The organism is Phycisphaerae bacterium (assembly GCA_035275405.1).
In the GTDB taxonomy this organism is placed as follows: Bacteria; Planctomycetota; Phycisphaerae; order UBA1845; family UTPLA1; genus DATEMU01.
On the sequence record DATEMU010000003.1, the window covers coordinates 748,863 to 864,205 of the forward strand.

General features: G+C 61.7%; 99 protein-coding genes, 1 other RNA gene and 1 pseudogene (2 of these 101 cut by a window edge). 55 read left to right on the forward strand and 46 right to left on the reverse strand.

The window, feature by feature from the left end; all coding sequences use genetic code 11:
• Positions 1-768: the 5' portion of a TIGR00282 family metallophosphoesterase gene (locus tag VJZ71_05095; GenBank protein HKQ47423.1), read on the reverse strand. The gene continues 48 nt to the left of window position 1, outside the view; only the first 768 of its 816 coding nucleotides appear in the window; the start codon lies at positions 766-768; the stop codon falls past the left edge of the window.
• 149 nt (positions 769-917) lie between these two features.
• The gene (locus VJZ71_05100) at positions 918-1,253 is read right to left on the reverse strand and encodes an RNA-binding protein (GenBank protein ID HKQ47424.1); all 336 of its coding nucleotides are present in this window, start codon (positions 1,251-1,253) and stop codon (positions 918-920) included.
• A gap of 317 nt (positions 1,254-1,570) precedes the next feature.
• On the opposite strand from VJZ71_05100, the gene VJZ71_05105 reads away from it, so the two are divergent.
• Together VJZ71_05105 and VJZ71_05110 are read left to right on the forward strand one after the other, a co-directional pair.
• On the forward strand, positions 1,571-2,629 hold the full coding sequence (locus VJZ71_05105; protein ID HKQ47425.1) for a hypothetical protein: 1,059 nt from the start codon (positions 1,571-1,573) through the stop codon (positions 2,627-2,629).
• A gap of 228 nt (positions 2,630-2,857) precedes the next feature.
• Complete coding sequence (locus VJZ71_05110) at positions 2,858-3,421, forward strand: hypothetical protein (protein ID HKQ47426.1); 564 nt, start codon at positions 2,858-2,860, stop codon at positions 3,419-3,421.
• Positions 3,422-4,106: 685 nt separating this feature from the next.
• Here VJZ71_05110 and VJZ71_05115 read toward each other — a convergent pair.
• A complete protein-coding gene (locus VJZ71_05115; protein HKQ47427.1) occupies positions 4,107-8,942 on the reverse strand; it encodes a thrombospondin type 3 repeat-containing protein in 4,836 nt (1,611 codons plus the stop codon).
• Positions 8,943-9,178: 236 nt separating this feature from the next.
• The gene (locus VJZ71_05120) at positions 9,179-9,727 is read right to left on the reverse strand and encodes a DUF6265 family protein (GenBank protein ID HKQ47428.1); all 549 of its coding nucleotides are present in this window, start codon (positions 9,725-9,727) and stop codon (positions 9,179-9,181) included.
• A 106-nt stretch (positions 9,728-9,833) separates the two neighbouring features.
• Here VJZ71_05120 and VJZ71_05125 point away from each other — a divergent pair, with 106 nt between their 5' ends.
• The 3 genes from VJZ71_05125 to VJZ71_05135 all read left to right on the forward strand — a co-directional run bounded on the left by VJZ71_05125 (position 9,834) and on the right by VJZ71_05135 (position 15,542).
• Positions 9,834-11,213 carry a sodium:proton antiporter gene (locus tag VJZ71_05125; protein HKQ47429.1) on the forward strand — a complete coding sequence of 460 codons (1,380 nt, stop codon included), beginning with the start codon at positions 9,834-9,836 and terminating at the stop codon, positions 11,211-11,213.
• Between the two features lie 154 nt (positions 11,214-11,367).
• Positions 11,368-13,335, forward strand: coding sequence for a thrombospondin type 3 repeat-containing protein (locus VJZ71_05130; GenBank protein ID HKQ47430.1), 1,968 nt, complete (start codon positions 11,368-11,370; stop codon positions 13,333-13,335).
• Positions 13,336-13,514: 179 nt separating this feature from the next.
• Complete coding sequence (locus VJZ71_05135) at positions 13,515-15,542, forward strand: hypothetical protein (protein HKQ47431.1); 2,028 nt, start codon at positions 13,515-13,517, stop codon at positions 15,540-15,542.
• An 11-nt stretch (positions 15,543-15,553) separates the two neighbouring features.
• Here VJZ71_05135 and lptD read toward each other — a convergent pair whose 3' ends face one another.
• A complete protein-coding gene (lptD, locus tag VJZ71_05140; GenBank protein HKQ47432.1) occupies positions 15,554-18,625 on the reverse strand; it encodes an LPS assembly protein LptD in 3,072 nt (1,023 codons plus the stop codon).
• Between the two features lie 356 nt (positions 18,626-18,981).
• Between lptD and VJZ71_05145 the strand changes: the two genes are divergently transcribed.
• The 4 genes from VJZ71_05145 to VJZ71_05160 are packed head-to-tail and all read left to right on the forward strand — an operon-like array spanning position 18,982 to position 23,642.
• A complete protein-coding gene (locus tag VJZ71_05145) occupies positions 18,982-19,818 on the forward strand; it encodes an SPOR domain-containing protein (GenBank protein HKQ47433.1) in 837 nt (278 codons plus the stop codon).
• Positions 19,819-19,875: 57 nt separating this feature from the next.
• A complete protein-coding gene (locus VJZ71_05150) occupies positions 19,876-21,039 on the forward strand; it encodes a polysaccharide biosynthesis/export family protein (protein HKQ47434.1) in 1,164 nt (387 codons plus the stop codon).
• Positions 21,040-21,053: 14 nt separating this feature from the next.
• On the forward strand, positions 21,054-22,682 hold the full coding sequence (locus VJZ71_05155) for a hypothetical protein (GenBank protein ID HKQ47435.1): 1,629 nt from the start codon (positions 21,054-21,056) through the stop codon (positions 22,680-22,682).
• A gap of 36 nt (positions 22,683-22,718) precedes the next feature.
• Positions 22,719-23,642, forward strand: coding sequence for a CpsD/CapB family tyrosine-protein kinase (locus tag VJZ71_05160; GenBank protein ID HKQ47436.1), 924 nt, complete (start codon positions 22,719-22,721; stop codon positions 23,640-23,642).
• Here the strand turns inward: VJZ71_05160 and VJZ71_05165 are convergent.
• The 10 genes from VJZ71_05165 to VJZ71_05210 form a co-directional block, all read right to left on the reverse strand.
• On the reverse strand, positions 23,629-24,129 hold the full coding sequence (locus VJZ71_05165; protein HKQ47437.1) for a YfcE family phosphodiesterase: 501 nt from the start codon (positions 24,127-24,129) through the stop codon (positions 23,629-23,631). The genes VJZ71_05160 and VJZ71_05165 overlap by 14 nt on opposite strands.
• Complete coding sequence (locus tag VJZ71_05170; protein ID HKQ47438.1) at positions 24,123-24,713, reverse strand: molybdenum cofactor guanylyltransferase; 591 nt, start codon at positions 24,711-24,713, stop codon at positions 24,123-24,125. The genes VJZ71_05165 and VJZ71_05170 overlap by 7 nt, the downstream gene beginning before the upstream one ends.
• Positions 24,710-25,549, reverse strand: coding sequence for an N-acetylmuramoyl-L-alanine amidase-like domain-containing protein (locus tag VJZ71_05175; GenBank protein ID HKQ47439.1), 840 nt, complete (start codon positions 25,547-25,549; stop codon positions 24,710-24,712). The genes VJZ71_05170 and VJZ71_05175 overlap by 4 nt, the downstream gene beginning before the upstream one ends.
• An 8-nt stretch (positions 25,550-25,557) precedes the next feature.
• Positions 25,558-27,132: an RNA polymerase factor sigma-54 gene (gene rpoN, locus VJZ71_05180; protein HKQ47440.1), complete on the reverse strand. Its 1,575-nt coding sequence runs from the start codon at positions 27,130-27,132 to the stop codon at positions 25,558-25,560.
• Positions 27,133-27,345: 213 nt separating this feature from the next.
• Positions 27,346-27,948, reverse strand: a complete 603-nt coding sequence (gene recR, locus VJZ71_05185) for a recombination mediator RecR (protein ID HKQ47441.1) — start codon at positions 27,946-27,948, stop codon at positions 27,346-27,348.
• A gap of 118 nt (positions 27,949-28,066) precedes the next feature.
• Positions 28,067-28,405, reverse strand: a complete 339-nt coding sequence (locus VJZ71_05190) for a YbaB/EbfC family nucleoid-associated protein (protein ID HKQ47442.1) — start codon at positions 28,403-28,405, stop codon at positions 28,067-28,069.
• A gap of 21 nt (positions 28,406-28,426) precedes the next feature.
• The gene (dnaX, locus tag VJZ71_05195) at positions 28,427-29,884 is read right to left on the reverse strand and encodes a DNA polymerase III subunit gamma/tau (protein ID HKQ47443.1); all 1,458 of its coding nucleotides are present in this window, start codon (positions 29,882-29,884) and stop codon (positions 28,427-28,429) included.
• Positions 29,885-29,959: 75 nt separating this feature from the next.
• An RNA gene (gene ffs / locus VJZ71_05200) (signal recognition particle sRNA small type) lies at positions 29,960-30,058 on the reverse strand.
• Positions 30,059-30,141: 83 nt separating this feature from the next.
• On the reverse strand, positions 30,142-31,176 hold the full coding sequence (locus VJZ71_05205) for a peptidylprolyl isomerase (GenBank protein HKQ47444.1): 1,035 nt from the start codon (positions 31,174-31,176) through the stop codon (positions 30,142-30,144).
• A gap of 22 nt (positions 31,177-31,198) precedes the next feature.
• Positions 31,199-32,629, reverse strand: a complete 1,431-nt coding sequence (locus VJZ71_05210) for a sugar transferase (GenBank protein ID HKQ47445.1) — start codon at positions 32,627-32,629, stop codon at positions 31,199-31,201.
• A 227-nt stretch (positions 32,630-32,856) separates the two neighbouring features.
• Between VJZ71_05210 and VJZ71_05215 the strand changes: the two genes are divergently transcribed.
• From VJZ71_05215 to VJZ71_05285, 15 genes are all read left to right on the forward strand, one after another.
• The gene (locus VJZ71_05215; protein ID HKQ47446.1) at positions 32,857-33,462 is read left to right on the forward strand and encodes a biotin transporter BioY; all 606 of its coding nucleotides are present in this window, start codon (positions 32,857-32,859) and stop codon (positions 33,460-33,462) included.
• Complete coding sequence (locus VJZ71_05220) at positions 33,459-33,908, forward strand: hypothetical protein (protein ID HKQ47447.1); 450 nt, start codon at positions 33,459-33,461, stop codon at positions 33,906-33,908. Before VJZ71_05215 ends, VJZ71_05220 begins: the two co-directional genes overlap by 4 nt.
• A 169-nt stretch (positions 33,909-34,077) precedes the next feature.
• Entirely contained in the window at positions 34,078-34,362 is a 285-nt protein-coding gene (locus VJZ71_05225) for a hypothetical protein (GenBank protein HKQ47448.1), read from the forward strand.
• 3 nt (positions 34,363-34,365) lie between these two features.
• Positions 34,366-35,124: a flagellar hook-basal body protein gene (locus VJZ71_05230; GenBank protein HKQ47449.1), complete on the forward strand. Its 759-nt coding sequence runs from the start codon at positions 34,366-34,368 to the stop codon at positions 35,122-35,124.
• A 41-nt stretch (positions 35,125-35,165) separates the two neighbouring features.
• Complete coding sequence (flgG, locus tag VJZ71_05235) at positions 35,166-35,975, forward strand: flagellar basal-body rod protein FlgG (GenBank protein ID HKQ47450.1); 810 nt, start codon at positions 35,166-35,168, stop codon at positions 35,973-35,975.
• Between the two features lie 38 nt (positions 35,976-36,013).
• Complete coding sequence (gene flgA / locus VJZ71_05240) at positions 36,014-37,141, forward strand: flagellar basal body P-ring formation chaperone FlgA (protein ID HKQ47451.1); 1,128 nt, start codon at positions 36,014-36,016, stop codon at positions 37,139-37,141.
• On the forward strand, positions 37,138-37,884 hold the full coding sequence (locus VJZ71_05245) for a flagellar basal body L-ring protein FlgH (protein HKQ47452.1): 747 nt from the start codon (positions 37,138-37,140) through the stop codon (positions 37,882-37,884). Before flgA ends, VJZ71_05245 begins: the two co-directional genes overlap by 4 nt.
• A gap of 4 nt (positions 37,885-37,888) precedes the next feature.
• Positions 37,889-38,998 (forward strand): flagellar basal body P-ring protein FlgI, encoded by a 1,110-nt coding sequence (locus VJZ71_05250; protein HKQ47453.1) that lies wholly within the window; start codon positions 37,889-37,891, stop codon positions 38,996-38,998.
• 4 nt (positions 38,999-39,002) lie between these two features.
• Complete coding sequence (locus VJZ71_05255; protein HKQ47454.1) at positions 39,003-39,308, forward strand: hypothetical protein; 306 nt, start codon at positions 39,003-39,005, stop codon at positions 39,306-39,308.
• Positions 39,305-39,829, forward strand: a complete 525-nt coding sequence (gene flgN / locus VJZ71_05260) for a flagellar export chaperone FlgN (GenBank protein HKQ47455.1) — start codon at positions 39,305-39,307, stop codon at positions 39,827-39,829. The genes VJZ71_05255 and flgN overlap by 4 nt, the downstream gene beginning before the upstream one ends.
• Positions 39,830-39,869: 40 nt before the next feature.
• Positions 39,870-41,576: a flagellar hook-associated protein FlgK gene (gene flgK / locus VJZ71_05265; GenBank protein HKQ47456.1), complete on the forward strand. Its 1,707-nt coding sequence runs from the start codon at positions 39,870-39,872 to the stop codon at positions 41,574-41,576.
• A gap of 78 nt (positions 41,577-41,654) precedes the next feature.
• Positions 41,655-43,592, forward strand: coding sequence for a flagellin (locus tag VJZ71_05270; GenBank protein ID HKQ47457.1), 1,938 nt, complete (start codon positions 41,655-41,657; stop codon positions 43,590-43,592).
• A 33-nt stretch (positions 43,593-43,625) separates the two neighbouring features.
• Entirely contained in the window at positions 43,626-44,162 is a 537-nt protein-coding gene (locus tag VJZ71_05275) for a flagellar assembly protein FliW (protein ID HKQ47458.1), read from the forward strand.
• A 154-nt stretch (positions 44,163-44,316) separates the two neighbouring features.
• Entirely contained in the window at positions 44,317-44,577 is a 261-nt protein-coding gene (gene csrA, locus VJZ71_05280; protein HKQ47459.1) for a carbon storage regulator CsrA, read from the forward strand.
• A gap of 99 nt (positions 44,578-44,676) precedes the next feature.
• Positions 44,677-46,116 carry a flagellin gene (locus VJZ71_05285; protein ID HKQ47460.1) on the forward strand — a complete coding sequence of 480 codons (1,440 nt, stop codon included), beginning with the start codon at positions 44,677-44,679 and terminating at the stop codon, positions 46,114-46,116.
• 20 nt (positions 46,117-46,136) lie between these two features.
• Here VJZ71_05285 and VJZ71_05290 read toward each other — a convergent pair whose 3' ends face one another.
• Together VJZ71_05290 and VJZ71_05295 are read right to left on the reverse strand one after the other, a co-directional pair.
• Positions 46,137-47,222 carry an HD domain-containing phosphohydrolase gene (locus VJZ71_05290; GenBank protein HKQ47461.1) on the reverse strand — a complete coding sequence of 362 codons (1,086 nt, stop codon included), beginning with the start codon at positions 47,220-47,222 and terminating at the stop codon, positions 46,137-46,139.
• A 647-nt stretch (positions 47,223-47,869) separates the two neighbouring features.
• A complete protein-coding gene (locus VJZ71_05295; protein HKQ47462.1) occupies positions 47,870-49,372 on the reverse strand; it encodes an asparagine--tRNA ligase in 1,503 nt (500 codons plus the stop codon).
• Positions 49,373-49,555: 183 nt separating this feature from the next.
• On the opposite strand from VJZ71_05295, the gene murI reads away from it, so the two are divergent.
• On the forward strand, positions 49,556-50,398 hold the full coding sequence (gene murI / locus VJZ71_05300) for a glutamate racemase (GenBank protein HKQ47463.1): 843 nt from the start codon (positions 49,556-49,558) through the stop codon (positions 50,396-50,398).
• Between the two features lie 3 nt (positions 50,399-50,401).
• Positions 50,402-51,181 carry a HEAT repeat domain-containing protein gene (locus tag VJZ71_05305; GenBank protein HKQ47464.1) on the forward strand — a complete coding sequence of 260 codons (780 nt, stop codon included), beginning with the start codon at positions 50,402-50,404 and terminating at the stop codon, positions 51,179-51,181.
• A gap of 78 nt (positions 51,182-51,259) precedes the next feature.
• Here the strand turns inward: VJZ71_05305 and dprA are convergent, their stop codons facing one another.
• The 4 genes from dprA to VJZ71_05325 form a co-directional block, all read right to left on the reverse strand.
• The gene (dprA, locus tag VJZ71_05310; protein HKQ47465.1) at positions 51,260-52,408 is read right to left on the reverse strand and encodes a DNA-processing protein DprA; all 1,149 of its coding nucleotides are present in this window, start codon (positions 52,406-52,408) and stop codon (positions 51,260-51,262) included.
• Positions 52,409-52,451: 43 nt separating this feature from the next.
• Positions 52,452-52,907, reverse strand: a complete 456-nt coding sequence (locus VJZ71_05315; GenBank protein ID HKQ47466.1) for a DUF2203 domain-containing protein — start codon at positions 52,905-52,907, stop codon at positions 52,452-52,454.
• A gap of 265 nt (positions 52,908-53,172) precedes the next feature.
• Positions 53,173-53,751, reverse strand: a complete 579-nt coding sequence (locus VJZ71_05320; protein ID HKQ47467.1) for a hypothetical protein — start codon at positions 53,749-53,751, stop codon at positions 53,173-53,175.
• A 73-nt stretch (positions 53,752-53,824) separates the two neighbouring features.
• Positions 53,825-55,192, reverse strand: a complete 1,368-nt coding sequence (locus VJZ71_05325; protein ID HKQ47468.1) for an amidohydrolase — start codon at positions 55,190-55,192, stop codon at positions 53,825-53,827.
• A gap of 156 nt (positions 55,193-55,348) precedes the next feature.
• Here VJZ71_05325 and VJZ71_05330 point away from each other — a divergent pair, with 156 nt between their 5' ends.
• From VJZ71_05330 to VJZ71_05350, 5 genes are all read left to right on the forward strand, one after another.
• A complete protein-coding gene (locus tag VJZ71_05330; GenBank protein HKQ47469.1) occupies positions 55,349-55,666 on the forward strand; it encodes a type II toxin-antitoxin system Phd/YefM family antitoxin in 318 nt (105 codons plus the stop codon).
• A 371-nt stretch (positions 55,667-56,037) separates the two neighbouring features.
• Complete coding sequence (locus VJZ71_05335) at positions 56,038-56,769, forward strand: pyridoxine 5'-phosphate synthase (GenBank protein HKQ47470.1); 732 nt, start codon at positions 56,038-56,040, stop codon at positions 56,767-56,769.
• Between the two features lie 3 nt (positions 56,770-56,772).
• Positions 56,773-57,705, forward strand: coding sequence for a 4-hydroxy-tetrahydrodipicolinate synthase (dapA, locus tag VJZ71_05340; GenBank protein ID HKQ47471.1), 933 nt, complete (start codon positions 56,773-56,775; stop codon positions 57,703-57,705).
• Entirely contained in the window at positions 57,702-58,679 is a 978-nt protein-coding gene (locus VJZ71_05345) for a hypothetical protein (protein ID HKQ47472.1), read from the forward strand. Before dapA ends, VJZ71_05345 begins: the two co-directional genes overlap by 4 nt.
• Entirely contained in the window at positions 58,679-59,782 is a 1,104-nt protein-coding gene (locus VJZ71_05350) for a N(4)-(beta-N-acetylglucosaminyl)-L-asparaginase (GenBank protein HKQ47473.1), read from the forward strand. The genes VJZ71_05345 and VJZ71_05350 overlap by 1 nt, the downstream gene beginning before the upstream one ends.
• Positions 59,783-59,921: 139 nt before the next feature.
• Here the strand turns inward: VJZ71_05350 and VJZ71_05355 are convergent, their stop codons facing one another.
• Complete coding sequence (locus tag VJZ71_05355) at positions 59,922-60,185, reverse strand: hypothetical protein (GenBank protein ID HKQ47474.1); 264 nt, start codon at positions 60,183-60,185, stop codon at positions 59,922-59,924.
• A 4-nt stretch (positions 60,186-60,189) separates the two neighbouring features.
• Positions 60,190-61,275, reverse strand: a complete 1,086-nt coding sequence (locus tag VJZ71_05360) for a PIN domain-containing protein (GenBank protein HKQ47475.1) — start codon at positions 61,273-61,275, stop codon at positions 60,190-60,192.
• A 1,045-nt stretch (positions 61,276-62,320) separates the two neighbouring features.
• Between VJZ71_05360 and VJZ71_05365 the strand changes: the two genes are divergently transcribed.
• The 3 genes from VJZ71_05365 (at position 62,321) to VJZ71_05375 (ending at position 65,199) form a co-directional block, all read left to right on the forward strand.
• The gene (locus VJZ71_05365; GenBank protein HKQ47476.1) at positions 62,321-62,923 is read left to right on the forward strand and encodes a hypothetical protein; all 603 of its coding nucleotides are present in this window, start codon (positions 62,321-62,323) and stop codon (positions 62,921-62,923) included.
• Positions 62,923-64,332 carry a hypothetical protein gene (locus VJZ71_05370; GenBank protein HKQ47477.1) on the forward strand — a complete coding sequence of 470 codons (1,410 nt, stop codon included), beginning with the start codon at positions 62,923-62,925 and terminating at the stop codon, positions 64,330-64,332. The genes VJZ71_05365 and VJZ71_05370 overlap by 1 nt, the downstream gene beginning before the upstream one ends.
• 492 nt (positions 64,333-64,824) lie before the next feature.
• Positions 64,825-65,199 carry a hypothetical protein gene (locus VJZ71_05375; GenBank protein HKQ47478.1) on the forward strand — a complete coding sequence of 125 codons (375 nt, stop codon included), beginning with the start codon at positions 64,825-64,827 and terminating at the stop codon, positions 65,197-65,199.
• 763 nt (positions 65,200-65,962) lie between these two features.
• Here the strand turns inward: VJZ71_05375 and VJZ71_05380 are convergent.
• The 3 genes from VJZ71_05380 to VJZ71_05390 all read right to left on the reverse strand — a co-directional run bounded on the left by VJZ71_05380 (position 65,963) and on the right by VJZ71_05390 (position 68,827).
• Entirely contained in the window at positions 65,963-66,904 is a 942-nt protein-coding gene (locus VJZ71_05380) for a DUF1731 domain-containing protein (protein ID HKQ47479.1), read from the reverse strand.
• 207 nt (positions 66,905-67,111) lie between these two features.
• Positions 67,112-67,747 carry a hypothetical protein gene (locus VJZ71_05385; GenBank protein HKQ47480.1) on the reverse strand — a complete coding sequence of 212 codons (636 nt, stop codon included), beginning with the start codon at positions 67,745-67,747 and terminating at the stop codon, positions 67,112-67,114.
• Positions 67,748-67,948: 201 nt separating this feature from the next.
• Complete coding sequence (locus VJZ71_05390) at positions 67,949-68,827, reverse strand: DUF3105 domain-containing protein (protein ID HKQ47481.1); 879 nt, start codon at positions 68,825-68,827, stop codon at positions 67,949-67,951.
• Positions 68,828-69,302: 475 nt separating this feature from the next.
• Here VJZ71_05390 and VJZ71_05395 point away from each other — a divergent pair, with 475 nt between their 5' ends.
• Complete coding sequence (locus VJZ71_05395; GenBank protein ID HKQ47482.1) at positions 69,303-70,160, forward strand: hypothetical protein; 858 nt, start codon at positions 69,303-69,305, stop codon at positions 70,158-70,160.
• Between the two features lie 53 nt (positions 70,161-70,213).
• On the opposite strand, the gene arfB is transcribed toward VJZ71_05395, so the two are convergent.
• Positions 70,214-70,633 carry an alternative ribosome rescue aminoacyl-tRNA hydrolase ArfB gene (arfB, locus tag VJZ71_05400; GenBank protein HKQ47483.1) on the reverse strand — a complete coding sequence of 140 codons (420 nt, stop codon included), beginning with the start codon at positions 70,631-70,633 and terminating at the stop codon, positions 70,214-70,216.
• Between the two features lie 46 nt (positions 70,634-70,679).
• Here arfB and VJZ71_05405 point away from each other — a divergent pair, with 46 nt between their 5' ends.
• Both VJZ71_05405 and VJZ71_05410 read left to right on the forward strand, forming a co-directional pair.
• Positions 70,680-71,777 (forward strand): type I phosphomannose isomerase catalytic subunit, encoded by a 1,098-nt coding sequence (locus VJZ71_05405; GenBank protein ID HKQ47484.1) that lies wholly within the window; start codon positions 70,680-70,682, stop codon positions 71,775-71,777.
• Between the two features lie 154 nt (positions 71,778-71,931).
• Positions 71,932-72,948 (forward strand): hypothetical protein, encoded by a 1,017-nt coding sequence (locus VJZ71_05410; GenBank protein HKQ47485.1) that lies wholly within the window; start codon positions 71,932-71,934, stop codon positions 72,946-72,948.
• 54 nt (positions 72,949-73,002) lie between these two features.
• Here VJZ71_05410 and VJZ71_05415 read toward each other — a convergent pair whose 3' ends face one another.
• Positions 73,003-73,551: a gamma carbonic anhydrase family protein gene (locus VJZ71_05415; GenBank protein HKQ47486.1), complete on the reverse strand. Its 549-nt coding sequence runs from the start codon at positions 73,549-73,551 to the stop codon at positions 73,003-73,005.
• 207 nt (positions 73,552-73,758) lie between these two features.
• Between VJZ71_05415 and VJZ71_05420 the strand changes: the two are divergent.
• Together VJZ71_05420 and VJZ71_05425 are read left to right on the forward strand one after the other, a co-directional pair.
• A pseudogene (locus tag VJZ71_05420) lies at positions 73,759-74,052 on the forward strand (ArsC family (seleno)protein).
• Positions 74,049-74,465, forward strand: a complete 417-nt coding sequence (locus tag VJZ71_05425; protein HKQ47487.1) for a VOC family protein — start codon at positions 74,049-74,051, stop codon at positions 74,463-74,465. Before VJZ71_05420 ends, VJZ71_05425 begins: the two are co-directional and overlap by 4 nt.
• A 175-nt stretch (positions 74,466-74,640) precedes the next feature.
• Here the strand turns inward: VJZ71_05425 and VJZ71_05430 are convergent, their stop codons facing one another.
• A complete protein-coding gene (locus tag VJZ71_05430) occupies positions 74,641-75,426 on the reverse strand; it encodes a CPBP family intramembrane glutamic endopeptidase (GenBank protein ID HKQ47488.1) in 786 nt (261 codons plus the stop codon).
• A gap of 60 nt (positions 75,427-75,486) precedes the next feature.
• Between VJZ71_05430 and VJZ71_05435 the strand changes: the two genes are divergently transcribed.
• Complete coding sequence (locus tag VJZ71_05435; protein ID HKQ47489.1) at positions 75,487-76,155, forward strand: endonuclease III domain-containing protein; 669 nt, start codon at positions 75,487-75,489, stop codon at positions 76,153-76,155.
• Positions 76,156-76,248: 93 nt separating this feature from the next.
• Here the strand turns inward: VJZ71_05435 and VJZ71_05440 are convergent, their stop codons facing one another.
• The 6 genes from VJZ71_05440 to VJZ71_05465 form a co-directional block, all read right to left on the reverse strand.
• Positions 76,249-76,377 (reverse strand): hypothetical protein, encoded by a 129-nt coding sequence (locus tag VJZ71_05440; GenBank protein ID HKQ47490.1) that lies wholly within the window; start codon positions 76,375-76,377, stop codon positions 76,249-76,251.
• Positions 76,378-76,491: 114 nt separating this feature from the next.
• Positions 76,492-77,025, reverse strand: a complete 534-nt coding sequence (locus VJZ71_05445) for a TIGR00725 family protein (protein HKQ47491.1) — start codon at positions 77,023-77,025, stop codon at positions 76,492-76,494.
• Between the two features lie 25 nt (positions 77,026-77,050).
• Complete coding sequence (gene gatB / locus VJZ71_05450; GenBank protein ID HKQ47492.1) at positions 77,051-78,547, reverse strand: Asp-tRNA(Asn)/Glu-tRNA(Gln) amidotransferase subunit GatB; 1,497 nt, start codon at positions 78,545-78,547, stop codon at positions 77,051-77,053.
• Between the two features lie 343 nt (positions 78,548-78,890).
• On the reverse strand, positions 78,891-80,144 hold the full coding sequence (locus tag VJZ71_05455; protein HKQ47493.1) for a competence/damage-inducible protein A: 1,254 nt from the start codon (positions 80,142-80,144) through the stop codon (positions 78,891-78,893).
• On the reverse strand, positions 80,141-81,829 hold the full coding sequence (locus VJZ71_05460) for a hypothetical protein (protein ID HKQ47494.1): 1,689 nt from the start codon (positions 81,827-81,829) through the stop codon (positions 80,141-80,143). Before VJZ71_05460 ends, VJZ71_05455 begins: the two co-directional genes overlap by 4 nt.
• A complete protein-coding gene (locus VJZ71_05465) occupies positions 81,753-82,589 on the reverse strand; it encodes a hypothetical protein (GenBank protein HKQ47495.1) in 837 nt (278 codons plus the stop codon). The genes VJZ71_05460 and VJZ71_05465 overlap by 77 nt, the downstream gene beginning before the upstream one ends.
• A 262-nt stretch (positions 82,590-82,851) precedes the next feature.
• Between VJZ71_05465 and VJZ71_05470 the strand changes: the two genes are divergently transcribed.
• The 3 genes from VJZ71_05470 to lon all read left to right on the forward strand — a co-directional run bounded on the left by VJZ71_05470 (position 82,852) and on the right by lon (position 86,809).
• Positions 82,852-83,655: a sugar phosphate isomerase/epimerase family protein gene (locus VJZ71_05470; protein ID HKQ47496.1), complete on the forward strand. Its 804-nt coding sequence runs from the start codon at positions 82,852-82,854 to the stop codon at positions 83,653-83,655.
• Positions 83,656-83,788: 133 nt separating this feature from the next.
• Positions 83,789-84,190: an Hsp20/alpha crystallin family protein gene (locus VJZ71_05475; GenBank protein HKQ47497.1), complete on the forward strand. Its 402-nt coding sequence runs from the start codon at positions 83,789-83,791 to the stop codon at positions 84,188-84,190.
• A gap of 33 nt (positions 84,191-84,223) precedes the next feature.
• Positions 84,224-86,809, forward strand: a complete 2,586-nt coding sequence (lon, locus tag VJZ71_05480; protein HKQ47498.1) for an endopeptidase La — start codon at positions 84,224-84,226, stop codon at positions 86,807-86,809.
• A 137-nt stretch (positions 86,810-86,946) separates the two neighbouring features.
• On the opposite strand, the gene VJZ71_05485 is transcribed toward lon, so the two are convergent.
• Positions 86,947-87,849: a tetratricopeptide repeat protein gene (locus VJZ71_05485; protein HKQ47499.1), complete on the reverse strand. Its 903-nt coding sequence runs from the start codon at positions 87,847-87,849 to the stop codon at positions 86,947-86,949.
• 183 nt (positions 87,850-88,032) lie between these two features.
• Here VJZ71_05485 and VJZ71_05490 point away from each other — a divergent pair, with 183 nt between their 5' ends.
• The 9 genes from VJZ71_05490 to mraY all read left to right on the forward strand — a co-directional run bounded on the left by VJZ71_05490 (position 88,033) and on the right by mraY (position 98,884).
• Positions 88,033-88,782, forward strand: a complete 750-nt coding sequence (locus VJZ71_05490; GenBank protein ID HKQ47500.1) for a glycosyltransferase family 2 protein — start codon at positions 88,033-88,035, stop codon at positions 88,780-88,782.
• Positions 88,783-88,814: 32 nt separating this feature from the next.
• Positions 88,815-90,383, forward strand: a complete 1,569-nt coding sequence (locus VJZ71_05495; GenBank protein HKQ47501.1) for a hypothetical protein — start codon at positions 88,815-88,817, stop codon at positions 90,381-90,383.
• Positions 90,380-91,303 carry a 16S rRNA (cytosine(1402)-N(4))-methyltransferase RsmH gene (gene rsmH / locus VJZ71_05500; GenBank protein HKQ47502.1) on the forward strand — a complete coding sequence of 308 codons (924 nt, stop codon included), beginning with the start codon at positions 90,380-90,382 and terminating at the stop codon, positions 91,301-91,303. Before VJZ71_05495 ends, rsmH begins: the two co-directional genes overlap by 4 nt.
• Positions 91,304-91,358: 55 nt before the next feature.
• Complete coding sequence (locus tag VJZ71_05505) at positions 91,359-92,552, forward strand: LysM peptidoglycan-binding domain-containing protein (protein HKQ47503.1); 1,194 nt, start codon at positions 91,359-91,361, stop codon at positions 92,550-92,552.
• A gap of 33 nt (positions 92,553-92,585) precedes the next feature.
• Positions 92,586-92,897, forward strand: coding sequence for a hypothetical protein (locus VJZ71_05510; GenBank protein ID HKQ47504.1), 312 nt, complete (start codon positions 92,586-92,588; stop codon positions 92,895-92,897).
• A 36-nt stretch (positions 92,898-92,933) separates the two neighbouring features.
• Positions 92,934-94,694, forward strand: coding sequence for a penicillin-binding protein 2 (locus VJZ71_05515; GenBank protein HKQ47505.1), 1,761 nt, complete (start codon positions 92,934-92,936; stop codon positions 94,692-94,694).
• A 31-nt stretch (positions 94,695-94,725) separates the two neighbouring features.
• On the forward strand, positions 94,726-96,297 hold the full coding sequence (locus VJZ71_05520) for a UDP-N-acetylmuramoyl-L-alanyl-D-glutamate--2,6-diaminopimelate ligase (protein HKQ47506.1): 1,572 nt from the start codon (positions 94,726-94,728) through the stop codon (positions 96,295-96,297).
• Entirely contained in the window at positions 96,285-97,685 is a 1,401-nt protein-coding gene (gene murF, locus VJZ71_05525; GenBank protein HKQ47507.1) for a UDP-N-acetylmuramoyl-tripeptide--D-alanyl-D-alanine ligase, read from the forward strand. Before VJZ71_05520 ends, murF begins: the two co-directional genes overlap by 13 nt.
• Positions 97,686-97,750: 65 nt before the next feature.
• Complete coding sequence (mraY, locus tag VJZ71_05530; GenBank protein HKQ47508.1) at positions 97,751-98,884, forward strand: phospho-N-acetylmuramoyl-pentapeptide-transferase; 1,134 nt, start codon at positions 97,751-97,753, stop codon at positions 98,882-98,884.
• A gap of 4 nt (positions 98,885-98,888) precedes the next feature.
• Here mraY and VJZ71_05535 read toward each other — a convergent pair whose 3' ends face one another.
• Both VJZ71_05535 and VJZ71_05540 read right to left on the reverse strand, forming a co-directional pair.
• Positions 98,889-99,386 carry a type II toxin-antitoxin system VapC family toxin gene (locus VJZ71_05535; GenBank protein ID HKQ47509.1) on the reverse strand — a complete coding sequence of 166 codons (498 nt, stop codon included), beginning with the start codon at positions 99,384-99,386 and terminating at the stop codon, positions 98,889-98,891.
• Positions 99,387-99,389: 3 nt separating this feature from the next.
• Positions 99,390-99,596 (reverse strand): hypothetical protein, encoded by a 207-nt coding sequence (locus VJZ71_05540; protein ID HKQ47510.1) that lies wholly within the window; start codon positions 99,594-99,596, stop codon positions 99,390-99,392.
• A gap of 204 nt (positions 99,597-99,800) precedes the next feature.
• Here VJZ71_05540 and VJZ71_05545 point away from each other — a divergent pair, with 204 nt between their 5' ends.
• Both VJZ71_05545 and VJZ71_05550 read left to right on the forward strand, forming a co-directional pair.
• Positions 99,801-101,048 carry a putative peptidoglycan glycosyltransferase FtsW gene (locus VJZ71_05545; protein HKQ47511.1) on the forward strand — a complete coding sequence of 416 codons (1,248 nt, stop codon included), beginning with the start codon at positions 99,801-99,803 and terminating at the stop codon, positions 101,046-101,048.
• A gap of 6 nt (positions 101,049-101,054) precedes the next feature.
• Positions 101,055-102,170 carry a UDP-N-acetylglucosamine--N-acetylmuramyl-(pentapeptide) pyrophosphoryl-undecaprenol N-acetylglucosamine transferase gene (locus VJZ71_05550; protein ID HKQ47512.1) on the forward strand — a complete coding sequence of 372 codons (1,116 nt, stop codon included), beginning with the start codon at positions 101,055-101,057 and terminating at the stop codon, positions 102,168-102,170.
• A 67-nt stretch (positions 102,171-102,237) separates the two neighbouring features.
• Here VJZ71_05550 and VJZ71_05555 read toward each other — a convergent pair whose 3' ends face one another.
• The gene (locus VJZ71_05555; GenBank protein ID HKQ47513.1) at positions 102,238-103,851 is read right to left on the reverse strand and encodes a hypothetical protein; all 1,614 of its coding nucleotides are present in this window, start codon (positions 103,849-103,851) and stop codon (positions 102,238-102,240) included.
• 214 nt (positions 103,852-104,065) lie between these two features.
• On the opposite strand from VJZ71_05555, the gene VJZ71_05560 reads away from it, so the two are divergent.
• A complete protein-coding gene (locus VJZ71_05560; GenBank protein HKQ47514.1) occupies positions 104,066-106,288 on the forward strand; it encodes a TIM-barrel domain-containing protein in 2,223 nt (740 codons plus the stop codon).
• A 339-nt stretch (positions 106,289-106,627) separates the two neighbouring features.
• Here VJZ71_05560 and VJZ71_05565 read toward each other — a convergent pair whose 3' ends face one another.
• From VJZ71_05565 to VJZ71_05595, 7 genes are all read right to left on the reverse strand, one after another.
• Positions 106,628-106,873: a hypothetical protein gene (locus VJZ71_05565; protein HKQ47515.1), complete on the reverse strand. Its 246-nt coding sequence runs from the start codon at positions 106,871-106,873 to the stop codon at positions 106,628-106,630.
• A 2-nt stretch (positions 106,874-106,875) separates the two neighbouring features.
• Positions 106,876-107,361 carry a hypothetical protein gene (locus VJZ71_05570; GenBank protein ID HKQ47516.1) on the reverse strand — a complete coding sequence of 162 codons (486 nt, stop codon included), beginning with the start codon at positions 107,359-107,361 and terminating at the stop codon, positions 106,876-106,878.
• A gap of 125 nt (positions 107,362-107,486) precedes the next feature.
• Positions 107,487-107,660, reverse strand: coding sequence for a hypothetical protein (locus VJZ71_05575; GenBank protein ID HKQ47517.1), 174 nt, complete (start codon positions 107,658-107,660; stop codon positions 107,487-107,489).
• Between the two features lie 126 nt (positions 107,661-107,786).
• Positions 107,787-109,016: a hypothetical protein gene (locus VJZ71_05580; protein ID HKQ47518.1), complete on the reverse strand. Its 1,230-nt coding sequence runs from the start codon at positions 109,014-109,016 to the stop codon at positions 107,787-107,789.
• A gap of 15 nt (positions 109,017-109,031) precedes the next feature.
• A complete protein-coding gene (locus VJZ71_05585; GenBank protein ID HKQ47519.1) occupies positions 109,032-112,961 on the reverse strand; it encodes a hypothetical protein in 3,930 nt (1,309 codons plus the stop codon).
• A 169-nt stretch (positions 112,962-113,130) separates the two neighbouring features.
• Complete coding sequence (locus tag VJZ71_05590) at positions 113,131-113,421, reverse strand: LuxR C-terminal-related transcriptional regulator (GenBank protein ID HKQ47520.1); 291 nt, start codon at positions 113,419-113,421, stop codon at positions 113,131-113,133.
• Positions 113,422-113,610: 189 nt separating this feature from the next.
• A protein-coding gene (locus VJZ71_05595; GenBank protein HKQ47521.1) for a protein kinase crosses the window boundary here: on the reverse strand, positions 113,611-115,343 show its 3' portion. The gene runs 829 nt beyond the window's last position; the window shows 1,733 of its 2,562 coding nt (coding positions 830-2,562); the start codon falls outside the window, past its right edge; its stop codon occupies positions 113,611-113,613.

Genomic DNA, 115,343 nt, shown 5'->3' on the forward strand with positions numbered 1-115,343 from the left:
CTCAATGTGCGACGCCCGGCCGGTGTCCGAATCCACCGTCGCCAGGATCCCGCACATCCGCGGGTCCTCCGTCGCCACGTCGAACGGCGCCGGCATGCCCGTCGTCAGGTAGCGAATAATCCGATCGGTGCGGCGGCCGAGCACCCCTTCATATGGCCCGGTCATACCCAGATCCGTGATGTAGGCCGTGCCGCGATCGAGGATTCGCTCGTCGGCCGTGGGGATATGCGTGTGCGTACCGAACACGACGCTGACGCGCCCGTTCAGGTACCAGCCCATCGCCACTTTTTCGCTCGTCGCCTCGGCGTGCATGTCCACGACGATGATCTTCACGTCGCGGGGGATGCGCTCCAGCACGCGGTCGATCGCCGCGAAGGGGCAGTCGCACGGCGGCTTCATGAACAACCGGCCCATCAGGGAAACGACGGCGACGCGAACGCCCTTGGCCGTCTCATAAACGGCGAACTCTTTGCCGACGGAATCCGGCGGATAATTCGCCGGCCGGACCATTCGATCGGACTTCTCAAAGGTCGGGAAGATCTCGTTCTTGCGATAAATGTGGTCGCCGAGCGTCATGAGATGGACGCCGTAGCGGAGGAACTTCTCGTAGAGGACGTTGGTCAGGCCCGAGCCGGCGGCGGCGTTCTCGACGTTGGCGATGACGCAATCGACGCCGCGCTCCTTGGTCAGCTTGGGGATGGCCTGGGAGAGGACGGCGCGGCCCGGCCGTCCGACGACGTCGCCGATGCAGAGCAGGTTGATATCCAAGGACGTCCGCTTTCTAGCCGCCGGGGGCGGAATGCCGGGCAGTATAGGAATAGGAAACTCCCGCCGCAATCCTCGGACGCGAATTAGCCGCGCAAAAAAAAGGGGAGGCCGTGGTGCGGCCTCCCCGATTCGATTGCGATGCAATGGCTTTAGTAGCGGTCTCGACCGCCGCCGCCACGGCCGCCGCGACCACCGCCGCCGCCGCCGTAACCGCCGCCGCCGCCACCGCCGCGGTTTTCCTTGGGCCGCGCCTCATTGACGGTCATGGCCCGGCCTTCCTGCTGCTGGCCGTTGAGAGCGGTGATGGCCGCCTGGGCCTCGCTGTCCGAGGCCATCTCGACGAAGCCAAATCCCTTACTGCGGCCGGTCTCACGATCCGTGATGACCTGCGCGCTTTGCACCGTGCCGTGGGCGCCGAAGAGCTGCTCGAGGTCCGAGCTGCTGACGCTGAACGGCAAATTTCCAACATACAACCTGTTGCCCATTACGAACTCCTTCAAGTCTCGGGCGATTCGACCCGCTGTTTTGCTTTCAGGGTCGACAGTGAAAGGGTCCGACCATCCGGACCAGATGGCAGGAGACGAATCAGGCAGACAGGAGCGGAACTTCTAACAGAAATGACCGTACCCTTGCTAGCTCGATCGTAACACCAACCGGAAGTCAGTATAGGATAGAACTTGTCATTCGTCCACCGGAGTTTTCTCGGTTTAAAGCGTAGGGGATTCGACTAAGGGTTTGTACCAATAAGAGCGACTGTCTGGCGCTTGCAATAGAGACAGGGTTGGCATTTGATGGGTGGGTTATGACTTATCCTCTTCGGTCAATCGTGTTACTGATGCTCGGCCTGTTGTCCGGCGGTTGGGGATCGCCGCCTTACGCCCTGGTGGCGGAGAACCTGCCGGACGATCGCTGGACGGATGCGGAGGAGCAAGTCCTCACCAATATTCGGCAGTTGACCGAGGAGGACATGGGGCTGACCAAGTCGGGGGAGGCGTACTTCTCGCCCGACATGAAGCGGATCATCTTTCAGGCCTTCCCGAAGGGTGAAGACGCCTACCAGATGTTCACGCTGGAATTGGCCTCGGACGGCAAGGCGGTGCCGGAATCCTTGAAACAGGTCAGCCCGAGCGGCGGGGCTTGTACGTGCGGGTTCTTTCGACCGGATGGCAAGGGGATCATCTTTGGTTCCAGCTATCTGCACCCCGACATGCCCAACCCGAATTCTTACCATCGCAAAGGCAGCAGCTATACGTGGGACATGCCCGGCGGGATGGACATTATCGCGGCGGAGTTCGACGGCTCGAATCCGCGGCAATTGACCACGACGAAGGGCTACGACGCCGAATGCGCATTCAGCCCGGACGGCAAGTCGATCGTGTTCTCCAGCGACCGCGCGGGGAATCCGGACCTGTACGTCATGAAGGCCGATGGGTCGGGCGTGCGCCGCTTGACGGACAAGGCGGGCTACGACGGCGGGCCGTTTTTTTCTCCGGACGGCAAGCGGATCATCTTCCGGGCGGACCGCAAGGAGGACGATCACCTGCAAATCTTCGTGATCAACGCAGACGGCGGCGGCGAGCAGCAGATCACGCAGCACGCGAGCGTGGTCAACTGGGCGCCGTACTGGCTGCCCGAGGGCAAGTCCGTCGTCTTCACGACGAGCCTTCACGGCCACCACAATTACGAGGTCTACCTGCTGAACATCGAGACCGGCAAGCAGCAGCGGGTGACGTTTCGGCCGCGGTTCGACGGCCTGCCGGTCATCAGCCCGGATGGCAAAAAGATGATGTGGACGAGCCAGCGGGGCGGGGGCAACAGCCAGATCTTCATCGCGGATTTCAAGACGCCGCCGGGATTCTAACGTAGGGCGGGCTCAGCCCGCCGCTGACGCCGAACGGCGTGCAGAGCACGCCCTACTATGTTGCCGCAACGCCACACTCCCGCATAGCTGCCATCGCGGCATATTAGGACCACCACGCCTATCCGCTTGTCGCGGGGCGGTTTAGCAATTCAGCAATCGGACCTCGCCGCGAGGCACGGGGAATGCTGCTCTCTCCCACACGGCATCAGCCGGGAGAGCGAGGGGAATATGAGCAGCATCGCCGCGACAGGGGGCGTTTCTTTACCACAGACTTCCGCGGCGCCGGCTGCTTCGGCCGCCGGCGGCCAGGGGAACGGGGCGAACCCGGCCACGGGCCAGGTTGCGACGGGCAGCGCCTCGGGCCAGATCGCCGGCAGCGCGACCGCCACCAGCGCGGCGGCCGTCAGCGCGCAGTCCATCTCCGGCAGCAGCTACTCGCTCGACATCTCGCAGTCGCAGGGCGCGTTCCTGTCCTCGTCGGTCTCGCAGGGACTCTCCGAGGCGGACCAGCGGGTGATGATGCTGATCATGGCCCTGATCCAGATCCTGTTCGGCGGCGAGGACGATTCGAAGAACCGCGACGCGGCCTTCGGTCTAATTGGGGCGCTGCTGCAGGGCGGGTCGCAGCAGAGCGAGCAGTTCACCTATTTCGAGTACAGCGACTTTCATTACTCCGAGTCCTACTCGGAATTCCAGTCCACCTCCGTCCAGGCGGCCTCCTACGAGCAACTCTCCTCCGCCTCCGCGAACGCCGCGCCGGCCAGCGGTGGGAATCTGAATGTGACGGGCTAAACCGCAGATGGGGCAGATCGGCGCAGATATTTTTTTGACCGAGAAAGGCCGAAAAAAAGTGAAAACGCGGCCCGGTGGGGGTCCGTTTTTTTTGTTGGTGGAACAAGATGGAACAGGGCGGAACGGGAAGACGATCCCCACAGAGGCACCGAGGGCACAGAGATTTTTTTGGCGCGCAAACGAGCGCAATCGAGCGCAATGGCGAGTCCTGAGCGTTGAGGATGGAGCGCCGCACGTCGCGGGAAAAAAACAAAGTCGTTGAATTAACCTGACAAAGTTGAATTTTGCATACATGGGCGCGGAATCTCCGGGAACACCAGCCGTAGGCCATCGGCCATAAGCCGTAAGCTGAACGAAGTCGGCGGCTTCGCCGCTTTCTTTGTCCTCTGCCATGTATCCTCATAGACCTATTCTTGCTCACTGTGCCCTCTAAACTGAGCAGGAGAGCAGGGGAACAGGTGAGCAGGGGAGGGCCCGGGGGCTAGGGATCAGGGGCTAGGGGCTTGAGGGGGGCGGGAGGGAAGGGCCAAGGCGGCGGAAGTTCGGCCTTGCAAAGGTGTGAATACAAGCGATAGCTGTTCGCCGTGCAAGAAAACCAACGTGACACTTTTTCCGGCCTTCACGGTTTCCGCCTCTTTTCCGCCTGCAGGTGAATAGCGCTCCCCTTTCGCGTGTGGCCCATGTGTCAGCAGCCGCCGTATTGCAGGCAATCAACGATGTACTGGATGTCTTCGCCGTCGGTGATCTCGTTGTAGTTCAGGTCGATCCGGTGTGCGCCGCCCGGCGGGCTGGTTTCGTTGCCCAACAGCGCCTCCACGATGCAATCCAAGTCGCTATCGACCGTGAATTGTCCGTCGTTGTTGCAGTCCCCGGCCAGCCAGTACGTGTGCACGGAGATGGGTTCGCAAAACACCGTCTCGACGCCGTCGCGGTTGCGGGCCTTGACCACGAACTCGTAGTCGGTGTCCGGAGAGAGGCCCGTCGCCGTCGCCGTCGTCCCCTGCACCCAGAGATTCAGGCCCGTGTCACCGCCAGGGGTGAGCGAATCGAAGTAGAGGCCCGATTGGTCCACGGTGAGATTGTTAAATGTGCCCAGGGCGATCAGTTGTACGGAGTCCATCTGCAGCACGCCGGTCACCAGGCCCTGGGGCGTTTCGATGGGCGTTGACACGCTCACCTCCGTCGAAAACGCCGTTTGATTAAGTGTCGGCGCACTGTCCTGGGCGGCCACGCGGTATGAATAGGATTCGTTCGGGACTAAACCGGTGTCGGCGTAGCCCAGGCCAATTTGCCAGGAGCTGCTCGTTCCTCCCGGCGCTGCGCTCGTACATTCGAACCGGTATCGGATCGGCGGGGTGGCGTCGGTCGCCGTGGTAGCGGTCATCGTTATGGACGTTATTCCCATTAGCGCGGGAGGCGATGCGAAGGTCATCGGATTGGGCTGGGGCGGATCACATTCGTCGGGGCTAAAAGGACAATTGTCGCAGGCATCACCGAGGCTGTCGCCGTCCGAATTCTGTTGGCCGGGGTTGGCAACGAAGTCGCAGTTGTCGCAGTCGTTTTCTACGCCATCACCATCAGTATCCGTCTCGCAGGCATTGCCCGTGCCATCGTGGTTGCAATCTTCCTGGCCAGGGTTGGCCACGAATGGGCAGTTGTCGCAGTCGTCCACCACGCTGTCGTTGTCGGTGTCAGTTTCGCAGGCATCGCCGTTGCCATCGCTGTCGCAATCTTCCTGGCCGGGGTTGGCCACATTAATGCAGTTGTCGCAACCGTCGAGGTCTCCGTCAGAGTCGGCGTCCGCCTCGCAAGCATCGGGCGTGCCGTCGGCATCGCAGTCGGCGAAGCTGAAGACATAGGCCGCGTCGACGTCGCCGAGGAAAGCCTCCTGCGTTCCGACTACCACCGTATCGCCGGAGAGCGCAACCGAGGCGCCGAAGTTGTCTCCCCATTCCGCATCCGAAAGGATCAATTTTTCCTGCTCGGTCCACACGCCGCCGGCGCGGGTGAAGGTGTAGGCTGAACCGGCGTAGGGCTCACCCGGAAGACTATCATGGACCGCACCGATCACCGCCGAGTCCCCGGAGAGCGCGACCGAGTAACCGAACAAATCATCCAGGGCCGCGTCCGAGGCGGTCAGCTTTTGCTGCTGGGTCCACACGCCTCCCGTGCGGGTGAAGACGTAAGCCGAGCCGACCTCGGTCGCGCCCGCGTGGTCATCACCGATCGCGCCGACCACCGCCGTGTCGCCGTAGAGGGTTACGGAGCCTCCGAAGTTATCTCCCGCCGCCGCGTCCGAAGCGGTCAGCTTTTGCTGTTGGGTCCAGACACCGGCGGAGCGGACAAAGACATAGGCCGAGCCGGCGTCGGTCCTGCCCAAATGGTCATCGAAGTACGCCGCTACCACCGCCGTGTCGCCGGCGATCGCAACCGACCAGCCAAACCGGTCGTCCTGGGCCGCGTCCGAGGCGGTCAGCTTTTGCTGCTCGGTCCAATCGCCATTGACACGTATGAAGACATAGGCTGAGCCGGCGGTTGTCCCGCCCGCGTGGTCATCAGAGTACGCCCCGACCACTGCCGTATCGCCGGAGACCGCGACTGAAACGCCGAACCAGTCCTCCTCGGCTGCGTCCGAAGCGGTCAGCTTGGCTTGTTGGGACCAAACGCCTCCCGTGCGGATGAAGACGTAGGCCGAGCCGGCGTCGTTCTCACCCCCGTGGTCGTCACCGTAGGCCCCGATCACTGCCGTGTCGCCGGAGACAGCGACCGACCGACCGAAGAAGTCATTCAATGCGGCATCCGAGGCGGTCAGCTCTTGCTGCTGGGTCCACATTCCACCGGTACGGACGAAGACGGTGTCCCCGACCAGCGCTGTGTCGCCGGAGACCGCGACCGGGCCCCCGGCGGTCAGTTTGGCAAGCTGTGTGTTGAATTCACAATGATCGGGCAGATTGTTGGAATTGCAGTCGGACTCACAGGCATCGCCCTGGCCGTCGGCATCGCAGTCTTCCTGGCCGGGGTTAACGACGGTCGGGCAGTTGTCGCAGTTGTCCAGCACGCCATCAAGGTCGCTATCGCCGACCCCCTGGCAGGCATCGCCGATCCCATCGCTGTTGCAATCCTCCTGGCCGGGGTTCGCGACGAGGTCGCAGTTGTCGCAGTCGTCTTCTATACCGTCACCATCACTATGCGTCTCGCAGGCATCGCCCGTTTCATCGCTGTTGCAATCTTCCTGGCCGGGGTTGAAAACGGTCGGACAGTTGTCGCAGGGATCCACGAAGCCGTCACTGTCGGTGTCAGGGTAAGGTTCCGGGTCGCAGGCATCACCCGTGCCATCGCCGTCGCAATCCACCTGGCCGGGATTGAAGACGGTCGGACAGTTATCGCAGGTATCGCCGTGGCCGTCGCTGTCGGTGTCGAGTCCCACGCAGACGAAGACGTAGGCCGCGCCTGATTGAGAGCCACTGTTGTTAGCTTGGTTGCCGTTTACTCCGACTGCATTGCTGTCCTCGAGAAGCGCACCGACCACCACGTTGTCGCCGCTCACCGCTACCGAATAGCCAAACTGGTCACCAGGCTCGGTGTTCGACGCCTTGAGATAAGCCTTCTGATTCCAAATTGTGTCGTTGCGGACGAAAACGTATGCTGCACCGGAAACTTGAGCGTCGTTATTGTTCTGGTTGCCATCCACGCCCGTGGCGATACTGTCCTCAAACATCGCCCCGACTACCACTGTGTCGCCCGACGCACCCACCGCCCGGCCAAAATTGTCGCTCGCACCGGTGTTTGACGCCTTGAGGTAGGCCTGCTGCGCCCACGTCGTGCCGTTACGGAAAAAGACGTATGCCGCGCCGGAAGCCGAGGCACTGTTGTCGGCCTGGTTTCCATTCACTCCCGTGGCGATGCTGGACTCGTTTGCCGCGCCGACAACCACCGTCTGCGCCGACACGGCGACGGAGCCGCCGAAGCCATCATTTGCTTCAGTGTTTGAGGCCTTCAGGTAGGCTTGCTGGCTCCAGGTCGTGCCGCTGCGGACGAAAACGTAGGCCGCGCCGGAACCGAAAGCACTATTGTCGCCTTGGTTGCCATCTACGCCCGTGGCGTTGCTATCTTCGAGGAGCGCCCCGACCGCTATGGTATCGTCCGACAGGCCCACCGAGGATCCAAACTGATCTTGCACCTCGGTGTTTGATGCCTTGAGGTAGGCCTGCTGGGTCCATGTCGCCCCGTTGCGAACGAAGACGTAGGCCGCGCCGGAACCATTCGCACTATTGTCGGCTTGATTGCCATCCACGCCCGCAGCGCTGCTGTCCTCAAGAGGCGCCCCGACCACAATGGTGTCGCCCGACACGGCCACCGAGGAACCAAATCGATCACTGGCCCCGGTGTTGGACGCCTTGAGGTAAGCCTGCTGTGTCCATGTCGCTCCGTTACGAACGAAGACGTAGGCCGCGCCTGAGCCTGTGGCGCCGTTGTCGGCTTGGTTGCCATCCACGCCCACCGCACTGCTATCCTCGCCTGACGCTCCGATCACTAAGGTGTCACCTGACAGAGCCAGCGAGGAACCAAAGTTGTCGGATGCACCCGTGTTCGATGCCTTGAGGTAGGCCTGCTGGCTCCACGTCGAACCGTTGCGGATGAAGACGTACGCCGCGCCCGCATCGCCGGCATTGTTGTTGGTTTGGTTGCCATTCACGCCCGTGGCGTCGCTATCCTCACTTATCGTTCCGATCACGACCGTATCGCCCGATATTGCCACGGCAACACCAAAGTTATCGTTCGTATTGGTGTTCGACGCCTTGAGATAGGCCTGCTGGGCGACTGGGTCGATGACGAGCGGGTAGCGCGCCCCCTTGTCGTCGACTGTCAGCCGTAAACTGTCGCCTGCTTGTTCGAACCAGGCCGAGACGTGCGCGGAGTCGGCATCCAGCGCCGTCAGTCCGCCGTAGTTCACCACGGCCTCGCCGCTCGCGCTGAAAAAGGTCACGCTCCGGCCGTCACGGTCCACACGCGGGTGCAGATTGCCGCGTACTGCCAGTGTGAACCGCAATAAGTCCGCGCCGCCATCCGGCCTTTGATGCACCGTGTAACCATGTTCCAGGCCGCGAGCGTCGTTGACGTACCACTCGGTCAGCTCATCATCCCATTCGTAACGGACGTGTTGGCCATCGGCTTGAATGCGGGCCGGCTCTTTCATTGAGCGTTCGGCGCCTTCGCGGCCCATGCAGGATAGCTCCAGTCCCCACGACCAGCCTCCCGCGTCGGGCGTGGACACGAAGCCGCGACCATCGAAGCGAGTTTGCCATTGCTGGCCGGGGTTGTGGGCGTGGTAGTCGCCCTCGACCGCGAAGGCTGCATGAAGATTCGCGTCGTAGGCCGCGCGGATGGAGGACCAATCCGAGGCCGAGAGACCGTCGGGGACGCCGTCAGTGTCGGTGTTGGGGCCGGCGAGAGTGGAAGTGGTCAGGAACAATGCACAGTGGATTGCAATTGCGATTCGAGGAATGATGCGCGTCGACACGGCAAATGCCTCCGGCTCCAACCGAGGGGCATCTGTTCCCGGGCCCCAAAGGGCGCATTGTATCAATAGAAAGGGCCCGGATTCAAGGCCGAGCGCAGTATTAGGCAGGTCTCGAAGACTCGACACTACCCTACCTCGGCTCGGCGGGAGCCTCGCCCTCCCTTGCGCGGCAGGTCTCTTCCGGCGCGCCGGGATCGACGCTGTCCTACACAATTCGTCACCCACGAGGGGGGACGCTACGGTTTGATCCGCTGCATCGGGAATTCCTTCGACCGGGAGTTGTCCTTGTTTTCCAGGCGGACCAGGAGCTTATTCTCGCTGGCGAGGCGGTAGATGATCTTGGAGGGGAAGTCGTTGTAGGGGTCGTCGAAGACGGCTTCCTTGTCGTCCGCCTTGGTCAGCTTGAAGTTGACGACGCGTTTGTCGCGGACGGACAGGCCCTTGCCGAAGTGGCGGATGGACATGAGGGGCTGCGGGGCGCGGTCCTCGATGAGGATGATCTCGTAGATCGTGCGCTCGGGGTCGTCGCCGATGCGGGACATGCCGACCATGACGCCGTTGCGGGCTTCGGTCCAGTGCTCCTCGAGCGGCTCCTTGGGATCGGCGCAGCGCCAGGCGCCGGTCATCCAACGGAGTTTCTCGAACTTGACCGGTCCGCCAGGGCCGCTCTTCGACTTGGCGGGTTCCTCGGGTGGCCAGGCGAGCGCGGCGGCGGCGATGAGCGCGAGGGCCAGCGCGGCGAGGAGGGACGTACCGAGGGAAAACTTCATCCGGGGACGATACATGTTCTTGCTCCTTTGAGAGTATTGGCTCGCTTTCGTCGGGTCTTACCAGCGGCTATCCTACCGACCTTTGCGGCGAGGTCACAACTCTATTCGTTAATGGGAATCCATGGTCGCAGATTCAATGGGGAACATCCCCGGGCTTATGTGGGTGGCCCCCTTTGCGGCGCTGCTCTTGTGCATCGCGATCCTGCCGCTCATCCCGCGGACGGAGGGGTGGTGGCATCACAATAAGAACAAGCTGATCGTGGCGTTGGGTTTGGGGGCCGTCACGCTGGCGTACTATTACTTTCGAGGATACGGGTTCGGCGAGGGGGACCATACCGCGCCGGCGGGATGGCCAACCGTCGGCGAGGTCCTGCACCACGGCGTCCTGCGAGAATACGTCCCGTTCATGTCGCTGCTGTTTTCGCTGTACGTGATCTCGGGCGGGATCGGAGTTCGAGGAGACATTCCGGCGCATCCGTTGACGAATGTGGCGTTTCTGGCGACCGGCAGCGTGCTGGCGAGCCTGATCGGAACGACCGGGGCGTCGATGCTGCTGATCCGGCCGCTCCTGGCGACGAATTCGGAACGGCATCGTGTGACCCATACGGTCGTTTTTTTCATATTCCTCGTGAGCAACGTCGGCGGGACGCTTCTGCCGATCGGCGATCCGCCGCTGTTCATCGGTTACCTGCGCGGCGTGCCGTTTCTCTGGACGCTCGTGCTTTGGAAAGAGTGGGCGTTCGTGACGGCGGCGCTCCTGGTCATCTACTACTTCTGGGATCGCTCGGCCTATCGGCATGAAAAACGCCGCGATATTCAGCGCGATGAGCGGATGGTGAAAAAGCTCGCGATCGTCGGCAAGATCAACTTCCTGTGGCTGGCCGGGGTGCTCCTGGCCACGGCTCTGCTTGATCCGAAGAAACCGATGGCCGGCACAAACTGGACGCCCTATCCGTTTCTTCGAGAGTTTGTGCAACTGGGGCTGGTCATGCTGTCTCTGTTGATGACGCCGCGAATCGTACGCAAGGAGAACAACTTCAATTACACGGCGATCGTCGAAGTGGCGGTCCTGTTCATCGGCATCTTTCTGTGTATGCAGGTTCCGATCGAGATTCTTAACGCGCGGGGGGCGAGCCTGGGGCTGGACAGCCCGGCGAAGTTCTTCTGGGCGACGGGGACGCTGTCGAGCTTTCTGGACAACGCGCCGACGTATGTCGTGTTCTTTGAAACGGCCAACGCGATGACGCATGCGCCGGGACCGGGGATTCTTCAACTTTTGAGCGGGCACTACATCCGTCAGGATTTGCTGGTGGGGATTTCGCTGGGGGCGGTGTTCATGGGGGCGATGACGTACATTGGGAACGGTCCCAATTTCATGGTGCGTTCGATCGCGGAGCACGCGGGGGTGAAGATGCCGAGCTTTTTCGGGTACATGGTTTACAGCGGGTTTATCCTGCTGCCGCTGTTTGCGGTCGTGACGCGGATTTTCTTGTGGGGATAGGGGGGGTGGAATTTGCGGGCGGGACAGCCACTCCACGGGGGAATCTTCCCAATAACGAGAAGTCAGTGTCCATGTTGGTATAATCGGGGGGTAGCAAGAGTCCGCCACGGCGGATCTTTGATCGGAGCGGGGTGTACCTTCATTGGAGGTCGAAGTGTCGCATCTCGTCCGGCGCGGGGCTTTTATTTTACCGTTATGCATCGTTGCCGTCGTCGGCCGCGCGCGCGCGGTCGGTCCGGACATTATTGTGGGCGAACTTGACGGCATTACCCGCTGGGGGCGCGAGGGGGATATCACCGCGTATTCCGTCGGGACGCATTCGTGCAACATCGGCGATGCGGACATGGCATGGGAGGAAGACACCAACGCGCATCCCGTCATCGCGCAGAACATGTATCGGCTCAAAGCGGGCCGGTTCGAACAGATCGGGCAGTCATGGATCAAGCATGGCCTGATCGCCCTGAACACCAATCTGTGCAGCACGTGTCCGGACCCGCAGATTGCTCCCCAACTGCATCCCGGCTGTTCCGATCCGTATTCGTCGGGCTTGAACGGCCGGCAGGACAAACTGGGTCCGCGCGCGGAGGTGAATGCCTCGACGGGCGCTTTTCCGGGACCGCCGCCGCCGCCGCCGGGGGCGTTGACGTTAATCGATCGGCGGCTGCAGGTGCAAGACGCGGACCTCGAGCCGGATTTGAACGCGGGGGCGTCTTACTTTGTGGAGAGTTTGTACATCGCGGCGGACGACGCGGCGGCGGGGAATGACGACAACAATGCCTCGTATCGGCGGGTGACGGTCAGCGAGCCGAACGAAAGCATGTACATGGTGGCGCTGGCGGGAACGACGCAGCGGCAAAAAGCGGCGATCCAGGCGTGGGCGGAAATGGATGCGACCGTGGCGATCGCATTCGTTGACGTTGCGGGAGATGGGCGGTTGATCGTGGCGGGCAAGGTGACGGAGCTGCCGGATGGATTTTGGGAATACGAGTATGCGGTGGAGAATCTGAACTCCGACCGGTCGATGGGGACGTTCGGCGTCGCGCTTCATGACGCCACGTCGGTGGAGGCGGTGGGGTTTCACGACGTCGATTACCACAGCGGAGAGCCGTTCGACGGGACGGACTGGGAGCCGTCGCGGCCGACGGGAATGCTCCTTTGGACGACGACGGGGCACGACGTGAACCCAAACGCCAACGCGCTACGCTGGGGGACTCTCTACAACTTTCGCTTTCGGACGAACAGCCCACCGACGTCGAACGCGGAGGTGGCGCTGGGGCTGTTCAAGCCGGGGACTCCGACTTCCGTGACGGCGACGATCGTCGGTCCGGCGGCGTGGCCGGTGGATTGCAACACGAATACGATCCCCGATTATCTGGAGATTCAGGAGAACCCGCTGCTGGACTGCGATACGAACGGGTACCTGGATGAATGCGACGCGGCTACGGGGCTACCAGATTGCAATGGCAACGGGTCATGGGATGCCTGCGATATCGCCGGGGGATCGAGCGATGACTGCGATTCCGATCGAATTCCGGATGAATGCGAGATTCCGGTCGGCAGCCCGGCCGCGGGCGGGCCGTTTTTCTGCACCACCGCCTGTGATCCGGATTGCAACAGCAACGGCGTGCCGGATTCGTGCGACATCGCGAGCCTCGCCGATGCGGATTGCAACTCGAACGGTATCCCGGACTCGTGCGACATTGCGGGAATGCTGGAGGACGATTGCAACACGAACGGCGTGCCGGACTCGTGCGAGATCGCGGCGGGCACGAGCAACGACTGCAACACGAACCAGATCCCGGATGGTTGCGAGATTGCCGCTCACCCCGAATTCGATTGCAACGGAAACAGCTTTCTCGACGAGTGCGACGTGGATCGAGACGGCGACTCTTATCCCGACGATTGCGACAACTGTCCCGAGGCCGCGAACGCGGGGCAGGAGGATGGTGATGGGGACGGCCTCGGCGATGTTTGCGACAGCGAACCGCCTCCGCCGCCCGGAGGACTCCCCAGTGGCGCTTGCTGCGGGACCGGCTCTGAGGCGGCCTTGGGCTTCCTGGCGGGGTTGGGCGTCTGCGGATTTCGGTGGCGACGGCGGCCGGGGCGGCCTGCGCCATCGTAATCCGGTTCGCCGCTTCGTCTCGAAATTGCCGCCAAGAATGGCATTTACCGTTATAATCGGACTTCTAAACCTTGTTACAGGCGGTGCGGGGGGCCTACGATATGGGGGACATGCCGGGGTTTTTCCCCTCGGCGGATCTCGACCCGCCGGGGCAGGGTCATTGACCGGAGGTGACAGAAGTGGGGCGGAGCGGCTGGGGCTGGATTTTCATTTCACTTGCGGCAAGCACGGTTTTTCCGGCGGGCGTGGATGCGGCCGGTCCCGACGTGATTGTCGGAGATCTGGACGCCGTACAGCGCTGGGGAGAAGTCGGGGGGATTACGGCGTATTCGGTGGGGACCATCTCGTGCAACATCGGCGATCAGCCGTTGGAGTGGGAGGACCTCACCAACCAGCATCCGGTCATTGCGCAGAACATGTATCGGCTTAAGGATGGGCGGTTGGAGCAAATCGGGCAATCGTGGGTCAAGCACGGGTTTCTGGCGACCAACGAAAATACCTGCGGCATCTGCCCGACGCCCGGTCCGGACAATCTTCTGCACCCCGGATGTTCGGATCCCTATTCCGCCGGGCTCAATGGGAACCAGGCGGGCGCCGGCGGAGTGGGAGGGCTGGGACCGCGGTTTCAGGTGAACGCGGCGACGGGGTACTTTGATTTCCCGTACTCCTCGCAAGGGGCATCGGGCAACTTTATCTACAAGCGACTTCAGGTGCACACGGCGGACCTCGATCCGGCGCAGGCGGGCGGGGGTCTCTATTTTGTCGAGGGCCATTACATATCGCCGGACGATGCGGCGGCGGGGAATGACAACAACAACGCGTCGTACCGGCCGGTGACCGTGACGCCGTTGACCTACGTGGTATCGGTGACGGGGGTGACGCAGCAGCAGAAGCCGGCGATCCAGGCGTGGCAGGATACGGATGCGACGGTGGCGATGGCGAGCGCGGACGTGGCCGGGGATGGCCGGATCATCGTCGCGGGAAAAGCGACGGACCTGGGGAACGGGTTCTGGGAATATGAGTACGCGGTGCAAAACTTGAACTCGGACCGGTCGGTAGGTTCCTTCAGTGTGGCGCTGCATAGCTCCACACCAGTGCAGGGCGAGGGGTTCCACGACGTCGATTACCACAGCGGGGAGCCGTATGACGCGACCGACTGGACGGCGACGCGTCTGGCGGCTGCGCTACGATGGTCGACCACAGCGTATGGGGTGAACGCCAATGCGAATGCGCTGCGCTGGGGGACGCTGTACAATTTCCGGCTTCGAACGACCAGCCCGCCGGTTCCGAACGCCGTCATCACACTGGGTTTGTTCAAGCCGGGTGCCCCGGCGTCGGCAACGGTCTCAATCGTCGGCCCTTCGGCGGGACCGGTGGACTGCAATGCGAACACGATTGCAGATTACCTGGAAATCCAGGGCAACCCTTCGCTGGACTGCAATTCAAACGGCAATCTGGACGAGTGTGATCTGGACTGCGACGGGGATGACACGGCGGATGCTTGCGAGATCCTGTTGAATCCGTCGCTGGATTGCGACGGCGACGGGGGGCTGGATACGTGCCAGATCCCGGCGGGCAGTCCCGCGCCGGGAGGGCCGTTTTTCTGCACGGCGGGGTGCGACGCGGATTGCAACAGCAACGGGGTTCCGGATGCGTGCGATATCGACAGCCTTGCCGATCCGGATTGCAACAGTAACGGCGTGCCGGATTCGTGCGATATTGCGGGGAGCGTCAGCGAGGATTGCAACGGCAATGGCGTGCCGGACGAATGTGAGATTTCGGTTGGAAGCCCCGCTCCCGGCGGGCCGTTCTTCTGTACCAGCGGGTGCAATCCGGATTGCAACAGCAACGGGATTCCGGACGACTGCGACATCGCCGGGCCGCTGGAGGATGATTGCGACGCGAACGATATCCCGGATAGCTGCGACATCGCCGCGGCGCCGGGGATCGATTGCAACAGCAACGGGATCATCGACTCGTGCGGTGAGGCGGACTGCAACAACAACCTGATCCCGGACGGCTGCGAGTATCCGGCATGCACGGGGATCGTGAAGGGAGATTACGATTGCAGCGGCGACGTGACCGAGGCGGACATTCCGATGTTCATCCTGGAGATCATGTTGCCGGCGCCGACGTGCCTGAGCGATTTCGACTCGAACGGCCTGGCGGACGGTCGGGACGTGCGGGGGTTCGTGGGGGCGATCTAACTCAATTCCATTTATCGCACATTCAATCCGACCGAGTCGCCGAGGCCGGTGTAGCGTTTGGAGCCGAGGCCGAGGTTGGGGGCGCCTTCGGGCCAGAAGCTGATGTTGATGCCGACGTCGTCGAGGGTCTTGTCCACGTCGAGGGTGACGGCGCTGTACCAGCGCGGCCAGCGGCGGACATAGACCAGCTCGGTGGAGACGTTGCGCCCTTCGTCGATGTCATACAGTTCACGAATGGCGACGGTGTGTTTTTCGCTGAGCTTGTAATTGCCGCCAAAGGCGATGATGTTGCTCGATGTGTCGTGAATGTAGCGCCAGCCGAAGAAATAGGCCAGGCGCGGTTCGCGTTCGACGGCGAGGCTGATGTTGCTCGTGCCCACGTTGCCGCGGTTGACGTCGAAGACGTTGTCGTGGACGAGGACGGTGCTGTCACTGAGGCGGTACTGGAAGTTCGTCGCCAGGAAGTTTGAGGAGATGCTGTCCTCAGGCCGGCTGAAGATGTAGTCACCGTGGCTGCGGTTCGACTTGACCGGCGGATCAAAGGCGTAGATCGGCCGGTTGTGCTTACCGTAGACTTCGTTGGGGACGTCTTCACTTTTTTCCTTGTTGCTGAAAAAACCCGCCTCCACATCGAAAACAATCCAATCGACGGTGCGATATTCGCCGGGGCGGCCGCGCTGGGTCTGGAACTTCTGGCGGACGCCTACGGTCCCGCCGCCGAAATCATCGGTATCCTCGATGCCCGAATCAAAGGGCGTCAATTCGTCCGGGTGCCGGTTGGAGTGGGCATTCCAAAGGCCGAAGTCGGGCTTGATGATGTGCCTCAAGCGGTGGAGGTCGAGCAGAGAGGACTCGACGGTGTCGTCTACCTTGCTGAGCATCATGTTACCGCGAAGACCATAGGCCCCGAATACACGGCCGAACCCGCCGCTATTGCTTTCATACCAGCCGCTGGGGCCGTCATCGTAGGCGCTCGCTCGGCCCATCACATAGGGAGTCAGCTTGACGGGGCCAAAATCAGGTAATGGAAAGGTGAGTTCTTCGCGGGTGTCGCCGCGTACGACGGAGCCCGTCGACCCCGTATTGTCTCGACGGTCCTGGCCGTTCCAGAAGCGACGATCGTCATAACGGTAGCGGACAACGCCGAGGTGCGAGTCGCTGTAGGCGGTGGCAAATTCGCCGAGTGGCTCGCCGATGAGGGTGAAGCGACCGTCGGGGAGGTGTTCGGTCTGGGTGAGAAAATCGTTGAGGCGCCAATTGGCGAGGGTAGAGACCTGCCAGTTATCCTGGCGCTTGAGGAGGTAGATGGCGGTCTCCTGCTCCTTGCCGTTCTCGAATTCGTTACGTTCATAGGATTCGAGGAAATTGTCGTCGCTAAGGTAGGCGGCTTCGAGATTCAATTCCCAGTCCTTGGGGAGGAACTGACGGTGTCGCCAGAGGGCGCGACCGCGGTTGTCATGATCGGGCGGGATGTTGCCGCGCTCGCCGCCGAAGTCATCGTCGCCGTGGTCGTTGATGTAGTACGTGCGAAGGAGGCCCATGTAGTCCTCGCGCTCGTAGTCCATGTCGATACCGGCTGCGGGGCCGCGGTCGGTGAAGTAGTCCAGTTTGAGCGTGGCGTCGTAGCCCTCCGGCGTTTCGAGGCCCATGAGGTTGAAGAGATACCAGCGGGTCTCGAACGTGGCCCCGAAGTCGCCGTTGTAGCCGAACTTGGCGGAGCGGAAGGCCATTCGATCGCGGGAGAAATCGCCGCGGGAAAAGGGCCAGTAAGCGATGGGCAGGCCCTCCAGGTTCATGGTCGTGTGATACGCCCGGTATGTGCCGGCCTCGACGCCGATGGCATCGCCCGCCTCGTTCTTCGGCGTGCGGTCGACCAGCACGACCTTGTCCGCGCCGATGGCGACGTGGGGCGTGTGGAATTCGCTGGTGGTGAACTGGGCCTTGTCGGCTTCATACTCCGTTGCGGAAAGTTGGCGAACTTCCTCGGCCCGTACGTAGATGGGCAGCGAGCGCGTCGGTTCCACGGCGCGAGTAACGACGTCGAGAATGAGGGCGCGTTCCTGCTCAAAGTCGTAATACAGGCGCGACGCGCGGATCATCCGTTGTCCGCGCGTGAGAACGACGTCCCCTTCAAGGTACACGGCCTGAGCCCATTCGCGTGCGGCACGGGCGGCGTCGCGGCTTTTTTCTTCTTCAATTTTCGGCGCGCTGCGTTCGGCGGGGGGCGGTTCTTTTTTTTCCGAAGGCGAACCCGGCTGGTCCACGAAGCCCGGAACGGACTTGTCGAGTTGCTCCTGGTTCATGTAGACGACGGCGGCGTCCGCGCGAATCTCCACGAATTCTCCGCTTTGGGCCGGTGAGCCCTGGGAAACGAGGACATCGCCAATGGCGATGACGACGGACTGGTTGTCGTGTTGCTCGTAGGAAAGTTTCTCGGCTGTGAAATCGACTTTCTTGGCGGTCTTGGGCCGCTGCAGGCGCAACTTCTCGGCCGTCGGGGCCACCTGGAGAGGGGAGGCGGACTTGTCGGCTTTCTCCGGCGGCGCGGCGATCAAGAGCTTTCGAACCTTGGAGCCCTCCCTGTACAGTTCTCCGTCGGCGTTCGAGGTGGGCGAGTGCGCGTCGGCGTTCAGGACGAGGGTTCCGAAGGTGCGAAGGGTGACAAGCAGAGCCGGGCCGGTGTCGAGGGTCCCGGCCGGTTGATGGACTTCGGCGTCCTGCCAAAGGAAGATCTCAACTTCGAGATAAGGCTTGTTCTGCCACTTCTTCTTCTGGAACCACGCAATACCCTTGCGGCTCTTCAGAAGATATTGCCCCATGCGGCCCTCGAAATCGCCCTGGACCTCGATGACCTTTGTGCCATCGGGCTGCGTCCACGTGTACGCCAGCCTTCCGAAGAATTCCAGGTTGAAGTCGCTGATGCCCGGAGGCAAGACCGGTTCGATGTGGCCGAATTCGCCGGGATCGTCCCCTGCGGCGGGTAGTGCCCCGGCGTTTCCCGTTTCGGATTGAGCAAAGGAGTCAAGCGGCGCGCACAGCGCGAGGAGGGCGGCCGACGCAATGGCAATGACAATCCTTTGCATTCGCCTCACTGCGACCCGCGCGGTGCTGACAATCGGGGGGCCGGTGGAAACGAGCCGCGCGGAATCCCGAGCCCCAATCGGGCGCGAATTATAGGGCGTGCCCTGGGGCTGTCAAACCAGCCGAAGTGCGCTGCGCGAATCTGGGATATTGGCCGACTGGCGCAGTCAATGAGTAACGCGTGCGAGGAGGCGGTTTTTTACGGTCTGATTTGAGTTAACCCCCGGAAAGTGGCCTCCGATAAACGAAGGCCGCATGCTTGCGCGGCGGGAACGTTGTCCCTCCGCCGCAGGCGACGGGATTATCGGGGATGGCGAGCGGCGAGCGGTCGGCGCGTAATTACGAAAGGGATTCGTTGATGTCAAAGGGCATCGCACTCAGCAAGATCGGCCGATCGACCAGCCGTTGGAAGCGGCGGCGCTGGATCGGGCCGCGGCTGCATGCCGTGTTCACGCTCCCATTGGTGGCGGGTTGCACGGAACTTCCCCACGGCGCGAAGCAGGAATTAAATAAAGCGGGCGAGGATTACCGCCGGCAGGATTACGGCGGGGCGCAGACCAAACTCGACGGAATCATCTCCACGTATCACGCGTACTCGGGCGTGGCGGAGGCTCACTACCTGCGGGCGCTGGTTTACGTGAAACAGTCCAACAAAGCGGGTGCGTTGGCGGATGCCGAGCGTTGCCTCGCGCTTTCGCAAGATAAAGCACTGACGTCACAGGCGGCGGCGATGGCCGGAACGCTCGCCTTTGAGGCGGGCGACGAGGCCAGGGCCCTGTACCATTTCGCCCGGGCCTTGAAGGGACTTCCGGAAAAGCCGCCGACCGACCTCGTGCGCTATCGCTATGCCGTCTGCCTGCAACACGAGGGACGCTGGACAGAGGCGCGGCGCGAGTTCGGGACGGTCGTTCAGCGCTATCCCCAGAGCACGATCACCGAAAACGCCCGGCGGATGTACGAATGGAAGGGAGACTACTTCGCGATTCAGTGTGGGGCGTACCAGGACCAATCGTCGGCCACCAAACAGATGAAGAAGCTGCGGACGGCGGGACTCTCCCCGCGGATCGAAAGCCAGTCGCGGCTGGGAAAGACGCTGTACATGGTCTTCGTCGGCCAATACCCGAAGTACGCTGCGGCGCAGGAGGCGTTGCGGTCGATCCGGGCGAAGGTTCCGAACGCGGTGATCGCGCCCTAGCGACCGGTCTTTCCGGGAGATTGCGCCGGCCCAGCGCCGACGCCAGGCGAGTCAGGGATGATGTCGAAGTCGAATCTCACGAAGTGCGTCACCGTATTTGCAGCCATTCTGGCAATGCCGGCGTGCGCGCGGACGGGACAGCGAGTTCCCGCCGTCGCAGCATTCGAACCTCCGGAGTTGTACCAGCCCTTTGTCGGCGGTGCGGGCCTGCCGGAACAACTGATGAACCGACCGCCTTATCGACTGGCGCCGGGCGACGTCCTGGAGATCATCTACCAGGTCAGGAACGTGCCCAGCGACTCGCCCTACGAATTGAAGATCGAGGACATCATTCAGATCGCGTTTCCCTACCAGAATCAGTTCAACCAGCGGTTGACCGTGCAGGGCGATGGCAACATCCGCTGCCTGCTCGTGGGCCAGGTGCGCGCGGCGGGCCGGACGGCCGGCGATCTGGAGGACCAGCTTCGTCATGCGTACGCGCGCTACCTCAAGGAACCGGAACTGACCGTCGTCGTCGAGGCGGCCAACGTGAAGATCGTCGAGTTGAAGAAGGCGATCACCACGGCCCCGCGCGGCCAATCGCGGCTCGTTCCGATCAAGCCGGATGGGACGATCGACCTGCCCTATATCGGCGAGGCCCTGGTGGCGGGGAAGACGGTCAACGAGGCCAAAAAACTGCTCGACGCGCGCTATGCGGAGGAAGACCTGCAGGAAGTCGAAGTGACGGTGCAGACGCTCGAATTCGCGCCGAAGCGTATTTTTGTGATGGGCGAGGTGCAGATGCCCGGCGGGTTCGAATCCGTTGCGCCAATTACACTGCTCCAGGCGCTCATTCGCCAGGGCGGGCCGACGGCGCGGGCGATGCGGTCGAAGATCATGCTCCTGCGACGGCAGCATCTGCCCATCCCGCAGGCGATCATCTTCGATCTGGAGACTTTATTGCACGCGCAGAAGCCGACCGAATACGGGGCGGCGCCGGACGCGAGCCTGTTCCGGTACGACTCGTACCTGGTGGATGGCGACATCATCTACGTCCCGCCGACGGCGCTCGCGGTGGCGAACGACTGGATCGACCAGGTATTCACGCGCGGCATTCGGGCGGTCTTTCCGTACAACGGCTATGTGGGCGTGAACTTCGGGTATCAGATGTACAACGCGCCGTCATCGTTTCGGACGAAAAACGCCGATCAGCCGTTTATCAACTCGCCCGTAACTCCGTAGGCAGGTGGACCACCATGATGAAAGATCCCTACGGAAGTCGATCGCTCCGCGAAATCGCTCGCATTCCGTTCCGCCATTGGTTTCTGCTCTCCTTTATGGTGGCGCTCGGAGGAGTCGGGACGTACATGGTGTGCGAGTATTACGCCCCGCGCCAGTATCGCAGCTCGGTCGGCCTCATCTTCCAGCCGCAAGACAAGAATCCGATGAGCGCGGACGGCGGCGGAGAGCGGGCGATTGAAGTCTTCGTCAAGGCGCAGCAGCAGATTGTCATGTCCGATCTTGTGCTGGCGCGGGCCAAGGTGATATCAGAGGACGAGAGTCTTCGCGAGAAATGGTATTGTCTGCGAGAAAGCGGACCGTCGGCCGTTCGCGACGATCGGGCCAAGGGCGCTGAACTGGAGGCGGGGGTGGTTGAGTTTCTCACGAAGGGAGAAGTTCAACGCCGTGTGGACGAGCTATTGGGCCCAATGCGGGACGATCTCATTCGCTTCGCCCAAGGCATCAAGCTGGAGACTCCCGGCGGCGAGGTCGTCGGAATGACCGGGACTTTTTCGCTGATTGTGGATCGGCCCGGCCCCCGCGACATTCCGCATTCCCACCTGATCGCCCGGTATGCCGCGGACATCCTCGCGGATATGTATATCTTCCGCTATCAGCAGATTCAGCAGCAGCTCAACAACCCGCCGGTGGGTTTAATGGACAATGTCATCGCGGAGTACCGCACCGAGGTCTCCCGTCGTCTGAATGCGTATCAGTCGTTCGTGGAGGCGAATGCTGAGAAAGTCGGCGTGCTGGAGCAACTGCTCAAATCCGGCACCGAGGATGGCGTGCAGGGGGTCCTTTCCAAAATTCGTGAAGACGATGTGACGCTGGATATGCTGCTCGCGCGCGATCAAGCGATGTACGGGGTGTTGAAGAAGTCCCTGCCGGCGTCGGCGCTGGAGTACGGCGGCATCGCACGGATGTCGGACGAGGAGGTGGCGGCGAGCCTCTCCCGCGTATCCGTCGACTTTTTCCGGGAGAATGCGGCCTATGTCGAGCAGACCAAAATGATTGCCACGCTGGAGGGCCGCGTCACCCGGGTCGAGACGCAGTTCATGGAAGAGAGTCGGGACCTGCGCGATGCACGCCACCAGCTTTCGACGGCGCGGCGGCAGCTTCTCCAGACCATTGCCGCCCATGTTCAGGGACTGGCCGGCAGCGTGGCCGCGCGCGAGGAGCAGAAGCGGCTGAACGAGGCGCTCATGGTCAAGGCGTCGAACGAGCAGAAGGAGATTCATTCACAACTGGCGACCTACGCGCGGCTGAAGAATGAATTCGAGGTCGCTCAAAAGCAGTTGGAGAAGCTGGAAGAGGAAGGAATCGCCGCGATGAGTTCGAAGCGCTTCGCGAAGGAGGCCGTCACCATCAGCAAGCTGGACGCCGCCACGACACCCAACCCCGATAAGCCGGTCGCGCCGCTGACGGGCGTTTGTACGGCCGTGGCCGTCGCCGTCAGTTTGCTCCTGGGACTGGCATTGGCGTTCATGGCGGATCACTACGACCAGACTCTGAGGACCACGCTGGAGGCGGAGCGGTACCTGGGGATTCCGGTTTTGGGCAGCATCACGAAGCGCGGTCGCGGGTTGGTATTGGCCGGGTGACAGGCGGACGCAGTGATTGAACAAGGAAACAGCAGCGTGTTAGAGCTAGTCCATTATTCCGAGCCCGAACTTCCCGGGCACTGCGACGATGACCACGTTGAGTCTGAACTCGTCGCCGGCAGGGTACCGACCCGTGACCAGGTGTGGCCGCCCCCGACAGAGTCATCCGGCAATGAGAAATCGGTTAGAGAGGCGGCGCGAACGACCCTGGAGCAGGAACTGAAAGATTGGCAGGGTGAGGCGGAGGAGATCGACGGCGTCATCGAGGAGATCCGCCGGATTAACAACGGGGCCGGCGCGGCACTGATTCAAACGTCGTGCCACGTTCGGGCGAAATCGGAGGCGGAACTCGGGCTGCTGTGGACGAACATTTTCCTTTCCGTGGAGTCCGGCACTCCAAACGGCGTCGGGCGGGCAGCGCCGCCGACGTCTGTCGTGGTCTCGGCGGCGCGACGCGGCGACGGGGGGACGCAGATTGCGATCTCGCTGGGGCTGATCGGCGCGGAGGCCAATCCGGACTTGCGCATCGCCCTCGTCGATTTCAATCTCCGCCGACCGGCGGTTGCGGAGTTGTTGGGAATTCAAGAGGCCCCGGGAGTGACGGACGTCCTTGAGCGACGCCTGGCGCTCGAATCGGCCGTGCAAGCGGTAGCGTTGCCGAACGGGTCCATGCTGCACGTTCTGCCTGCGGGGACGCCGTCCGATCAACCGCTCACGCTCCTGAAAAGTCGCCAGGCCAAAAAATTGATGGCGAGTTTGCAGGAACAGTTCGATCACGTGGTCATCGACGCGCCCTCCGCGAGCGCGTACCCCGATGCGCCGATACTGGGCTCAATGGCCGGCGGAATATTGCTGGTGGTGCGGGCCGGCCGGACGCCGCGCGAAACGGTCGCGGCCGTCAAGAAGCGTTTGGACCTGCGTGGCGTTCGATGTCTGGGGCTGGCGCTCAATCAACGCTAGATCCCGACTCCAGTCGCAAGAACTCGAGTTTGTCAGTTTTGAGGTTCAACAGTGCTACGGTCTTGATCCGCGCGCGATACAGTGCGCCCGGGTTGATGAACCGTATCCTGCCTACACGACGATCGGCGTATTTGTGCGTGTGTCCGTAAAGGACGTAATCAAGATCGTCGCGGTCGGCGGCGGCGGCGAAGGAGCGTTCGTGGCCGTGGAAGACGGCAATCCGCTTGCCGGCGAATTCGAGGATGACCGGGGGCTCGGGCCAGGGCAGGCCCAGCGCGAGGACGTATTTTCGCATCGTCGGGCTGGGAGAATCGCAATTGCCCCAGACAAAGGTGCAGCGATGCCCGGCGAGTTCGTCGAGGACCGGCTCGCCGCAGAGATCGCCGCAGTGGACGAGATGTACCGCGCCGTTTTTTTCCAGAAGTTGGACCGCGTCGGCGGTCGCGGCGGCGTCGCCGTGGCTATCGGAGAGGATTCCAATCAGCATGGCGACCTCGGTGGGCGGACCCCGTCGGGCAGGTCATTCGGCTCGTTCCAGTTCACAACCCCGATGGCTTCGTCGTTAGACAATTCAACCTTGTGGACGCGAAGGCGGCTGAGGAGCGAGATCATACCATATCGCTTGCCCGCGATGACCTCCTGGACGAGTGGCAGGCATGCGGGTTTGTACAGGGCGCAGCACGGGTGCAATGGTGGGTCGGTGGCCGTTGCGCAGACGCTTGCGTCGGCATGGTCGGCGGGCTCGGTCAATCGCTTCAACAAATCGGCATGGAGATTGGGCATGTCGCAGGCGAGCAGAATGCAGGTGGAATCGGGACGGGCGAGCAGGAGCGATTCGAGACCGGCTATTGGGCCGATTCCGGGATGGCGGTCCGGCACGATTTGAATCGACTTAGCCGAAGTCGGCAGATCAAACACCGGTTGACCGAGGAGAAGTAGATCGTCGCTGATGGATCTTGCGATTTCGATGGTGCGTTCGAGCAGGGTACTTCCGTCGACCGGCAGAAGGGCCTTCGGCGTACCCATGCGCCGGCTCATTCCGCCGGTCAGGATTCCAATAGCGAGGTTCATGGGGTGACGGACTTCTCGGATCGCAGGCGGAGGACTTTGATACCGGCGACATTATCGTGGCGGGCGAGGTATTCTGCGAGGGGCTCCTCGCGGACGGCAGGCTTTGTCGCGTGGAGAAGCGTCGGAGCGGCGGATGCGTTGTGAAAGACGAATCCCAAGTGGCCGACGTACAACTGTCCCTTGTCGGCGCGGACGAACTCGACGACGTCGGCGTCCTGGAGAAGCGGCAGCACCTCGGGAAAATACCGCCGGGGAACATGGGCGTCCTCAAAATCGATCGGGTCGGCGGAATACGCGAGGCCGAATTGCTTAAAGAACGCGGCGCGGTCAACGCGGACGCGATAGGCGGCGGCCCCGGGCAGCTTTTTGGTAACATCTTCCAGTAACCAGGCGTTATTGAGGTTCCAGTCCGTCTCGGTGAAGTGGTTCCGGGACAACATGCCGATCCGGCCGTCCTTGTAGCGTAATCTTTGCAACGTTTGGAAGAAGGACGGCCAGTCGTGCGCCAGGGCCATCGCGATTGTCTGTTCAACGAACGTCACGCAGTCGCCGGCGGTCAGGCAATACAAGGGATCCGGATCGTAGAGTTCAAACGGGTATTCCCCGAGCGGACCCAGTCGATAGGGCTGACCGATCGTGGTCCGTGCGACGAGCGCGACGCGCTTGCGGTAATCCGGCTCTTCGCGCGCCAGGCGACAGAGATAAGCATCGAGCCGTTTCTCATCGAGCTCGTGGATTCGGATTTCAGAGCTGTGGGATTGATGAATGGACGGGGATGAGCTGCAAGCTCCACCTGCCATCAGAAAAAAGGCAAGGAAAACGCGCCGATAAGCCATACGCAAGTTCAGTATACCCGCCGCTCGCGGTGGGGAGGAATGCCGAGTTGCTGGCGGTACTTGGCCACGGTCCTTCGCGCGACCGGTATCTTTGCGGTCTGATTGTAGATCTTGACGATCTCGTCGTCCGTCAGCGGCTTGGTCTTGTCCTCCCCGTCGATGATTTCCTTGACCCTGGCCTTCATGCTGTCCCACGTCACGGTCTCGCCGGAGCCGACGGTCGTGCCGCCGGCGAAGAACTGGCGAAGCGGGTAGAGACCACGGGGCGACTGGATGTACTTGCCGTCGACCGTGCGGCTGATGGTGGAAGGGTCGCAGCCGAGTTCTTCGGCGAGATCGCGCATGCGCAGGACCTTGAGAAACTGCGGGCCGTAGTCGAAGAATTCGCGCTGGCGTTCGAGGAGAATGTGACCGATTTGCAGCAATCGCTGGCGCCGGTATTCGATGGCGTCCTTGAGGACGCTGGCGGATTCGATGCGGCCTTTGATGAAGTCGCGCGTGGCCTTGTCCGTGGAACGGTCCTGGAGCATCTGGCGATATTGGTGCGAGATCCGCAGACGGGGGCTGTTGCCGCGGGCAAGGCGAAGGGTGTAGCCATCGCCCTCTTCCGCGTAGTCCACGAGGATATCCGGGGAAATCCGCGGGACGTTCGATGGTTGCACGAGCAGACCGGGATGGTGATTGAGCTTGCCGATGGTTTTCAGGGCGTCCTTGATCTCGTCGATCGACGCCCCGGTCGCCTTGGAAACCGCGGGGTAGAGGTTGCGTGCCAGGTCGCCCAGGTGATGGCGGACAAGCTCCTCGCACAACGGGTTGGCTTCCGGACCGTCGGGGTTGGCTTCCTGCTTGGCGCGAAGCTGAATGAGCAAACACTCAGAGAGGTCGCGCGCGGCGACGCCGGTCGGTTCGAGCGTTTGAACGAGGGCCAGGGCTTCGTTCAGCACGGTAAATTGGGGCGGTGGCGTGCGCGACCGGGCGATCTGCTCCATGAGCTGCGCGTGCTGCTCGGGGGATCGTTCGATGATGAGCGGCGTCGCTTCGGGGGTGTCGCCGTTGTCGCGCGTGGGGTGGTGCTCTTCCTCGGTGCGGAGGTAGCCGTCTTCGTCCAGCCAGTCGATGATGGCTTCGCCGGCCTGTTTGATTTCGGGGGAGGTGTCTACCAGCGACCATTGTTTGAGGAGCTGGTCGCGGAGACACTCGCCGCGCGATGCAGTGTTGGCCATTGCGTCGAGCTTGGAGTCGCGGTCGGTGTTCATGCCGCCGCCCGCGCCGCCGCGGCCGTAGGGAAGATCGCCGGGGTCGAATTCCATCTCGCGCGACATGCGCTCCAGGCGCTCGAAGCTCTCAGCCTCGGCGTTGTTGGACTCGCTGGCGGGCAGATCTTCTCGGGGGGCCTTGTCGGTCGGTGGGGCTTCGGGCTCGAGTTCCTCGAGAACCGGGTTGGACTCCAATTCCTCCCGGACCTTGGCCTCCAGGGCGAGGAGCGGAAGGGTAAGGATCTCCATGGATTGGATCAGTTGTGGCGTTAGGCGTTGCTCAAGCCGCATCTGCTGCGACGGCAACATTGAGAGATATTGGGACATGCGAGGCCGCCTATGCTTCAGCCAAAGGTGCTTAACTAGGTGTCGCTAAGCAGGTTACGGCTGAAGTCCGTAGGCTTTTTCGGATCGGCCGCCTCCCTGCTTCACGTGAATTATACTGCATTTTTTTGCGGTCCGCAGGCAAAAATGCGGCGTCAGGCATGGATTTTGCATGGACCGCGGCCGCGTGCGGTTTTTGGAGCAGAACAGAGCACTCTAGAAACTGCCTCGGCCTTCGATTGCATCTTGCAGCACCGCCCTGGTCGCGTATTCGATTTGCGAGCCGGTCGGTAACCCGCGGGCGAGCCGCGTGACTTGCACGCCGTGAGGGGCGAGGACGCTCTTGATGTGCAGGGCCGTGCCTTCGCCTTCCAGGGTCGGGTTGGTGGCGAGTACGACTTCGCGGACGGCACCGGATTTGACGCGGGCAACGAGGGCGTCGATGGTCAGGTCACCGGGCTCGATGCCGTCGAGCGGGGCGATGTGGCCGAGCAGGACGTGGTAAACACCGCGGATGAGGCCGGTCGCTTCCAGCAGCAGGACGTCCTTGGGCTGTTCGACGACGAAGATGACGGCTTGGTCGCGCCGAGAATCGGCGCAGATCGCGCAGGGGTCGGTCTCTGTCAAGTTGTAACAGATCTTGCAGTGGCGAACATTCTCCTTGACCTCGCGGATCGCGGAGGCGAGGGCCAGGGCCTTATCCTTGTCCGATTTGAGAATGTGAAAGGCGAGGCGTTCGGCGCTGCGCGGGCCGATACCGGGGAGTTTCTCGAACTCGGACATGAGGCGGGTGAGCGAGGAAGGAGTGGGATCGGGCAATGCTATGCCTCCTGGCAAAATAATAGCGAATTGCGAATAGCGAATAGCGAAAGCCCCGAGGTTCGAGCGTGGAGTCGTACGAAGAAATTCGCTATTTGCCATTCGCCATTCGTCATTTCTATTGCCCTCCCAACATCCCCTCGAGCCCCGGCAGATTCATGCCGCCCGTGATCTGCTGCATCTGCGCCTTGACGCCTTCGTTGGCCTTACGCTGGGCGGCGGCCACGGCGGATTTCACAAGGTCTTCCAGAAGTTCGACGTCGTCGGTGACGGCCGACGGGCTGATTTTCAATCCGACCAGTTCGAGCTTGCCCGAGACGGTGGCCGTGACGGCGCCGGCGCCGCTATCCGCCTCGAAGCGGGCATTGGCCAGCGTCTCCTGCATTTCCTTCATCTTCGACTGCATCTGCTTGGCCTGCTTCATCAGGCCGGCCAGATCGCCAAGTGATCCGAACATGAGAACTCCTTTGGTGTGATTCTAGTGTTCCGTTGATGGGGCCGGGGCATCGGCGCCGTCGCGTTGTACGTGGACGATTTGGCCGCCGAAGACTTCGAGGGCCGCTTGGACCATTGGTTCGGCGTGGGCCGCCTTCAGATCCGCCTGGGTCATGCGTTTGGTCACGGGATTGACCGGCGGGGAAGCGGCGGAAGCGATGGGATCGCGCTTCTTCATGGGTGGCGCGGGCGCGGTTCGCGGCGGAGCATTGGACGGCGGGGGCACTGGTGGCGAGGCAGCCGCGGGCGTCGAGGTCGCGATGCGCGGCGGTGGTGCGGACGAAGGCGTCGGCCGATGGGTGGACGCGCCGCCCTGGACTTGTGCGAGAAGCGATTCAATAGAGGAGAAGTTGGCGGCTTCGGCCATCCGAACGAGCGCGGCCTCGACCAGCGGCCGGCCGCTGCCGCTGGATTTGACGCTGCGGCGAAGCTCTTCGAGCACGCTGATGAAATAGACGTAGGCGCCGCCGTCAAACTTTTTGCACTGTTCCGCCAATGACGAGCGAAGGCCGGCGGGCACATCGACGAGATCCGTCTGTTCACCGCACAGGCGCATCAACATGAGATCGCGAATCTGGGAGATCAGGAGGTTGCACCAGTGGTCCAGCGCATGGCCCTGGGAGAGGGACTGGTCGGCCACGGCCAGGACCCCGGCGGCGTCGTGTTCGGCGAGGCGGTCGATCAAGGCCGCGAAAAGTTCGTCGTGCGCCGCGGGCAGGATCTCATTGACGACTTGCAGTGAAACTCTGCCGGCCATGGAGATGACCTGGTCGAGCAGGGAAAGACCATCGCGCATGGAGCCGTTGGCAAGGCGGGCGAGTCGTTTGAGCGCTTCCGGCTCCGCCTCGATTCCTTCGTCGGCACAGATCTTGGTCATCTGTTCGGCGATTTCGGCGGGGGAGATGGACTTGAAATCGAAACGCTGGACGCGGCTGAGGATGGTCGCGGGGACCTTCTGCGACTCTGTCGTCGCCATGATGAATTTGACATGTCCGGGCGGCTCTTCGAGCGTCTTGAGCAGGGCGTTGAAGGCCCCGGTGCTCAGCATGTGGACTTCGTCGATGATGTAAACCTTGAAGCGGCTCCGCGTCGGGCGGTAGACCGCGTTGGTGCGCAGTTCGCGGATATGATCGACGCCGGTGTTGGAGGCCGCGTCGATCTCAACGACGTCCATGTCCTCGCCGCGGGCGATCATCTGACAGGAATCACACGTCCCGCAGGGTGTGGTGGTGGGGCCCTCTGCCGACAGGCAATTCAGGGCCTTGGCCAGGATGCGGGCGACGGAAGTTTTGCCCACCCCGCGCGTTCCGCAAAAGAGATAGCCGTGGTGGACGCGATTCTGGCTGATGGCGTTCTTGAGCGTCGTCGTCACGGCGGACTGGCCCACGACCTCGTCGAAGGTGCGGCTGCGAAACTTACGAGCAAGGACCGTGTACGACATAGAATGCAAGGGTATCAGGGTTCAATCCCTTAATCCCTGTTCCCTCAATCCCTTCGCCTTGGCGTCCTGAAATGCTGCGGCCCAGCACCTCACGGCACATGGCTGCCGCAGATGGGCTGCTCTGTTTCCAGCCTGACCCGTTGTCCACGCCCGCTCATTGCATGAGACCGGGCCACAGCATTTCAGGACGCCGTTTTTCGATCAGATTGACATTATAGGGAAGGGGCCGCCAAGGTCCATTCGCGAGCGGATGAGTATTACGTGCCGCTTCGCAGCGGTGCGCCGACGTCTGCCGCCGTGATGCTTTTGATAATCAGCGGCTTAAGCGGGCGGCGGTTTTCGTCGGTGGGGACTTCGCCGAGCTTGCGCAGTGTGGCCAGCGATTGCGGGCCGGTGATCTGGGCGAAGGCGGTGTAGCGGCCATCCCAGGCGGGTTGTCGGGAGAGGCAGATGAAGAATTGGCTGCTGCCGCTGTTGGGATCTCCGGCGATCAGGGCCATGCCGACCGTGCCGAGTTCGAACGGCGTGTCGTTGAACTCGGGGGGGAGGGTCGCGCCGTCGGGACGCTTGCCCGTGCCGTCGCCGTTGGGACAGCCGCCGAGGATGAACTGGTGATCGTACACCATGTGAAACGTCTTGTTGCTGTAGAAGCGGCGTTCGACCAGATCGAGGAAATTGGCGACGTGGCGCGGCGCTTTGTCGTACAGCAATTGCAGCGTCAGAGCGCCGTGCTCTGTATCCATGACGACCTGCTTGTATTGCACGACGTTAAGCACCAGCGGCGGGGCTTCGAGGGCGCCGCCGTACGGTCTCCAGCGAAGTTGGTAAACTCCGGCCTGGTGAAGGCCGGGATAAAAGCGTGAAACGTCAAACCGCAGGCCGATCGTGGCGAAGGGAGCCAGCGTGACCGGCGCGACTGGAAAATCGGGCTTGCGAGTGATTCGATCGCCCAGGTTGGGGAAGTCCTCGGATGCGACGTCGAGGCCCTTGAAATCGGTTGCCGAGAAGACATGTTCCAGCGGCAGACCCATGCCCCATTCGGGTCGGGCGCGGCCTTCCAGAGCGCCGGGCACGACGAGCTTCACGGGCTCGTCAGTCATGTTCTCAATGGCGAATTCGACAAACACTTCGCTCCCGACCGGGATCGTCGCCCGGTCCGTACGAAGCACCGCGCGGACCATCGAGGCGAGCGGCTTATCGACCGTCGCAACGGCGGTTTCCTCCGGCGGCGGGGTTTGCGCCCAGCACGTGGCCGACACGGCGAGCATCACGTTGAACAGGTCGGCCATCATTACGAACAGGTCCTATTCTTGGTTAGGCCCCCGTCCCGGACAGGACGGTGGAGATGGTACGACAGAGGATGAGGAAATCCAACTTGAGCGACCAGTTGTCGATGTAAAAGAGGTCGAGCTTCATCCATTCCTCGAAGCCGATGCGATTGCGTCCTTTGATCTGCCACAGACAGGTCAATCCCGGCCGCATGCTGAGCCGGCGGCGCTGCCAGCGATCGTAGCGCTCGACCTCTGACGGCAACGGCGGCCGCGGACCGACCAGCGACATGTCCCCCAACAGGACATTGAAGAGCTGCGGTAATTCGTCGAGGCTCCAGCGCCGCAGGAATCGGCCGATGCCCGTGATGCGCGGGTCGTTTTTGATCTTGAAGGCCGGTCCGTCCAGCTCGTTCATATGCGCAATTTCCGCCTGTCGCTCTTCGGCCGCGGCCTCCATCGTGCGGAATTTGAACATCTGAAACTCCCGGCCGTTCAGCCCGGAGCGGCGTTGGCGGAACAAGACCGGGCCGGGAGATCCGGCCTTGATGGCAAGGGCGCATATCGTCATTATCGGCGCGGAAACGATGATTCCGATAACCGCGATGATCACGTCCAGGGCCCGTTTGACGGAGAGCAGTTCCGGGGAATGCGGCGCGCGGCTGTAGGCCAGGAGCGGCAGGCCGTGGAAGTTCACCAATTCGGGCGATGAGTGGCATCGAAGCGATTCCGCCTGGACCTCGGCCGTTACACCGACCTCTTCACACAACCGGATATAGGGTTGCAGCCGCGTCAGTTCGTCCAACGGGGCACAAAACATTACCTCGTCCACCACCTGCCCATCCAGAATCGGGCCGAGTTGGTCGATGTCGCCCAGCACCGCGCCGGTCACCGCTTTCGACGCGTCCGTTTCCCAAAAACCGCGAAGATGCCCGAGCACCATGGGGCGGCCGAGCGCCGAGGCCCGCATAAGCCTCCGTAATCGGACGGCGTCGCGGCCGGTGCCGACGATGAGCACGTGCCGCCGCTGCCGGGAGCTGATCCACCGTCCCGCCAGGCTGTTTATACCGCGAATGGCGAGAGTGGTCGCAGGAATGAGGGCGAGAACGAAGCCGATTTGCGCCCGGGGGTAGAGGTCGCGGGCGAAAAGCAAGGCCAGTCCGGCGATCAGCAATCCGAGGCAGGCGCTGGCGGCGATGATGCTTCGGGCCAGCCATTGCCAGGAGCGCCAGCGAAGCTCGTACCAGCCGAGCCAATTGAGGATGATGGGCCATCCGACCGGCAGGAGCGCGAGGACCTTGACGTGGACCTCCCGGACGCTGCTGATCTTTCCGGCGAGCAACTCCGGCCACTCACAGTGCATGTAGAGGCGGCAGCGAAGAAGATCCGCGAGCACGTAGGTCAGGGCGACGGTGAGCGCATCGGCGGCGATCATCCCGACGCGAAGCTGTCGCCATGCTCGTGAGTGCGTCATCATGAAAAGTAGCGGCGGAGGAACAACGCGGTGAGTATAAGTCCGAAATGGCGGCCGGTCGAGAAGTAAGGGCGGCCCTTGCGAATCGGGAATGACTCGAAGGGCCGTGGACCCCTTGTATCAAGCCGATTTGGCGAGATCCTGTTTTCTTGTTTACGCGAGTGCAGTCCGGCGATAGGATGCCGCCGCACGGTCGAGCGAAGTAAGGCCGTGTTCAGGAGTCATCGCCAATGACGACGCAGCGAACCCTGGGGGATTTTGTTTGGTCGCGGCCCGACCCGAGCCTCACGTTCGTACGCGACCTCGGACTGGTGTTGGGCGGGAGCATGCTCATCGTGCTCGGCGCGAAACTGAGCGTGCCCTTTGTTCCGGTACCACTGACTTTTCAAGGTTTCGCGGTCGTGTTGGTCGGGGCGGCGCTCGGCAGCCGGCTTGGCGCTTTCGCCGCGATGGCTTACCTCATTGAAGGGCTCGCCGGATTGCCGGTGTTTGCTTTGCCGGGCGCGGGGCCCGGCTATTTCCTCGGTCCCACGGGCTGGACGGCCGGTTATCTCTTCTCCTTTCCCATTGCCGCCTGGGTCGTCGGCGCTTTGGCGGAGCAGGGTTGGGACCGGCGGTACCTTACGACCATTCTGGCATTGGCTGCAGGACAAGCCGTCATTTTGGCCGGTGGGTTCATCTGGCTCTCCTGGTTTGTTGGCTCGCGCGGGGCTTTTCTGACCGGCGTTGTGCCATTCTTGTTCGGCGACGTCCTCAAATCCGCCCTGGCTGCTCTCGCCCTGCCGGCCGCGTGGCGCCTTGTCGGTCGCCGCGCCGGGCAAACCGATCGCCCGTGACCCGGTACGCTTTTCTCACTTTACTCCTTGCCCTCCCTGCAGGCTGTCAACGTGACGGCGTCATCGAAGTCGATCTGACGGCGCAGCCGCCACGGTTCATCGTGCATCATCGGGGATGGCCCGCGCCGTTTCATTGGCCGCGGGTCACGGAATTCGCCATCGCCAGTGAGGAGGACGGCGGTATCTGGGTGCTGCGCTCTGCGACGTCGGAGGGCGAGCCGGCGCGGCAACTTGCTTTTGTGTTTGGCGAAGTTCCGCCGGGCTTCGTTCAGTTGACACCGGACAAGGCGGCGCGCGTTCGGCCGCTGGTGGTCGGTCGGACCTACTTTGTGGCTGCCGGCGGACCGACCTACGTCTACCGGATTGTTTTTGCGCTGCCCGTGGACACGTGGACCCCTGTTCAGCCATCGCCGACCACCTCTCCCGCCGTATTTCCCGCGAACTAGGCGGCCGATCCTGCACTCGCAGCCGCAGCCTTTGCGCTTTTCAACGCGTGCACGCTGCAAAAAAGCGGTGGTACGCCGCGCGACTTGAAAGTTACTTTTTTCAATTAACGCGTTGATTCGTGCGAGGTTACCTGCGCCCGCGCGCGGAATGAGGCGGCGCGAACCATTCGTGGCACGGGTATTGCTTTATCCGCCGCGGGCCACGGTGCGCTGGCGCGGCGCCTGCGCCGGCGACGATTGCGCGGTGACGCGCAAGGAAGGACGACCCATGAAAAAGTGGGAAGCGATGCTTCGCGAAGACAGGAAATCGGCCGATGCTCAAGCTGTCGCGGCGCGTGATTGGAGCGCGATCGGCGCGCGGATACGGCAATGGGCGCTGACGGCGACGACCGTACACCTTGCCGAGAGCGCTGAGGCGCATCGCGTCGCGCCGGTGAACGAAAAGAAGGATTGATCGATGATCTATGGGTTGTGGCAATCGGCCGCGGGCCTGCAAACGCAGGACTATCGCCAGGCGATCATCGCCAACAACCTGGCGAACGTCGACACGCCCGGCTTCAAACCCGATCGGATCGCGTTTCGCGAGCGGCTCTCCGCCGCCTTCGCGGGCGCTCCGCGGCCGACGCGGCACCCCGTCCTCGACGCGCTGCCCGGCGGATTGTTTGAGACGCCGGTTCACACCGACTATTCGACCGCGTCCATCGAAACCACAACGAACCCCCTGGATGTCGCCATCGATGGCGGCGGCTTCCTGACAGTCCGAACTCCCGAGGGCCTGCGCTACACCCGCGACGGACGCATGACGCTGAGTCGCGACGGCGAATTGCGGCACGCGTCGAGCGGTTTTCCCATGGTCGATGCCGAGGGTCGATCGCTGTTGCTCGAACCTTCGCAGCCCGGACAAATCAAGATTGACGAGCAGGGCCGGGTGAAGCAGGGCGAACGAACCGCCGGCCGGCTGGCCGTCGTCGATTTCGCCGATCGGAGCGCGTTGGAGAAAACCGGACAGAACCTCTTTGTGTCGGATCGCGCCCGAGCGACTCCCTCCTCGGGCACGGTCCGGCAATTTGCCGTCGAGGCCTCCGGCGCCGATCCGATCACGTCGCTCGTGGAGATGATCGACGCGACGCGGGCGTATCAGCTCAACGCCAACATGCTCACCTTGCAGGATGAATCGCTCGGACGACTGGTGAACGAATTGGGACGAATCGGTTGATCGACGGTTGAAGACGTCGTCAACGCCGTGAGAACTATGCCATGCCCATTCAAGCACTGAACACCGCCGCCAGCGGCATGAGGGCGATGGACACCAAGCTCAGCGTGGTGGCCAACAACCTCGCCAATATCGAGACCGTGGCGTTCAAGAAGTCGCGGGTCAATTTCGAGGATCTTTTCTACCGCACGATCCAGGAGCCCGGCCTGCGGAATGCACTGGAACAGCCACTCCCCCTTGGACAACAGATCGGTCTGGGTGTGCAGGTCTCCAATACCCAGCTCAATTTCGAACAGGGCGCTCTGGACGGCACGGGGCATCCGCTCGATCTCGCCATCGAAGGCGACGGCTTCTTCCAGGTGCAGGCCGTCATCGACGGTGCTGAACAGACGGTCTATACGCGGGCGGGGAACTTTACGCAAAACGCCAACGGCGAAATTGTGTTGGGCAATTCCATCGGGGCGCGACTGGAACCGCAGGTTTCCATTCCCCAGGATGCGGTCGAAATCCAAGTGGGGCAGAACGGCCTGATTGCCGTACGCACGCAGGGATCGCAGGAGTTTCAGGATGTTGGCCAGATCGAATTGGCGCGATTCATCAACCCTGCCGGGCTGAAACAACTCGGAAAGAATCTTTATCAACAGACGGACGCCACCGGCCCGCCGATTACCGGCAATCCGACCCAGGATGGTCTTGGCACGATCCTGCAGGCCAATCTGGAGCTGTCCAACGTTGATCCCGTTCGCGAATTGGTGGAACTGATCAAAACGCAGCGGGCATTTGAGTTGAATTCGCAATCGATCCAGAGCGCCGATCAGACGCTCCAAACCATCAACAACCTGAGGAGATTCTAAGCGCCAGGTAGCCGAGTAGGGACGGCGGAGACGTCACCATGAACAAAGGACAACAGGGAACATGGATTGCGGCGGCGATGTTCGCGACGGGACTGTCTGTCGTGAGCGCCAGCGCCGGCGAAGTTCGCATCTGGCCGACGGCCACCGCCACGGGCGATGCCGTGCTTTTGGGACAGGTCGCCGAATTGCGCGGGTTCGACATGGAATCGGAGCGGCGCCTGGCACAGGTCGGGGTTTTTGACGCCCCGACGCCGGGGGGCGAACTCCTGGTTCGTGCGGATGACATCCGGTCGGCGTTAGCCGATGCGGGAGAAGATCTTTCAGCGATTCAACTCATTGGCGCAGCGCGTTGCAAAGTTTCGAAACCCCGGCCGCCGCGCGTGCCTCGACCGGCGCCCCATTTAACTCGATCCATCAAGAAAATTGAGCCGCGCCCTACCCCGGCCAAACCCGTCGCTCGTCCGACTCCGCCGGAAAAAAAATCGCCGTCGGGGACGATGGAGTCCGCGCTGCGAGACTATATCCAGGCAAGTTTTCCCGAGCCGGACGCGAAACTCGAGATTCGATTCAGTCCCGCCAAGGCGGACGACCTTCGCTCCTCCGACCCGGATGCAAAATACGAGATTCGCTCGCGCGATGAGAAGAAACTGGGGCTCCGCAGCTTTGAGGTTTCCGTGGTTCGTCAGGGCGAAATCGATCGGCGGATTCCGATCGTCGGGGAAGTGACGCTGCTCAAGGAAGTCGTCGTCGCCAGGCGGGCCATCAATCGCGGCGAGACGATCGAGGGTCGCGCGCTGAAGCTGGAGGAGCGGCGGTTTACCGACCTCGCGGCCGTTGGGTTGACCGACCTGTCGGCGGCGACCGGTCAGCAAAGCCGGGGGTTTGTGCGGCCGGGAGAAATGATCAACGAACAGTCCGTCGAACAGCGTCCGGTCGTCGCTCGCGGACAACCGGTGACCATTTGGATGCGGCAGGGATCGCTGGCCATTCGCACGACGGGGCGGGCGCAGCAGTCCGGCGGTCTGGGCGATCGGATAGAGGTGCTTCGCGACGGGGCGAGGCGGAAACAGGACTTGATCGAGGCGATGGTGACCGGCCCCGGAACGGTGAGCATGGGCTCGCCGGAACAGTTGGCAGCCGGTTCGTCAGGGTGGTCGGCGCGATGAAGAAGACACTCGTGTTGATCATCGCGGGATGGGCGCCGGCCGCGGCGGCGCTGGGGCAGAGTTCGTCGCTGTTTCTGAACAGTCAGGCGAGCTATTCCCGCCAGATGGCGGCCTCCACACAGCCGGCGCCGAATGGAACGCTTCGGGCCAATGCCGGAGCGTTGGCCCCACCGCCGACATTCCGCAACGTCGCACTGGCAAGTTCATCACTGACGGCGATTCCCGCAGCCGAACCCCGGATCATCCAGCCCAACGACCTGATCACCGTAATTGTTCGCCATCGCCTGCGGTATCAGACCGACACGCGAATGCAGCAGCAAAGCCGCTGGGATCTGAAATCGAAGTTGAGCGCCTGGTTCCGCATCCACGATCGCAAGCTGGAGGAGCAGGACTTCGAGCGCGGGGTGCCGGAGGTGAACTTCAAAAACCAGAACGACCTCAAGAACCAGGGCCGGGCCGATCGCAAGGACGTTTTCGAGACGCGGGTGATGGCCAAGGTGCTCGACGTGAAGCCGAATGGCAATTTGATGCTCGTCGGATACGCCCATGTCAAGATCGATGAGGAAGATCAGATCATTCGTTTAACCGGCGAATGCAATAAGGAAGACATTCAGCCCGACCGCAGCATCCTGAGCGACAAGATCTTCGCGCTCGATGTTCAAACGGAGAACGCGGGGGCGATGAAGGACGCGGCGAAGCGCGGTTGGCTGAAGGGACTCCTGGATAACACGAAGGCGTTCTAAGTAAATGACATTGCCGGCATTCAAACAAGGGAAGCATGTTACGGCGAGCCTGGCGGCAGCGCTGGGATTACTCGTTTGCGCTCAGATCGTGCAAGCCACGCGGATCGCCGACGTCACTCACCTGCAAGGACGCCGCAACAACCAACTCGTGGGCTACGGTCTGGTGATCGGCCTGCCGGGAACCGGCGACGGCGGAAAGTATGCGGCTTCCATTCTCCAACTCCAGACGATGCTTTCGAAGTTCGAGATTCCCGTGCCCGCTTCCGCCCTGGTGGACACGAAGAATGTTGCCATCGTCATGGTTGAGGCAACGATTCCCGACAACGGCGTGCGCGAAGGCGACCGGATCGATGTGCGGGTCAATTCCAGCGGGTCGGCCAAGAGCCTCGCCGGTGGTCATCTGGTTCCCACGCCGCTCCAGGGACCAGGGCTCGATCGCATCTTCGCCCTGGCCAGCGGGCCGATCCGGCTGCCCGATCAAAAAGTGAGAACCAGCGGAACGGTCACCGCCGGAGCGACGATGGAGGCCGACGTCATCCACAACTACATCAGCGAAAACTGGCAGATTACGCTGGTCGTCGAGGATGTACACGCCAGTCACGCCCTCGCGGCGGTCATTGCGCAAATGATCAACGAAGGGGCATCGGAAATCGGCCAGATCCAACGGATCGCGACGGCCATGGGGCCCAAGAACGTGGTCATCGAGATTCCCGAGCCGGAGCGCGCCAGTCCCGCGGATTTCATCGCCCGCGTGGAGAACACTGAGCTGCTCATGCCGCCGGGCGAGGCGCGCGTCGTGATCAATCGTAAGACGGGCACGATCGTGATTGATGAAGACGTCGAGATTGGTCCCGCGGTCATCTCGCACAACGGCATGTCGATCACGACAACACCCGCGCCGACGCCGCCCGATGCGGCGGCCGAACCCCCGCCGCCGGATACGAAATTCGCGGCCGCGATCCATGCGCCGCGGACCGACCATAGCGGGGCGCGGCTGCGCGAGCTGGTCGATGCACTCAACCAGCTCAATGTCCCGTCGAAGGACATTATCGAGATCGTTGAAAACCTGCACCGGCTGGGCAAGGTCAAGGGCAAGTTAGTCACTGTGGAGTAAGTTCGTGAGCGTGTCGGCCATTCAATCAAGTTTCGTTCCCAAGGCGCCCGTCACTGGTGATCGGGCGGCCGCGCTGCGGCGCTCGACGGGTGAATTTGTTGGCGACATCTTCTACGGGACGCTCTTGCGGGAAATGCAGCAGTCCAAGTTCAAGACGAAATACCTGAGCGGCGGCCGTGCGGAGGAAGCGTTTCAGGGCCAGCTCTCCATGGAAATCGCCAAGAAAATCGGGCGATCCGGAAACGACCCCGTCGCGCGGCGACTGTTCGATTCGATCGCCAAGAGGCTGGGTGTGGAGGGAGACGCATGAGCACAGCCATCGCGATAAAGCCCGTGGATCGTTTGGCCACGCTGCTGGAGGAACTGGCCGCGAAGCAGGAATCACTGCATCGCGTTATCCGCGGCAAGCTTGAGGCTATGCGCCGGGCGGATGTGGAGGGCATGATCGCCGCCTCGCATCGCGAAGGAGAACTAGCGAACGAAGTGACGTTGCTCGATGCACAGCGGCGGGAAGTTGCCGCCGAGGTGTGCGCGGAGATCGGCATTCCTGCCCTGGAGCGCAACCGACCGGCCTCGCTGCGCAGAATCGCGGCGCGGCTGGGCGAGGCAGAGCGATTGCGGATTGTCAAACTGGCGGACCTGTTGCGCGAGCGAATGCTCCAGGTTGCTGAGGCCAACCGCGTCGTCGAGCTGGTGAGCCGGGAAATGCTGGCCTTCTTCAAGGCGGTCTTTACGGCGATTGTGAGGGACGACGCCGCGCCGCGGGTGTATTCCGCGTGCGGCGCAATGGGAACGCCGGCCGGCGCACGGGTTTTGGACGCCGTCGGATAGGACAAAACGGGAGCTGGTCGTTGACGCGGCCGGACATCGAATGGGACTGACATCGGCATTGGGAATCGGGCGATCGGCGCTGGCGGCATATCAGGCCGCGCTGCAGATCGTCGGCCAGAACATCGCCAACGCGGGCACGCCCGGGTATTCGCGCGGGACGGCGTCGTTGTCGTCGGTCGCCGGCGCGCAGACGGTCAACGGCCAGTTTGGCGGTGGAGTCTTGCTGGAGGCCGTCCGCCGCAATGTGAGCGAGGCACTACACGCCCGGCTGCGCATGGCCATGTCAGACCGTGAGGACGCGCAGGCCCAGCGGACCAGTCTCGCGCGCGTGGAGGACATCTTCAATCCCCTCGGCGATACGAACCTGGGCACGCTGCTGGGTGAGTTTTTCAAATCCGTTGGCAATGTCCAGAACACGCCTGAAAGCGTTCCTGCTCGCAGCCTTGTCGTCAGTTCAGCGCAGGCCTTGGCAGAGCGCATTCGCGACATCCACGGCGGGCTCCTTGGCCTGCGCAACGATTTCAATGCGGAGATTGAGACCGCCGTGCTTCAAGCGGACCAGATCGCGACCAAGATTGCCGAGTTGAACACCGAGATCACGGTGGCGGAGGCAGCCTCGGGCCACGGCACATCGCAACTTCGCGATCAGCGCGATCAATTGCTGGGGGAATTGTCGCAGATCGTTTCCATTACTGTCCGCGAACAACCGACGGGGGCGGTCAACGTCTATATCGGGAACAACCCGCTCGTGCAGTTTGGGCAGTCGTTTGGCATCAAGGCCGTGACAGAGATTGACAGCAGTGGCCTGGCGAACGTGGTCGTGCGCTTCAAACTGGACAATGGGCCAGTCACTTCGTCGAGCGGCCAGATTGCCGGACTCATTGAGTCCCGCGACACGCATGCGACGGCGCAGTTGACGCGGCTCGATCAATTGGCATCCGCGCTGATCCGCGAAGTCAATAATATCCACTCGGGCGGCAAAGGGCTGATCGGTTTCTCAAACATCACTGGCCTCAGTGCCGTGACGGACCCGTCGCTCGCATTGTCCACGGTTGGCAATGGCGTCGCATTCCCGCCGAAGACCGGTTCCTTTTTCATTGACGTCAAAGACTCAACGACCGGGACGTCCACGCGGCATCAGATCAATGTCGATCTGGATGGAATCGGCGGCGATTCGTCACTGAATTCCATCGCGGCCGACATTTCGGCGAATGTTCCCGGCGTCACGGCGACGGTCTTAGCCGACGGCCGACTGCAATTGTCGTCTGCCGGCGGCACGACGTTCAGCTTCGCCGACGACACGTCCAATGTTCTGGCCTCCCTCGGTATCAATACGCTCCTGACCGGCACGAACAGCAGCGACATCAATGTCAATTCGCTAATTGCCGCGGAGCCGTCGTTACTGGCCGCAGCGCAAAGCGACTTTGCGGGCGACGGAAGCAACGCCACCGCGCTGACCGCCCTTAAGGACCAGGTCATATCCAGCCTCGGCGGCGTGTCGCTGAATGAATTCTACACGACGACGACCGCGAACATCGCGGTCAGCGTCTCCGGCGCGCAGAGCAAGCTGGACGCGGGCGAGGTGATTCTGGATTCGCTCACCTCCCAGCGCGAAAACCTCTCCGGCGTCAGCCTCGACGAAGAGGCGATCAACATGATTACTTATCAGCGGGCCTACGAGGGCGCCGCACAGTACATGCGCGTTGTGAATGATATGTTGCAGGAACTCTTGACGCTCGCGAGGTAGCGGCACGGCGGGCAAGTCCCGCGGGACAGTGCGATTGAGTTAATGCGGCGGGCAGAGCCCGCCCTACACGAGACAGCAATGGCAGGCACGTTCGGAAGTATCAGCCGCGTTTCGCAGGGCATGCAGACGCTCAATTTGCTGCGCCAGCTTCGGCAGAACACGCTGCGCTTATTCAACGAGCAGCAGCGGATCGCGAGCGGTCAGCAACTGCTCTCGGTCGGCGACGATCCCTTGGCCGCCGCGCAGATCGCCAAGCTGCGCCAGGTACTCGGCAATCAGGACCAGATTCTGTCCAATCTGCGGTTTGCGGATGGACAACTTGCCGCGGCGGATACCGCGATTACCGACATTTCCGATCTGCTCACACAGGCGTCGCGCATCGCCAGCGAGCAGGCGGGCAGTCTGTCCAGCACCACCGAGCGGGCCGCCCAGGCACTGGTGATCGACGGGATCATCGACCAGCTGGAGGCACTGGGCAATCGGCAATACCAGGGGTCCTATCTTTTCGCGGGGCGCGATGTCACGAATGCCCCCTTCGCGACCAGCCTCGGGCGCGTGACGCTGAATGGCGATGCGGGCGACCGCCAGACGCTCGTGGACATAGATTCCACACTGGCGTTCAACGTGATTGCCGCCGACTTGTTCAACCTTCGCGAAACGGTCATCGGCGGCACAATCGATTTCGACGTCCAACTCTCACTGGACGCGCGAATCTCCGAATTGGCCGGCGCGTTGGGACAGGGCGTCCGTCTCGGCGCGATCTCGGTCACGGAAACCGGGCCGAACATCAACTTCAGCGTCGACTTCACCGGTGCGGAGACGGTAAACGACCTTGTCGCGAGGTTCAATGACGCCGCCACGACGGCGGGCAGTTCATTGACGCTCGGTATCAGTCCGACGGACGGCGGGGCGCTAAGTGTCGCAACAATTCCCGGCAGCGGCGTCCAGATCGGCGAAGTCGGGACCGGTACCACGGCGTCCGACCTCGGCATCAAGCAGACGACGGGCGCGGGGATCAATCTCGATGGCGCCAATGTCAATCGCCGCGTCAGTCTGACCACCACATTGGCCGAACTGGCACCGGGTGGGATTACATTGCCGAACGGCGTGAGCATTTCCAACGGACCATTGACGGCCACTGTAGACTTTGCCGGCGCGACGACTGTGCAGGACATTCTCAATCGCCTCAATGGCACGGGTGTCGGCATTCGCGCCTCGATTAACGATGCGGGCACTGGCATCATCGTCGAGAACCTCCTCGCGGGCACGCCGTTGATTATTGGCGAGAATGGCGGGACCGATGCGGCGACGTTGGGCATTAAGTCGCTTAATACGAGTGTGCCCCTTTCGCAGGTCAATGGCCTTCGCGGCATTCATCCCGTGACCGGCGACGATTTTCAGATTACCAACGCCAATGGCGTGACATTCCAGGTCGATTTGAGCACGGCGCAGACCTTCGGCGACGCAATTAATGCCATCAATGCAGCGTCGACGACCGCCGGGGCGGGGATTGTCGCGAGCATTTCCGACGCCGGGGCGGGACTGCAGTTGACCGGCCCGGCAGGTCCCGGCGTGATTACCGTCACGGCGCTGAACTTGTCGCCGGTCGCACAGGAACTGGGCATCCTCGGGACGGGAACGGCCACGGAATTGGAGGGCACGAACGTCGCGCCGTTTTACCAAAGTGGCGTGTTCAGCGCACTCTACCGCCTCCGCGACGGTCTCCTGGGGGACAACTCGTCGGAGATTACCGAGGCCGGCGCGCAGATCAGCGCCACCCGCGAGCAAGTCTCGCGCGTGATCGGCCAGGTCGGCGCGCGGTCACAAGCGATGCAAGCGCGCCTCGCGCAAACGGAGGACGCCACGAGCGCGACCACGATTCTCCTTTCCCAGGTGCGCGACGTGGATTTCACGGAGGCAGTGACGAAATTCCAGCAGGCCCAGACGGCACTTCAGGCCAGCCTGCTGTCAGGATCGAGATTGCAAAACCTGTCGTTGTTGGACTTCCTGCGATGATTGGATGAATCGCGGGCGACGACAGGTTCGAGGTTGGATCGCACCGGCGTCCACGCCGGGTACGGCTGGTGCGATCGAAATAGCGGTGTCCGAAGCGACACCGGGGAGCAAGACGTGATGGTCATCGAGACGTCGCGGTTCGGCGGAATCGAGGTCGACGATCAACGATTCCTCAACTTTCCCAAGGGTCTCCTGGGTTTCCCGGACGACCGGGAGTATGCGCTGATTCAGACCGGCGAGAACAGCGCGTTCTACTGGATGCAGGCGGTCCATCGGCCGGAACTGGCCTTCGTGGTCTGCGATCCGCGGATGTTCGTGCCGGATTACCGCGTGGTCGTGAAGGCCGAGGACCTCGGGCACATCGGCCTGACTCAGACGCACGGCTCGCAGGTTTTCGTCATCGTCAACAAGTACGAGGACCAGCTCACGGCGAACCTGCAGGGCCCGCTGATCCTGAATATCGCGACGCGCGTCGGCAAGCAGCTCGTCCTGGCGGACAAGCGTTACTCCACGCGGCATCCGCTCATGGATCTGCCGGTGCGGCAGGCGAGTGTCAGCCGGTCGGCGTAGGTCTCGGGTCTGAAGGCAAAACGAGGTGTGCGGGTCTATTATCCCTCGTGGATTCGCTGCAGGCGAAACGCGTCCGGAATGGGCCGGTCACACCTGTCACTGACCACCGCCGGCGGCATGAGGCCGCCCGGACGTGGCTACAAGGAGCCAGAGGATGTTGGTTCTATCACGTCAGCGCGACGAGACGATCATGATCGGCGACGACATCGAGATCACGATCGTGGACATTCGAGGCGACAAGGTCCGCCTCGGCATTACCGCGCCCACGCATGTTCCCGTGCATCGCAAGGAAGTGTACGACGCGATCCAGCGCGAAAATCGGGCGGCGGCGAATATCAAGCCGGAGGACCTGCCGCCCGACAGCGCGGGACCCGGCGGTCATAACCCCCGTCGGGGTGGACCGCGATCGAGTTAAGGATGATTCACCGGCGCGGCGGTGCCGCCGCGCCCTAGACGGCCGTGCGCGGCGCGCGGCCCCATACGACTCGCCGAGTACAACAGGGAGGTTGTTCCCATGGCGCGCATTAACACCAACACCGCCTCCATCGTGGCAGGTCGGCAACTCACGCGGGCGCACAGCTCGCTCCAGGTTTCGCTGGAGCGGCTGTCCAGCGGACTGCGGATCAATCGCGGCGCGGACGATCCGGCCGGGCTGATCATCTCGCAGCACCTCCGCTCGGAGATCGAGGGCGTTCGCCAGGCCGTCGCCAACTCGCAGCGGGCCTCCAACATGGTGGCGACGACCGAAGGCGCGCTCAATGAGGTCGCCGCCCTGCTCAACGACATTCAGTCGAAGATCGTTGAGTCGGCCAACATTGGGGCGATCTCCGAGGACGAGATTCGCGCCAACCAGTTGCAGATCGACTCGGCGATCGATTCCATCACACGGATCGCCAATACGACGACCTTCGGCGGGCGAAAGCTCCTCAACGGCTCCCTCGGCTACATCACCAGCGGCATCAACGCGGCTCAGATCGCCGATACCCGCATCAACAACGTCTCCTTCGGCACGGCCAGCTACATCCCCGTCAATGTCAGCGTCATCCAATCGGCCCAGCACGGCCAGCTCCAGTTCCAGACCTCGGCGATCACCGCGTCGGTCACCATCGAACTGGCCGGCACCGAGGGCGTGACGGCGATTTCGCTGCTCTCCGGGACGACGGCCAGCGCTATTGCGGCGGCCGTCAACCTTGTGAAGGACTCGACCGGCGTGAGCGCATCGCTGATCAACGCGGGAGTCCCCGCCAGCGGGATCGTCCTGTCGTCGATCGAATTCGGCAGTGCGGCGTTCGTGCAGGTCACCGAGATCGGCAGCACCACGCCGGTCTTCAGCACGGTCGATGGCAGCGGGACGGCCAACCGCCGCGACACGGGCCGCGACGTCTCCGTCACCATCAACGGGGCCAGCGCCCTCGGCCGCGGTCTGGATGTGTTCCTCAACACGACCGGCCTGGGGATCGAGCTGCGGCTGCAGGACGCGTTCAACACGGCGGGCTCGACGTCGTTCGCGATCACGGGCGGAGGGGCGATCTTCCAACTCGGCGCGGGCGTGGAGACCAACCAGCAGGTGAACTTCGGCATGCATTCGACTGCCGCGACGCGCCTCGGCAACGGCTCGCTCGGGTACCTGACCGAGATTACCAGCGGCGGCTCGTCCAGTCTGGTGAACGGCCAGACGGCGCAGGCGGCCAAGATTGTCGCCGAGGCAGTGCGGCAAGTGTCGGTCATGCGCGGCCGACTCGGGGCGTTCGAGAAGGACACGCTCGACACGAACGTGAACCAGCTCGGCATCACGCTGGAGAATTTGACGGCGGCGGAGTCGAGCATCCGCGATCTGGACTTCGCGCAGGAGACGAGCGCCCTGACGCGCTCGCAGGTCCTGGTGAGCGCGGGCACGAGCATCCTGGCGATCGCGAACCAGACTCCGCAGTCGGTACTGTCGCTGCTGCGGTAGCTCATTCTTCGTAAGTGACGCTACGGAGCCGGAGCAGGGTTGAATCGGTTCGTGTCAACGAGGGCCTTGAACGCCGAGACGACCGACGGGTCGAACTGCGTGCCGCCGCCTTCAGTGATCGCGGTGACCGCCTTGTCGGGGGGCCACGGCGGTTTGTACACGCGGGCGCTGGTGAGGGCGTCGAAGACGTCGGCGAGGTGGACGATCCGCGCGGGCAGGGGGATCGCCTCGCCGCGGAGACCGTCGGGGTAGCCGGAGCCGTCCCAGTTTTCATGGTGGCTGCGGGCGATCTGGCGGGCAGTTTCGAAGAAGGGCTTCTTGGAGAGGATCCGCTCGCCGGTAATGCAGTGCAGCATCATCTCGGTGCGCTCGGTCTTGTCGAGCGGGCCGGGCTTCTTGAGGATGTGGTCAGGGACCTGCATCTTGCCGACGTCGTGGAGGATCGCGGCGTAGCCGAACTCCTCGGCCCTCGCGGGCGGCACACCCATCTCCAGGGCGAGTGTCCGCGTGTAGTGCTCGATCCGGCGGACGTGGGCGCCCGTATCGGCGTCCTTGGCCTCGCTGGCGACGGCGAGCATGTAGATTGCCTCCATGTTGGCGTCGTGCAACTCGGCAGTGCGCTCGCGGACTTTTTCCTCGAGCTTCTGCGAGTAGTGCTTGAGGTCGATGGCCTGTTCGAGGATGGTATCGCTGAGCGTGGAGATTGTTTCGTACTCCTCGCGGCTGCGGAGCTCGGCTTTCTTTTGGGCGGAGATGTCGATGGCCGTGATCAGGCGGTGGTCGGCAAGCGGGGCGGCGCTGCCGAGGGGCCGACCGGAGATGATGACCGGCAGCTCGCTGCCGTCGGCCGCGGGGAGGAAGAACTCGCCCTCGTGGGCCTCGTCAAAGTTGTGCAGCCGTGAGCGTAGGAAGTCGATCGCCGCCTCCGTGGAGTAGAGCGACTCGGTCTTGCGGCCGATGAGCTGGTCGCGCGACCGGCCGATCATCTGACAGAGGCGGTCGTTGGCGTATTCGATGCTGCCTGACCGGTTGACGAGGAGCGCGCCGCAATTGAGGGCGTCGAGGAGGTTGATGAGACCGTGAATGGCGGTGATGGAGGTGGACAAGGTGTTTACCTGTTTGCGATGGCGCGAGTTTACCGCGACCCGGTCATTATACGCGAATCGTACGGCTTGGCAGCTACCGTCTGGCCGAAGCGTACCGACAATTCTCATCAGGATGTTCTGGAAGGAGATCAATCCAATGCGGTCGTTGATCGTCGCGGGGAACACCGTCCCATGGGAAAAAGGCGAAGACTATGTTTTCCCTGATTGGAACCTCGATTGCATACCCATGATAAGAAATCGGCTTCACCAGAGGAAACTTCGACTTGATTTCCTTGTAGGTTGATGCAAGTGACAAGGAGAAAACACGAAACTCCGAGTCGAGGATGCGAACGCGGCAAATTCGATCTTCGTCACCCAGGATTGCTTGGGCTCGAATGTCCTTGGCGAGAGTGACGTCGATCGCGGGCCGAATTTGACTTGGACTTACCATAGCTGCAATTAAAGGGTTGCCTAGGGGACCCAGTATGTCTCCAAAGCGTAAGGGGCGAATTAGCTCGGCGATATTGCATTCATCAATACGTACCTCGTGACTGTCCTCGACCTTCGAACAGGACACGGAAATGGCAGTGCTTGCGAAGATGACGCTCGTTATTCCAAGGTAGGATTGCAAGTGTCGTCGTACTCTGTTTTTCGGAGACACCAATCACCTACGGATAGAACTTCCCCATCATCCGCGGGAAGGGGATTGTCTCGCGGATGTGTTTGAGACCGCATAGCCAGGCGAGCGTGCGTTCCACACCGAGACCGAAGCCGCCGTGGGGGACGGTGCCGTAGCGGCGGAGGTCGAAGTACCATTCGTAATCAGCGGGGTCGAGTTCGTCTTCTTTGACGCGCTCCAGGAGCACGTCGAGATTGTCCTCGCGCTGTGAGCCGCCGATGATCTCGCCGTAGCCGTCAGGGGCGAGCAGGTCGACGTTGTTGACCCGCGTGGGGTCGTCGGCGCTCCGCTTCATGTAGAACGCCTTGCACGCCTTGGGGTAGTGCGTGACAAAGGTGGGGCGGTCGTGCAGGCGGCTGATGATGGTCTCGTCGCTACCGCCGAGGTCGCCGCCGGGGTCGAAGTTCGCGGCAAGCTGGATGTGGTGCGGGATGTTCTCGACCTCGACCTCCAGGTCGCCGAGTTCTTCGCGGAGGTCGTGGATCTCCGCCACGAGCTTGTCCTTTTCCCACTGCTTGACGCCCTGGCTCTTTTCCTTGGCCTCCTTCTCGGCGATGGATTTCTTGACTTCCTCGATGCGGGCGGTCTTCGCGGCGAGATCCTTCTCCAATAGCTCTTTCGCCTTTGGCCCGCGGAGAATATCGCCCGCCTCGGCATGCTTCAGACGATGGAACGGCTTTTTGATCTTTTGCAGTTGAGCAATGTCGCGGCCGAGGAATTCCAGGTCGGCGCGGTGGTCGCGAAGGATGCGGTCGACTATCGAGCAGACGAAGTCCTCGGCGACGGCGATCACGTCGTCCAGTTCGGCATAGGCGATCTCCGGCTCGACCATCCAAAATTCGGTGAGGTGTCGCCGGGTCTTGCTCTTCTCCGCACGGAACGTCGGGCCGAAGCAATAGACCTTGCCAAAGGCCATGCAAGCCGCCTCGACGTAAAGCTGACCGGTCTGGGCGAGATAGACGGGCTCGCCGAAGTAATCGACCTCGAAAAGAGTCTGTGCGCCCTCCCCTGCGGCGGGGGCGAAAATGGGCGTGTCGATGAGCGTGTAGCCGTTGCGGTTGAAGTAGCCGCGGATTTCGTCGACGAGCGTCGCGCGGACGCGGAGGATGTGCCACTGCCGCCGCGAGCGGAAGTGCAGGTGGCGGTGTTTCATGAGGAACTCGATGCCGTGCGGCTTGGGAGTGATGGGGAAATCGACGCTTTCGCCGACCACCTCGAGGCCGGTCACGTCCAGTTCGTGACCGCCGACCTGTTTGGGGTCCGCGCGGACGGTCCCGGTGACGCGGAGGGAGGTTTCCTGCCCGAGTCGCCGGGCCGTTTCGAAAAACGGCTCGGTCGTCTCGTTCTTGCTCACAACGCACTGGCAGAGTCCCGACCCGTCGCGGATGACGAGAAAGGCGATCTTCCCGGAGTCGCGGCGGTGGTAGAGCCAGCCCTGGAGCGTGATGGTCTGGCCGACGTGTTGGTGAAGGTCTTTGATGGCGGCGATCATTCTTGAAATCCCATGAGACGGTACCCTTCGATTCACGGACGAAGTTCATCGACAGTTTACCATTGATGGCCTTCCTTGGGGATGCTGTGGGGCATCGGGGTGGTTGCATTCAAAGACCGATAGATATAGAAGTGACGGCTATCCCGGCGCGGGATGGTGCAACCATCTGCGGAGTGCGAGTGGATGTCTGGCGATTCTCGTTGTATCGGCGTTTTTGATTCCGGCATCGGCGGGCTGACGGTCGTGCGCGAATTGCAGCGACGCCTGCCTGACGAGCGAATCGTCTATTTCGGAGATACCGCCCGCGTCCCCTACGGTATCAAAAGTACGCAGACCGTCACGCGCTTTGCCCGAGAGATCTGCGAGTTTCTCCTTCGCTTCGATCCCAAGATGATCGTCGTGGCCTGCAACACCGTCAGCGCCGTGGCGCTGGAGGAACTGGAGTCGGTGCTGACCGTGCCGGTCTGCGGCGTGGTCGATCCGGGGGCAAGGCAGGCGATACTGCTGGCACAGGGTCATACGATTGCCGTCATCGCCACGGAGGCGACGATCGGCTCAGACGCGTATCGCCGGGCGATGAACCGCTATCAGGCCAGCACCCGGGTCATTCAAAAGCCCTGCCCGCTCTTTGTCCCGCTGGTGGAAGAGGGGCGGCGGTGCGATGATGCGATCACCAAGGCGGTCGTGCGGGATTATCTGGAGCCGATCATGCGGTTGGATCCCAAGGTCCTCGTCCTCGGCTGCACGCACTATCCGCTCCTCAAGCCTGCCATTGCGGATTTCGTCGGTCCCGGCGTCAAGCTCGTCGATTCCGGCGAGCAGATGGCCAGCATGGTCGTCGAGCGGCTGCGATCGCGCGGGGCGCTGTGCGAGGACGGCGGCGGGGGCGGCCTGACTTGCTACGTCAGCGATAATCCGCAAAGATTCCGCGAATTGGGGCAGCGATTCCTGGATCATGCCGTCGTGGACGTGACCTGGGTGTCGCACGAGCAGTTGGTCTCGCAGGAACCGACAGCGACGGTGTAGCGCATGGGGCGGTCACGAAACATTTTGTTCATTGCGTTATGCCTGGCGATGGGCATGGAACTCCCGCTGACCGGATGTGCTTCCTCGCGCAACAGTTCGTGGATCAAGAAGCCCAAATCGAGTCAAGATTATCTAGACATGGCCCTGGAGGCGCCGGGGGCGGATGACCGGCGAAAAGGCGTTGTGGGCTTGTCCGACAGCCGCGATGGCCAAACGGACTGGGCCATGAAAGTCTATGACACGGTGGCGCGGACCGATCGGGACACCATGGTCCGATGCGCTGCGATTCGGGCAATGGCGCCCGCGTCGGGCGCTGCACAGATACCGACGATCATCAAACTGCTGGCCGGTACCACGCAGCGATCGGCGGACTGCCGCGCAGCTCCCGCGGCGCTTCGTTGGGAGGCGGCCAAGCTCCTGTTGCAGATCGTGCGCGACTACACCTATGACGAATCCCAGCGCCCGCCGATCATCAGGGCGCTCCTCGATCGACTCGCGCGCGACACCGATCGCAATGTACGGTTGACGACCATCGAGACGTTGGCCTATTTCGCCGAGCGGCCGATCCCGGAGGCCCTGGTGGATGCCATGGACGGCGACGATTTTGCCATTCAGCACGCCGCCGAAGAATCATTAATCGCCTTGACCGGTCACACGCACAACCATGATGCCAAGGCCTGGCGAAAGTGGCTGGCGGATGCCCAGGATCCGTTTGAGAACGCCGGACAGATTCCGGAAGGCAGTGCGGTCAAGAGTTCGGCGTGGGGGGAGTGGCCGTGGTAAGGCAGAATTGTGAATAGCGAATGGCGAATAGCGAAAAAAGAACTTGGCGTTGACTCGCCTTACATTGTTCGCCGTTCTTCATTGTCGCCCCGCCCGTTCATACAAGTCCCCCGGTAGCCGTCGAATCACGCCCTTGAGTTGCAGGCTCGTCAGGACCGCCGCGACGCGGGCGGGGGGCAGGCCGGACTCTTCGCACACGCCTTCGATCGGAAGCGGTTCGCCGACGATGGCCGCAAGGACCGTCTTTTCGGCCTCGTCGAGAGGGAGCGAGCGCTGGGCGACGACCTCTCCGCGTTCTTCCGGCGGGGCAAAGGCGCTCATCAGGGCAGCGCCGGCGTCGCCCAATTCCTGCAAGATGTCGGGAAGCCCCATCACCAGCTTGGCCGCACCGGTCTTGATCAGGTCGTTGCAGCCTTCGGCGGAGGCCGTGTCAATGCGGCCTGGGACGGCGAAGACCACACGGTTGTATTCGGAGGCGAGTCGGGCGGTGATCAGTGCTCCGCTGCGCCGCGCGGCTTCGACGATCAGGACGCCCATGGAGAGACCGGCGATGATGCGATTTCGCGGTGGGAAGTTCTTGGAGTCCGGGGCGACACCCATCGGCAACTCGCTCACCAATGCGCCGGCAGCGCTGATTTTTTCCGCCAATTCACCGGATTCAGGCGGGTAGATGTGGCAAAGGCCGCAGCCCAGCACCGCAATCGTACGACCGCTGGCGGCCAGTGCGCCTCGATGCGCGGCGCTGTCGATGCCTCGCGCCATGCCCGACGCGATCGTCATTCCCGCGTGCGCGGCGAGCGCGGCAAAACGCTCGGCCTGCTCGGCGCCGTAGCGCGTGCAATGACGGGAGCCGACGACGCCCAAGGCCAGGAGGTCGTTGCGCGTGAGCGTCCCTTTGACATACAGACACGCCGGTGGATCTTCGATCTTTTTTAGGGGCGGCGGATATTCTTCGTCCGCGAGACAGAGAATGCGCACACCGTACCGCCCGGCGAGCTCAATCTCTTCGGTGACGCGCGCGGAGTCTCGCTCGCGGGCGATATTGCCCGCCACCTTCTGGCCGATTTTCTCGACGGCCATAAGCCGCGAAACGCCGGCGCCCAGGACGGTGTCGATGTCGCCGAGTTCGCGAAGGAGGTTCGCGAAGCGGATGGGCCCCACCTCCGGGCACAGGTGCAGGCGCAGGTATTTTTCGGCCAGGGGGCTGGCGACAGGCTGCGACGACATGTCGGGATTGTAACGAAGACGACGCGAGCGGGGGTTGCCGCCGTCAAACGGTCGCCGGGACGGCGAAGGTCTCATCAATCGGCCGGCGGTTTTGGAACCCGGCGCCGACTTCATGCCAGTGTTCGATCTGCGTCTCACCCAGCCGCCAGCACAACTCAATGACGCGTCCTTCACGGACGGCAGCGAAATCGATCAGGCCGATCCGCCAGTCCTTGATTTCACAGCCGATGGCGGCGAGTTCCGCGGAGAGTTCGCGAAGCTTTTCCAACTCCGATTCGTACTGGCGGCAGAGCTTGGCCTGCGCCTCGCTGCTCACCGACGGACGACGGATGTGACACCGCTCTTCGAGCGCGTCCACCTTCTTATACTGTCGAACCATGTCCGCGACGATCCGCTGCACAAGCGGCAGCGTTCGGTTGGCGTGTTCGAGCGTGAAGATGCGCGGGTTTTTATTCTTGGCGGCGCGGCGCCGGGATTTGGCAACGTCGAAAACTTCCATGAGGGCCTCGCTCTCTAGGTCGCGCGGACGGCGATTGTGGGTCCAGCCGATCTCTCAAACATTCCTGAAGTTACCGCGCCGACATGATGGTGTCAATCATCCGCGAGGCCAGGCGACGCTTTTTTCCAAGCCTAACGCTTCGGCTGTCTCGGCGCAGTCACATCGTCCGTTAAAAAACTCCGCCACGATCAAGACACGTGACTCTCGAACTCGCAAATCCCTTTCGCGTTCCCGATTGACAGGACGCAAGTAGGATTACCGGACATTAACCGCCTTGTTTTCCGCCCATGGCCATGGCGCTGAAGACGAGGTTCAGACATAAAAGAAGGATGAATAGGCCACTCACGGCCAGGGCGATGACTGCGGGCCAACGCGGTGGAGTTCGACGCACCAGCGCCACGATCCCGGCCACCAAACCCAATATGGGTGTAAAGCAGATTCCGGCCATCCCCAGCGCTTGAATCCCGGGTCGCTTGCTGATTTCCTCAGCGAAAAACTTGGACATCTCCTGAGGCGTCGGGTTGGCACCGAGGCCCTTCGCCAGTGATGCGAACAACCCAAGAAGGACGGCCAGGACAATCAGTGAAAAGGACACACAACCCAGCGAGATCCAACTCCAGATGTTTGTGCCACTTGGCCGCGTCGGGGCGTAGGGCATCGTCCCGGGAAGTCCACCGGTCCCGGAAGGCGATGCGACCGGTGGGTTTTCCAACATCACCCCTTCGGTCACCGCCGGAGCGGTCACGACCTTGCGGCAATAGGGGCAGGTCACGGTCAGATTGGCCATCTCGTCATCGACTTCGATGGGCTGACGACAGGCTACGCAAAAAAATTGGATCGCCATGGGGCTTCCTGGGGGCTATTGCTTCGGGGCGGCACGCAAACCGCCCCTGCAGGTGGGAATAGTACTAGGGGCGCTAGGGTTCCGAAAGCAGCGACAGGGCCAGGCTGGTCATGCACCGCACGCCGGTCTGGAGCGTCGGCTCGATGTCCACCTGAAACTTCGACGAGTGAACGGTTGGAAGCGGTTCGCCGCCCGGCTTCCGGGATGCCTCCCAGCGTTGCGGATCGACGACGCCCAATTGGAACATGAAGCCGGGAACCCCAAGGTGCTTGGCGTAGCGTCCGAAGTCCTCCCCGCCCATGCTTGGGGGGCGCTGGATGACGTTAGCCTCACCCAGAATGCCCTTGAAGACCTCGACTGCCGCCGCGGTCAGACCGGGGTCGTTGAAGCTGGCCGGCGTGAACTCATCGTCCAGCACGACCACATCGGGGTCTTTGGGGCAGCCCATCGCGCGGGCGGTCTGCACCGTGATCCGTTTGATCGAATCGAGCACTTCCTTGCGGACCTCGTCGGTGAAGGTGCGGACCGTCAATTGCAATTGAGCGGTCGCAGGGATGATGTTGTGTTTGGTCCCCGCGTGGATGGACCCGACTGTGACGACAGCCTGGTCCAGCGGGTTGACGCGGCGGCTGACGATGGTTTGCAGGCCTGTCACGATCTGTGCGGCGGTCACGACGGGATCGATGGCGGCGTGGGGGTAGGCCCCATGACCGCCTTTGCCGTGGATGGTGATATCGACCGAGTCCACGTTGGCCCAGACCCAGCCGGGGGTGTAGCCGACGGTGCCGCTGAGCATCTCGTGGCTGACGTGGAGGGCGATGCAGTATTCCGGCTTGGGAAAGCGCGTAAAGAGGCCGTCGTCGATCATGGCCAGAGCCCCGACGCCGATCTCCTCGGCAGGCTGAGCAATAAACACGACCGTTCCCTTCCATCGGTCCTTCAGGGCGACGAGCGTCTGCGCCGTGGCGACGAGGATCGTCTGATGCATGTCATGACCGCAGGCGTGCATGACGCCGACGTGGGAGCCGTCGCCGAGTTCGACCTTGACCTTGCTGGCGAAGGGCAAGCCGGTCTCTTCGATGATGGGCAGGGCGTCCATGTCGCCGCGGATAAGGACGGTCGGCCCGGGGCCGTTCTTGAGGACGCCCACAACACCGTAGCCGCCGACGTTTTCAGTGACGGCGATTCCGGCTTCGCGGAAGAGCTTGGCGATCCGGGCGGCGGACTGCTTCTCCTGGCGGGAGAGTTCGGGGTTGGTGTGGGAGGTTTGGTAGAGGCCTTGCCAACTGCTTGTCGAGGCGGCAATTCGCTGGTCCATCGCGGTCGACAGTTCGGCGTTGATAGGCCTGGCCTTTATTGCCCCCAATCGCGCGTCGTCTGCCCATAGCGAGCCGGCGAGCGCGAAAACGACACCTGAATACACGAAACCTCTATTCATCATCTGCCTCCGCTCAACGCCGTGATGCGTCCGTTGGGTTCATCTTCATTGGGCTGCGGCGGATTGGCAAGCCGGATTAGATTTGCCGAACCGTATTTGCCATGACAGACCCAGACGATTAGAATTGTACAAGACGTACATTCGACGGAGGTACCGATTATGGCATCCAGAATGAAGCGATCGCGACTGGCCACGACGGCGGCACGGGCGGAATTAGCGAACGCGGTGAACCGCGTTGCGTTCGGCGGCGAGCGGATCGTGCTCAAGCGGCATGGAAAAGACTGTGCTGCCATCGTCTCACTCGATGACCTTCAACGGTTGGAGGAGCTCGAAGACGCCTATTGGGTCCGAGAGGCGCAAAAGGCACTGGCCGAGGCCAAGCGCCGAGGCAGCCGCCCCATCCCCTATGAAAAAGTTGATCGACGGCTCGACGAAACCAAACGTCGACGGCGAGGTGCGAGGCGGTCGAGGCGATGAGCCGTCGGTCGTTCAAGCTGTTCATTTTGCCGGCGGCTGCGCGGGCACTTGCAAATATCCGTGGTGCGGCGCAAGACAATTTGCGTCGGACGATTCGCGAGCTGGCGGACGACCCGACGCCGGCGGACTGTATCCCAATGCACGGTAAGGCCCGTGGCCTTTTTCGAATCCGCGTCGGCTCATGGCGCGTTATCTATCGCGTACAAATCGTGAGGAAGACCGTACTGGTTTTGCGAATTGGTCATAGAAGCGAAGTCTATCGGGGCTTCGAACCGAGGGCTTGAATCCCGGCCGGGCCACGATCGTATTGCGATATCAATGTCGCTCGCTATAACGAGTCGGCGACGACATAATCTACGGGGGAGTTCGTGATGCCTACGCTAGGGGTGAACATCGATCACGTCGCGACCGTCCGGCAGGCCCGGCGGGCGGAGGAGCCGGACCCGGTTTGGGCGGCGGTGGAGGCACAGCTCGGGGGGGCGGATTGCATTACGTTTCACCTTCGCGAAGACCGGCGGCATATCATCGATCGCGACGTCCCGCTGCTGAAGGAGGTCGTCACCACGAAGCTCAACATGGAGATGGCGGCGTCGCCGGAGATCGTCGCCATTGCTGTCAAGAATCGGCCGACGCAATGTACGCTGGTGCCGGAGCGGCGGGAGGAACTGACGACCGAAGGGGGGCTGGATGTGGTGCGGCATGGCGATCGCGTCGGCGCGGCGGTCAAGACGCTGGCGGACGCGGGGATCATCGTCAGCGCGTTCATCGAACCGCGCCGCGAGCAGATCGAGAAATCCGCAGCCCTCGGCTTTCACGCGGTTGAGCTATGGACGGGGGCGTATGCACATGCAGAGTCCCCCAAAGAACATGAGGCGGCCATGAGCGAGCTTCGCGAAGGTGTCCGCGTCGGCCGGGCTTGCGGGCTTGAGGTTCATGGCGGGCACGGTTTGACGTTTCGCAACGTTGCGGCCATCGCCGCCGTCGAGGGCTTTTCGGAATTCAATATCGGCCATAGCATCATCGCCCGGGCCGTTTTCATCGGCCTCCGCGCCGCGGTCCGCGAGATGAAGGACCTTCTCGACCGTTATGGACGAAGGGAGTAGGTCATGAACCCCTACAAAGGATGCCTAGTCGCGCTGGTCACGCCGTTTCGCAACGGCGCTATCGACTGGCCGGCCGTGGACGATCTCGTCGAGCGGGTTATTGCCGGCGGTGTCAGCGGCCTGGTCCCGTGCGGAACGACAGGCGAAGCGCCGACACTGACCGGTGAGGAACAACGCGACCTTGTCGGTGCGGTCGTTCGCAAGGCGAAGGGCCGCGTACCTGTCGTGGCGGGGACGGGGTCGAACTGCACGGCCAGGACGCTGGAGCTTTCCAAGGCGGCGATGAGCGCCGGGGCGAACGGCGTCATGCTCGTCTCGCCGTATTACAACCGGCCCAATCAGGACGGGCTCTACCAGCATTTCAGTCACGTCGCCCAGCGAATCGGCGCGCCGGTCATGCTCTACAACATCCCGGGCCGAACGGCGGTCGAGATTTCGGTCGAGACGATCGCCCGCTTGCACGCCGACCATCCCAACATCGTCGCCGTCAAGCACGCGACCGGGTCGGTCGATGGGGCGAGCGAACTCGCCAAGGCGAGCGACATCGCCATCCTCAGCGGGGACGATACGCTGACGCTTCCGCTGATGAGCATCAGGGCGGTCGGCGTCGTGAGCGTTGTCGCGAATTTGATGCCGGCGGAGATGTCAGCACTGACCAGCGCCGCCCTGGATCGTGATTGGGACGAGGCGCGGCGTCGGCACGACGCGCTGTTCCCATTGATGCGCGACTTGCTGCGGCTGGATACGAATCCGATTCCGATCAAGACGGCATTGGCCATCCGCGGGCAGATGGCCGAAGAGTTTCGTTTGCCGATGTGCCCGCTGGATGGCGTGAAGCGCAAGAAGCTGGAGGCCTTGTTGAAAAGGTACCCGCCGGCGAGCCGCGGCCGCGAGGTGGGCGCGAATCGGCCGACGGGTGTGAGGAACCCTGAATGACGAGCCCTGCGCAATCGACGGAGATGGACGTGACTCACGACGGCGCGCATCTGCATGGCGGTCGAACGCTGGTACTGCGGATTCGCTTTCTCTGTGCGATGTGGGTCGCGGCGGCGATCTTCTGGTATGTCGGTCGCTGGGTGGCGGGCCCGGTGGATCCTGAGGGGCCGATTTCGCTCATCAGTGTCGACCAGGGCGTTATCGCGATGGCGGAGCTGCTCGGCCTGGCGGTCGTGGCCAGCGGCCTGGCCGTGGCGATCTGCGGTCCCGGCTCGGCGGCACACGGGGCGCTGGCCATCGCCATCGGACTGGCGGCGCTGTCGATGCGCGGCACGCAGCTGGATTCACTGGTGCTGTACCGGTTGAGCGCGGAGGTGGGCGCAGGAGTTTCCCCTGACCCGTTTCCACGGGCGGCGCTGGTCGCGGAGACTTGGCTGTGGCTGGCGCTGATTGCCGTCGGGTTCGTCGTGGGCCGTTGGGTCGAGAGCTGGTTTCATGCCGATAGCGGCGCGATTCCGCGCGCACATCCCGTGGAGCGCGCGCCGGACGTTCGGCAGGGGTTCGGCGCGGTCGCCGTCGTGTCGCTCATCGCCTGGGTTCTCATTGCCTATACAATGGGGGGGGAGGCCATCCCGCTTCTTAAAGGGCAGATCTTCTTTTCCGTCGGCATCGCGTTCATGGTCGGGGCCATGATTGCCAGTTGGCTCTTCAGGCTGAATTCGCAGGTCTGGCTGCTGGCGGCCGTCGCGCTGGTTGCGACCGGTGCGTATCTTTTTGCCGGACCGGATGCGGCAACGCTCGAAGCGGCGCGTCAATCCGGGACCTACGTCACGCTGCGGCCGATCGTGCGGCCTTTGCCGATCGAGTACGCGTCGATGGGGGCGGTGGGGGCGCTGTTGGAGCAGGACGCGGCGAACTTCCTGCGCAGCCTGTTCGGGCTGCCGCCGGTTGATGGTTCGGAGGCGGAGGACTAATGGGCGAGTCCCGGTCGGATTGGACGCGGCGGCATTTTCTGCAGACGTCCGCCGGCGTGGTGGCGGGCGGGGCGCTCGCACAGGCGGCTGTCGCGCAAGACAAACCCAAAATCAGCGACCCGCGACCGGGCGCCGGGCCTCGGCCCGTTGTCATCTCCAGCGCCAACGGGTTGAAGGCGATCGACAAGGCGATGGATCTCCTGCGCGGCGGGAAAGACCCGCTCGACGCCGTCATCGCGGCCGTGAACATCGTCGAAGACGATCCGAACGATCACTCTGTCGGCCTCGGCGGCCTGCCGAACGAAGATGGCGTGGTGGAACTGGATTCGTCGGTCATGCACGGGCCGACGCACAAGGCGGGGGCGGTCGCGGCGCTGCGGAATATCAAGAACCCGTCGAAGGTCGCGCGATTAGTCATGGGGCGGACGGACCACGTCCTGATTGTCGGCGAAGGGGCATTGCGTTTTGCCAAAGCCCACGGCTTCAAGGAAGAGGAACTGCTGACGGAGGAGGCGCGGAAAATCTGGCTCAAGTGGAAGGAGTCGCACGCGCGGGACGACGATTGGCTTTCGCCGGAAGAGGCGGGCGCGGCGAAGCGACCGGCGGGCGGGGCGCGCGGGCCGGAAGCGATTCTGCACACGTGGGGGACGATCAATTGCTGTGCGGTGGATGCAAAGGGCGATTTGGCGGGGGTGACGACGACGAGCGGGCTTTCGTACAAGATTCCGGGGCGCGTGGGGGATTCACCGATCATTGGCGCGGGGTTGTACGTCGATAATGCGGTCGGCGCGGCGGGCTCGACGGGGCGCGGTGAGGCGAACCTGCAGAACTGCACGTCGTTTCTCGTCGTCGAGTTCATGCGTAGCGGAAAGTCGCCCGAGGAGGCCTGCGTGGCGGCGATGCAGCGCGTGGCCGATCATGCCGAGCCGCGGCTGCGCGACAAGATGGGGCGGCCGGATTTCGATCTGAAGCTCTATGCCGTGGCCAAGGACGGGCGCTACGGCGGGGCGTCCATGTGGTTTGACAAAAAGCCGGCGCAGTTCGCGGTTCACGACGGCACGACGGCTAGGCTGGTCGAGTGCCGGCACCTGTATCGGAAATAACCTCACCGCCGAAGAAGTAGATTCACCACAGAGACACAGAGGCGCAGAGATTTGATAAATTGATGAGAAGAATCTCCGTTCCATTCCCTGATTTCGTCTCTGAGCCTCTGTGGTGATGAATTTGCTTCGCTGGCCCCCGTCATTTCTTCATAGTCCAATCTTTGAGGTGCGATGCGAGGAGTTCGGGGCGGCGCTCCTTGAGGATGTGCGCCGCCGTGGCCTCGGGGACCTTCAGGTTCTTCAGCGCCTTGGCGACGCGGTCCCAGAGCTTGGCGCGTTTCGCGTCGGCGTCTGCGAGATAGAGTTCGCCGACGAGTTCGCCCAGCTTCGCGAGCATGATTCCGTCGCGATTGTCGTAGTATCGATCGATGATCTTGCGTTGTTGCGGTGAATAATCCGGCATTGCATCACGCGGTTTGTTGATTGGGCCGGCGGCGCGGTGGGGGCGGGCTCGTGCCTTCCAGGCGGCCGAAGATCATCCGACCTGCCGAGGTTTGCAGGACGCTGGTGACCGCGACTTCCACCACATTGCCGATCTGCTGGCGGCCCTGTTCGATGACGACCATCGTGCCGTCGTCCAGGTAGCCGATGCCCTGGCCGGGCTCCTCGCCGGGCTTGATGACCTTTACGGTCATACCCTCACCGGGCAGGACGACGGGCTTGAGCGCGCCGGCGAGGTCGTTGATGTTGATGATCTGGACGCCGCGGACCTTGGCGACTTTGTTGAGGTTGTAGTCGTTCGTCGCCACTCGGGCGTTGATCTGCTGGGCGTAGGCCAGGAGCTTCAGATCGACGCCTTCGTCCGCCTCCGGGCCGGTCAGGCGGGCCTCGGCGATCTCGACTTCGACGTTGGGGGTGCTTTGCAGGCGGTTGAGGATGTCCAGACCGCGGCGGCCGCGGATGCGCTTCAGCTTGTCGCCGGAGTCGGCGACCATCTGCAACTCCTGGAGGACAAAGCGCGGAACGACGAGCTTCTGATCGATGATGCCGGTGTCGCAGATGTCGGCGATACGGCCGTCGATGATGACGGAGGTGTCGAGGAGGATGGGCCGCTGGCCTTTGACCTGCTTGGCGAACTCGACGTAGGGGATGACGAAGCGGATGTCGTCCTTGGTCTGGAGGATGAAGCTGACGCAGAGGTAGCAGGTGATGATGCCGACGAGGACTTTGGTGATGGCGACGGCGGGCTGGTCCTTGCCGTCGATGGGGGCGAGATTGGGCCAGAAGGCCCAGACCAAGAGGTCGAGCACCAGGGTCAGGCCGTAGGTGATGAGCAGACCGACGGTGAGGCCGAAGAAGAGCCCGGCGAGGGCCTGGAGGCTCTTGCGGGAGATCATGGAATCGATGGCGATGACCAGGGCGGCGAGGACGACGGCGCCGAGGATCAGGCTCGTGCGGTATTCGCCGAGGACTTCTCCCTTTTCGGCATAGGAGATTCCGAGGGCGACGAGGGCGAGGATGAGAAAGGCGCGGAGGAAATAGTGGACCAACATGGCGGGCTCCCGGGGGATGAAAGGTTATACATGGGACGCTCCAGCGAGGGCGGCGTCGGGAAGACGAAAGGCGGCGGGCCATGCCGCGGATGAACGAGAACGAATAATCGGCCCGGGACGCACACCGGCTCGACTGTATGACGCACAGCAGTATAGCCTTGAATGGACAGGATTTACAGGATGAACAAGATTGCACCACAGAGGCACCGAGGACACAGAGGCTTTGTTGTTTGGTGGGAAAAGGCAGAGCGGGCCCATGCGGAATTCGGAAGTCCCGCCGCTCGCCTCGGCGGGTGAACTCCGGCGCCGAGGGCACGGACAAGGGGATCGATCTTCGAGCCGGAAAATAATGGAAAATAATGGAAAAGGCTTGAGACCTGAGGCTTGAGGCCTGAGGGTCCGGGGGGGCCAGCATTCGAGCGGCGATGGCCGCAGATTTTTTTGAGGTGCAATCGGCCGCAATCGAGCGCCAACGAGGGGCAGGTTTTTTTTGTTGGTGGAACAAGGCGGAACAGGACGGAACGGGAAGACGATCACCACAGAGGCACCGAGGACACAGAGATTCATTTTTGGTGGGTGGAAGCCAGGGTTGAAGTTAATCATCATATCACCGGCGGCTCTGATTTCTGGCTGAACAGGCCCTCGCAACCTGAATTTTACTGAAATTCCCAGAACGACCGAGCCATGAGCCATTCGCCATAAGTCGTTGGCCTCAAGGTTGGCAGCGGGTTCGCCGCTTTTCTTGTTCTCTAAGCCCATCCTTGCTCGGCGTGCCCTTTAATCTGAGCAGGGGAGCAGGCGAACAGGTGAGCGGGGGGTCGGAGACTTGAGGCTTGAGGCTTGGGGCTTGGGGGGCGCGCCGGCTGGGATTGAGGGAACAGGGATGGAGTGGTGTTGGCTGCTTAGTGCTGGCGGGGCAAGGGGTTAGGCGCAGGACAACAGCTTTGGAAAAAAATCTTGCGAGCCAGGGCGTTGCGCAGGGAGGGTGATTTCCGACTAGCGTGTTAGGTAGAGGGAGCCGCGCGGGCGACTTGGAGATGATCAGGTGAGTGCGCCGAAAGCATACGGTGTTCGCCGGGACCGCGCCTATCGGCGTCTGGCGTTTGTTGCCATCTTCGGGGCCGCGGCAACTCTCGTGGTCGCTGGTACGAGCGTTTGGCGTCCTTTTTCGGGGGAGTTCTGGATTGCGCCCTATCGAGGATTCGGCTGGAGCATCTCCAATACGCATTTGCGCTTTTGCTATTTGGCTTTTGATATTCCGCTGGGCGCGGTGCCAGCGACATTATCCTCCGTTGTCCCAACGGCAGAGCCTTCGCTGACCAGCGCGCAGTCGTGGGTCTATTTCGCATGGCAGCAAGCGCTTCCGTTTTACGACCTCAAGGGTGGAAGCTCAATGCACACACGATACAGCACTTTTTTCGGCCTGCCGCTCTGGATGCCCCTTGGGTTTTTCATCGTCGTGTTGATCCACTGCCGCATGGCGTTGGGCTCGTGGAAGTTCTGGCGAGGTACGCGGACAGGGTACTGTCCCAATTGCGGATACGATCTTATGGGGAATATCAGCGGGGTGTGCCCGGAATGCGGAATGTATCTGCGATCGTCGGACAAGCTGGTAGCCGTTCCCAATAAACTGCGGGAGGTCGAGTGATGACGTTACGTGCGGGAGCGTTGCTGGGGGTTTTTTGCGTTCAGGCGTGCTTCGCCGCGGGTTGCCAGGCACAGGCCAAGATCGAATCGCGCACGGTCGGCGTGCCGCCGGCGAAGGAACAGGAACTGATTGCTTCCTTTCATGAGCGTGCGCTTGATTCCATCGATGACAAGGAGCTTCTTGAGCACCTTGAGAAGGCCATGGCGACGAAGGAGCCTTTCCTCTTCATTGCAGCGATGTCGAGGGCGTGCGATTGGGTTCGCTATGGGACTGGCGAGGCGGAGAAGCGCGACGAGCGGATGGCGAAGGTCGCGCCGCTGGTCGATCGGTGCTTATCGTCTAAGGAGCCTTTTGAGCGACTGACCGGTGCGATGGCGCTGCTCGTCCTTGAAGAAAACGCGCGGCTGGAAAAAGAGTTGGCGCGGGATTCGACGTTCCTCCTGGTCCGGCCGGAACCCGAGCCGGGGGTGGACATATTCAGCGCGCCGACACCGGGCGAGGCCCGCGACGTCACCGAGAAGCGGTTCCGGGCGCTCATGGCGGTATCGGCGGTTGCGGATACCCGCAACAGAGTGATCGAGATGTGCGGGCGATTGAAAGTAGGAGCGGCAAAAAAGCATCTCGAGGCGATTGCGGCGGATTCGCATGGGCAGCTTGTCAAACAGACGGCAGAGGCGGCGCGGACGGCCCTTGCGGTCCTTGAGAACAGGAAGACGCCATCCGAGTCGCCGGGGCTTGAGTCCGTCCCGTATGTTCCGGACGAACGGCCGGAACTCGTACTACCGAACGAAGTGGCCGCCATGATTGAGATCTCAGTAGCGCCGCTGACGGCTGAACAGGAAAGGATAGCACAGCAACTCCTAAAGCAATTCAGAAACGACAGTGCAATTGTGTCGGATATTGAGGATGGGATTCGCTCCGGCCATCCTTATCTGATGATCTGTGCCCTTGAGGCCGCAGGTCGGTGGTCCTATGGGTCATCGAGGCCCGACCGTGACGGGGCCAAACAGGCTTCCGCACTACGGCCTTACATTGAAAGGAGCTTGTCGTCACAGAGACCGTTAGAGCGTATGGCGGGAGCAATCGCTCTTCTCGAACTAGAAGAAGTCGGACGCTTTAGGGACGAATGTGATAAGGACTCCTCTTTTCTTCTAATCCGGCCGGTATCGTTATCGTCCTCCGAGGCCAAGGGAGAGACGACAAATAGAAGGGGGGCCCGCAAGGCGATCAACCCAAGGAAGGAAATCGAGTTCTATCAGTTTAGACTGATAAGCACTGCAGGGAGACTCAGAATAACGTCGACACGGCACAACTTGCAAAGTGTATTGCATGATGCCCGGGATAGAAAGGACCCAGGTGCTGTCTATAAGGCGACCAAAGCGCTCCGGTGTTTGGATGGATCTGAGTGATGGGTTTAGTCTTCAAGAAGTGCCGACGTGAGAGCCTATCTGTTGATAGCCTGCGCGCTAGTTCAAGCAAGTTTCTTGAGACGGAGTTGAGGCGGCTGAAGGTGGCGGGATGCACGAGCCAGGAGGGGGGCGACGAGTAGCATGACTACTTGGTCCTCCCGATTTGCCCTAGGTGTCGCACTACCGATGGCCAGCGTCCTTTGCACAGGGTGCCTGATACCGGTTCCGCTGGCGGTTTTTCCGGCTGCGTGTAAGGGGAGCGGGCTTAAGCTGGAGTTTCGGGATTCCGCCGGAAACATGATTGACAAGGATGGGTTGCTTATCGTTCAGCGACAGTATCGCGGCCTCATTCCGAGAGAGCCACAGACCTTCGATTGTCTGGTTGAGATCACGCACGGGACTGCTACTTTGCCAGCTAGAACGAAGGTGGCGTGGCTCTGTTGGTGTCCCGGCTGGCCTTATCTGCCCTTGGGCCATCCCGTGGTGATGCCGATGGACTCATTTGAAATTGTTCCTCTCATCGCGGGCTATAGTGCGCGCGATGACGATCTAGCCGTGGAAACCGCCATCTGGGAGAATGGGACGCATGACTGCCTTACGCTTCTCAACCATCATATCTGCAAAGATGGACTGATTAGACTGTTGTCGAATGACCACGGCCAGGCCGAATCCTCTTGGGCACAAAGATACTATCAATACATCCATGACCGCGTGATGTGTGATCGCGAAAGGTCCAAGCGCCGAGTGTATTACCTGGAGATCTTTCTTCCGGATGGGGACTATTGTCGGGTCAAAGAGTTTCTGGAAATGGAGTTGGAGCGGCTGAGGGCGGCCCGATGCACGGGCCGGGAGGGAGACGAAAAATAGAATGTCCCCTGTGGTCGCCCTTTTCATTTTGGCGGATGGACCAGTTTTTGGCTGTGTCGTGATAGGAGTGCTACTCCCTGTCGCGACATATATAGCCAAATTACTAGAAGCATGGCATAAGACCATAAAATCGTGGTGGACTCCAATAGCCGTTGGATACTTCGCAGTTGCCTGCTTTATGATTTTCGTCGGGGCAGGTGGAAAACTCCCTCTAATCTCGACTAGTCAGCAGGACAGGGTACGTGAGTTCTTGTCGGTCCCCCTTTTGCTTATCGGTATAAGTGGATTGATAGTATCGCCATTGATGATTATCAAGTCCAAAGAATCAAATCCCGAACTGGCGATGCGATGTGCGTCTTGCAATTACGAGCTAAGAGGGAATGTGAGCGGGACTTGTCCAGAGTGTGGTTCGGTGATTCCCAACGAGCAAAAGAAGGCCATCATGTTGGAAGCGGCGGGGCGGGACACAACCCCGTTGGGGTAGTGGCGCGATTACATTGCGTTGACCCAGGGTAGGTCGCCGCGGCGGGCAACCCTGGGCTAGGGGACGGAACGCCTTTGGCGTTGGGAGGATTTAATCCCTTCAGGATCGAAGAGAATCTTTTGGGGGCGGGACTTTTGTACAGGGGCGTTGCCCCTGCCTACTTTCGATCAGCCCTTCGGGCTGAGAGTGAGCGGCGGGAGCGGCGATAGACATTACTCTATTCACTGCGGCTCGGCGGGAGCCTCGCCCTCCCGCGAACTCGATCTGCCCTACGTTGTGTCATCCAAACAAATCCGCGAGTGCGGCATCCAGGTCGGGGAATTTGAACTCGAATTCTTCCTCGCGGAGTCTTCGGGAAATGACATAGCGACCGTAGAGCGCGAGTTCGGGGTCGGTGCGCATCAAGAGCGGCGCGCCGAGGCGGACCATCCATCCGAATGCGGGCAGGCCGATGGGGATTTTCATGGCACGGCGCAGCGAGCGCATGAATTCGCGCTGGGAGACGGGATTGGGCGATGAGGCGATGTATGTGCCCTGCATTTGAGGGTCGCTGAGGGCGCGTTCGAAGAGGCGGTTCATGTCGGTTTCGTGTATCCAACTCATGCCGTGTTCGCCCGATCCGACCCTTCCGCCGAGGCCGAGGCGGACGAGCGTTTTCAGTCGTCTCAGAGCCCCGCCGCCCGCGCCGCGATCCCGTCCGATCACGAAGCTGGTTCGGAGGATAACCTTTCGCTGCGACGGCAACGCGCTTTGGTCGAAGGCCTCCTCCCACGCCCTACCGATGAACGGCGCGAATCCGACGCCTGAGGGTGAATCTTCAGTACACGTCACGCGGGGCGGGTCGCCGTAGATGTGGGCAGTGCTCATTTGCACCCAGACGGGCGGCGGGTGTTCAAGGGAACGCATCGCCTGGCCCAAGACTCGCGTCGCTTCCACGCGCGAGCGCAGGATTTCGTCCTGGTGATCGGGCGTCTTGATGCAGTCGACGGAACGGCCTACGAGATTTACGAGACCGGCCGCGCCGTTGAGTTCGCTCAACCATGTTCCGATCGAGCGTGCGTCCCAAGGGACATGCCGCCATGGACCGCGGATTCTGGGCGGTGTTCGAGACAGAATGATGATCGGGTTCGCCGTAGTCGCGAAATGGGTGGCGAGCGATATACCAAGAAAGCCGCTGCCGCCGGCAATCACGACCGGGCCGGATGGCGTGTGGTCGGTCATGTAGACAATTTAGCGGCGATCAAGCGAGGGTGGGGTTGGCGATTGTCGTGAAAACAGTGAAAGAAGGCGGTGGGGAGGGCTGGCGCGGATGGAGCACGTGGTTGTCGAGCCCTCACCCCGGCCCTCGTGTGCAATCGAAGGCTGCGCGCGGGGCGCATGTGGTGTTTGGACCCTCACCCCAACCCTCTCCCTGGGAGGGAGAAGGGGTCAGGGGGCGACGAAGGAGAAGTCGACGCGGAAGCCGCCGGGGGCGGTCGCGTCCTGTTCGAAGGTGAAGATGACGAGACCGTTGCCGGTGAGTTGGTCGGGGTCGGTGCGGGCGCAGGTGTACTCGTTTCCTGCGGTAAGGACGGCGCCGTTGGCGGTACCTTCGGTGGGTTCGGCCTCGAGGGGATCGCCGAGGGGGGCGGAGGAGAAGTTGACGCCGACGATGAGGGCGTTTTCATCGGTGATGTTGATGGCGGGGTTCTCCTCGTTTTCCTCGATGAGGCGGATCAGTTCCGCGCCGCCGACGGAGAAGGTCTTGCGGCAAGGCTGGGCGATCTGGGCGCTGGAGGTGTTGCCCTCAAGCCGAAGCTGGCCGAAGTTGTTGGGAATCGTGTCGTTGTCGAGCTGGTCGTAGGCGCCAAAGGTGAAGATCGCGCGGAATGGCGTGTTGTTGACGAAGCCGACCTGAAGGGCGCGGGGCGACGGCACGCCAAACGGCGTGATGAAGTTGCTGGTCGCGGCGGAGTTGTTGAACAGGGCGCTCTGCGTTGCGCAGGAATGCGACAGCGCGGCGGCCGCGATGCACAGGACGAAGACGATGGTCTCGATCGGTTGGCGTTTCAGCGTTTTAATCATGAAGCGTACTCGCGATCGGTTCCCGAAGGATATCGGCGGTCCCGGCGCGCCGGGATCAGGCGAGGAATCGGTCTGGCAAGACCCCATTGATTATAGATCGGCGGAGCAGCGCGGAGTTCTCAGTACAAGATGCGCGAGGCACCGTCCGGCGGATTTCGCGCGAGTCGGCGCAGATAATGCGGCTATGGCCGACCGCGACGATTACTGGGGAATGGGGGCGTCTTCGGGGCCCTGGTCCACGTGGCGATTGTAGAAATCGATGATGGCGGCGGTGTCCAAGGTCTGGAAGGCGTGCTGGACGTCCCAGGAAATCGCGAGGTAGGGGCCGGAAGCCGGAAACGTCGTTGTGCCGGTGCAGGAGGCGCTGATCCCGTCGTACCGGCAGATCACCATCTTTTTCTCGTCGAACCGCGGCGAGGGCGGGAGGGCGTCGAAGAGCGCCTGCAACTGAGCCTTGGTTTCGTCGGAGCAGGGACCGCCGCAGTCGTATAGCAGCACGACCGTTCCGTGTTCGAGGTTGTGGACATAAACTTCTGGCGCCACAGCCTCGTCGTAGAAGCCGGGCGCGACGGGCGACACGCCCGCCGACGAATAGTGCGCTCCGGAGGCCGGGGGATTGTTGCTGTAGCAAATGATTGTGCCGTTCGCGACATGGGTGCGGCCCTCATCGAAAACGCAGGTGTCGCCGCCGGGCTCGGGGCCGCCGTCGGGCGTGCCGCGCATGGGAATCTCGATCGTCCGCGTGACGACGTCGGTTCCCACGGTCGCGGTGACGTCGAAGTTGATCGGATCATGATCTTCGGTGTTGCCGGAGACGTCGGCCGCTTCCTGTGCAGCGGTCTTAAAGGTCTTGACGATGCTGACGCCCGTTCCGGTGGTTCCGTCGGAGAATGACCATTGCACGAGTGCATTCGCAGGGACGCCCGAGGCAGTGAAGGTGACGGACCAGCTGACGGTTTCGGTCGAGGAGACCTTGACGCCGCAGCCGGTCGGGGTGGCGAGAATCTCGAAGGCCCCGGGCGGCGGGGGATTGAAGCCATCGCAGCTCGCGAGGAACAGTGCAAGGGCGACAGCGCACACAAGAAATAACCTGGTTGGAAAAAGGGGCTTATTTATCAGATCCATGAAAAGGCGGCTCCATCAGTCGGCGAGGGTTGTGGGTAATGATAGGCGAGGCGGGCATTATGGCGAGGAGGGTTTTGGGCCGACGGACATCATACAAGACTAGGAATCGTTTGGGGGAAGGTCAATAACGACCAGGGCGTTGGATTATCGGCCAGAACGGCGGAATTTGGGGCACCAAACATGGATTGGGTCGCCCCGACTCATCGGAACAGCCCATAAACATTGACAAACTCCGATGAAGCGGCAAAGAATGTTGTGGATCGGGGCCGAATTGCCGATCCGGTAACGGCGAAATGGGGGACCGTACCAGGGAGTGCCGGGCGTACTCCTCTCCTCGCAGGCTGGAAGACCATCGCCAAAGTTGAGCGCGAAAGAGCGCACCGGGGGGTGCTTTCGCATGATGAGAGTGAACGATCGAAGGGGAGCTGTGATGCGCCTGTGCAAGGTGGTGTGTCTGGTTGCGCTGACGGCGACGGTGGGCTGCACGGGCGATATTTGGCTTTACGGCGCGGAGTCCATTCCCGTCGAGATTATCAGCGATACCGAGCTTGAATTGGGGATTGCGGTCGTGCATCCGGTCGGCGTCGAGACGGTGGCTGCCGGCGCGATGGCGACCGTTCAATGGGCGGATATCGCGAGCGTCGCGGGGACGGGCGTGCGCGTGCAGGCGCAGCGAAATGCAACCACCGGCAATACCACGCTTCCAGACGCCCCTACCGGGCCGGTTATCTTCCTGATCGGGGATGCGACGCCGGGGACGGGGCGCGACGCTATTGCGGACGGCGAGAACGATATTTTCCATTGGGACACGACCGGCGTTCGCGTGGGTCGCTATATCATTACGATGACCATTGAGGCGCCGGACGGGACGAGCGAGACGGTCATGTCGCTCGATCCGGATCGCGGGACAACGGGCGTGGTGAACATCACGACGACGCTGCCGGTGCCGACATTGAACTTCACCGCACCGGGGGCGACGGACGAGACGGTGACGACCGGGAATACGTTCAACATCACGTGGACGGACAACGGAAGCGCGAACGCCGACGCGCGAATGACGCTGGGGCTGGATCCCGATGACAACCCCGACAACGGCAACGAGGTGATCCTGCTGAGCAATGAACCGCTGAGCACGGATGGGAACAACGGGTCGTTCACGTTTAATTTCCTCGATCAAGATGGCAACGGGGTGGCGGACGGGACGTACACGGTCTTCGCGCAGCTGGACGACAACGCGAACGATGTCGTGACGGTCGAGGCCACGGGGCAGCTTATTCTGAACCCGTAGATGGGAATGCGGAATTGGGAATTCGGAATGCGGAATTGAAAAACCCGCCGACGCTATTCATCTCCTGAAAATCTACGGTATTGCTTTCGCGCCTTACGGGCGGCTTTCTCGGCGAGGCGTTTTTCTTTTGACGCTTTCGTGGGGCGGGTCTTTTTGCGCACCGCGCGGGGGCGGAGGGCGTCGGCGAGCAGGCGGATGAAACGCGCTCGTGCTTCGCGCTGGTTGGCGGATTGCGTTCGCTCGCGGCTACTGCTAAGGGAGAGGACGCCGTGTTTGTCCAGGCGGGGGGCGAGTTCTTCCTGAATCCGGCGGCGCTGCCAGTCGGAGAGCGACGGGCTGCCGGCCACGTCGAAGCGGAGCGTCGCTTTGGTCGCAACCTTGTTGACGTTCTGACCGCCGGGGCCGGGGCTGCGGCTGAAGGTGAAGACGAGTTCGTCGTCGGGGAGGGTGAGGTGGTGGTTGATGCGGATCATCGATGCGCATTCAACCGCAGGCGGCTCATTGCTACAATCCGCCACGATGCAAATCTCTCCCCTGATTTTTGAGCCGATCTATCGACACAAGGTGTGGGGTGGGCGGAATCTGGAGCGGGTGTTGGGGAAGATGCTGCCGCCGGGGGAGGCGATTGGGGAGAGTTGGGAGTGCGCGGATGTGGAGAGCGCGCAATCCGTTGTCGCGAGAGGGCCGGCGAAGGGGCGGTCGCTGCGCGAGCTGGTGGCGGAGTGGGGGGCGGGTTTGACGGGGCGGGCGGAGCTTTGCGAGGGGCGGTTTCCCCTGCTGATCAAGTTTCTGGACGCGACCGAGGCGCTGAGCATTCAGGTGCATCCGGGCGATGGGGCGGACGAGGCCTCGGGGCGCAAAAAGCATGAAGCATGGTTTGTGCTGGATGCCGCGCCAGGGGCCGTAGCTTATCGCGGGTTGGCGAGCGGAGTCACGCTGGATCATTTTCGAGAAGTCTGCCGGCGCGAGCCGCAGCGCGTGCCGGAGCTATTGAATAAAATCGGCGTCCGTGCAGGCGATACGTTTTATGTCCCCGGCGGAACCGTGCATGCGCTGGGAGCGGGCGTGGTGGTTGCGGAGGTGCAAACGCCGTCGGAGGTGACGTATCGGCTCTACGACTGGGGGCGGACTCGGGCCGCGGAGGATGGCGGATTGAATGTGGAGAAGGGGCTGGCTTGCGTGCGCGCGGATGCGGATTGGGCGGCGTGTGAGAGGCGGTCGCATGTGACGAGTTTTTTCACGACGGTGACGCGGCTGGTGAGCTGCCCGAGATTTGTCATCGAGCGGGTGCGGTTTTCGGGGGAGATGGAGCAGGAGATACCGTACGCGGAATTGGTGTGCTGGATGGTGTTGGAGGGGCGCGGGGAGATTGCATACGGGAAGGGTGGCGTAGAGAGCTTTGGACGCGGCGAGGTCGTGGTCCTACCGGCGGGCTTGGAAAAGCCTAAGCTGCGGACGAAGACGGATTGCGTTTGGCTGGAAGTGACGGTGCCGGTGAAGTCGGATCTGGCGGGGTATGAGCATCCGGATGCGGCGGCGCTTCGCGCTGCGGAGGGTGGTCCCGGCGCGCCGGTGCAGATCAATATCAGCAGGCTTCACAGGCCGACGAATCGGTAGCCCATTTCTTCAAATTGGCTTGGAGAGAGCCGTTTTTCAGTCGTAATCTTCTCTGCTGGCACTATTTAGCGAAAATCGAGATTTGCCCGTTGCGCAGAGCCGGTTAGGGCGACTAGTTGGATAGTAGCAGTCTGCGCTTAGAAAGGAGCGTCGTATGTCTTCTCGTAATTATTTTCTATGTCGGCTGGTCGTGGTACCGGTACTCAGCTTGATTCCAGGATGCGCGGCGAGCGGTCCTGGCGAGGCAAGCGGCCCCCTTTCGTTGCAATCAGCTTTCGGTGCGATGAAATCGGCCGAAGCTATTCATATCAAAAACGAACTGGACAAGGGCAAGGGAACACCAGTTACGCAGAGTTGGGACTGTTGGAGTGCGTCGGGACTCGGATATCGATCAGACTTGCCTGGCCATACGGAGATTTATGACGAGAAGTCGCGGCGAATGTATCGAGGAGGGCCGGAAGGTGGCGCGGTTGTTGAAAGGTATGAAACAAGCATCGGCACTGAACTCCTTCGGCGGGGGCGGCAAGAGGAGAGCATTGAGTATCTGATCGCGCGGCAGCGATGCGGAGACGCAAACGTGCGCCATGAGCGGATCGAAGCAAATGGGAAACTCATTCACAGGATTTCTTGCAGCGATGACGCATCGCGACCGCTCGTAGTTGAATTCGATCCGGCCGAGATGAGAATTCTCAAAACAGAGTCATGGACAAGGCGTGACAAAACGACTGGCGAAGAGCCCACCCGCGTGGTTACGACTTACGAATACCCTTCTCTTGCCCAACTCGATCCAAAGCTTTTTGAGATTCCTGATGGGAATCAGCGAGCGGGGGTACATGTTGTGCCTTCCGACCAGGCGGCGCTGGAGCAATGTTTGACCAATCTCAGGGACATCGCCGGCCAGATGATGAAGTACGAGGAGCATCACCCGGAAGGACTGCCGGCGGATTTGGAAAAAGCGATTCGAAGCGAAGAAGGATTTCGCGAGAGCATGCTCCATTGCCCGCTGATACCAACGAACGGCAGATTGCAGTATGAATCGAAGTTAAAGCCCGGCACCAAATCCTTCGCGGAAATGCCATTTGACAGTGTGGTTTTTGAATGCAGGAATCATGGTGGTCGCGTGGCCCAAGTTTACGGCGGTGGACATGCCATGGTAAAGGTTGCAAAGTAGAACATTATCCTCATTCGTGAGCAAACGCGCGATCGAGCGCAACGCGACGCTCCCTTACGGTCGCGGCTCTGATCGGTGGGCGTGGTTCGGATATTTGCCCGCCGCGTGCAGGCGGCCGAGGTGGAGGTAGCTTTCGATGACTTCGCGGATGTAGAGCCGCTCTTCGTCTTTCACGTCGCGGGCGATCTTGCCGGGCAGGCCCATGACGAGCTTGCCGTCGGGGATTTTGGTGTTGGGCGGAAGAAGTGCCCCGGCGGCGATAATGCAGCCCGCGCCGATTTCGCAGTCGTCGAGGACGATGGAGCCGATGCCGATGAGCGTGCCGGGGCCGACGCTGCGGCAGTGGACGACGGCGCGATGACCGACGGCCACGTCGTCGGCGATGTCGAGGGGGACGCCGCGGTTGGTGTGGACGATCGCGCCATCCTGGATGTTGCAGCGGCGACCGATGCGGATGGCGGAGACGTCGCCGCGGATGACGACGTGGTGCATGATGGTGCAGCCGTCGCCGAGGGTGACTTCGCCGCCGATGTAGGCGGTCGGGGCGATGTAGATGTCGCGGCCGAGGGTGACGCGGTCAGGGAGGTCCTGGAAATCGAACATGGGGGCATTGAAAAGTCAAAACGTCGAAACGTCAAAAAGTCAAAAAGTCAGAGTTTTCCACAGATGACGCAGATAACGCAGATGAATTGGACTGAGCTTAATGTGGTGGAGCCTAATCGTCCGGTTTAGGATTACTCGGGGAGGATGATTATGGAGAAGAGAGTCAAATGGTATTATCACCGTAAGGGGTGAGGGTCTTGTGGCAAGTCGCAAGGGTTCCTTGCGAAACAGAAAATCGAGCCGGCGGAAGTCGTGGATGCGAAGAAAGTCCGATTGGGCAGAGCGGAGGCGCTGGCGCTCGCGAAATCGGCGGCGCGGGTCGTCGTGGCCAAGGGCCAGTCAATCGTTACGTTCGACATGAAGACGCCGCCGAGCGATGCGGAACTCTTGCAGGCGATTCTCGGGCCGACGGGGAATTTGCGGGCGCCGACGTTGCGCGTGGGGCGCACGTTGCTCGTGGGATTCGATCTGGACACATATCAAGCACATCTCGGAAAATGAGAGACGAACCGGTTGGACAGCGGATTGCACAGGTGACCCTCGTGGTGCGAGAGTATGACGAGGCGATTCGGTTTTACACCGAAACGTTGGGGTTTGTCCTGCTGGAGGACACGGATTTAGGGGGCGGGAAGCGGTGGGTACGGGTTGCGCCGGCGGGTGGGGCGGGCGTTGAATTGTTGCTGGCGCGGGCGGTGACGGAGGAGCAGCGGGGCCGCGTGGGCGATCAGACTGGTGGGCGGGTGTTCTTGTTCCTGGAGACCGACGATTTTTGGCGGGATTACGAGGCCTTGCGGGCGAAGGGAATTGAGTTCGTGCGACCGCCGCGCGAGGAAGTGTATGGGACGGTGGCGGTGCTTCAGGATTTGTACGGCAACAAGATTGATTTGATCGAGCCAAAAGAAAAAGAAGATTAACCACAGAGACACAGAGGCACGGAGACGACGCAGAAAAATGTCGATAAGGCGCGAGCGATCAACTTCGAGGTTGATTAATGGAAGATCCAATAGCCGTTGTGGTTTTCTCTGTGTCTCAGTGCCTCTGTGGTGATTCAGGCTTCTTAAACCGAGGCGTTGGCAAGGGGAGGGAGCGTTACACCAGGAAGGCCATGACGTCGTAGGTGACGTGGCAACCGACGGCGAGGCCGAAGCCGCGCATGACGAAGACGGCGGCGAGGTAGGCGCCGGCGGCGGCGCGGAAGGCGAATTCCTTGGAGGACCAGGGATCGGCGCCGACGGGGTAGTAATGGTGCGCGGCGAAAGCGAGCGAGGAGAGGATGACGGCGAGGGCCACGCCCGTCACTTGGCGGAGGCGGAGCACATCAACGAGGAGAATAGTGAGCAGCGTGATGATGATGAGGCGGAAGAGGAGTTCTTCGTAGAGACCGGCGCCGACGGAGAGGAGGAGATCGTCCCAGCGACTTCCGGAGGAATGCGTGGTGCCGTCGGTCGTCGCCTGGAGGACGGGCAGCCAGCGGTTGAGCAGGAGGAGCGGGATGGAGAGGAGGATGCTCTCGCCCGCCATTCCGGCGAGGGGCTGACCAGCGACGCGCCAGGGATTGCGGCTGGCCAGGTGCCAGACCAGGAGCACGGCGACGAGGGCCGCGCCGGGGAGGTAGTAGCCAGTCGCGCCGAAGAGGCTGAAGAACCACTTGAGAAGTTGTTGGGCGGCAAGGGCGGGGCGCTCGCCTTCGGGGAGGCTGCCGTGGAGGATGGCCATGCCGATCTCGTAGGCGAGGACCATGGGCAGGAGGAAGACGAGGCATTGCAGCGGACGATGGGTGATGTCCCAATAGTCGTCGGAGGCGCCGGGCCGCTTCCGGGCGGGCTTGCGCGCTAAGGTCTTGGGTGGCTTTCGCCTGGTCCGTGGCTTGGCCATGGCGGTATCCTTACCGCGCCGGGGGAGAGACCGCAATAAAGTGGAAGCGCCGGACACCTTATGACATCGACTACCGGGGAATTGTTGCAGGAGTTCTACACGGCGCTGTACCGCGCCTATGGCCCGCAGCACTGGTGGCCGGGGGAGGGACCGACGGAGATCGTGATCGGGGCGATCCTGACGCAGAACACGAACTGGCAGAATGTGGAGAAGGCGATCGCCCAGTTACGGGCGGCGAGGATGATCGATTGGGCGGCGCTTCGCGATATTGAGATCGAGCGGCTGGCGGAGTTGATCCGGCCGGCGGGGTATTACAATGTGAAGGCCAAGCGGTTGAAGAACTTTGTCGGGTGGTTGTGGGAGCGTTACGAAGGCGATCTGACCCGGCTGCGCGACGTGCCGCTGGAGCAGCTCCGTGAAGAATTGCTTAGCGTCAACGGCATCGGGCGCGAGACGGCGGATTCGATTCTCCTATACGCGCTGGATCGGCCGAGCTTCGTCGTGGATGCGTACACGGCGCGACTCGCGCGGCGGCATCGGCTGATCGATGAGGACGCGGACTACGAGCGGCTCAAGGCGTTATTCGAGGATGCGCTGCCGGCTGATGTGGCGCTCTTCAATGAGTATCACGCGTTGATCGTGGCGGTCGGCAAGCGGCACTGCAAATCCAAGGCGCAGTGCGCAGGCTGTCCGTTGGAGCAGTTCGAACACGAGGTGGAGAGCTGCTGATCGAAAGGCAACCGAAGCGCGAGGCGAGATCGCACCTTTTCCCTGGGAGGGGGGTTGACGCCGCGTAGCGATGAAGGAGCGACGGACGGCCCGTTAGCTCATCATCTTCTTTTGATACATCCGGTAGGCGACGAGGATGATCACCAACGCGCCGGCACTGACCCAGGTGTACCAGGGAAACCAGTCGGTGATGCCGGCCAAAAGCGTGAGATGGGGACTCATTTATTAGCTCCTGCGATTCCAAACGCCACGTACCGTAAAGAACCCGATGCCGAGCAGCCTTTGGCCCCGCGGCATCCCAACGTCGGTTTGTTCTATCCCGCGCCTTTGCGCCTGTCAAGTGCTGTATTCACGCGATCTTAGCTGTGACCGCAGCGCGGTTTCCAGCTCCACGATCGTACGACAATCCACGATTTTGTCGGTTCGACGATGGTCGATGCTTTGGCCGGCGAGCCGCTGCGCCCAGCCGCCGCCGGGCGACAAGGCGATGATCGGCCGGTCGTACATCCAGGCGAAGGCGATCTCGCTGAGGGTGCCCGCTGCGCCGCCGATGGCGAGGATCACGTCGCCGGCGATGGCGGTGATGACATTCCGCGCCCAGCCGAGGCCGGTGGGGATGACATAGTGGGAGTGGCCGTTGGCCTCGTCCATTCCGGTGCCGGGGACGACGGCGATGACGATGCCTCCGGCCTCGGCGCAGCCTTTGGAAGCGGCGTCCATGATGCCATCGCGACCGCCGGTGACGAGTGCGGCGTTGAGTTTGGCGATGACCGCGCCGGCTTCGTAGGCGAGCTTCATGAGGGCGTCGTCGGCTTCGGAGGAACCGATGATGGCGATTTGGGGGCGGCGGAGGGATTTTGGATTGGTCATTGTTCGAGCACCTCTTTCGTATTGTCTACCCACCCTTGGATATTCGTAGCTCCCCAAGCTTCTTTTCGATGAATTCGCCCGCGAGCTTCGGATCGGCCTTGCCTTGGGAGATCTTCATGATCTGGCCGCGGAGGAAGCCGGGGGCGGCCTTGGATTTCTTGGGATTGTCGCCTAAGGCGTCGGCCACGGCCTGGGGGTTTTCGGCGAAGGCCTGATCGACCCAGGCGAGCGTGGCGGATTCGTCGCGGACCTGAAGGAGACCGAGGCGGCGGGCGACAGTGAGCGGCGGTTCGGCGGCGTCGGCGGGGAGAGTGCAGATTTCGGCGGCGACCTGGGCGGCGGCAGTGGCGCTGATGGAGCCGTCTTGCACAATCTTGGCTAATTCGGTAACGGCGAGCGCTGTGATACCCAAGCGGCTGATCGTGGCGCCGCGGGCGGAGGCGAGGTTGTTCCAGATTCCGACGAAGTGCTTGGTTAGCAGCTTGGCATCGGCGCCGGCCTTCAGCGCGTCCTCATAAAGGGCGGCCGTTTCGCGGTCCGCCAGGATGACTTCGCAGTCCTTCGCGGTCATGCCGAATTCGGCGATGAAGCGGCGCTCCTTTATCGACGGCAGCTCGCCGATTTCACCGCGCAAGCGCTCCAGCCAGGCCGCGTCCACCTTGACCGGCACGAGGTCGGGGTCGGGGAAGTAGCGGTAGTCGTGGGACTCTTCCTTGCCGCGCTGGAACTCGGTGACCTCGCGGACGTCGTCCCAGCCGAAGTTCATTTTGCCCTTCTTGGCGAGCGTATAGTCGGGGTCGGCCTTCCAGGCGGCGATCTGGCGGTCGATCTCGTACTGGATCGCGCTACGGACCGAGCGGAAGCTGTTGAGGTTCTTGATCTCGCTGATGGGTGTGCGGTGTTCGACGCCGCCCTCCGTGATGGCGACGTTGACGTTCGGCTCGAAGCGCATCTGGCCCTTCTGCATGTTGGCCTGGGAGATGCCGAGGTAGCGGACGAGCCGCTGCAACTCGACGCAGAAGGTGTAGGCCTCGTCCGCGTCGGAGAGGTCGGGCTTGGTGACAATTTCGAGGAGCGGCGTGCCGGCGCGGTTGAGGTCGACGCGGGTGTGGTCGAGTCCTTCGTGCAGATTCTTGCCGGCGTCTTCTTCCAGGTGCGCTCGGATGATGCCGATTTTTTTTAATGAACCGTCGGGCTTCGCGATTTCAAACGCCCCATCCGCCGAGAGCGGCAGGTCGTACTGGCTGATCTGGTAGTTCTTGGGCATGTCGGGGTAGTAGTAGCTCTTGCGGTCCCACTTGGTGAACGGGGCGATGCGGCAGCCGAGGGCGAGACCGGCCTTGATGGCGAAGTCGACGGCAAGGCGGTTCATGACCGGGAGCGCGCCGGGTAGGCCCAGGCAGACGGGGCACGTGAGGCTGTTGGGTTCGGCGGCGAACTCAACCGGGCAGCGGCAGAACATCTTCGTCCGCGTGGCAAGCTGGACGTGGATCTCGAGGCCGATGATGGGGCGGGTTTGCATGGCCTAGAGAATAAGGGATTGAGGGATTTAGGGAATGAGGGATTAAGGGGGTGGTCCGTCGGCGTTGCTCGGAGTTCCGCATTCCGGGCAGATGCCGGACTGGTTTCCGGTCAGATTGTAACCGCAGGATTTGCAACACATGGGAGACCGTTCGACGACGTTTATTTCCCGTAGAAAAGGAAGAATTTGGAACAAGGCGTAAAGGAAAGGGATCCGGGCTTCAAACGCGTTACCGCGCTTCAGAAGAGATTGGCAATTCGTACAGCGTTTGCTGCTGAATGGACTGATGGGTATATCGGTCTGGTGCTCACAAACCGGGCATTTGGAACGCATAGTGAGCATTTCATCGCTGGATGTTTTTAAGCAGTTCCAGCCGCAGCAAATTCAGCGCGCATTTGGCCGTGCGGTCGCGAATCTCCGAGCGGGTTAGGATTTCGCCGAGGCGGAGTTCCTTGACGACGACGTTCGCCAGTGTCGCCAGAGTGATGTAAACCAACCCGACGGGCTTTTCGGGGGTACCGCCGGTCGGGCCCGCCACGCCAGTTGCCGAGAGGGCGTAGTATGTGTCGCTGATCTCGCGGCACTTCTGCGCCATGACTTCGGCGACGGCGGCGCTCACCGCGCCGTGTTGCCCGATCAGTTCGGCGGGAATACCGAGCAGGCGGTGCTTGGACTCGTTTGCGTAGGTAATGAACGACTGCGTGAAATACGCGCTGCTGCCGGAAACGTCGGTTAGCATTTTGGCGATGAGACCGCCGGTGCAGGATTCGGCAGTGGAAATCGTCTTTTTCTGGTCGATGAGCAGCTTGGCGACGGCATCGGCCAGCGTCTCGTCGCCCTCGCCATAAACGACGTTTCCCAGGCGCGAGATCAGCTCGAAGACATCGACGTCCGCCAGGCGGGCGGCCTCGTCGTGCGTCGCGCCTTGGGCATTCACGCGAATGGAGATGATCAGGTCGGCGGCGCTGGTGCCGACGGCGGGGTTGCGACCGCGCTCCATCAAATCGGCGATCTTCTCGCCGACTTCGGCCTCGGGCATGCCGAAGGTGTGAAGCGTGCGCTGGACGATTGTCTCGCCGGCCGCTGCCTCCTCGATGAACGGAAGGACGTACTGCTCGAACATCATCTTCATTTCGCGCGGGACACCGGGCATGACGTAGATATCCGTGAGACCGACGACGGCGTGAAAGCCAGGGGCGGTGCCGAAATGGTTGCGGATCGGCTTGGCCCCGTCGGGGAACATCGCCTGCGTTCGATTTTCGGGGTGCATGGCCCGCTTGCGCGCTCGAAAATATTCCTCGATGTACTTGAATGACTGTTCGTCGAATCGGAGCTGGACATCCATCGCCGCGGCGACCGCCTGGCGGGTCACGTCGTCCGGCGTGGGGCCGAGACCGCCGGTGACGAGGACCAGCTCGGTCTCGTTGGCGGCGGTGCGGATCGCCTGCTCGATAGCGGCCTGCTGGTCGTCAATCGTCACGTGCTTCGCGCAGGCGACGCCCACCGCGGCGAGCTTCTGTGCGAGCCAGGCCGTGTTGGTGTCGACGGTCTGACCGAGGGCGAGTTCGGTGCCGATGCTGATGATCTGGGCGTTCATGGGCGAGGGATATCATACGCCGCCCGGGCGGATTTGAGGTACTTGTCCTCCCAGTTGGGGCCCAGGCGAGTGGGGAATTCGTCGAGGCGGGCCTGCGCGGCGTGGTCCATCCAGCGACGATCCTGTATGCGGTGATACTGAAGAAGGCCTAGTGCGGAGAACGTTGTTGTCATCCAGATTAATGCTGCGGTACGTGCGAGCAATCGCCAATTCTTGAGCATTAGTACGGATGACGACAGCGCCAGGAGGCCGATGGTCGCCAATATGAGAGTGAAGTTTCCCGTCGCGAGGCCAATTCGCCTCAGAGCAATCGCGATAGGCGCGGGGGCCGACGCAGCGAGGCTCCATAGTCCGACCATTGCCAATGCGGCGACGACAAGCTGAACGACGCGCGGCTTCCCTCCGGACATTACGTCCGAGCTCATCGTCAACGCGACGGTCAGCACGCCCCACGCGATGATGGCCAGGGACAGCAAGGCCGCCCACGCCATCGAGTACGGGCCGTACGACATGGCTCGAACGCACACGACCGCCATCAACGCCGCGAAGGCCGCGCCGAGCCCTGCCGATCGGAGCATCGTCGGCCCGCGCACTTGCGCCGGGATTTTGTTTTTGCCCGCGATGGCTCGCGCCGCCAGGGCCGATACGGCGACGCCCAGCACGATGAGCGCGCCGATGGATGTCAGAAAAACCGCCGCCGCCGCTATGAAAGGGGTCCAGACTCGCCGGAATTCCTCGGTGCCGACGACCGGCGGCCGAGAGGGATGCGTCGGGTCCATCGGCGCGGCGGACGCGCCGGCGTGGTAGGCTTCGCGCAAAGAGGCGAGATCGGTAGCGACCTGACGGTCGGGGCCGGCTATTTTTCCCAACAACTCGACGCATAGCAGCCGCGTGCCGGCGTCTTTTTCCGAGTCGATGACGCCGAGGAGGGCCTGGCCCAGCCAGAGGATACAGGCATCGGCATTGGCCGCATTTCCCTGAGCGCGAAGCTGGGCGGAAAGATCCGATAGCCGCCGCTGCAGCTTGGGCAAGGCGGCGAAATGATCGACGATTTGATAGTGATTCAGAGTGACCGCCGCGGAGGCCGCGACGTCGGCGCGGCGAATGTGCTTTTTGAGCACCTCGAACCACGCCCGCGTGTATTCCTCGTTGTAGAGGCGTGCGCCCTGGGCCTGCGGAAGGGCGTCCATCAGGCGGCGGATTTTGTTGAAGCGATCGTGGCACGACCTGTCGGCGGCGGCTTCAAAGTCCGGCAGGGTGGCATAAGTCAGACGGCTCAGGAGGTTGTCGAAATCGGAGCGGATCAGGTAGGTGGCCTCGTTTTTGAGTTCCGCCGGGAGCGGCCCCGGTTCGACCTTCGCCATGGCACTGATGAGTTTGTCGGCAGCGTCGTGCTTGAGGGCGACGGGATCGGCGGCCATCCGAGATCGAAGATCTGTGTAAATTTTTTCCCATGAGGCGCGGGGGATGGCGTTGAACTCCACGCCACGGACGGCGGAGAGGAAACTCGTCGGTTCGAGGATTTGGAATAGAAACAGGGCGCCGGCGATCGCGGCCAGGATTGCGGGGATGGCGATCGATTTGATGGATACAGCCGGCGGACTCGCTCTAAGCGGGTGGGCCGAGGGCGGCGGTTTTCCGCGATCCGGTCGGCGTTGGGATGGGGAGGGCCTTCGGCGCGACATCGACGTGGTGCTCGGGCGGCGTGTAGTGGTAGGGCGACAGGGCCGCCTTGCGACACAACCGCACGATACGTTGGACCAGCCGGTCGTAGTTGTCAATCGTCTCATGTGTCACGCCCATGTCCGTCAGGTCGTGGGCAAGGTGCTGACCGGTCACTTCGCGGCGGATCCAGTAGTCGTCGTACCAGTAGAAGGGATGCTCCTCGGCGATGTTTGAGGCCCGCGTGGAGACAAGGTCGCTGCCCCATTTGGTGCTGTCGGGATTTTGCTGGACGTAGTTGCGGACCTTGATGGCGTTGTGACCGATCGGGATCGGCATGGGCGGCTCATGCGGGTCATCGTCGCCGCGCTCCTGGGCGTTGTGGGGCCAGTCCTTTTTGTAGGCATCGATGGTGAAGACGGCGTCGATGTGCTTCATCTTGTGGCATTGGGCGTAATGGCGGACGACCTGGGTGCATAGAAACGCGCCGTGACCGTGGCCGACGAGGATGACCTCCTCGTCCGGATTCGCGTCAATGTCGACGACGATCTTGAGCCAGTTGTCGGGGGTATAGACTTGGGCGTTGATTTCCTGGCAGGTCAGTTCGTGGGCGATGGATTTCAAGGCATCGGATCGTTCGTTCGGCGTGCCTTCAATCAGATAGACGCGCGGGCCGGTGTAACACCATTGTTCCGGCTGATGGCAGCCGGAACTGCCGAGTATCGCTGCGAAAAGACACACGATGAGTTCGGCCCAAGAATGAACTTTGGAACTGACGTTCATCTTGCTCCCAACACGTCACCTACCAGGGGTGAACTCCTCAGCAATGCGGCGGGCCGACATCGCTGGGCCGCGCCGAATCGGAAATGTTCTTCCGGCACCAATTCTATCCAGCGACGTCGGTGCCTATCGACTCTTTTTTTCGAATCGCATTTTGCGGTGGCGGGCAATTCCGGCCGCGGTATCGGGCGTTACCGGACGGCGTCATTGACACCAGCGAACCTGTCGCTAGGTTGGCGGGCTTGAGAATTGGTGGAGGCGGCGATTGAACGTTTCGCTGGCGATTGAATCCGTTGAGAACGCCGAGGCGCTCGCCCAGACCGCGCACGTAGCGGCCCGCGCCGGCTTTCAGGGGCTGGAACTGCCCGTTGGAGCAAGCGGATTGCTTTCGCTCGATACCCCTCCGGCGGAATGTCACGAAATATGCCGGAGGGTCGTCGATGCCGGACTCGGAATCTCGGCACTGTCCCTGCGCCGGTCGGCGGAGGACCCGCACCTGGCGTCGTCCGATGCCGCCGATCGCCGCCGGGCCCAGGAGCGCGTTATTGCGGCGCTTGATCGTGCCGGATGGCTCAACACCTCTCTGCTTGTCTTCGCTCCTGTCGTCCTTGGCGCGCCCGAAGCCCGCTACGAGGAGGCATATGGGCGGGCCGTCGAGGGCCTGTTGGCTCTGCGCTTCGAGGCGCAGCAGCGCGGCGTGCACATTGCCTGCGCGATTCGGGATACGCGTTTTCTGCTTTCGCCGACGGAGGCGCGGACGTTTATCGACCGTGTTAATTCGCCATTCGTGGGCCTGAGCCTGGATATCGGATCGCTCTTGGCTTTCGGCTATCCGGAGGATTGGATCGCGTCGCTGGGGCATCGCGCATTCCATGTTTATCTCACTGATCATTGCCGAGGGAAATTGGCGAATCCTGCCGGAATCGGCGAGGGGGATGGGGATTGGCCGACAGTTGTCGGAGCACTAAGGGCCGCGCGATATACGGGGCCGCTGACCGTGCCTCCCTCGAACGATCCGCTTGAGAGTTTTGGAAAAGCGATTCGGATTTTAGGAGAGCCGGCGAAATGAGTATGGGCTGGATTCGTAGAAAGCAGCCGTGGGCGGCTGCACTCCATCTAAATTGACGGGCGGGACGGCCCATCCTAGACTTTGAGCGCGCGCCCGCGTCGGCGCGGGTGACGGACTTTCCTGGATTCGCAAGATGAGTAAGAACAGCCATTTCCAGCGCCTCACAGCCCGCGGAGAGATCACCTCGGAAGAAATGATCACGCGGCAATACATCCGCTTCAGTCAGGCGGACGCGTGGCGGCCGGATGTGAACATCTATGAAACGAGCCGGGCTCTGATCGTATGCGTCGACGTGGCGGGCATGAAGGCCGACGATTTCGAAGTAGACGTGGTGGAGGGTGCGCTGGTGATTCGCGGCCGCCGGTCGGCGCCGGTGCCCGACGCGCACGGCGGCGATATCGGCGTTCATTTGATGGAGATTGATAACGGTCCGTTCTGCCGGCAGATCGCCCTGCCGTCTTCGATCGATCGCGAGGGAATCAGCGCCGATTATCGCGACGGGCTGCTGTGGATTAATCTGCCCAAAACGACGTAGTCGCCGCCGCGCGGCCGCAGGGAGCCTTTCCGCATGAGCGCCACCGACCCGGACCTCGAACTCCTCACCGCGGAAAGTGGCGGGGGCGAACACGAAGGCGGGGAATCTCAAATCGCGGTGATCCCCGTCGATCCGGAATCGGCCAAACGACTTCAAATCCCGGAGCTGTTGCCTGTCCTCCCCGTTCGTGAGACGGTTATTTTTCCGGGGACGATCATTCCCCTTGCCGTGGGCCGGGACAAATCGAAAAAGCTGATCGACGCCGTCATTACCGGTAACAAGATCCTCGGCGTCGTCGCGCAGCGCAGCTCGGAGACGGACGACCCGGGATTGGAGGATCTTTACCGCGTCGGGACGGTCGTCAGCATCCTCAAGCTGCTGAACCTGGCGGAGGGTCAGCAATCGATCATCGTTCATGGGCTGCTTCGGTTCGGCATCGAGCGAATCGACCAGACCGATCCGTTTCTGATCGCGCGGGCGCATACCCGGGAGGACACCTACGCGAACACGACGGAGCTGGATGCGCTCAAGGATACGGCCAAGACCCAGGCGGCGCGGGTCATCGAGTTGACGCCCGGCGTGCCGGACGATGCGGTCATTGTGCTCAAGAGCATCGACCGGCCCAGCACGCTGGCGGACTTTCTCGCGGCGAATCTGTCGCTCGGCCTGGTGGAGAAGCAGGAGATTCTGGAGACGTTTGACGTCACGGACCGGCTGCGGAAGATCAATCACCACCTGGCGCATCAGGTCGAGGTGCTGGAGCTCTCGGGCAAGATTCAACAACAGGTGAAGAGCGAGATCGACAAGACGCAGCGGGAGTACTACCTGCACGAGCAACTTCGCGCGATCCAGAAGGAGCTGGGGGAGACCGACGGTCGCGAGGTGGAATTGCAGGAGATCAAGAAGGCGCTGGCCGAGGCGAAGATGCCGGAAGTCGTGGAAAAGGAGGCCAAGCGGGAGTTGGATCGCCTTCAGAGGACGCCGCAGGCATCGCCCGAATACAGCGGAAGTCTGGATTACCTGCACTGGCTGTGCGAACTGCCGTGGTCAAAGTCGACCGAGGACAAGTTGGGCATCTCTCATGCCGAGGAGGTCCTGAACGCCGATCATTACGATTTGGACAAGGTGAAGAAGCGCATCCTCGAGTTTCTCGCCGTGCGCAAACTCAAGCCTGACGGGCGAGGCCCGATCCTGTGCTTCACTGGGCCGCCCGGCGTGGGCAAGACGTCGCTCGGCAAGTCGATCGCCCGGGCTCTGGGGCGGGAATTCATCCGCATGTCCGTCGGCGGCGTGCGCGACGAGGCGGACATCCGTGGCCATCGCCGGACCTATATCGGGTCCTTACCGGGGCGAATCATCCAGGAGATCCGCAAGGCCGGGGCGAACAACCCGGTCTTCATGATCGACGAAGTGGACAAGATCGGGGCGGATTTTCGGGGCGATCCGTCCTCGGCGCTGCTGGAAGTGCTCGATCCGGAGCAGAACAACACATTTCAGGATCACTACCTGGGGGTGCCGTTCGATTTGACTCGGGTCTTTTTCATCTGCACTTCGAATTACATGGAAGCCGTGCCGCCGCCGCTTCGTGATCGGATGGAAGTGATCGAAATCCCGGGCTACACGCGGTTGGACAAGCTGTTCATCGCCAAGAAATATCTCGTGCCGCGGCGGCGCAATGAATCCGGGCTCAAGCAGAGCGACATTAGTTTTTCCGATCGAGCGCTGGAGACGATCATCGATTCCTACACGGCGGAGGCGGGCGTTCGAAACCTGGAACGGGAAATCGGCGCCGTTTGTCGCGGCGTGGCAGCGCAAGTGGCGCGCCGCAAGAAGCACCCGACGACGATCACGCCCAAAAATCTCCCCGAATACCTCGGGCCGATCAAGTATGAGCCGGAGTTGGCTCTGCGCACCAGTGTTCCCGGCGTGGTGACGGGCCTGGCCTGGACGCCGGTCGGGGGGGACATCCTCTTTGTCGAAGCGACGAGCATGGTGGGCAAGGGCAATTTTCAGCTTACCGGTCAACTCGGCGATGTGATGAAAGAGAGTGTGCAGGCGGCGTACAGCTTGATCCGTTCGCGGGCAGCGAAATATGGAGTCGATCCAAAAAGACTTACCGAGCAGGATATTCACGTTCACGTCCCCGCCGGCGCAATTCCCAAGGACGGCCCCTCCGCCGGCGTTACGATGTTCACGGCACTCGTTTCCCTATTGACGAATCGCCCGTGTCGTAGCGAAGTGGCGATGACCGGTGAGATTACGCTGCGCGGGCTGGTGTTGCCGATTGGCGGCTTGAAGGAAAAAGCTCTGGCGGCGCATCGCGCGGGAATTAAGACGGTGATCATTCCTTTTCGCAATTCAAAGGATTTAGTGGAGATTCCAGCCGACGTTCGCAAGCAGATCAAGTTTGTGCCGTGCAAGGACGTGGACGAAGTGCTGGCCGCGTCCCTGGAATCGATCAAGCGCAAGATTCAGAAACAACGCGCCGCGAAAAGGCCGGCGGCAGGTCCGCGCCGCCCTGCCACGCGCGCAGCGGCGCCAGCGGTGCGGACCGGGCCCAAACGAAGTCCTTCCCCCTCGCGCATTGCGGTGCATCGACCGGCGCGGGCCTCGACATAGTAGTCCGTCTCAAGCGACAGTTCGGGTGGCACGGTCTCGCAGCAGCGAGGCCGTGGTGCGCATGTCCAACACGGCCTGCCCGCTTCGCGGTCAGACCGTGCCACCCCTGAACACATATGTTCAACGGAGATGTTGCACTATGGCGTGGCGTCATCGATCGCGGAGAGCGGTTCGGTCGTGGATTGCAATTCGGCCAGGACCATGCGGACGCTGGGCTGGTCGGGGTCGAGTTGAAGCGAGCGGCGGCAGTGGGCGGCGGCGCGTTCACGGGCGAGGGCGGCGTTCTCGCGGCCGCTGCGGGCCATCGCCAGATTCAGGGCGGCGAGGCTGTTGTGCACGGCAGGGTCGTCGCGGTCGAACTTCAGGGCGAGTTTGTATTCCTCCATGGCGGCGTCGAAATGCTGGGACGATTCGTAGACGGCGGCCAACATCGTGTGCGCCTGCGGATTGGAGGGGTCGATTTTCTGGGCGCGACGAAGCGTCTGGACGGCGCGATCGAATTCACCCCGTTGCCGATAGCATTGCGCGAGTCCCAGCGCGGCGACGTAATTATCCGGGGCCAGCGACAGCGTGTGACGATAGGCGCGGATGGCGGATTCCAGCAACTTGCGCCGATCGAGCGAGGTCGCGGCCAGGTGGCGCAGCGCATCGGCGAGGGCGAGCGCGTAGGTGCTATTTTCCGGCGCGTATTTCAGCGCGGCGCCATGATACGCAATGGCCTCTTCGAGTTGTCCTTGTTTCTCGGCGACGCGGCCGAGACCGGCGAGGGCCGATGCGTTGTTGGGATCGCAGCGCTCGGCGGATGCGAAGCATTTTCGGGCGCCGTCCAGATCGCCCCGCGCGAGAAGCTGGTCTCCGTGCTGAACGTGATGCTCCGCAGATTGAAAGATGTTTTGGAACGTCATGCGCGAGGGGATTTGACAACCGCCGAGCAGCGCCGCGAGCAGGACGAGGCTCGAACGAGCCGGCAGCGCGAATTGGCGCGGCGCACCGCGGCGCCGGCCGTCGGTCAGCGGTTCGCTGTTGAACGGAAAATTCACGCGCGCACCTGGAGCCTCCCTGTGCGATATATCGGCCAGATTCGCGGCCGTGAAACTGCACCGGAGGGCACGAACCTCCGAAAACCGCGAGAATTTGACTTTTTCGGCCGCGCAAATATGATCCTTCGCTCCTCATCGGAGGGATTGCGAGGGCGATCCGATGGGGCTCCCGAGGCTTTCTTCATGCGTGTCTTGGTCGCCGTCCCAGTGTTTAACGAGGCGCGTTATGTCCAGGGCGTGCTTTCCGAGCTTCGCCAATTGGGACATGACGTGCTCGTCGTGGACGACGGTTCGACGGATGAGACTCCTGAACTGTTGAAAAAGGCCCCCGGCATCGCCGTCATCCGCCATCCGGAAAATCGCGGCTACGGACAGAGCCTCATCGACGCATTTGGTTACGCTGACCGGCAGGGCTACGACTGGATCATCACCATTGACTGCGACGACCAGCACGAGCCGGCAAGAATTCCGCTTTTTGTCGAGCGCGCCGCGCGCGATGACGTGGACATCATCTCCGGTTCGCGATACCTGACCGCACTGCCGGGGAGCACCCCCGCGCCGGAGGATCGACGGCGGATCAACGAGAAGATCACGCGGATGCTCAATCGTGTGCTGGGGCTTTCGCTGACGGATGGGTTTTGCGGCTTCAAGGCGTATCGCGTTTCCAGGATCGCGCGGCTGCCCTTGTCCATACCGGGCTACGCGTTTCCGCTGCAGTTCTGGGTGCAGGCGGTCCGCTACGGTCTGCGGATTTGTGAACTGCCGGTGCCGCTGATCTACAACGATCCGAATCGCCACTTCGGCGGAATGCTGGACGACCCCACGTCCCGGCTGGAACACTACCTTGAGGTATTCTGTGCCGAACTGGGTAAGGAGCGGCAGGAGGCGCAGGCGGGACGGCCGTCCGTCGAGTGCCTTTCCGGCTGCGAGTAACTTCCTTTCACGATCGGCTATAACTTCCGGTGATGGCGTCCGCGTCCAGCAGCCCGATTGACGATCTAGCGGCTCCGACCGGCGATGCGGAGCATCTAATCTGGCCGTCGCCGGAGCGGTTGGCGCAGCTCGTCGAAGAGAACCGCAGCCTGCTGGATGGATCATCGGCGAAGATACTCAATCGAACGATTGGAGAGTGGCGGGAACCACCGGGTCGGGGTCCGGTCATTTTCACCGGCCATCAGCCGGCGTTTTATCATCCGGGCGTTTGGGCCAAAAACGTCGTATCGACGGCACTGGCGCGGCGGCTGGGCGGAGAGGCGGTGTTCCTGGCGGTCGACAGCGATGCGCCCGATCGACTGGAGCTGGAATGGCCGGTACAAGACTCCGGTCACTATGAGATTGCCCGCGCAGCCGTGTTGCCGCAGTTGCAAGGGCGGAGTTACGAACAACTTCCACCGCTGTCGTTGGGGGACTGCGCGGCATTCGCGACACAAGTGTTCAACGGGGTAGATCATGATGGGACGACGCCGCTGCGCGCGTTCCTCAAGTCTTTTGGTGAGTCCCAAACGGCGGATTACGTTTCGCGGTGGGCGGCAGGCATGCAGGCGATCGATCAGACCGTCGGCGCGGCGACGCCGACGATCGAGCGGGTCAGCGATCGGTTTGATACGAGCCGGTCGACCGAGGCCGCCGCCTTTGTAGGGCATCTCCTGATTCATGCCGACTCGTTCTCGTCGGCCTATAACGGGGCCCTTCAGGCGTATCGGGCCGCGCGGGGCATCAGGGGCGATCGCCACCCTATTCCGGATTTGTTGGTGACGGATGAAAGATTCGAGCTTCCGTTCTGGGTGCTGGGGCGGACGGAATCCCGGCGAAGGTTTTTCGTCTCGCGTAGTAGGACCGCTTCGGATGCCGTCGTCCTCTGGGCCGGTCAGGAACGGATCGGCGACGTCGATCGAGCGAAGGTGATGAACGACCCTCAGAACGCGCTGGGCGTCGATCTCGGCTCGCCTCAGATTCGGCCGCGGGCGCTGGCTTTGACGATCTATGCCCGGATACTGGCGTGCGATTTGTTCATCCACGGCATCGGCGGGGCGAAGTACGATCAGATCGCGGATGAGATTATCCACCGATTCTTTGGTATCGAGCCGCCCGCCTACGCCTGCGTTTCGGCGACGATGCGATTGCCGCTGCGGCGTCACGCGGTGACCCGCGACGACGAGCGGGCGTGTCGCCGCCGACTGCGCGACCTGCGCTACAACCCTCAGCGGTACCTGGATGGGGGGCCCTATGCGCCCATGCTCGACACATTGACAAGGGAACGTGAACAGGCCATCGCGCTTCAGGATCGTTTGCGTGCGGAGTCTCCGACGGACCATGCCGCACGGCGGGCGGCGTTCCTGGCGATCCGGAGGGCGAACAAGACTCTGTCGTCGGCGGTGGGGGACTTGCCTCACGAGTTTCAGAAAGAGGCCGCCAGCGTATCGGCCGCTCTTTCTGAGAATCGGATCGCGGAGCATCGGGAGTGGTTTATGGGTCTCTTTCCAACGGCTCGGCTGGTCGAATTGCAGGACAGCATCGTCGGGAGCCTGTCTTGAATATCGGATCTGTTGTGTCTGAAATCGACCATCTGCCCGTCATGGCGGATGAGATCGTCGCCGCGCTGGTTCGGCCGGAAGTAGAAGTTTTCGTGGATGCCACTCTGGGCCTGGGGGGGCATACTCGGCGGGTTTTGGAGTTGTCGCCCCGAATTCGCGTCATTGGGCTCGACGTCGATCCGGTCAACCTCGCTGCGGCAGAGAATTCCCTGGCCGAGTTTGCTGCTCGCATTACGCTGCAGAGGGCCAATTTCGCGGAATTGGAGGAGGTCCTCCATGCACTTGGAACCCCCCACGTGGGGGGGATTCTTGCGGACCTGGGGGTTAGTAGCAATCAAATCGCCGGCCCCGCCAAGGGACTCAGCTTCGATGTGGACGGTCCGTTGGATATGCGGCTGGATGATCGGCTGAGGACGACCGCGGCGGACCTCGTCAACGGGCTTTCCGAGGGTGAATTGGCCGATTTACTTTACTTTCAGAGCCAGGAATCGGGAAGCCGAAGAATCTCTAAGCGGATCTGCCAGGCCCGCCGGCACGGGCGCATCCAAAGTACGGTCCAACTTGCGCGGCTGGTGGCGTCGGCCCTCGGCCAGGACCCGGACGCGCGCCGCGGCCGCATCCACCCGGCGACCCGCACGTTCATGGCCCTGCGTATGGCGGTCAATCAGGAGTTGGATTCGCTGCGTCAGTTTCTGGCGCAGGCGCCCGGCGTCCTGCAACCGGGCGGGCGGTTGGCGGTGATCAGCTTCCACAGTGGAGAGGACCGGATCGTGAAGGAGGACTTCCGCCGCAGGGCGAACGAGGGCGTTTATCAGTTGTTGACGAAGAAGCCCATGACCGCAAGGGCTGACGAGAAGGAACGGAACCCGCGAAGCCGCTCGGCGAAGCTGCGGGTGGTTGAAAAGCGCCGGGACACTTGAGGACGATTTTTTTTCTGCTATCCTGTAGCAGCCGCACGCACACGGAGGTGCATCTATGACCAAGGAAACCAAGATCGGTCTGCTGGTCGGTCTCGCATTCATCATCCTTTTTGCCATTATCCTCTCGGAGAAAGGCACGCCGCAGCGAAGCACGGCTTCGTTCACCGTGGCCGACGGTTCCAAGCCCGCGTCACCTCTCGGGGGATCGGAACAACCGCTCGGCAGCGCGGGCCGGCTGCAGGTGACCTCTCAGCTCCCGCCGATTGTTCAGCCGAAGCCGCAACAGGTCACGATCGCGCCGCCCTCTGCCCCGGTCGCGATGAGTGAAGAGCTTGTCACCCAAGCGGCGCCGAAGAAGGATGAGTCGATCGCGCCGCTTCCCGAGGCCGTCGTAAAGGCCCTGAATAGCATTCCCATCAAGGACGAATCACGCGGGAAGTCCGATGGCGGGGCGTTGGAACCCCAATCCGCGCCGAAGTCCGTTATCACCACGCCATCGCTTGCGTCCGCGGAAAAGGCGAATGCAGAACCGGCGATCACGCCGCCTGCGTCCACCACCGAGATGGCCTCCGTAGCGCCGACTTCGCCACCGGCCCCCAAGCCCACGCCGGAAAAGCCTCCGGTGATCCGAACGGTCCACACCGTTCAGTCCGGCGAGAGTCTCGGCAAGATCGCAGCGAAGTATTACGGGCGCTCGACTCCCGCGCGGATAGAGGCGATCTTCAAAGCGAATCGCGATCGGTTGAAGGCCACCCACCAGGTCAAGGCCGAGCAAAAGCTGGACATCCCCGATCTCGGTGAGGCGAACTCCGCGTTCGAGCCCGTTACGGTATTTTCGATGTCGGATTTCAGCGCGGTGAAGGCGCCGCCGTCGACGTCGGACGCGATCCGCATTCCTATTCCCATTCGAGAGTCGGCGGCCACGGCCGGACCGGGCCTCCGAAAGCTCGACACGCAGGCTCCCACTATCCAAACCGCCTCGGTGACGACCGCATCGAAAAAGAACAAGTCGGCGGATGCGTCGTATCAGTGGTACGAAGTCCGGCCGAAGGACACGCTTAGCAGAATCGCCCGAAAAATGCTCGGCAGCGAAAAGCACACGAGCGAACTATTCAAGCTGAACAAGGACCGCATGGCGAACAAGAACAGCCTGAAACCCGGAATGAAGCTGCGAATCCCCGTGAAATCGGCGGCGATGCTCGAACCGCAAACGGCGGTCTCGTCGAGCGGGTTTGAAGGTGCCGATTAGCTGACGCCGGCCACGGGCCGAGAGGATGTCGAGATGACCGTCTCGCGCTCATTGTATGTGCTGCTGATGATGGTGGTCCTCGGGGTAGGGATCGTGGGGATTCGCGGTGAGTCCGCCAAGGCCGCGAACCGGGTGCAGCGGTTGCACCTGCGTCAGATCGATTTGGAACAATCGCTGTGGACCCACGAAATGGAATTGGCCACGCTGCGCGGACCGAACGCGATTCGCCGGCGAACCAGTGAACTCGGCCTGGATTTAATGCCGCCGATGGCCGAACCGCCCGGCGTCAAGCCGTCGTCTAACAAGCCGGATGATGGGGACAGCGGACCCGTCATCGCTGATTGAGTCGTCCGCTGATCGCGCCCCTATGCGGACGCGGGAATGGATGCCTTGCGGTCGCGCCGTTCAAATCTCGCCGGCCAAGCGTTGATCGCGCTGGTCCTCGTCGCCTTGGTCGGCCTGGCGGGCCGCTTGGTCTATATCAACTCTTATCAGGGCTCGGCACTGCTGGCCCGGGCAGAACGTCAGCAGCGTTCGACCATACCTCTCAAGCATCGGCGCGGCCTGATCGTGGATTGCTGCGGCCGCCTTATCTCCGGGACGATGCTCCAGAAGAGCGTCTTTGCCGATCCGAAGGTGATCCCCGACAAGGCGATTGCGGCACAAAAGGTCTCTGAAATCCTCGGCATCCCCGCGGAGGAGATCGCTCCGGACCTGCTTTCGGCGGAAGAGGAGCGGTTCTTCGTCATTCGTCGCGGGGTGTCGGAGGACCAGGCCCGCCGAATCAGCGAGGAGGGGCTTTATGGCCTGGGCGTCTTTGACGAGCCGTATCGCACCTATCCGATGAACTCGCTGGCGGCCGCCCTGATTGGCTTCGTCGCGCCCGACGGCCACGGCGTCAGCGGTCTTGAACATCAGTGCAACGCGTGGCTGACCGGCTCCAATGGCATCAAATCGATTATTCGCGATGCGCGGCGCAAGGCTTTTTGGCTGGCGGAGGGAGGATACCGACCGCCGCGCGACGGTTTCCATCTGATCCTGACCATCGATGCCGAAATACAGGCGACGGTGGAGCGGGAGCTGGCCGTTTCCGTGGAGAAATACCACGCGGAAAGCGGTGTGGCGATTGTGATGCATCCCAAGACCGGCGCGATCCTGGCGATGGCCAACGTTCCGGGCTTCGACCCCAATCGCTACAGCGATTACGGGGCCAATCGGTATCGCAATCGGGCCATCACGGACCCGTTTGAGCCGGGCAGCACGTTTAAGCCGTTTATCGCCGCGGCGGCGCTGGCGGAAAAGGTGGTGCGTCTGGGCGAAGGATTTGATTGCGAGAATGGCGCGTGGACGGACGGCGTTCGCACGCTGCACGATCACCACCCCTACGGACTGCTCAGTTTTGAAGATGTCGTCATCAAGTCCAGCAACGTCGGGATGGCCAAGATCGGGAAGCGTCTCGGCAACAAGAAACTCTACGATTATGTCAAAGCTTTTGGGTTTGGCCGCAAGACCGGCATCGATCTGGAGGGAGAGGACCCGGGCATTCTGCAATCGTTCAATCGCTGGGGACCGTTCTCGACGACGAGTATTCCGATCGGCCAGGAGATCGGCGCGACGCCGTTGCAGATGGCGAGGGCGTTCTGTGCCTTTGCCAACGGCGGGCTTTTGGTGCAGCCCTACGTCGTCCGGGCGGTGGTGACGCCGGACGGGCGGCTGGTGAGCGACTTTTCCAATCCGCCGTCGGAAGGCCGGGCCCTGCCGGAAGCCGTAGCCAACACGATGAGGGACCGGATTCTCTGCGGCGTCGTGGAACAGGGTACGGGCAGCAAATCCCGGCTGGCCCATTACCAGGTATTCGGCAAGACCGGGACGGCGCAGATCGCCCGCAAGGGTGGCGGCGGTTACGAGCCGGACGCCTATGTCGGATCGTTTGTCGCCGCCGCGCCGGCCGCCGATCCGCAACTGGTGGTTTTCGTGGGCATCTCCCGCCCCAAGAAGAGCATTGGCTATTACGGCGGCACGGTCGCCGCGCCGGTCGTGAAGGAAATCTTGACGCACGCGTTGGCGTATTTGCAGATTCCGCCCGACCGGGCGGATGCACCGACGCCGACGATTACGGCGCTGGGAGAGGATCACGATTAGGGATGGCGAGGCCGGGCCAGGGGAGCATAAGATGCTCCGACTCGAGTCGGTGGTCCGTGGACGGATCGCCCCGCGGAATGGACTTCGCTTCGGGAGGGGCGACGGATCGATGATCCAGCTCTCGACATTAATTGAGAAATCCATTGGAGCGTGCGAGCTGCCGCGCGATACCGGTTCGCTGGTTGTGACCGGCGTGTGTGAAGATTCGCGCCACGTCAGTGCGGGAAGCGTTTTTGTCGCCGTCGCCGGCGCGAAGGCCGACGGCGCGGCGTTTGTCCAGGACGCGCTTAGCCGAGGGGCGATTGCGATCGTGGCCGCCCGCGAGGCAAGGGTAGAGGCATCCTGCCCCGTGATTCGCGTCGCTGATCCGCGCGAGGCGCTCGCGAGTCTGGCCGCGGTCTATCACGGTCTGAGCGCCGACGGGGGCCTTTGCACTATCGGTGTAACGGGGACGAACGGCAAAAGCACTGTCACGTACATGATCCGGTCGCTGCTCCGTACGGCGGGTTTCCGGCCGGCGCTATTGGGGACGATTGAATACGATCTGGTTGGCCGGCGTGTGACGTCGAGTTTGACGACGCCGGATGCCGTGACGCTGACGAAGCATCTAGTCGAAGCGAAGCAGGCTGGCGCATCCCATGCCGTGATGGAGGTGTCGTCGCACAGCCTTCAGCAGCGCCGCGTGGACGGTATAAACTTTGGCGTCGCGGTCTTCACCAACCTGACGCAGGACCATCTCGATTATCACGGCACCCTGGAGGAATACCGGGTCGCCAAGCGGCGTCTTTTCGATCGCCTGTCGCCCGACACAACTGCAATTATCAATGCGGACGATCCCGTCGGCGGGAGCATGGTGGAGAATTGCCGCGCCCGTGTGATCCGCTTCGGCATCGATCAGCCGGCGGAGGTACGCGGGAAGGTGCTGGGTGAGGATCGTCGGGGCGGGCGATTCCTCCTGCACTACCGCGATGAAGCGGTCGAAGTCCGCACGCCGTTGGTCGGCCGCCACAATATCAGCAATGCGCTGGCCGCCGCGTCCGTTGGATTGGCGCTCGGGCTGGATTTACAGGCGATTCGCGGCGGGATCGAATCGCTCGACCGCGTGCCGGGGCGGCTGGAGCGAGTGGATACTGCGGAATTGGGTTTCGACATCTTCGTGGATTACGCACACACGGACGACGCTTTGCGAAATGTCCTCCGCTCGCTGCGACCGCTGACGGGCGGGCGGCTGTGGTGTGTGTTCGGATGCGGTGGGGATCGGGACCGCTTAAAGCGACCGTTGATGGCGCGGGCCGTCGCCGAGGGGGCCGATGCGTTCGTGATTACCAGCGACAATCCGCGGACCGAAGATCCTTACAGGATTCTGGCCGACATCGAGCGGGGACTATCGGCAGAGGCCCAGGGGCGCGGCGTGACGATCCCGGACCGCGCCAGGGCCATCCAGCACGCCATCGACGAATTGAACGAGGGCGACACGCTGGTCATCGCGGGCAAGGGGCACGAAGATTATCAGATTCTGGCCACGGGGAAGATTCACTTTGACGATGGCGAGGTTGCCCGCGCGGCGCTCGCGCGGAGGGGGGCTCCGGCATGCGCCCGCTAACGCTCATGGAGATGGCCGCCGCGATGGGCGGCCGGATCGTCGGCGATGTCACGATTCCCGGCGTCACGAACGTCTGCACCGACTCCCGCGCCGTCACGCCGGGCGCGCTCTTCTTCGCTCTCAAGGGAGAGAATCACGACGGTCATGCGTTCGTCAATGATGTACTGGATCAGGGGGCCACGGCCGCCGTCGTTACGGAAATTACTAGCGTCGCCGCCAAGCATCACGTCAGCGGCCGGCTCGTTCATGTCCCCGACACGTCGGCGGCGCTGGGGCGTCTGGCGGCATGGTATCGGCGGCAGTTCGCCGCCCAGGTGATCGCCGTCGTGGGTAGCAACGGCAAGACCACGACGAAGGACATGATTTCCGCCGTGCTCGGCGCGAAGCGGCGCGGCCGCGCCGCCAAGGCGAGTTTCAATAATTCCATCGGCGTGCCGCTGACGCTTCTCACGGTGGAGCCGGCCGATGAGTTCGTTGTTGTTGAGATCGGGACGAACCATCCCGGCGAGATCGTCGCCCTGGGGCGGATCGCCCAGCCCGACATGGTGGTCATTACCAGCATCGGCGAGGAGCACCTCGAATTCTTCGGCGATGTGGAGACGGTCGCCAGCGAGGAGTTTTCGATTCTCACGTGTCTTCGCGGGCGGGCGTTTGTCGTCCTCAGCAAACAGGCCGCGCAGTTCGCGCCGGACGAGCCGACGTTGCCCTACACCAAACTCACGTACGGCCTAGAGCCGGACGCCGATCTGCGGGCGTCGGATATCACCCCGACCGGCGAAGGGCAGCGCTTCAAGGTGAACGGGCGGACGGAATACGTCATGCCGGTCCTGGGGCGGCATAATGTCATCAACGCGCTCGCCGCCGTCGCCATCGGCGCGCGGTTTCGCATGGCGCCGGAAGATATCGCGGCGGGGCTGCGGAGCGTGCGATTGCCGCCGATGCGCATGCAGCGGGTGGAATTCGGCGACGTGAGCGTCATAAACGACGCCTACAACGCGAACCCGTCGAGCATGGCCGTGGCCCTAGAGGTCCTCGATCGGCTCGATGAGCCGCGGCGCAAGGTGCTGATCCTCGGCGATATGCGCGAATTGGGCGAGCGATCCAAGGGATGCCATCAGGAACTGGGGCGCCTGGCGGGGCGGTCGACGGCGCAGTTGATCGTCGCCGTGGGGGCGTATTCGCGGAGCGTGGCCGATGCGGCGGTCTCCATTGCGAGCACGACAAAACGGATTTACTCGTACCCCACAGTGGAGCATGCCGCGGAAAAGATCCCCAGCCTGGTGCGGCCGGGGGATATTGTCCTGCTGAAGGCGTCGCGGGCGATCCGGCTGGAGCGGCTGCTGGAGCCGATCGGACAGGTCGGCGCGAAAACACCGATACCGGTATAGGGTCGGTGTTGCACCTTTGTTGGAATTCTTACTTTTGAATCCCGGCGTGCCGGGAGTTTTGACTTTTGATTTATCACCTCCTTCAGTACTGGCTCGGAAGCCAAGGCCATTACGGGTATGAGAATCCCCTTTTTCGCGGTACGGTCGCCATCCTCGTTTCCTTCCTGATTGTTTGGCTTAGCGGGCCGCGCGTCATTCGATTCCTCATCGCCAAACGGCTCGGGGACATCCCCGACTTCGATCACCAGATGCTGAACGAAATGACTCAGCACAAGGCGAACATCCCGACGATGGGGGGATTGCTGATCCTCGCCGCGGTCGCGTCGTCAGTAGTGCTCCTGGCGAATCTGACCGTCTATTATGTGTATCTCGCATTGGCGTGTATGTTATGGCTCGCGGCGCTGGGGGGGATCGACGATTGGATCAAGCTCACGTCCAAGGGGCGGGAAGGCACCCGCGATGGCCTGAAGTTTTATCAAAAGCTGCTCTTTCAGATCGCCCTTGGAGTGATGCTGGCCTATTGCGTGTACCGGCGCGGCGAGGAGACGTTTGCCGGTTTTGAGCATCAGCACTACCGCATCCTGACGCTGCCGTTTTTCAAGGGAGAGCAATCCCACGGGCTGCTGCTTTCGCTTTCTCTTTTCTATGTTATTACGGTCCTCGTCGTGACGGGGACATCCAACGCAGTAAACCTGACCGACGGGATGGACGGGCTGGCCAGTGGCTGCGTGGCCATTTGCGCATTTGTGTTCATGTTGCTGTCGTACGCGGTGGGCGATGCGCGGGTGGCGGATTATCTGTTGTTTCCCCACATTCCGCAGGCGGGCGAACTGTCTGTCCTGTGCGGGGCGATGATGGGGGCCTGCATGGGATTCCTCTGGTACAACTGCCATCCCGCGCAGGTGTTCATGGGCGATACCGGCTCGCTGCCGCTGGGCGGGCTAATCGGGTTTGTTGCGATCGTCATCCGCCAGGAGGTGATGCTCTTCATCGTCGGCGGCGTGTTCGTCATGGAGGCCCTGTCGGTCATGCTCCAGGTGGCGTGTTTCAAGACGACCGGCAAACGGATCTTCCGCATGTCGCCGATCCACCACCACTTTCATCTGAAGGGCTGGCATGAGACACAGGTGGTAACGCGGTTCTGGCTGCTGGCGGTGCTGTTCGCGGCGCTGGCGCTGGCGACGACGAAGCTGCGCTAAAGAACTATCGTGGTTTCCACACTGTCAAGCCATGAATTCGGTCAAAGTCGTTATCATTCGTAACCAAGTGTACCAAGCCGTTTCGGCGCATGAGCGCGACCGAGATTGCATCGTTCGTTAGCAAAGACATATCCGTTGCGATGTCGGCCGCGAGAGGGAAATCCGCCAATTGAATAGGTAGATTGATGATGGGGAGCGCCGCCAATTCACCGACGACTTCACGAAACTCCGACAATTCGTTGATCCGCGGCCGATTGCTTTGCAGCCAGTTTACGAGCGACGTGCGTTGGAGCCTAAATCTCGCGGCAGCCTCCGCAAGCATGATTTTGTGCATCGCTTCGGCAAGGACATGCGTTGAAGCGAATGCCGTAATCTGGCCGGCCGCAACGCGTTCGAGCAAATCCGTGCACGCGTCGGAAAAGGGGGGCGTTTCAACAAAGTGATAATAGAAGATGTTCGCGTCGATGAAACAAGTGTCGCCATCCGGAAGGTTAAGCGGCATCGCTTACGACTCTTCGGGCTGAAAATCTGGCATAGAAGCAATCTGGCGGGCTAGTTCCGGGTCGAGGCTGATTCGGCGCGCACGCCGTGAGCGCACCACATGATGCTGGCCATTTCCAACAACCTCGACGTAGACCTCGGCCCCTTCCGGCAGATTGAGAGGCTCATCGAAGGCGATCTGGCCGTTTCTGATATGACCGCGGACCGTCATCAGTACTCTCCAAATCTATTCTATCAGGATACCGGCTGGAGTAAACTCGTGTCGGCGCACCCCTCACCTTTCGGTACCGCCCTTGCCGATGTACAAATATGCCTTGGCCTGCGCAGGGACTGCGCGGTCAAGTCCGGCCCGGGGTCGGCAAGCCCCACACCTCCCTCTTCTTGACAAGGGGAGGGAATCACGCACGGAGGCGTCATGTTTCGGCTTGATAGCAGGCCTTCTCCAGCCAGCACGACCATTACGATCCTCGCCGCCGCGCTGATGGCCGTGGGCGTCGTGATGGTCTTTTCGGCCAGCGCCAGCCTGACGGCCCCGCCGCCTACGCAGAATGTCCTCGCCAACTCCTCGTTCCGGCAAGCGATGTTCACCTTTGCGGCCCTGGTGACCATGCTCATGGTCGGGCTTTGTCCTTATGAGTCGTGGCGTTTGCGCTGTGCCGAATCGGGCACCAATAGACTCTCCTGGTTTCAGCCCTCAGTACTCCTGGCCCTCGTTGCGATCGCCCTGCTCGTCGCTGTCCTGATACCAGGCATCGGCGAAGAGCGGAATGGCGCTCGGCGCTGGATCAGTCTTGGCCCCTCGGCACTGGGATTGGGTTTTCAGCCTTCGGAGTTGGCCAAGCTTTCGCTCGTCGTGCTCCTGGCTGCTGTCGCCGGGCACATCGGCGAGGGCATCCGCCGTTTCTGGACCGGGTTGCTCCCGTTAATCCTGCTCTTGGGAATCGTTTGCGGTCTCGTCGGCATTGAGGACTTCGGCACCGCTGCTCTTCTTGCTGTGGTCGGCGGGTGCATGTTGGTCGGCGCTGGGGCAAAGATCTGGCACATGTTCCTGGTGTGCCTGCCTGGAGTCGCGGGACTGGTTTACCTGGTCGTATCCAAGCCCTACCGGGTAACCCGTGTACTGTCTTTCCTCGACCCCTACGCTGACCCACAGGGGGCCGGCTATCACCAGGTTCAGTCGCTGATCACGATCGCCTCCGGGGATTGGTGGGGGCGCGGCCTGGGCGCGGGGATTCAGAAGTACGGCTACCTTCCGGAGAGCCGCAGCGACTTCATCTTTGCGGTCATCTGCGAGGAACTCGGGATCATCGGCGGGGTCGCGGTGCTGGCCCTTTTCGCCATCCTGTTGTGGAACGGCCGAATTGCCATGCTCCGGGCCTCCAGCGAGTTCGGACGGCTGATCGCCCTCGGCGCGACGCTGACCATCGGCTTCCAGGCGGCCATGAATGTCGCCGTGGTGACGGTCTCCGTTCCGACGAAGGGGATCGGCCTACCGTTCGTTTCGGCGGGGGGGTCTGGAGTTATTCTCTTCGCGGTTCTCGTCGGATTGCTGGTCAATGTCGCCCGGAATCGGGGCGATGTGGCGGTCACCGCGCCGGCTCTGTCTCGACCACCCACGGCGCTTGAATTGGGCTTGCCGTTTCACGGAACCCTCGCACACTAGTCGTTCATGGCTCGACCCTGGTTTGTCATCGCCGGCGGGGGAACCGGCGGGCATCTTTATCCCGGCCTGGCCGTCGCGCAGGCCATCCAGAACGTCCAGCCCGATTTCGAAGTGACGGTCTTCGGGACGCGGCGGCCGATCGACCACAAGCTGGTGTCCGCCTGTGCCTACGAACTTGTGCAACAAAGCGTCCAGCCGTTTCCGGCTAAGTTCTGGCGCTGGCCGAAATTTTTGCTGTCGTGGCAACAATCCGTCCGTGCGGCCCGCGGGCGGTTTTCGGAACGAAAACCCGTCGCGGTGCTGGGTCTGGGCGGGTACGCAGCCGGACCGCCGATTGTTGCCGCCGCGAAGTTGGGAATCCCCACGGCACTCTTTAACCCCGACGCCCTGCCCGGTCGGGCCAATCGCAATCTCGCCCCCAAGGTCCATTGTGTGTTCGTGCAGTGGCACGAGACGGTCGAACACTTCCCGAAGGTACACGAAATCAAAGTGACCGGTTGCCCGATTCGGCCGGAATTCGCGGCGGCGACGCGCAAGGCCGGAAGCCGCGCTTTTAAGATCGACGAAGACCGCCCGACCCTGTTGATTACGGGCGCCTCACAGGGCGCGCGGTCGATCAATGCCGCCTGCATGGAGATGTTCGATCTATGGCGCGTGGCGTCGCAATGGCAGATTATCCATCTGACGGGCGAGGCGGATTTGGAAACGTGCCGCGCCAAGTACAAGGAGGCGGGCGTCGAGGCGCGGACGCTGGCGTATACCGATCACATGGCGCTGGCGATGGCCTCGGCCGACATCGTGGTCTCCCGGGCCGGGGCGTCGACGCTGGCGGAAATCACGGCCATGGGCATTCCCGCGGTTCTGGTGCCGTACCCGTTTGACAAGAAGCAGCACCAACTCGCCAACGCGAAAATTCTGGAGGAATCACGCGCCGCCCTCGTCGTGCAGGATAAAAACAATCCCAAGGACAATGCCCGGCGGCTGCGGGATGCGCTGCGCGATCTGATGAAGTCGGACTTGCGGCGGAGCAAGATGGCGCAGGCCTCGGCCGCTTTGGGGCGGACGCACGCGGCGGAGGATATTGCTTCTGAATTGATCGAATTAGCGAAGCGCCGGACCTAACGATCGCTTTTTCAATCAGCAGGGTCAGTGGGGGATACGCTGACTTTGAGGAGCTCGCTTGCCCGTTTTAGGGCGGCAGAAGCGCATTGATAAATTGCGGCGCGTCCGCCAGATCGACGATTTGGTCGCCGGTGAAATCTCCGCGCGCAATGGGATCGAGCGTTGGAAATGTGGCGTGGTAATTCGCCGGGCCGTGGACGACAAGATCGGTGTACCAGGCAATATCCAGTCCGTCCACGCGGGTGTCGCCATTCAAGTCGCCCTTGGGCAGGCCGGGGTCGTTAAGAATGGTCGTCTTTCCCAGAGGATCGCCGAGCACGACGTGGTGCCAGCTCAGCGCCGGAATCGAGGTATACGCCGCCTCCCCCCACGTCAGGCCGTTCACCAACATGCCCGTCATCATGAATTCGTTGTCCGGCAGGGTAAAGGTGAATGGTTCCCAAACCATGCCGATGGCAAAAGTCCCGCCCGCCGAGACGAAGTCGGCGACCTGTTCCTGGTTGAAAAACGTCGTCAGCCCATTCAGCGCCCGTCCGTTGTAGGACTCCACGGTGTTAAACATTGCCCCGGGGGCGAAATTGTAGTTATCGATGTAGGCGGCCCCGCCCGGGGGACTTTCGCCGAGACCACTGAGGCTGTGGTTCCCTCCGTAGGATGCATAGCCGATCAGGAAATTCGTTTCCTGTGTACTGTCGATGAATTCGGCCGTGCCGTCGTAGCGGACGTCCCAACCAGCCGCCTGCAACGCTGTGGTGGTCTCTTCGTAGTCATCCCCTGCCCAGAAGCGATCCGTCGCGTCGTTGGAAAGCAGGCCGTCGTCGTCGAGATCCTGATTGGTCGCAACGTTGAATTCGTCCAGCAGAATACGCGTGGTCGCCTGGTTGACGTAAAGGTCCTCGGCGCGATCAATCGTCGCCACGGCGTCGGCGAGCGAGTTGCCGTCAATCCGACACACCAGGTACATGTCGCCCGGCGTGAGCAGGGTCGCGCCCGTCCCGCCGAGCCGCCAATACACGGCGGCGGTCGACAAAAACGTCTTGGCGGTCTGGATGTTCACGCGCGAGAAAGCACCGATCTGACTGCTCAGTTGATGGTAGGGGTTGTCGATCATGTTGTCGGACTTGCTGTCCATCGTGCCGCCCGCCTCACCGGTGATGAGATCCTGCCACAATAACACGAGTTCGGCGTCGACCGATGCGTTGTTCGAGTCCCCCGCGAGCAGCTCGTCATCGGCAATGCCAGGGTTATCGCCGACGAGCGCATTGTCCGTATCCCGGATGCGATGGGGAAACGGCCGGATGAGCACGATGGCGACAATGTCGGCCGGTGCCGGAGGGCCGGCGGCCAGAAGATAGCTCCGGATCTGGTCGCGAACGAGCGTCACGAAGTTTGCCGAGGTGAGGTCGGCGACATTCAGTGCCGCATTGTTGAGATTCACCACATTTGCCGCGGGGATTCCCGGATGTGCGGCGAGGTAGGCATCTTTAAGCGTCGTCGCGTCGGTTGCCGCGGAGTTGTAGACGACCAGAACCTGCGATTCGCTGATGGCGGCAAGGAGCCGAGAAGGAGTGAGCCAGAGCCCACCCAGTACGAACGCAGCAATGGCCGCCCTCCCAAAAACCCGAGCCGGCCGCTGCCGGGAATTCACTTTCCGGTCTGTTAGAATGAAAGACGTAACCATGAAAAACGGAAATCTCCCCTCGCCGCCCGTTCCTCCCCCTCATCGGCGGGCTGCCCCTCCCGCTTTGAAATTCGCAGGGGTGTACCTCCTATCGTAGCCCAAATTCAGAAGTGTTTCACGCCCGGGTTCTTGAAAAAGTCGGCAGGAACCCACCGAACGTCCGTAACTACCGTTAGGATAATCATCTCGGCGTTTTTTGGGAGCGGTTATGGAAATGGGCGTTAACTCACAGTTCATGGGTCGCCGAGGACCTCTAAACGAGCGGATCGGATTGATTTTCCTTGTGGGCCTGCTAACGGCGGTGGCGCTGCGGGCTGACGAACCGCTGTCGAAGAACCGTGTCGAAGTTCGCCTTGATGCAGAATCGGGGCGAATAAGGGCCAAATTCTACGATCGTGAGGGACGCCAGCGCGACGAATTGACGTTACCGCCGATCGAATTTGATGGTCAGCGGCGAACGGATTCTTCAGACATCACCATCGAGCTTGATTCAATCAGCTCAGCCTCTGCGGCCATCACTTGGAAGTCGCTCGACGGCACGCCCCATGATTTCATCGTTTCAATCGAGGACAATTCAGCTTACTTCGGGTGCGGGGAGCGGTTCACGTCGCTCAATCACAAGGGGCTGATCCTCCCGATGGTCAGCATCGACCGGCCGGAGGACAAGGGCACCTGCACATATAAACCCGTCCCGTTTTTCATGAGCACGCGCGGTTACGCGGCATGGCTCGACCACTCCGCGGCGGGCACGTTCGATATGAACGCGACGGAGCGCGATCGCGTGTTGATGAAGTACCGCGCGTCGAAAATTCGGCTGGTACTCATCGACGGCCCGGATATGGCGGCGATGCTGGCCGAGTTCACGCGGCTGACCGGCCGGCCGCGCGTGCCGCCGGCGTGGTCGTTCGCGCCGTGGAAGAGCCGCAACGTCCACAACAACCGAAGGGAAGTATTGGACGACGCCGAGCTGACGCGGAAACACGACCTGCCTGGCTCCGTCATCGTTCTGGATAGCCCGTGGGAGACGGGCTACAACGATTTTCGGCTGAACGAGACTCAATTTACCGAACCGGAAGCAATGTTTCGCCGAATTCGTGAGTTGGGTTTTTATCCGTGCTTGTGGCTGACGCCGATGATCAATAGCGAAAATCTGCTGGATATGCCCGGCATCGACAAGGGGCCGAGCCGCAATTTTGCGCAGGCCGTCGAGCGGGGCTTTCTCGTCAAACAGCCCGACGGCAAACCCATGATCGTCGATTGGTGGAAAGGCCGCGGCGGGCTCCTCGATTTTACCAACCCCGCCGCTGTCACATGGTGGCATGAACAAATCGACCAGGCCCGACATTGGGGCTTGCGGGCCATTAAGTGCGACGATGGCGAGGGGAACTTCGTGCAGGACGCCGTCTTCCACGACGGCACACCCGCGGCGGAAATGAAAAACCGATACGCATCGCTGTACCTCAAGGCAGCGCAGGAGTACATCGACAGGAAACTCGACGGTGATGGCGTACTTTTTGCCCGTTGCGGTTTCACCGGCACGCAGGCACAGCCGTTTTGCTGGGCTGGCGATAACGAGGCCAGTTTTTCCTTTGAAAACGGATTACCCACAGCCATTCTCGCCGGTCAAAATGCCGCGCTGTCCGGCATTCCTTTCTGGGGCCACGACATTGCCGGCTACATCGGCACGCCCTCGAAAGAACTCTTCATCCGCTGGACGCAGTTCGGGGCGCTGTCGCCGCTCATGCAGGTCCACATGACCAGCAACCTCGGCCCGTGGGATTTTGATAAGCAGACGCTCGACATCTATCGCACGTTCGCGAAGCTGCATACATCGCTCTTTCCGTACATCTACGACGCCGCGCACGAGGCCGCGAAGACCGGCATGCCGATCATCCGACCCATGGTTCTGGCATTTCCGAACGATGCCGAGGCAGCGGCTCATCGGTATCAATACTTGTTTGGCCCCGATCTGCTCGTCGCGCCGATGTATCAGCCCGGTACATATCGGTCAGTTTATCTGCCCCGAAACTCCGACGGCGCTGGGTGGATCGACTATTGGTCCGGCGCGTCGCACAAGGGCGGTCAAACGCTTAAGGTCTATGCGCCGCTGGAGCGGATGCCACTCTTTGTCCGGGGCGGGGCGATCCTTTGCATGCTGCCAGACGACATCGATACCTTGATCCCTCGGCACCATAAGATGTCGCCCGATGTCGTCACGATGGACGATCGCCGGGTCCTGCAAATCTGGCCAGGGGCTTATCGCTCCATCACCACATTCGATGGATTGCATGTGACGGCACGCAAGCAGTCGTTGTGGATTGTGTCGATCAAGCCGCGATCGATCGAAATTGGGCGGAGGGGCAATAGAGTTTTCGCCTCGCGACGACCGATGATGGTTGGACCCGAGGGCGGGATGGTCACCTGGACGGAGCCATGAGCGCCGCTCCCTGTTTTGACCTCCCTGAACTACACTCTTTAGAATCTGAGGCAGAGCGCCCGTAGCTCAGTTGGATAGAGCAACGGTTTCCTAAACCGCTGTGACCATTCCCCAAACTCCGGCGATGCAACGACTTGCGATGATCTGCGAAAATGTCTTGGCGTTCTGCTTGGCGCTCTTTCACCGGACTCACGCGAATTGCTTGCCTCCTGGTTCAGGTTGCCTGAGGCGGTTAGGCAATCCATCGTGATGATGATTCAGTCGCTTGCACCGACTCTGAACAACGGGTGTGACGCTCGCGACGAGCGATGAAGCCGGGTCCCGAGTGCGTCCGGCTGCTCACTTCATCGCTTCGGCTGCGGCGTGACGGCAGATGGCCAATAGGCGTTTCCTCGTGGCGGCGCTCACGCCCGCCTTGTCGGCCGCTCGAAGATCCTTCACCAACTCAGCATTGGCGTGGAGGGTTCGTAGAGTCTCGCTGCAACGCGGGCAAGATGCCATGTGCTCATGGATCGCCGGATCGGAGCTTGTGCCGACTACAAGCGCTTCCAGGTCCTCAGCCGACGGACATGGATCTGATCGCATCGTTACGCCTCCCCTTGTTCAGCATCGAGTTGTTCACGGATTATTCGCAGCCGCTGGATCTGCTCGTGCTTGATCGTGTAGAGGCGACCCTTGGTGATGCCTAGCCGCTTGGCGACGGCCTCAGCAGGCTGGCAGCGGAGGACGTATGACTCAAACGCCTCCATGTCCCGTGGCGAGACCACCGACGAGTTTCGCAGCCGTTCCACGCATGCTTGCCAGCGCTCCTCGCGTTCGGCCTGCTCCCATTCCGCATCCGGTAACAAGTCGTCGCTGGCCAGGTCGTCCAACGGGTATCCATCCGCAACGACCGCCGGCACGCCGTTTCTAACGCGCCGAATCACGTTGTTGGTTGCCCGACGCAAATAGTGGTGAAACGGCCTGCGTGCCGCATCGAAGCGCCCCTTGGCGACCGACGCGAAGAAATACCGCATGACAACTTGAACGACTTCTTCGGCATCATGTTCATGCAATCCGCGGTGAAGGCCCATGCGGTAGATCACTGGGCCATAGACAGCAAAGAACTCGTCCCAGGCCTTCGCTTTAGGGTCAGAAAGGCGGAAAAGCAAGGTAGTTCGCGTCGTAGGAAAAATGTCGACTTGCATTGGGGATGTCGCTACAGCGATTCGCCGCTCGCGTCGAAAGCCATTGTCCATACCCGCATATAGCGCTGGGCGATGGCTTTCTTCGTATCCAATATACGCTCAATCCGGCGCGGCTCAAAGGGAGGGTGCGCTCCGACGTTACCTCCGCCGACGCCGGGCAAGTCGTCATCTTCGGCCAGCTTCACATCGGGCTCGTGCCGCGGGCACAACGCGGCTCAACGGAAGTCGGCCGCGTGGGGCTTGCCTGCGTGAGTGGCACACCCTCAGAACCGGCCGTCCAGATGGTCGGCGGCCCGCGAGCCGGCAGTCTTTCACCCCGGTGACGGCGTAACAGGTGTTTGAGATCCCCGCGCCCCTTCCTGGCAGCCACCGCCGTCGATCAGGTGAACGCAATCACTTGCCTGGAAGTAGCCCCCGTCGTTGAATCGACCCTGGATCGCGACAAGTACGCTCGCCCCCGAAGGCTCCCCGAGGGCGAAAGCAGCTCCGGCTACCGCCGACCCGTCAAATTGCAATACCAAATCCTGAAGATTATCCGGAGCACGCTCCTCACAGACGCAAGGATCGGCAGAATTCGCAGCCGAACTTTCATCACGCATTTGGAAGCCAATAGGTCTCACGCGGCGTCCATTTCCAAACACCATCTGAACGGTTTCCCGGTCAATTGCGTTGAGATCTACGTCCGCCGACCCGACAAGGGCTACGTCGAACCTTTGCTGACCGTTCCTTCGACATCGATGAGAAAGATTCAAGTCGTTCGGGCATTGCCCGGGGCGCATATCCACCTTTACATCCCTGACTGAAACCAGTTGGGCATCGCCTTCGGCATCCACTCCGGTGACTCGGATAGTCCAATCAGGCTGGTCGCCTCGCCCTGGAGCAAGCGCCGGCGGCTGCCTGGGCTCGGTAGCGCTAGCCAGCGTTGGTACAAATCGTACGCCAAGAACCCGTAAGACTCCGCTCCCATGCTCTGGAACCTGGACGCCAATCCCACCACCCAGTGCCTCGGGCAAAATATACACATCGCCATCTCTCACTGGATCACCTGTGCTATTCGGCGTTGTGATTATGCAAAGTGGCTCCCGGTAGAACCCCAGCACCAGCGGCGGTACGAGTTCGTTCACGAACGCGACGAAGAGCACTTCGATCGATGTCAGTTCGGTGCCGAGGCGCGTGACGCCGTTCCCGAGGAAGATCCGCCCGACGATGAACTCCTGACCGAGCGGCGGAAGCAGCTGAGTTGCACCAAGGATGAAGGCTGTACTTTGTTGGTCGGCCCCGGAGAGCGGGACTCCCCATTGGACGCTGGCTGGCCCAAGTTGCTGGAAGGATAGCTGGAAGGTGCAGCTCATCGAGCACGACGACCGGACACAAGGGTTCTGAAAAGCGCCGCTTGTGATAAGCGTCAGGTCTGGCTCCCCAGTGGCCGACGACCACCCCATAGCGGCAATCAGGATCAAGTCAAACAAGCTAAACATATGGACTCCTTCGGTTTCGGGTGTGAAGAACTCTGCAAGACGGTGATACCAGTTACTCCTCATGCAGCCCATTGGACATTAGCGATCGCCCACTCCGACGAGCACGCGCGGAGTATAGCTAATCTGCTGTTGTGTTGAATTTGTAAACTCCAACGTAATTCTGAACTTCTCACTGGACTTCCAAATTCCATCCGTTCCGGCGTCGGTGTTGACGTAGGGGCTGCCCGTAGGTGGCTGTCGAACGGTGGTCACTCCTGTGGCGTTGAAAAGGACGACACCAGCCGACAGTCGATCCAGGACCAATGATACCGGTGCCGCACATGGTATATCCATGCTGGAAACGTTCTTCATGACAATGACTTGCTCGTACCGCTGGGTGTGTCGCCTAAACCGTATCGGCCCCCGCTCCACGGCGATCATCGTAGTGACGTTTGATGCGAACTGTGCTTCGCCGCGGTTTGCGATGAAACTACTACGATTTCCGACATTGTCCGTTGCGTCGGCGTAGACAACGGTCGTAACGATTGGATCAATAGAGAACGGCCCGGTGTAAGGGGCGATGTGTACGCCATCAACCGAGTAGTTGATGTCATGCACACCCGAGTCAACGTCGCTGGCATAGATGGTCACAAGCTGCGATGTTCCAGCTACTGAACGGCAGAATCGTACCGTGGGAGATTGAGAATCCGCCGCAGCGGCACCAGACACAGCGGCGAATGGGGCGATTAGCGCTTCCGGCGTACCGTCTGCGTCAGCGTCGTTCAGAAGAGTCGAAGCACCGTCCGCCGACACGACAAGCCGCGTAATAGTCGATGGCGGGAGGGCCAGGTCTAACCATCGGGTTGCTATGACCGGCGAACGCTCATCTTGCCCGAGGAGAACCTGTATCCCCACTGACGTTGAAGGTGCGCTGAACTGCACGGTATACGTCTGATTCGCGGGCATCACGAAGTCGTGGCTATTGGGGCCGATGAAACTATGCGACACGTGGGGAACGGCGAGTGCCGCTTGTCCTACTATCGTCCCTGTGTGCCCAGCAGAATCCGAGATAACCGGGTCGGGCACCCCCGTAAGCCGAATGTACAGGGAGGGTCTGATAGCGGGGGCAGCAGGTTGGCATTCTAGGATTTCCCCGGTGGACAAGAAGTGCGTAGCATTACGTAGCACGTTTCTGTTCCCAGTTAGTGCGGTGTGCTCAACATCAGACTCCGTATTGCCCTGAATTCCTGCGCGCTGAACGCAAAGGGTTGCACCCGGTGCGTTCAAGTCGTCGCCAAAGATGTTGATTCTTGTCGCACTTAGCAGCGGAACCGTCTGATCACCGCGTCCTCTCGACTCTTCGAGATGTGGCTCGAAGCCAAGGTTATTCCGCCGCAGTGCAGCGCGCACCTGGACGACCGTGTCATTGCAAGCTCCGTCGCCGATGACGTGCAGAAGTTCAACGCCGCTCGAATCGCTTCGCCAATCGTCCTGTCCCACAAGGTGAAACAATTCGTTTGTAGTGCCTGGATGGTTTGGAATATACTTACTATCAAGAGTGGCTCTAAGCGTCTCATAGTCGTACGTGTCGAATGGATTGCCGTTGTTATTAAAATCCCATCCGTCCTCAATAAATGGCGGCAACTCGGAATCCCTCCCTAAGAGGTAGTAAGCAGGGCTCGTAATTAGCTCGTGTGCTCCGGCAAAACCGCCTACGACATCGCGAATTGGCGCTCGCGGAAGCCACCCGTAGCCGAATTTTTCAACATTGAACCACTCACCATGCTCGAGGATCAGTGGGACCTTCGGCGCACCGAGGAACGGTGAGCCGATTGTAACCAAGCGCGAGACAACATTCTCTCCTGGGTGGTCGAGTAGGTAACGTCGGGCAACCAAACCACCCATGCTGTGGGCAATGATTTGGACGTTAACATCCAGGTCAGGGTCATCATAGATGCGGCGATAGGCATCCTGAATAGCCAAGACATATTCGTGGAGGTCGTTGGCCGTAGCATAATTGCTCTTCCTCCAATCATATGCGAAAGGGAAGAAATTCGGGTGTTGCATATCCTGCGAAATATCCCAACCCGCGCGAGTCCGCCGCCCGGGAATCTTATCAACCATATACTCTCGATAGCCTTGCTGATGTAGCACCGTGTCGATCAACACGTTATAGACCGGCTGTCCTAAGAATGTGCGCCCCACGTCTGTTGCGATCACAAATGGCTCGGAAATTGATAGACCGCAGATTCCACAGCAAGGAAGCGGAGGTCCAATCAGCGTACGACCTCCAAACCATAAAATCGAGGCATCGGCCGTGAGACCACAAGGAACCGATTCGAGGTAGCTGGCACCACTTCCTGGAACAAAGATCACCGGCTGTCGTATCAGCTCTGCTGCGATAACCGCCTGCTGGTCAAGCGCTGTGCGGCACCACAGGACAATATCGCCAGAGTCACCTCGATTGCTTAGGGAGTCGTATATGTCGATATCGGTGATGGCTCCGTCCAATCCCGCGACGGCATCTCCAATTCCCAAAACCCTAAGTGGCGTGGAAACCGGGTATTGCATGTTCTCGCGATTGACACGGCAAAGAAAGGCGGACTTGTTACCGGCTGCATCGTCTGCCAAAAAAAGGACATAGCCGTTATTGTTAGCGCAGACGCGAGCATCTACGTGAAACGCTGAAATCGGGCCGTCGTCGGTTTCGCTGCCGCCCGGCGGCGGATCGAAGATGCCGTTGAAGTTTGTATCCTGATACCACTCACCGGGATCAACGACGGCGTTCTCCCTCAAGCCGGCGGCACGTACCACGCGCACATTGCCCTGCGAATCGACAAATCGCGCAAAAACACCACGACCAGGTCGGTGCATCGGCTGGTCCGGCCCCGCGTAACCAGGCTGCAAAGCGTCGGCGCCGACCTGAGTTAGGTCGCCACAGAAGACAATCAGCTGACCATCATCACTAAGGCCTGGTCTCGTTCCCACTGTGCTATAGTACGGTGCCTCAGCGATTGGCGTGAGCGAGGTCAGATCATAGGTGTAGAGCCTTACATGGCCCGTCCCGCCCTCCCGTTCAAAGAGAACGAGGGTCTCGTTATCGGCCAAGACGGGATTAAGGTTTTCGAGCGTGGTATCGCCCGTCGGAATGTGCTCGAAGTAAAAATACGGCGCGGCCAGAGGAGTGGCAAGCACATTCTGAAACGACTGGGTGAGTCCGACAAAAACACATTGTCCAAGATTGTTAATACTAAAATGCGGCTGTAGGCCAGCATAAGGCGACAATGGCACGAACGGCGTTGGAAGACTTCCCGCAGAAATTGGATTAAGGAAAAAAAGAAAGACCCATGCAGGCCCGATGCCGGCATCGCCACCAGCGAATTGGTCAGGGATATGAAGAACTCCATTTTGATCTTGGTGGGGCAAGGCCAGATTGGCATCCCAACCTTCGATATACGTCAGTGGCATATCTAGGATTTGACCGAACGGAAACCCTATCTGAACACGCGCGGTAAGATACCTCCTTGTTACAACCTCCCCTGAATTGTTGATCTGAATCCTTGGTGTAAAGGTCTGCCACGGCGTCGATGATTGAGAGTTCTGCAAGGCGAATCCGTCCTTGCATAGTTGTCGCAGAGGGGGCGATGATGGGGACGAAGGATCGTAGGAGAACAAGTTGTCAGACACCACATTGAGCCCCGGATTTTGATACGCAGCAGCAAATGCGACTACACCATGATCATTAACTGAGGGAAAACGGTGGATCGACGTGATTCCCTGATCTCCGCTTTTTGCAATCACCTTACACCTCGTGATGTAGGAAGGTTCCGGTTGCGGAACGGCCTGGTCGCTCGGCTGCGGTTGAGCGGTGGTGTCAATTCGCATTTCAACAGTGCGGTTCTGAGGAATGGACTCGTCGAGAATTTGCGGAACAGATGGACTGGGAACTGGCTCAACCCCGCAGGAACAGAAAAAACTGGTTGCGATTACACAGCTAATGATGTTCAATAAGGTGGTGCTTCGCGCCATAGATCTATCCTCCTTACATCCCGTTGCTAAGATTAAACGCTTGTAGAATTTGGGAACCTCAAACTGGTTTCAGTGGACGAGCTTGCGGTACGACGCTGAGAGTATCAAGGTACCCGTGTCACTTTCAAGCTACATGTTCATGTAGGTCGCACCGTTCGCTCCGACACGCTTACGTGGCCTGCTTCCTTCCGCGACTGTCATGCAGCAGGCATAGCACCACACCTAGTCGCGTGTTGACCGACAGCTTTATGAACAGCTCCTTGGAGTGATGGCGGACCGAATCAAGCGAGAGTGACAGCTCGCGGGCGATCGTTCCGGCTTTCAGGTCGCGGCAGAGACACTCGGCCACCTGTGACTGGCGGCGCGTTAGACGCAATCGCCCAACGAGTCGCTTCCATTGCCGCTCGCTAAATAGCGGCGGCCAGCGGGGGTTGCGGGCTGCATCTCTTGCTGGCGCCATCAGTTAGCAATTCGACGGGTTCGCCGATTTGTGTATCCCACATGTACTGGCAGACCATCCGCCATCGGCCCCATATAGCGCGGAGGCTGGCGAATCTTTGTCGGAATTCAGATTATTTTTTGAGCGGGACCTGAACTGCGACTCGTAGACGCGAATCTATGAGCAATTCACAGCCGGGGTGTGTGGTCACTACTGCTCGGGAAGCGTAGCGAGCAGGTCTTCGATTTGTTTCCGCATGGGAGTTGGGACGGGCCGCAGCAGGGCGAGGGCCTCCTCCGCCGTCCGCCGGGCCTGTGAAATCTGGCCGCTTTCTCGCTGGGTGATGGCAAGGACAAGAAGTAGGGTTGGCGAATGGCGGAGGGAGCGTTCGACGGCTTTTTGCGCGAGTTCTATCGCCAAGACGGGTTCGCGCAGCTCCTCGACCGGACACGTCGCCAGCCATTCGGCCAGCAGGCCGTAGTGGCCCGGTTCGGCGCCCGGGTGGGCGACGCACTGTTTGAACAAGCGAATCGCTTCGGCAAATTGCGTGTGGGCCTCGTCCGTGCGGCTCTCGCGCCAAAGAGTTTTCGCAAGCTCGATCCTCGCATCGCCCTGTAGGGTGGTGAGGTTCACGTCCGCCGGAAGCCGACTGCCGAGAGTCGTTGCTTGATCCAGGGCCTGTGAATACAAATCCCGTGCTGCTCCATACTCGGACTCATTCAGCGCGTAGGAACCAAGCTCGCGGAATGCAACGATTCGTCTCCCGCCCCAATCGCGATTTTCTGGTTCGGCGGCCAGAATGCGATTTGCGATGGCGACCGCTTCCAGCGTCGAGGACCGCGCATCGGCCAGCCGTGCCTCCTGTTTCGCTATTTCTGCACGAAGCATGTGCAGGGTATAGGCATGGGCCAAATAATCTGGATTGTCCGGCTCTACGGCGAGCAGACTCGCGAGAAGCGGATCCGCCTCCGCGGCACGCTCGACTAGTGTCGGACCCTCCGCTGGCGGGCCGAGCGTGTTCGTCGTTCCGGTCTGTAATAGGGCCGCCAGCAAATTCTTCCTGTGCACAGTGCTCGCGTGGTCGATCTCGAAAAGGCGCCGTGCCAGTTTCAGCCGCTTTTCATGGAGGTTCGCCGCGTGCGGCCAATCTTGGTTTAAGATCGCCGCCCAGCAAAGCCGGTCATAGCTCCAGCTCAACTGTTCAAGCCACTTGGCCTTGTCCGGTTCCCGAGCGACGAGGCCCTCGTCGATCACCAGCGCCTGTTCGTACAGTTCGTGGCCGCGTCGTGAATCGCCTCGTGCAACGGCGATGTCCCCTACTCGCACCAGGGCGATCGACAGGTGGGCTTGTGCTTCGGCATCGGCGGAGTTGGGGGCAGCCAGCTTGCGCCGGAGGTCCAGTGCGGCCGCTGCTGCGCTCGCGGCTTTTTCCGGTCGCCCCAGCGACTGAGCGATGTCGGCAAGTCGCGTATGCGTCTTGGCGAGGTCGGCCTGAAGCTGCGGGTCATCGTTCTTTTCCTCCAGGAATGCCTCCAGCTGGAAATAGGCCTTTTCCAGCAGACTCCGCCGCAGGCTGGAGGCCCCGGCGAACTTGGTCAGTTCCGTATCGATTTGAGAAAGGGTGAAGTCGAGCATGTCGCGTGCGGCGCGGAACTTGGTGCGAGCGTCCGCGGCATTCGCCTCGGCCCTGCGATACAGGTGCGTCACGCTGACGAGGTAGGCCGCGGTGAGGGCTATGCCGAACACGATGGATGCCGCCAGCACGCGATTGCGGGCAACGAACTTGGTCAGCTTATACATGCGGCTCGGCGGACGGGCAGTGATGGGCCGACCGGCCTGGTAAAGCAGGATATCGTTGCGAAGTGCTTCGACGGTTGAATAGCGACGATTCTTGTCCCTCGCAATGGCAGTCAGGACGATGGTCTGTAAGTCGGCATCGATGA

Bases quoted from the DNA above. Each gene is read 5' to 3' on its own strand.
- VJZ71_05145 (HKQ47433.1), top strand. From the start codon at position 18,982: ATGTCAAAGGGCATCGCACTCAGCAAGATCGGCCGATCGACCAGCCGT.
- VJZ71_05100 (HKQ47424.1), bottom strand. From the start codon at position 1,253: ATGGGCAACAGGTTGTATGTTGGAAATTTGCCGTTCAGCGTCAGCAGC.
- VJZ71_05320 (HKQ47467.1), bottom strand. From the start codon at position 53,751: ATGGCGATCCAATTTTTTTGCGTAGCCTGTCGTCAGCCCATCGAAGTC.
- VJZ71_05205 (HKQ47444.1), bottom strand. From the start codon at position 31,176: ATGATGGCCGACCTGTTCAACGTGATGCTCGCCGTGTCGGCCACGTGC.
- VJZ71_05345 (HKQ47472.1), top strand. From the start codon at position 57,702: ATGACGAGCCCTGCGCAATCGACGGAGATGGACGTGACTCACGACGGC.
- murI (HKQ47463.1), top strand. From the start codon at position 49,556: ATGTCTGGCGATTCTCGTTGTATCGGCGTTTTTGATTCCGGCATCGGC.
- VJZ71_05305 (HKQ47464.1), top strand. From the start codon at position 50,402: ATGGGGCGGTCACGAAACATTTTGTTCATTGCGTTATGCCTGGCGATG.
- VJZ71_05405 (HKQ47484.1), top strand. From the start codon at position 70,680: ATGCAAATCTCTCCCCTGATTTTTGAGCCGATCTATCGACACAAGGTG.
- VJZ71_05245 (HKQ47452.1), top strand. From the start codon at position 37,138: ATGAAGAAGACACTCGTGTTGATCATCGCGGGATGGGCGCCGGCCGCG.
- VJZ71_05565 (HKQ47515.1), bottom strand. From the start codon at position 106,873: ATGCGATCAGATCCATGTCCGTCGGCTGAGGACCTGGAAGCGCTTGTA.
- lptD (HKQ47432.1), bottom strand. From the start codon at position 18,625: ATGCAAAGGATTGTCATTGCCATTGCGTCGGCCGCCCTCCTCGCGCTG.
- lon (HKQ47498.1), top strand. From the start codon at position 84,224: ATGAGCGCCACCGACCCGGACCTCGAACTCCTCACCGCGGAAAGTGGC.
- VJZ71_05435 (HKQ47489.1), top strand. From the start codon at position 75,487: ATGACATCGACTACCGGGGAATTGTTGCAGGAGTTCTACACGGCGCTG.
- VJZ71_05495 (HKQ47501.1), top strand. From the start codon at position 88,815: ATGGCGTCCGCGTCCAGCAGCCCGATTGACGATCTAGCGGCTCCGACC.
- murF (HKQ47507.1), top strand. From the start codon at position 96,285: ATGCGCCCGCTAACGCTCATGGAGATGGCCGCCGCGATGGGCGGCCGG.
- flgK (HKQ47456.1), top strand. From the start codon at position 39,870: ATGGGACTGACATCGGCATTGGGAATCGGGCGATCGGCGCTGGCGGCA.
- VJZ71_05585 (HKQ47519.1), bottom strand. From the start codon at position 112,961: ATGGCGCGAAGCACCACCTTATTGAACATCATTAGCTGTGTAATCGCA.
- VJZ71_05170 (HKQ47438.1), bottom strand. From the start codon at position 24,713: ATGAACCTCGCTATTGGAATCCTGACCGGCGGAATGAGCCGGCGCATG.
- VJZ71_05590 (HKQ47520.1), bottom strand. From the start codon at position 113,421: ATGGCGCCAGCAAGAGATGCAGCCCGCAACCCCCGCTGGCCGCCGCTA.
- VJZ71_05150 (HKQ47434.1), top strand. From the start codon at position 19,876: ATGATGTCGAAGTCGAATCTCACGAAGTGCGTCACCGTATTTGCAGCC.
- VJZ71_05515 (HKQ47505.1), top strand. From the start codon at position 92,934: ATGGATGCCTTGCGGTCGCGCCGTTCAAATCTCGCCGGCCAAGCGTTG.
- VJZ71_05475 (HKQ47497.1), top strand. From the start codon at position 83,789: ATGAGTAAGAACAGCCATTTCCAGCGCCTCACAGCCCGCGGAGAGATC.
- VJZ71_05270 (HKQ47457.1), top strand. From the start codon at position 41,655: ATGGCAGGCACGTTCGGAAGTATCAGCCGCGTTTCGCAGGGCATGCAG.
- VJZ71_05155 (HKQ47435.1), top strand. From the start codon at position 21,054: ATGATGAAAGATCCCTACGGAAGTCGATCGCTCCGCGAAATCGCTCGC.
- VJZ71_05230 (HKQ47449.1), top strand. From the start codon at position 34,366: ATGATCTATGGGTTGTGGCAATCGGCCGCGGGCCTGCAAACGCAGGAC.
- VJZ71_05165 (HKQ47437.1), bottom strand. From the start codon at position 24,129: ATGCTGATTGGAATCCTCTCCGATAGCCACGGCGACGCCGCCGCGACC.
- VJZ71_05510 (HKQ47504.1), top strand. From the start codon at position 92,586: ATGACCGTCTCGCGCTCATTGTATGTGCTGCTGATGATGGTGGTCCTC.
- VJZ71_05520 (HKQ47506.1), top strand. From the start codon at position 94,726: ATGCTCCGACTCGAGTCGGTGGTCCGTGGACGGATCGCCCCGCGGAAT.
- VJZ71_05395 (HKQ47482.1), top strand. From the start codon at position 69,303: ATGCGCCTGTGCAAGGTGGTGTGTCTGGTTGCGCTGACGGCGACGGTG.
- VJZ71_05460 (HKQ47494.1), bottom strand. From the start codon at position 81,829: ATGTCGCGCCGAAGGCCCTCCCCATCCCAACGCCGACCGGATCGCGGA.
- VJZ71_05540 (HKQ47510.1), bottom strand. From the start codon at position 99,596: ATGACGGTCCGCGGTCATATCAGAAACGGCCAGATCGCCTTCGATGAG.
- flgG (HKQ47450.1), top strand. From the start codon at position 35,166: ATGCCCATTCAAGCACTGAACACCGCCGCCAGCGGCATGAGGGCGATG.
- VJZ71_05555 (HKQ47513.1), bottom strand. From the start codon at position 103,851: ATGGTTACGTCTTTCATTCTAACAGACCGGAAAGTGAATTCCCGGCAG.
- VJZ71_05370 (HKQ47477.1), top strand. From the start codon at position 62,923: ATGACGTTACGTGCGGGAGCGTTGCTGGGGGTTTTTTGCGTTCAGGCG.
- VJZ71_05125 (HKQ47429.1), top strand. From the start codon at position 9,834: ATGGTCGCAGATTCAATGGGGAACATCCCCGGGCTTATGTGGGTGGCC.
- VJZ71_05355 (HKQ47474.1), bottom strand. From the start codon at position 60,185: ATGCCGGATTATTCACCGCAACAACGCAAGATCATCGATCGATACTAC.
- VJZ71_05385 (HKQ47480.1), bottom strand. From the start codon at position 67,747: ATGATTAAAACGCTGAAACGCCAACCGATCGAGACCATCGTCTTCGTC.
- VJZ71_05570 (HKQ47516.1), bottom strand. From the start codon at position 107,361: ATGGGCCTTCACCGCGGATTGCATGAACATGATGCCGAAGAAGTCGTT.
- dprA (HKQ47465.1), bottom strand. From the start codon at position 52,408: ATGTCGTCGCAGCCTGTCGCCAGCCCCCTGGCCGAAAAATACCTGCGC.
- VJZ71_05105 (HKQ47425.1), top strand. From the start codon at position 1,571: ATGACTTATCCTCTTCGGTCAATCGTGTTACTGATGCTCGGCCTGTTG.
- VJZ71_05445 (HKQ47491.1), bottom strand. From the start codon at position 77,025: ATGACCAATCCAAAATCCCTCCGCCGCCCCCAAATCGCCATCATCGGT.
- VJZ71_05465 (HKQ47495.1), bottom strand. From the start codon at position 82,589: ATGAACGTCAGTTCCAAAGTTCATTCTTGGGCCGAACTCATCGTGTGT.
- VJZ71_05380 (HKQ47479.1), bottom strand. From the start codon at position 66,904: ATGACCGACCACACGCCATCCGGCCCGGTCGTGATTGCCGGCGGCAGC.
- csrA (HKQ47459.1), top strand. From the start codon at position 44,317: ATGTTGGTTCTATCACGTCAGCGCGACGAGACGATCATGATCGGCGAC.
- VJZ71_05325 (HKQ47468.1), bottom strand. From the start codon at position 55,192: ATGATGAATAGAGGTTTCGTGTATTCAGGTGTCGTTTTCGCGCTCGCC.
- VJZ71_05350 (HKQ47473.1), top strand. From the start codon at position 58,679: ATGGGCGAGTCCCGGTCGGATTGGACGCGGCGGCATTTTCTGCAGACG.
- VJZ71_05560 (HKQ47514.1), top strand. From the start codon at position 104,066: ATGGGCGTTAACTCACAGTTCATGGGTCGCCGAGGACCTCTAAACGAG.
- arfB (HKQ47483.1), bottom strand. From the start codon at position 70,633: ATGATCCGCATCAACCACCACCTCACCCTCCCCGACGACGAACTCGTC.
- VJZ71_05505 (HKQ47503.1), top strand. From the start codon at position 91,359: ATGACCAAGGAAACCAAGATCGGTCTGCTGGTCGGTCTCGCATTCATC.
- VJZ71_05295 (HKQ47462.1), bottom strand. From the start codon at position 49,372: ATGATCGCCGCCATCAAAGACCTTCACCAACACGTCGGCCAGACCATC.
- VJZ71_05285 (HKQ47460.1), top strand. From the start codon at position 44,677: ATGGCGCGCATTAACACCAACACCGCCTCCATCGTGGCAGGTCGGCAA.
- VJZ71_05430 (HKQ47488.1), bottom strand. From the start codon at position 75,426: ATGGCCAAGCCACGGACCAGGCGAAAGCCACCCAAGACCTTAGCGCGC.
- VJZ71_05580 (HKQ47518.1), bottom strand. From the start codon at position 109,016: ATGAGGAGTAACTGGTATCACCGTCTTGCAGAGTTCTTCACACCCGAA.
- VJZ71_05110 (HKQ47426.1), top strand. From the start codon at position 2,858: ATGAGCAGCATCGCCGCGACAGGGGGCGTTTCTTTACCACAGACTTCC.
- rpoN (HKQ47440.1), bottom strand. From the start codon at position 27,132: ATGTCCCAATATCTCTCAATGTTGCCGTCGCAGCAGATGCGGCTTGAG.
- VJZ71_05415 (HKQ47486.1), bottom strand. From the start codon at position 73,551: ATGTTCGATTTCCAGGACCTCCCTGACCGCGTCACCCTCGGCCGCGAC.
- VJZ71_05210 (HKQ47445.1), bottom strand. From the start codon at position 32,629: ATGATGACGCACTCACGAGCATGGCGACAGCTTCGCGTCGGGATGATC.
- VJZ71_05315 (HKQ47466.1), bottom strand. From the start codon at position 52,907: ATGGAAGTTTTCGACGTTGCCAAATCCCGGCGCCGCGCCGCCAAGAAT.
- VJZ71_05190 (HKQ47442.1), bottom strand. From the start codon at position 28,405: ATGTTCGGATCACTTGGCGATCTGGCCGGCCTGATGAAGCAGGCCAAG.
- VJZ71_05215 (HKQ47446.1), top strand. From the start codon at position 32,857: ATGACGACGCAGCGAACCCTGGGGGATTTTGTTTGGTCGCGGCCCGAC.
- VJZ71_05425 (HKQ47487.1), top strand. From the start codon at position 74,049: ATGAGAGACGAACCGGTTGGACAGCGGATTGCACAGGTGACCCTCGTG.
- flgA (HKQ47451.1), top strand. From the start codon at position 36,014: ATGAACAAAGGACAACAGGGAACATGGATTGCGGCGGCGATGTTCGCG.
- VJZ71_05175 (HKQ47439.1), bottom strand. From the start codon at position 25,549: ATGGCTTATCGGCGCGTTTTCCTTGCCTTTTTTCTGATGGCAGGTGGA.
- VJZ71_05455 (HKQ47493.1), bottom strand. From the start codon at position 80,144: ATGAACGCCCAGATCATCAGCATCGGCACCGAACTCGCCCTCGGTCAG.
- flgN (HKQ47455.1), top strand. From the start codon at position 39,305: ATGAGCACAGCCATCGCGATAAAGCCCGTGGATCGTTTGGCCACGCTG.
- VJZ71_05250 (HKQ47453.1), top strand. From the start codon at position 37,889: ATGACATTGCCGGCATTCAAACAAGGGAAGCATGTTACGGCGAGCCTG.
- dapA (HKQ47471.1), top strand. From the start codon at position 56,773: ATGAACCCCTACAAAGGATGCCTAGTCGCGCTGGTCACGCCGTTTCGC.
- VJZ71_05335 (HKQ47470.1), top strand. From the start codon at position 56,038: ATGCCTACGCTAGGGGTGAACATCGATCACGTCGCGACCGTCCGGCAG.
- VJZ71_05360 (HKQ47475.1), bottom strand. From the start codon at position 61,275: ATGTTGGTCCACTATTTCCTCCGCGCCTTTCTCATCCTCGCCCTCGTC.
- VJZ71_05545 (HKQ47511.1), top strand. From the start codon at position 99,801: ATGTTTCGGCTTGATAGCAGGCCTTCTCCAGCCAGCACGACCATTACG.
- VJZ71_05440 (HKQ47490.1), bottom strand. From the start codon at position 76,377: ATGAGTCCCCATCTCACGCTTTTGGCCGGCATCACCGACTGGTTTCCC.
- VJZ71_05410 (HKQ47485.1), top strand. From the start codon at position 71,932: ATGTCTTCTCGTAATTATTTTCTATGTCGGCTGGTCGTGGTACCGGTA.
- VJZ71_05550 (HKQ47512.1), top strand. From the start codon at position 101,055: ATGGCTCGACCCTGGTTTGTCATCGCCGGCGGGGGAACCGGCGGGCAT.
- VJZ71_05490 (HKQ47500.1), top strand. From the start codon at position 88,033: ATGCGTGTCTTGGTCGCCGTCCCAGTGTTTAACGAGGCGCGTTATGTC.
- VJZ71_05330 (HKQ47469.1), top strand. From the start codon at position 55,349: ATGGCATCCAGAATGAAGCGATCGCGACTGGCCACGACGGCGGCACGG.
- VJZ71_05120 (HKQ47428.1), bottom strand. From the start codon at position 9,727: ATGTATCGTCCCCGGATGAAGTTTTCCCTCGGTACGTCCCTCCTCGCC.
- VJZ71_05375 (HKQ47478.1), top strand. From the start codon at position 64,825: ATGGACTCATTTGAAATTGTTCCTCTCATCGCGGGCTATAGTGCGCGC.
- VJZ71_05535 (HKQ47509.1), bottom strand. From the start codon at position 99,386: ATGCCGCTTAACCTTCCGGATGGCGACACTTGTTTCATCGACGCGAAC.
- gatB (HKQ47492.1), bottom strand. From the start codon at position 78,547: ATGCAAACCCGCCCCATCATCGGCCTCGAGATCCACGTCCAGCTTGCC.
- dnaX (HKQ47443.1), bottom strand. From the start codon at position 29,884: ATGTCGTACACGGTCCTTGCTCGTAAGTTTCGCAGCCGCACCTTCGAC.